The following is a 114662-nucleotide window of genomic DNA, read 5'->3' on the forward strand; positions in this document are numbered from 1 at the left end:
ATGATCTTATTCTTCGTGCTGAAAGATTAGAATGCGGTGTTCATGACACGCTTACAATGTATTTATCTCATCGTTAGATAAGAAATGCATTTCTTTTGCTCTTGGACGAGAGAGCTTAAAACCATGAGTTGGGTGTTGACTATGGTACTCTTGAGCTTCGATAAGTACGGTGAAAACGTTACTTAGGCTCATTATTTTTCTGTTGAATGTAGTTAAAGCAAGATTCTTTTCTAAATGGAAAGCTCGGTATTCAGCCAGCAATTTGTGGGTGAGCTGGTGGGCTTTAGGCTTACCTAGTTCCCTGTCGATTTGCTTTAATATTCGTAGATAGGTAGTAGCCGTTTTTTTTGCTTGTCCTTCGTACTTCCACCACAAATCGATGAGCTCACTTAAGCTGCGCCTATCGGTTGGCTTTTCTAACCAATCTTTATTATGTGCGGTTGCGAGCAGATGCTTTTCGTATTGCTGCGCTTCGTATTTCGTTTCAAATTTACGGCGGTAACGTTTTCCTTCTCGACCTTGTGGTCGAGCATCAACAAGGTACTGAGAGCCTTGTTTTTTGATGCTCATAAGTTTTTGACGACCTGACGAACACGACCATTAACATGTAGTCTCTCTAACTCACCTTTAGGTAATAGGAAGTTATCGTGGTCTTCATTATCGCTAATAATATGATAGCCCTGTGATGCTAAATCGTAACGCAGCCTTTTAACAAGAAGACTGTCATCAAGGGTTATTGCATACACACCATCAAGTACGCCTTCCTGTTTTCGCGTGTCGATTACTAATAAATCACCATTCATCAATGTAGGCACCATAGAGTCCCCACTGGCTTTGATTGCACAGGTTTTTTCTTTTTTAAGGCCTAGACGTTGTAAATCGTCAGTGAACACTAAGTGCTTACCTATGACTTTGTCCGTATCAGTAAAACAGCCATTCCCTGCACTGGCTTCAGCCGAATAGATAGGAATAGATGTGTAATCGCTCTCTGTCACTATCTTGGCATTCTCTAAAGACACATTAGATGTGCCTGCTAGCCAGTCGATACTTACATTATTCGCATGAGAAATTTTAATTAAATTTTCTAGTGATGGGGCGCGCATGCCATGAATGTAATTTTGCATTGAAGGTTGAGGAACTCCGCATAGCTCTGCGAATGACCTAACTGACTTTGTGCCTTTAAGTTCCTTTAACTGATTAGAAAAACTAATTAGCTTCTCATCCATGTAATAAACCCTCTATTGACTGAGTTATCCGGAATGGGTAAGTATTGTTTTATTCAAATGAATTAAAGTGTTATTCATTTGGGTTGTTTTTTTGTTTTTATTGAAACTCATAAGGATGAAAGTGTTTGAGTGCATCCGAATGTAATAGGGAAATATAACATGAACATACGAGTTCAACTAGATATGCCTTATCTGCCAGTTGATGAGTTCGCTCGTCGGTGGGGAATTACGCCACAAGCTGTTCGCAATATGATCCATGAAGGAAAGTTGCCCGCTAAGAAGAAAAAGCGTGGAGAGAAAAAGGTTTATATCAACATGCTTGTGCTTTGGGAACACGCTCAAGTTGATGCTGATGAGAACGCGAAAGATAGTTTTTTTAGAACGTTTTAAGGGGGCTTTATGAAAACACCAATTCACTCTATCAATATCGACGTTAACACCTACACAGAAGCTAAAGAGCTTTTTGATTATGCAAGCAGAAAGGCTGACCAAACCAATTCTAGCTTTTGGTTACACGTCCGTAATCAATCACTTGAAGCCATGAACCTATTGAAAGAAGTGGAAGGTGAATAATGAGAGCGAAAACTAAAAATAACCTTCTTTTTGATAGTTCACATCCTAAATGCCAACTCCATTTCGCCCGAACTCACGGTCGTGGATTTGCTTTCGTTCAGTGCCTTGATACTGGTTTGGATGGTAAAGCTGAAAGGGTGAAACGCTATTGGGGTTTTTATGCAGACTCTCTTGACGAAAAAGAGAATGAAGTATCCATCTATAACATCATGAACTCAGGTTCTCCATGGCCTGAGCTGCCGAAATGACCATCATGGGCGACGTAATTTACAAGGAGGCAGTTTCAAGTGTTGATCTGCCTATTACCGACCCAATACACAAGCCTTGCCCTGATATGGCAGCGCTTGAAAATTTTGATGTAAAGAAGACTGAGAGAGCGCGCTTCCTAATATCGAAGCTTCGAGAAAAGCACGGCATTAGAAAGCGTGTTCAATCAGAGCCAAGGCCACTGACTTACACCTGTACTGAGCATGGGTGTATTGAGTCATGGGGTTCGGTTAACAATGAAAAAGAAGGTCAATGATGAGCCGCAATAGCAAGTATGAGGCAGCTAAGAAAGCGCAAGGACTTAAATGTGAATATTGAAGAACTATTGCATGTGGGTGGAGTTGTCCGCCCACTTGATAAAATCCAAGATGCTAACGCCAGCTACGAAGCTGGTTTTTTAGGTTCCAGATTTTACCAACATTCTGATTTTTCAGAATGGGCTGAGATTGAGAACCAAAAAGCCCGTGAATATGACCAATGGCATTTTTTGAAAACTAAGAAATCGGCTGAAACTTGGCAGTTGGTGAAAGATGGAAAACTCTCGTTAATCTGCCCTGAATATTACACCAAGCCCAATCGCGAAGCGCACGCCGTAGGCGTGGAGACAATAGGCTTGTCCAAGGGCGCAAAAGTCCGACATGATAAAATCCAACCAAAAGTAAACCGAATATCACAACGTCTGCGAGTGTTGCAGCACCCTACGGGACGAAAAACTGAACTTGATAGCCGTAGAGGCCATGACAACTTTGAGAGTCTATACACAACCTCAGAGCGCAATCAGGCGTGCATTCTTCCGTATGAAAGTGAAAAAATGTTTACTCCAAGCGCATCACCCATCTCTGTTCATCTACAAAAACGGGATTGGTCGGGACAATATCGCGCACAAGTCATATCACAAACACCTGTAGGTAATGCGCCCGATGCAAACTTTGGTGAGCGTTACACTGACAAGCTCACTAAACGTAGCGTGTCGAAAATCTTTGAATCTGGTGCGTATGTTGCGCAATGTCACGATGGATTTACTACGTTTATCACTCTCACGTTCTCAAGAGAGCAACGCTTTGCTTTGTTTGCTGCACTAGCCGAGGCGGAAGGTAGGCCATATACCCCTATCGAATTTGTTCGAGATGAAGGCTCGATTGTGCACGGTAAAGACGGCGCGTTTACCTTACTTCCAGAAAAGCCTTTCAATATTGTAAAGACAGCCGAAACCACAATGGGGCGTGAAGTTTCTCGCTTTCTGGATGGATGCAAAAAAATGTATCAACGAGGCTGGGAAACAGAATCAGGTGACAAGGTAGCAGCAAATTACAAGGCTAAGCTTTCAGAGTTTGGTCCTGACCGCGAGAGAGCCGATTTTCATTACGTTTGGGTAGCAGAATGCCCGCCAAGTAAAGACTCTGAAACTAAAGAGATCATTGGTGAGCCAAACCCTCATATTCATTTAATTATGCGTTGGTCTGTTGAACCTGTTTACTTCCGTGATTGGGCGAAGCGCCTTGAAGCATTATGGGGAAAAGGCATGGCGCATATTGAATGGATAAAGCAACCAAAAGCTGCCAGCACTTACCTAATAAAAGCATTAGGCTATGCAGCCAAAGGTGAGAATGCAGACCAAGGGCTAATTCGTGGTAATCGCTACAACATTGCTCGCTGCTCTCGCGCTCCATCATGGGAAACCTTAGCCACCTTTGAAGCTCACAATATTACCGCTGTGATTAAAGAGCTTGGCTACAAGTTAGAGCAGTGGAAAAAACCTATGCAGCGTTCACTAAAACGCATCAACGCTCAAAAAGACCAAACGGTCAAAGCCAAAGCCATAGCGACCAAACAAGATAAGCCTCAAACTGATTTAGACAAACTACAAGGGCGCATCATTCGCCTAGAGCATGCCGCTAAGAAAGTCTCGCAAGATATGAAGCAACGCGAAATGCACGTATCCAGTCAAAACCGTTTTTCTATCACTTTTGACGGTGAGCAAGCCAAATCACGTTTGGATAAGTTTTTATTTTGGGCTGCCGGTGCTCGTGGCTGGTCGATGGAAGTAATTGGAGCAACAGGCCAATACTGCGAAAAAGAACAGCGCGAAATCTACGGGACTCAACATGATATTGATTTGAGCGATATTCGAGAGCTGGCGAGAGAGCTTTACCGTGAAAATTATCAAACTTTCATAGATAAACGGGCTTACTGGAGGAGTGTTCTTGAAGATTCATTCCCAATCGAACCATCCGAAATGGAGATAAGCAACGCGATTGCAGATAAGTATCTAGCGTTAGGATATTAGTTATTTCCCTTTTGAATGACTATAAGACCTGAACTCAGTCAGGATTTCTTCAGCAAGGCTTTTATGGTTTTCTGAATCGATCCATTCTTCGTAAGGGCCTTTATCTTCACTGTAAGAGTAGTCATTAAATGCTGAGTTGTTTGAGAGGTTACTGGAGCGTTTAATTTTTTGGGTTCGACCGCGTTCATAGTCATCAAACTCATTAGAGTCCTCCGGGTATGGGTTCTTATAACCGCCTGTAGAGAGTAAGCCCTCTTTAAATGCTTTAGTTAACATAAACATCCTTAATGTGGTCGAAGATTGAACAAAACTATACAACAAGAAAAGAGAACATTTCTAGTTAAGTGTGACATTAAAAGAGGCGGAGCCTCGCCTTGGAGCTCTGAAAATAAGTGTAACCCGCCTCCAATAGATGAGGTTACACCAATAGAGAAAACATTGATGGACGTGACCGGATGGAGCGTTAAAGGGGTTCAATGCTTACTTAAACCTTTATCCATGGGGGGGGGAAATACCCATTGATAAATTCACGACTCTAAGCGTTCGAAATGGACAGCTTAGAGTCGTATAACCCAACCGCCAACGATGTGAATCAGGGGCTGAACATAAACCAACGTCGCGAGACAGGGGAACGAAAATGAAAATACTATCGCTTGATGAATGTCAGCGAGATTTAGCCGCCTTGGACGCGGCTGAAAGACTCACCGCCAACATGAAAGTAGAGATTGACCGCTTCAAAGAAATGGATACCAGCAAGCTCATGAAAAAAGCCATGGGAATGCTGATGAGTGGCAACTTGTCACTCGAAGCTTTAGGGCTTCCCGTCAATCTATTTGAGCAATTAGAGCAACTCGAAAAACTCAATGGAGTGGCGCGCAATAAGTACCGCGCTGTCGTTGTGGCCAACCAAGAGCAACTTGGTGATGTGGAAAGCGTCGAGGTGAAACATGGCTAAATATGAAAACCCTGTTCGTGGGTATATTGCTTGTCCTATTTGCCAGTCTGCCGCCACCACTCACCAAGTGGGTGAGGGGCAATTGATCGCGTCTGGTGAGCCACCAAAAAACAGCCGTAACATTGGGCTCATGTATTACCGTTGCCCAGAGTGCGGTAACAGTTCGAATAGCAAAAAGGTTACGGAGTTCATCAAAGCAAATTCCGTCGCTGAGTTAACCGAACTTAAACCGAACCTAACCGAGAAAGGTTCGGTTATTGAGTCGGATTTGATAACCGAGCCTAACCGTATCGATGCAAGTGAGTTAACCGAATTGGTGCAAATGGATGAAGTCAGTAAAGACGTGGTTTCCAACCGAGAGATAACCGAAACGCTCACAGATGAAAAAACAGAAAATACCCCAAGAAAACTCCCCTTTAAACGAGTAATCGTGGGGTTGGCGTCGGTTATCTTTATCATTTGGGCGGTGTCTCAATTGCTACCGAAAGCCCCAACCGAACAACCTCAAGGAGGTGAGCATGGAGCAAGCTAACGAAACCTTACCAGGTGAACAAGTTGAACTGGATGATTGGGGAAACTTTGACGCCGTTATTCATCAGCTTGAAGAGCAAGAGAAAACCGAGAGCGATTCGGTTGGCTTAACCGAACCAACCGAGACGGCAACCGAAGATAAAGCCGAAGCAATGGCAGGTTTACTTGAAGTGATGTTTGCTTTAAGCGAACAAGCGACCTCCATTATTGCAGGCGTTGAATTTGAGTTTGATAGCAAAGGCAAGGCGGCAGTTATCGATGCTGCGCAGCCGGTCTTTGCAAAACACGGTAGTACCCTTATGGGCGTGTTTGGGGATTACATCGAAGAGGCAACCTTATTGCTTGCGGTTCTTGGTTTGATTTATGCCTCTAAAAAGCAATTGGTGATGTTGCAACAATCAAAGGAGGTGGACGGTGAAAAAACCGAAGCCCCTAGCGCTACCGAACCCCGTTAACTCGAACCCGTCACATGATGCCGAGCACACCATTTATGTGGCGGGAACAGGAGGAGGTAAAACCTCAGCTGTTAAGCATTTAGGGCTAGTCCCTAAGACGGCTCAAGCGGTCTTTTTTGACCCCTACACCAACTACGCAGGGAGTAAGTTTCAAGGTCAAATGTGCCACGGCACTTCATCACGCTTAACCTTTGTCAAAACGCTCATTATGGCACGCCGTCGCGGTGGCTCGTTTAAGCTGGCCTACATTCCAGCAAACGGGGCAACGGCCGACGAATTAGAGTTCTTTGCGTCGGTGGTGTGGTCGGTAGGTAACGGTCGGGCTAGCCAGCTCTTTACCGTTATCGAAGAATTGGCGTCATGTGTTGAAACCTCGGGCAAGCTTCGAGGGCGTGCGGGTGAGCTTTTGCGTGGAGGTCGTCAATACGGTCTGGTGGTGCATACGGTGTTTCAACGAGGGCAAGAAGTACCCAAAACCGTGACTGAACAATCCAGCGTTTGGTGGGTGGGCGCGGTTAACTCAATGAGTGATGCGCACTGGATAGCGGATAAACGCGGGTTGGATGTGAATATCGTGGCGGGGCTAAAGTCTGCCAAGGTCAACAAACAGCGCATTGGTAAGCCCATTGCTGAATATCTATTAGTGAGAGACGGTATAGGAAATATTGAACACAAAGCTTTAAATTGTAGAGATGGTAACAGGTTAGCATTGAACTACAGGTAAAAAAAAGCTCCCTCTCGCAGGGAGGAGGAGGGAGCACCTAAAGTAAGGATGTTAATCAAATATCTAATTTCAACACTTCACGTTGGTTTGAAGCAATCGAACAATACCGCCCATTTTGTTTGGAAAGTTAGCTCGGCTCGTTTTTTTTTCGCGCCAATGCCAATGTTGCATTTCAACCTATAGGTTACGGGTTCAACCTATAGGTTACTCACCCTTTCTTTTTTAGCCTCACTCCTATTTGATAAACGCTCAATTTGTTTATTCACAATCCAACGTCGAGAGACAGGGGAATCCATGAAAGCTCAACATAAAAACATGTTGATTGCTGTTGTGCTGACACTACTGGTGATTGCCATCATCAATAACGTGTCAACGCTCGAAGCAGTCAAAGAACTCATTAACGGTAAGTCCGGCTGGTTTTAAGGAGATATCAATATGTCAGTAAAACCAATCAAACTTAACTCCATGGTCGGCGCTGCTTGGGGACAAAAAGGTACATTGCCTATCCCTGTTGGTCCGACTTATCAAGAGCTGGTGTTAGAGACCAATGCCGAAGCGGCCGATATTGAACGTTTGTCGATTACGCTTAACGCAGAAGAAATTTATGTCTTAACAGGCGCTGAAATTCTGATGTTGGAACGTTACAAGCAACGTGTTCATACCGCAGGTCACTATGTGATCCCATTTAGCGACATTTCCGCACGAACTAAAAATGGTGTTCGCTACACAGGCCTTGTCACTGAAGCGGGTGACAACATCCACTTGGACGTTCAGTTCAAAGCAAAAACCAGTGGCGACCCGCTATCAATTCAAGTCCATGCGTGGGTAACGAATGCTCAACCTGCACGAATCATCGTGCCAATGGTTAAGCGTGAAACCATGCCCGCGAATGCGGAAGGGGTAAACGAATTCACGAGCCTAGTATCAAGCCCGTTGATTAGTTTGCGTCGTGCGCACTTCATGCACACGGGTATCACTAAGCTCGAAGTTGAGCGCGACTTTGTTAAAGAGTACGAAGCCAACAAGTTTATCAATGAAGCGAACGCCAAGCGTAACGAACGCACACCTCAAGCGGGTTACTTTCACTTCGATCCTATTGTGCGTGGTTTCTCTATCGATGAGCTATTCCCTACACAACACAGCTCTAACTTGAAGTTTTCCGTTACGACGACTGATGTCGCAGGCTCAATTCCTATCTTGGTTGAATCGGTGAAAGTGGTTCGCCCTGAAATGCTCGCGGGTCGAAGCTAAGGAGCCGATATGAGCTTTTTTGATGACCTTTTAGAGTTTGGGGGCGGTGCGCTCGATAGCGTGGGCGAAAATGCCGATTGGTTGTTTGGTGATAGTGGTAATTCATCTAACCCCAACACCACTCAACAACCCAATACGCCCGTCGTTGACAATAACGGCAATGCAGTCACAACCCCGCAAGGTGGTGCGACAGTCGCAAAAGATAACACCTTGCTCTACATAGGCGGTGGTATCGCAGCGCTGTTAGTGCTGGTTCTTCTTGTTGTCCTATTGAAAGGTAAATAGTGATGCCATTACTTTTTGTTGGTCTAGGCGGTCTTGGTCTTGGGTCTGCACTTGGGTTTGGTGTGAGCCAAGGGGTTAACAAGGCACTGACAACCGCGGCGGTCATTGCCCTGTTGTACCTTGCTTATAAATCGGGAGTGTTTCGCTAATGCTAGGTTCATTAACGTCTTTAACGGGTGGTGGTGGCTTGACGGGTGGGTCTTCGGGACCCGCTCAATCAGGTAATACTTCCAATACAACCAATAACAGTGGTTTTACAGCTGGAGGAATGAACTTTGGCAGTAACAACGGCATACCGTGGTGGGGTATAGCATTGGTGGCTTTGATCGCGTTGTATGTTCTCACTCGAAAGTAACCTAATTCCTGAAGCGTGGGGCAATGCCAAGCCGAGGCTATGTAAAGCCCTTGGTGATTATCTCTCGCAAGCAGAAATTGAAGTTAAAGAGGGGCGCGAGTTCCTCTATCGAGTGGACGATACCTACATGTTATTGCGCGGTGAGCAATCACCATCAGGCTCTAAGGAGTTGGTGGTTGTTGCGCTCGCGGGTGATATGGCAGCGGGTACGCTCAGTGCAATTAATCACGGTAAAGCAAATGGGTTTGATTCCATTCGCGCCCACTTTAGCAAGCGCGGAGCCTATCGCTACATTCAACGCAAATTACGATTGCCTGTTCGAGAGATTGAAACTCACAAGAATGAGCATGTATTACAAATAAGGTTTAAGGATATGGGTGGAAAAAGTAGCTCAAAGAGTGACTCCCAAACCACAACTACGACCACAAACAAAAGCAATAGCCAAGGTATTGGTGGTGATAACAATGGCTTTGCGCTGTCAGGGATAGAAAACTCTGACATTAATTTAAGTATGACTGACCATGGCGCGATGGCAGTGGCGGGTGAGACTGCAGAAGAGGCGTTCAACTTTGGCAATAACGCTTTAGATTTTGCTTCCGATAATGTGGATGCGTCTTTTCAGTTTGGTGAGAGCGCATTAGATGGCGCGTTCAGTTTTGGCGAGAACGCATTGAATGCTAATACCGACTTGAGTGCACACGCGATAGATTCGATTAAGTCCATGGCAGGCCAACAAACGGAGACCACTAAAGCAGCACTGGCTATAGCTGGCGCGGCAAAAGCGCGAGAGCAAACGGGTGAGAACGAAAGCAATAACGAGTTACTGAAAAATGTGTCTCTTATTGTCGGGATTCTCGTCTCGTTATTAACGATGGCTTATATGTTCGCGGGGCGTCGACAATGATACAACTCCATACCTTAAGCTCTGGCGACAGCATTAAATTCAACGCGGGTCAGGCTGGGAAATACCTCATCATGCGTGAGGCGAGTAATACCGTCATGCTTCGCGGTGATGCTTTGCGACCTGTAGAGATTGAACGTGGTGACACGGTTGATATCACTCGCTTTGATGAGCTTGAACTTTTTAATCACAAAGCGGATGCCGTGACGATTGAATATCAAGTTGCTGATGTTCCAATCATCACCAAAGCGCAAAAAATCGACATCAATAATTCGGTAGCGATTAGCGAAATTTTAACGCCAATTACCGTTGATGAAGTTCAAGCCCCTATCAAAGTCGGTGAAGTTCAAGCTGAAGTAAAAACGCGCATTCTAAATGACGTCCTCACAGTGGAAAAACTGGCCGAGTTATACACCTTACAAAAGTTAGATGAGGGGACGTTGAGCATGACAGGGGATGAGCAAAGCATTGCGGGGAAAGATGAACGCAAAGGGCTTTTCATACAGACGCACGCAACCAATGCCAACTCTGTATTAGTGCAAGGTTTTATTGAAGTCGTTGCGGGTGGTCATGTGCTAATTCAAAGCAACAAAGCCATTACCTTAGAAGGTGGTGAGGGTGATGGCGTTCGAGTAGGAGAGTTTATCTAATGTTTGCACTTAACAATCCATCGAGTAATGCGGGTAATACGGGTCAATCACCATATGTCGGTGGCTTCCAGTCGTTAGTGTTCGAGCGTCATTTCGCTAAAATCACAGACTCAACAGACCGCATGGTTGAGTTTGAGTTATCCGATGATATGGAGCTATTAGAGGTCAGTCTCAGTTGGGCTGATGAAGATAACCCCAAGAACTTATCCGACACGGATTTAAATTTTAAATACCTCGATGCCGACGGAGAGGTAATACCGGGTAGCGATAGGCGCGTTATGCTTCCCTTTAGTCCTTCACCAAGAACTCGAATTTATTACATTCCAGCTCTAACGCCGAGTGAGGCGAAAAAGGCTGTCTTTTATTGTTCTTACATCGATATCACCGTGAGTTTTGTATCTCGCGCTGTCTTTAAGGAGCCGCAACAATGATTCAAGTCGATACACAAGGGCGAATTGTGACAATTAACGCCCCTCAAGCCTCGAATCGATTAAAGAGTCTAGATATGCAGCTTGCTCCTAATATTGCAGCTGCTCCTGAGCTCTACCGATGGGATGGTAAAACGTTTGTTTTCTCGTCGAAGGCTCAACAAGAGAATGAGCAGGCCGAAATGCGAGCTAAGGCAAGGCATTATCTTGATGCAACGGACTTTTACTTAACGCGCAAAGTAGAAACGGGCGAAGTCGTACCGCCAGATGTTCTCACCAAACGAGCAAAGGCTAGAACCTTGCTTATCACTCATTTGCCGGACTTTGAATAATGAACGTGAAGAAGTTGAGTGTACTTATTGTGCTCTTGGCTTTATTAGGGGGGTATTTAATGAATAAAAAAACAGTCGATAAAGCGATCGGTAAATTCGCCCTATCAGCGCGAAGTGAATCGCGCATGATGGGTGTTCATACCGATTTAAAGCGCGTGGTTCGTAGAGCCATTGAGCTAACCCCGTTTGATTTTGGCATTACGTCAGGCAAGCGAACGGTCGACGAGCAAAACGCCTTATTTAAACAAGGCGCAAGCCAGCTAGACGGTTACAACAAAAAAAGCCGTCATCAGTCCGGTCATGCGATTGATTTTGTGGTGTACGACGAAAACGGCAAGGTGACGTGGGGCTTTAGTTATTACGAGCAAGTGAGTTGGGCGTTTAAGCAGGCGGCTGATGAACTTAATATTCCGATTGTGTGGGGCGGTGATTGGGTGAGCTTTAAGGATGGCCCTCATGTTGAACTCGATAAGCGGGTTTACTCATGATAGGCGCCATTGCAAACCTCATTACAGGCGGTATTGATGCGTACAAGCAACACGGTATCAATAAGGCCAATAAGCTCAAACGACAAGATGAGATGGAGCAAGAAAGGCACACAGCAAAAGTAAGACGATTGCAATCCGGTGATGAGCAATCCGCTAACCTCGATGAGTTGAGTATCAAGCAACGCGGCTGGAAAGATGAGTTCATCCTACTGGTTGTCTTTATCCCTCTCATGCTGGCTTTTATCCCCGATTACGCAAGTTACGTAGCACAAGGGTTTAGTTCGCTCGAAGTCATCCCTGATTATTACTGGTACGTCGTCTTTGCGGTGGTTATCGATACATTGGGGATGCGCTCAATGGTGCGTTATCTGCTTGAGTTCTTTTCACATAAATCTAAGGGGGAGAAGCCTTGGACGGTGCAATCATAAACGCATTAGCGAGCCTCACAGGTGAGATGACCCCAGCCTTAACCGTATGGACAATTTACTTACTGCTAAAGTGACACGAACGCAGCAAGAGCACGATAAGCGTATCTCAAAATTAGAATGGGAGAATGACAATGACTAAAGCCAAGAACACGGAAACTAAGCATCACATTGTTTCGTAAAGAAAAGTAAAGTTGTAACAATATTTGACTCTGGTGATCAACAATGTCGCTGGGCTTAAAACCCTACTAACTAGGAGGTTATACATGAAAAAGCTAACCATCGCTTTACTGTTATTAGTCGGAATTGCAGCGGGCAGCGCCTATGCATTTGATGATTTGGATTGGCATGACTTTGACTATTCCTTCCATCATCAGTCAACACATGGCGAACATAATGCACACAGTTGTCATGATTGATCTTTCAAACACACGCTAATTGAAGCCCCGAAAGGGGCTTTTTAAATAGAGCATCTCCCCCTCGCGTTGCGAACCTCTCTGAACGGTTTGTTATAAATGCATTTTCATACAAAACCGTTGTATTATAATTATTTAAATCAGGAGGCTTATATGCCAAGAAATGACCCAAATACTCTGTATTGGAATTCAATTGCTCGTACCAGTATCCAAGATGCTTACAATAACTTTCTACAACAAGAAAACGTAGAATCCTCACCTCATTACGCCGATATCTTTTCTATACGCTACTTACGTGAAAATGGAAACTCGGCGGGTATGAGCAAACGAGAAATGATCATTTTCTTAGCTGGTTCTCTACCTGAAATGTACGACTAAAAGGCAACATATTTTATTGTGAGTGTTATAGTCTTTAATGTTCGACGACAGTAGCATTGATACCCAAACCTTTATTTTTTACTGTTATTGTTACATGGTTTCATGAAACCACGTGACAATTTTGGTAAGGCACATAGACAAAAAGGCCGCTATTTCTAGCGGCCTTTTTATTGTATGTCAGGGGGACCGATTCGAACTCCCAACGCGCGGACTTGGAATCTCTTACATATCAAGTTGTGGTCTTTTTGTGGCCATTACTTGTAATTATTCACTTTAAATCAATATGTTAAATATATGATAAAGCCATCATAGGATGGCTTTGACTTCAGTTGGGATCTGGCTTGGTGAGCATATTCGAACTTGCTTATGCCGACCGAGCTCTCCCTTTTCTATCTTAATTTGCCCTTTCGCGACCTTAAATTGTTTCGCAAGGTATTTCGCTAAGTGAGCATTTGCTTTGCCATCAACCGGTGGTGCAGTAATGGCAATTTTCAGTTCCTCTCCGTGTAAGCCAACGATTTTATCGCGGCTTGCCTTGGGTTGGATATAGAGCCGAAGAAGAATATCGTCTTCTTCGGCCCAAACTGCTTTTGGCATCGTCAAAGTACCTGAGGTTCGTACTTGAATTATAGTTGATACCAAATAGGACCGATCATGTCGCCCATTAGGAAGTTCGCAAATTGCAGAACAATGAACAGAACCAGCACACTTAGGTCGAAGCCACCCATATCAGGAAGGATGCGGCGAATTGGAACTAGCATTGGTTCTGTTAACTGGTGGAATACGTATTCGATTGGGCTACGGCCTTGGCTAACCCAGCTCAGAATTGCACGGATTAGCAGAACCCAGAAAATTAAGCCACCAGCTGCTTTGAGCAGAGATAGTGCACCAAAGATCAGGAAGCTGATATCAAATACAGCCGCACCGCCAGAGATAATCAAGTTTAGAGCGACGAACTTAAGTACACACAGCACATAAGCGAATACAACCGTCGCAAGGTCAAGGCTGCCTATTGATGGAATAACTCGGCGTAGTGGGGCAACAACCGGTTGTGTCGCTTTTACGATAAATTGTGAGAACGGGTTGTAGAAATCTGCACGTGATGCTTGTAGCCAGATACGCAAGATCACAACCATGATGTAAAGATCAAAAACGGTCGAGATCAGAAAGCTCATCGAATTCATATTGTTTCCTTTTTCGGATTTACTTGCCGCTTAGGTATCACCCGAACGACACAATGCTTTTGTACTTGTAACTAGTATTAAAACAGTTTTTCCATCTCTTCAGCTCGAGCAACCGCCGCTTGCATGGCTTTTGCTACGATGTCTGATAGTTGATGTTCGTTAAACGTGCGTAGTGCTTCTGCGGTCGTGCCGCCTTTTGAAGTCACCTGTTCACGTAGAGTAGATAACTCAGTATTTGGATTCGCAACTACCATTTCTGCCGCACCTAATGCAGACTGCTGCACTAGTTTACGAGCGGTTTCTTGGTCAAAACCTTGATTGATAGCTTCAGCTTGCATCGCTTCCATAAACAGGAAGAAGTAAGCCGGAGCACTCCCCGCCGCCGCAATGATGTTGTTGATGCCAGACTCTTGCTCTACCCAACTTACTTGACCTACGGCTTGCATTAGCTGAGATGCGAACTCTTTATCGCCCTGACTAACCGTTGAGTCAGCATAAAGGCCGCTCATCCCTTTACCAAGCAGTGATGGCGTGTTTGGCATAACACGGACAAGGTTTAGCTGGCAGTTTAACATCTCATTGAGTCGATTCGCATTAATACCCGCAGCAATTGAGATAACCAGTTTGTTGCTAAAGTCGATGCTTTGTAAGGGTTTACATACATCAGCCATCATTTGTGGCTTCACTGATAGTACAACAACGTCGGCTTGCTCTGCTGCGGCAATATTATCGCTGGTGGTATTGATGCCGTATTCTTGCTCTAACGGCAGCCTTCTGGTGTCTGAAGGTGCTGTTGCAGTAATATTTTGTGCTGGGTAACCACTCGCCACTAAGCCCGCTACAATCGAGCGAACCATATTTCCCGCCCCAATAAAGGCGATGTTCTTATGTTCCATATATAAAATCCTGAGCGTGTCGCTGCGCGGTTAAAGCGAAGCTGTATCAATACTTGTACTTGTACTTGTCGTTAGTTACTTACTAAGGCTATTTCGTGTAATCACGAGCTCCGAAAATAGCCGTTCCAATACGAACCATTGTGCTACCAGCCTCAACTGCTGCATCCATATCACCACTCATACCCATCGAAAGGGTATCGATGTTTGGATACTTCACGGCTAGCTTGCCTTTAAGCTCCGCCAGTTGAGAAAATGCATTAAGCTGAGATTGATAGTCAGATACGTTTGCAGGAATCGACATCAATCCTCTTAAAGTGAGGTTGGGGAGCGATGAAATCAACTCTGCGAGTGCAAAAACTGTCTCTTCTGACGTTCCTGATTTCGAATCTTCACCACTGGTGTTCACTTGAATGAGTATTTGTAGAGGTGGAAGCTCGTTTGGTCGTTGATCATTAAGCCTTTGCGCGATTTTATCGCGATCGACAGAATGCACCCACTGGAAGCTTTCTGCGATAGGGCGGGTTTTATTGGATTGAATTGGGCCAATAAAATGCCATTCTAAATTTAGGTTAGAATGTTGTTCTGAAAAGTGTTTTACTTTATCGACACCTTCTTGAACATAGTTTTCACCAAAGGCAACTTGGCCTCCGAGTGCGGCTTCTCGAATCGCATCAATAGGTTTAGTTTTACTGACGGCTAAAAGTTGCACGGACTCTGGAGCTCGTCCGCACTTTTGCTCAGCACTACGAATCTGTGAGGTGATTTGTTCGATATTTTGTTGAATACTACTCATAGCTGACTTTACTTAAGGGAAAATAAATGGATATCACTGAGTTACTAGATTTTAGTGTAAAGCATAACGCGTCAGATCTACATCTTTCTGCGGGTGTATCTCCAATGGTACGTATAGATGGTGAAGTAAGGAAGCTTGGAATCCCAGCTTTGAGTCATGCTGATGTGCATCGTTTAGTTTTTGAGATCATGGACGACTCACAGCGCGGTGAGTTTGAGGAGAAATTGGAAGTCGACTTCTCTTTTGAATTACCCAATGTTGGTCGATTCCGTGTTAATGCTTTTAACCAAGCTCGTGGGTGCGCAGCGGTCTTTCGAACCATCCCTGTAGAAATCCCAACGTTAGAGCAATTGGGCGCACCTGATATTTTTGAAAAAATTGCCAATTATGAAAAAGGCTTAGTGCTGGTGACTGGCCCTACGGGTTCTGGTAAATCGACAACTTTGGCGGCGATGGTTGATTATGTAAACCGTAATCACAACAAACACATTCTGACCATTGAAGACCCAATTGAATTCGTTCACACCAACAATAAATGCCTAGTCAACCAGCGTGAAGTTCACCGTGATACTCACAGCTTTAAAGCTGCGCTGCGCAGTGCGTTACGTGAAGATCCAGACGTTATCCTTGTTGGTGAGCTTCGTGACCAAGAGACGATCAGCTTAGCGCTAACCGCAGCTGAAACTGGTCACTTAGTTTTTGGTACTTTGCATACTAGCTCTGCAGCAAAAACCGTAGACCGTATTATCGATGTATTCCCGGGTAGCGACAAAGATATGGTTCGTTCGATGCTGTCTGAATCGTTACGTTCGGTGATTGCCCAGAAGTTACTAAAGCGTGTCGGTGGTGGTCGTGTCGCTTGTCACGAAATCATGATGGCGACACCTGCAATCCGAAACTTGATTCGTGAAGATAAAGTCGCGCAGATGTACTCGATTATTCAAACGGGCGCGGCACATGGTATGCAGACCATGGAGCAAAACGCGAAACAACTGATGGCACAAGGCTTGGTTGACTCGGAAGAGGTCGAGAAAAAGATCGAAATTGAAACCTCAATGTTTTAATCAAGGTGAACAAAATGGAATTGAATCAAATTCTTGAAGGGATGCTCTCTCAAAAGGCGTCGGATCTTTATATCACTGTCGATGCGCCAATCCTTTTTCGTGTGGATGGTGAATTACGCCCCCAAGGAGAGAAGCTGAATGCGGCTCAGGTTGCTCAATTACTTGATGCGATGATGGATCAAGATCGACGAGATGAATACAAGCAAACGCGTGAGGCTAATTTTGCTATCGTGCGTAATTTTGGTCGTTTTCGTGTCAGTGCGTTCTTTCAGCGAGAGCTGCCAGGAGCAGTAATTCGTCGCATCGAGACTAACATCCCTACCTTTGAGCAATTAAAGCTTCCTGACGTACTACAAGACCTTTCAATCGCTAAGCGCGGGCTTGTGCTGGTGGTTGGTGCGACTGGCTCTGGTAAATCGACCTCGATGGCTGCGATGACAGGCTATCGCAATACCAATCGTTCAGGTCATATCTTGACGGTTGAAGACCCGATTGAATTCGTACACGAACATAAAAAGTGCATCGTGACTCAACGAGAGGTTGGACTCGACACCGAAAGCTATGAAGTCGCGCTTAAAAACTCGTTACGCCAAGCCCCTGATATGATTTTGATTGGCGAAATCCGTAGTCGTGAAACCATGGAATACGCGATGACCTTTGCTGAAACGGGTCACTTGTGTATGGCAACCCTGCATGCCAATAACGCTAACCAGGCGCTAGAGCGTATTCTTCACTTGGTGCCGAAAGAGCAGAAAGAACAGTTCCTGTTTGATCTGTCGATGAATCTGCGTGGTGTGGTCGCTCAGCAGTTAATACGCGATAAAAATGGCAATGGTCGTCATGGTGTCTTCGAAATTCTGCTGAATAGCCCTCGTATATCTGACTTGATTCGTCGTGGTGAGTTGCATGAGTTAAAAGCGACCATGGCCAAATCGAAAGAGATTGGTATGCAGACTTTTGACCAAGCTTTGTATGATTTAGTGGTTGCGGACAAGATTAGCGAGGATGATGCATTCCATAGTGCAGATTCTGCCAATGACTTGCGTTTAATGCTCAAGACCAAACGTGGCGATGATGACTACGGAACTGGTGCGTTGGCTGGCGTTAAGATTGATATGGGCTAAGTCACGGCTTTGTTGATAAACACAAAACCCGCTTCTGTGGCGGGTTTTATTCGTTTATAACTTAATGCATGTTAGATGAGTGCATGTTGGAGCGATGGTTATCATATGAGTAACCGCGCTCCTTTTCTAATTTGATTTTTGACGGGTACTGTTGACCGTCGTAACCCGCGGAACCGCTTCCCATTGAGCTGCATGCCGTTATAGATAACGCTATGAATATTGCTAGAAAAATTTTCATATGAACTCCCAAGTTCTTTTCTTTTATCGCTCCTCCATTACGCAGTTAAAATGGCAAGGGATCATAAGCTTGCTCGAGTTTGCTAAATAAATAACTTAGCCATATTGTGCTTCAAACCAGCTCTCTAGAATTACAACGGCTGATTGATTATCGACGTTACCTTTACTTAGCGCTTTATAGCCGCCCATTTCAAAAAGGTCGGCCCTTGCTTCTGTCGTAGAAAGTCTTTCATCATGCAGTTCAACATCCACACCAAAGCGTCCTTTAAGACGGTTAGCGAATTTCTTCGCTCTGGGTGTAATAGCTGCTAGATCTTTACCATGAAGGTCGGTAGGAAGGCCAACCACAATCAGATTCGGTTGCCACTCCTTAATTTGCTTCTCGATATCGTCCCAGTTTGGGATGCCATCTTTGGCTTTAAAGGCTTTCAGGGGGCTTGCTGTGCCTGTGATTTCTTGTCCAATCGCACTGCCGATACTTTTTGTACCGTAGTCAAATGCCATAATTGTTCGTGACATGGGGCTTCCAAATTAATCTGTGTTTGAGTGTTTACTTTATTGAGCTGAGCTGAGCTGAGCTGAGCTGGGTTGGGTTGGTTTAGGCGTGGCCTGCGTCTGCTGAAAGCTGAGCGGCATTAATACCTAACATTTGTACCGCAACTTTCCAGCGGTCCGAGATCGGTGTGTCAAAGATGACCTTTGGATCGGCTTCAACGGTTAGCCATGAGTTCTCGGTCAGTTCTATCTCCAACTGGCCAGGCTCCCACCCAGAATAACCAAGTGCAACCAGATAATTGTTCGGTTCATCTTCAGTCCCTAACACCATCAAGATATCTTTTGATGTTGTTACTGAGATTTGATCCGTCATGTTGATGCTGGATTGATAGCTGCCTTTGGGCTTGTGCAAAATAAACCCGCGGTCTTCTGCTACAGGTCCACCATTTAAAACTGGCTTATCAAGGCTTGCTTGGTTGGATTTTGGTTGTTCAGAATCAACCTCAACTTGTTTGAGCATGCTGCCGACAGTGACATCAATAGGAGCGTTGATCATCAGACCCATTGCGCCTTCGTCATTATGCTCACAAAGGTAGATCACCGAGTTTTGAAAGTATGGGTCTTTCATTCCGGGCATAGCGACCAGAAAGTGGTTCGTTAAATTCATAGAGCCTCCTGCCAGTGTGTTCCCAGTAAAGGAAAAAGAGCGGCGTAAAGCCGCTCATTGTTCTTTGCCTAGATATTTTTGTGTTTTCGAATAGCTAAGGCTTTCTTTAGTTTAGGCTATTTAGCGTTAACGCGACGCTCGATTGCATCCATTAATTTGCCCGTTACCGAAATATCAAAAGCAGCTTCAATTTCACGGATACAAGTAGGGCTTGTCACGTTGATTTCAGTCAGTTTGTCACCGATAACATCAAGTCCAACAAAGATTAAACCTTTCTCTTTCAGTGCAGGAGCAACTGCTCTTGCGATAGCCCAGTCTGTTTCACTCAGCGGGCGAGCTTCACCGGTACCACCAGCGGCAAGGTTACCTCGAGTTTCCCCTTTAGCAGGAATACGCGCCAGGCAGTAAGGCATTGGCTCACCATCAACCACAAGAATACGCTTATCACCATTGCTGATGTCTGGAACAAAGGTTTGTGCCATTGCGTAGTTTTGACCGTGGTTGGTCAGTGTTTCGATGATCACTGATACGTTAGGATCGCCTTCCTTCACACGGAAGATTGACGCGCCACCCATGCCATCAAGTGGTTTTAGAATCACGTCACCGTGCTCTTCTCGGAACGCTTTAATCTTTTCAGCTTTACGAGTCACGATGGTGGTTGGTGTCAGTTCAGGGAACCATGCCGTGAACAACTTCTCGTTACAGTCACGTAGGCTTTGTGGCTTATTGACGATAAGTGCGCCGTTCTCTTCAGCTCGCTCAAGAATGTAAGTCGCGTAGATGTACTCAGTATCAAACGGAGGATCTTTACGCATCAGGACCGCATCTAAATCGGATAGCGCGATAGTCTGTTCTGATTTGAACTCGTACCAACCGTTTGGATCTTCTTTTAGTTCAACAACCTTAGTGTCAGCAATGGCTACGCCTTGATCTAAATGTAGATCATCCATTTCCATGTAATGGATTTCGTAACCACGACGCTGAGCTTCAAGCATCATGGCAAAGCTAGAGTCTTTTTTGATGTTAATGGATGAAATTGGATCCATTACGATGCCAAGTTTGATCATTTCTTTCTCCTAGCCTAGATCGCCAAAACGGACTTGTAAGGCAGTAATTGCGGTTAGAGCAGCAGTTTCGGTACGAAGTACACGTGGACCGAGTAGCGTCTCTTCAAATTTGTATTGTTCTGTCATACCGATTTCTTCAGCTGACAGTCCCCCCTCAGGACCGATCAATAGGCGTACCTTACTGATGGGTTCTGGAAGGGTATTAATTGAGTATTTTGCACGAGGGTGCAGGTTTAGCTTTAACGCTTCACTCGGTTCGCTGCACCACTCTTCAAGTTGCATGATTGGGCGAATAACGGGAACCGTATTACGGCCAGACTGTTCACATGCCGCGATAGCAATCTTTTGCCACTGTGCGAGCTTTTTCTCGAAGCGTTTAGTATCAAGCTTAACGCCACAGCGCTCTGAAATCAGCGGGGTAATGGTGTTGACACCAAGCTCAACCGATTTTTGAATCGTGAATTCCATTTTGTCGCCACGTGAAATCACTTGGCCTAAATGTAAGTCTAACGGAGATTCGCTGCTACGTTCGATACGTTCAGTAACATTAACTGTGACGTTCTTTTTTGATACTTCAGCAATTGTCGCTGGGAATTCAGCACCACTGCCATCAAATAGAAGAACATCTTGACCTTCTTTCATACGAAGGACTCGACCAACATGACCCGCGGCATCTTCGCCTAAAGCGAGTGAACCTAACTGATGAATGCGTTCTGGGTGATGGATACGAGGGATTCTCATGCTGGTAAACCTATAAATAGTGTCATTTGGGTATTTTGTCTCTGCCTAACATGGATGCTTTTAGTTGAAAAAACAAGGGTAGAGCAAGAGTTTCAGAGGCAATTCTGAAACTCTTGTTTGAGATGGAGGCAATTGGAGATGTTGGTTGCCTGAGTCGTGTTATTTACAAGCAGGGAATACAAATGGGTTGTGATTCCCCTGGATGGCATGGATTCGCTCATCACGAGTACATTCCCACTTATCGACAGGAAACTGATTGTTCCACGCCATCATCAGGTTAGTCTGCTGCTTAGAGAGCTTGAAGCCATACTCTTGGCTCATGTAAAGATAAGTACGCGCGATAGAGCCTTTTGCTCTGTCTGGCGGCATCACTTTGCGCTGCTTGAAGTTGACCTGCATTTCACATTGACCATAGCTAACGCCATCCATTCCATTCCACTGACTGAAATTGTAATTAGAGCGATCACCGTTAACCTCGCCAATTGCCGGAGTTAGATTATGAAGGTCGGCTTCCATCGATTTAAATATTTTGTCGTTGCGAGTGCAGTTCTTACGTCCGCCATCTTGCCAGCACTGACGCTGGTGGCCGAATTGCCAAGCTGGAACCACGTGCTCCCACTCAATACGGGAAGCGCGCTTTTGTTGTTTTCTCACTTGATAACCACAGCCGTCGAGGTCGGGGATACCTTTCTTTTTGTCTTTCCAAGTGATGTCACAACCACAATAAAATGAAGTCGGGTGATCGAGATAAATCTTCACGGCTTCTTTTTTAGCTTTGGAGAACGAACTTGGTGGAGCGGCGAAAACGCTTTGGGTTACCAGTAGTCCAAATACTATTGATAGGTAAAATGACACCGATAGGCCAAATACTTTTAGAGTGGTTTTTTGCATAGAGAAAGACTGATGAAAGTATGATAAACAACAGTCTAGCACTCAAATGTTAGTTCTCTCTATTACATTTATTCGCGTTACTTTGTGAGCTTAAGACTTAGCTCAATTGAAGGCCGGTAAAAGCTAAGGTTTGCTGGCATTGTTGGCAACGATACGTTGATTGGTTGCGGATGACTTTGTTGTGTCGTCTTATCGACAGGGGATAAGTGGTGCAATCACAGCGATACTCAAAAGTTTTGCCCTGCACTGAGGTGATTTCCAAGCTGTGGGTCGTTCTGGCCGGTACATTGAATACCTTTTCCATCACGTATTTCCACTCATTGCCGTGAGGCCTAACTCGTCCGAAGACCTGATATGTGATGAGATGTGCGAGTTCATGAGGTACGACTTCGCTAATAAAGGCGTCTTCATTTTCGCTGAATAGCACTTGGTTGAGTTTTATCTCGTTTAACTGGAGGTAGGCTTTTCCCGCTGCCTTTCCTCTTAACTTGTAAGTGACGGTTGGGCATGGAAATTCACGAGAAAAATGTTGATTAGCAATAGCTAGGCATTCGCCCAGTTTTTTATTTACTCGATGTTGTTGCGGGGTGTAAGACAAGGGTTGTTAACTCCAAAAAAAAGCCTCAGCGTTTAAGCTAAGGCCTCATCATAACATTGCTCATCGATCGTGAAACGATTTAAACATGATGTTTCTTTTTGATGACTTCGTGGTAAGCATGCCAGGTTCCGTAACCAAGTAATGGCATCGTTACAATCATACCCACACCGTAGGTCGCGAAGCCGACTAAGATACCAGTACCAATGATACCAGCCCAAACGACCATCGCAGGGATGTTTGATTTAACAGCGTTGAAGCTAGTAAAAATGGCACTCATTACATCTACACGTCTCTCCATCATTAGTGGAATTGAAAATGCTGAGATACTAAATATCAGGCTAGCGATAACAAAACCAATCACAGACCCTGTAATTAAGAAGGGAGCAAATTCGGTCAATGGTGCACCTTGCACTGAAGGGTAAAGCGCGTGCAATAATGCAGCGATACGCATCCAGAATATCATCGCGACCATTAATACAATCGCAAACGCCCATTGGTGGGTTGAGTTGCGTGTGATGGCTTTCATCGAGTGCAGTAGGCTAGCGTTGTGCCCCTTTTCTCTTTCCCAGGCTGCGTCATATAAGCCTAGGGCAAGAAACGGCCCTATTAGCATGTACACAATCAAGCTTGGCATAACGACTAAATGTGTTCCTTGCCATTGGACAAGTTGAACAATGGCGATGGCCGCACCCATAAAGCACAAACCGTAAAATGCGCTGATTAATGGCATTCTCACTAAGTCGTGCAGAGCAAGCGACAACCAATGAAAGGGCGCTGAAATGCTCACCTGATTACATGGTATTGTACGAGCGTATTCTAAGTCTTTGATTTCTTTTTGTTTATCGTCGAAGTCTTGTGTATTCAATGTACGAGGCATAGATCCTCCTTGATCGGTTTTCTACCTGCGCTGCAGTTAAATTGCAGCGAACGAAACTCGATGCCCGACTTGGCGACGTCTTTGATGTAAGCGCGCATCAGCTAAATAGTTCACGAAACAAAGTCTGATCTTGATTTGTTCGTTAACATTATTTTAACTATTGACCGTGAAGCGGCAAATATCAACTTTTGACAGGCTGTTCTTAGTCAAAGCGTTTAAGGCGCATTTTTTCACCCATACTTAATAAAGTGCTCCTTTGAATATTTTCGCTACCAAATCAGGGTTATACGGGAAGTACCAATGAGCATAAGAAGCGATGGTGCTTTGTTTTATCCAAACAGGATCGGTTGGCCTACCATATTGAGATTCAGGTTGAGTTAGCACGGTTTCTTTACTGTCTGTTTTTGAATAATGGAAAGTATGACCACGCAGCATTTGACCATTGAAATTAGCTTCTAGGATCCCTAGCGCGGCTAGCTTTTTCTGCATAGTCGCTTTGGCATTTAACGCGCCAACCATGTTTTCTGTTTGGCTTTCTGTATCAGTCAATGCTTTGTTGAGGTATAGCATGCCACCACATTCGGCTAGGCAAGGTTTTCCTTGTTCAATGTGTGTGATGATTTGCTGCTTCAACGCATGATTGAGCGCTAGCTTATCCATATGTAATTCAGGATAACCTCCTGGTAAATACAAAGCGTCACACACTGGTAAATCATCATGTGCAAGCGGTGAGAAAAATGACAGTTTTGCCCCCAATTCGATCAACAAATCAAGGTTGGCTTGATACAAGAAAGCAAAGCTATTATCACGAGCTACTGCAATTGTATGACCAGTCAATGATTCATGTCTGGCTGGTAGTGCTTGCTTTGGTTTTTCAAATGCTTGTGCTGTTGGTAATGGGATATCACCATGTTCTAGTAGTAGCTTGGCTGCGTGATTAAGTCGCTCTTCTATGTCATCTAACTCTTGTGCTTGTACTAAACCTAAGTGGCGTTCTGGCAGCGACAAATCCATGTCTTTTGGTAACCAACCACAAAACTCGGTTTCAGGTTTTAGGCTTTCTTTTAGCATTTCAGCGTGACGTTCAGAACCTACGCGGTTTGCAACTACACCAAATACATCCACGTCATCACGGAATGTCGATAAGCCATTTACAATGGCTCCAAAGGTTTGTGCCATTGCGCCAGCATCTACCACGGCCAACATCGGAAGGTTAAATTTAGCCGCAATATCAGCACTTGAGCATTTGCCATCAAACATACCCATTACGCCTTCAATTAGAATCACATCCGCTTCTAGGGCTGCTTGGTAAATTAAGTGTTGGCATTCCGCTTCACCACACATCCACAAATCCAATTGGTAAGTGGGCGTATCTGATGCAATAGATAGAAATTGTGGATCAATAAAATCAGGCCCAGTTTTGAATACTCGAACTTTCTTTCCTTGTTGAACCAAAGCTCTTGCTAGAGCGGCGACCACGGTTGTTTTTCCGCTTCCAGAAGAAGGTGCGCCTACCACTAGGGCAGAACAGTAAGCTGTAGACATAATTATTCCTTGAGTTGTTCGAGTGCGCGAGTGAGCGCTTGCCATTGTGATTCGTTGGCGGGTAACCCGAAACGAAGTGCATCGTTTTCATCACAATGACGAGTAAAAACCCCTAACTTGGCGAGCTGATGGTGCCATGATGCCGAATCTGAAATTTCAACTCGGTGAAAGAGTATCTGTGATGTTATTTTTACCGAGCCCGCCATTTGGCCAAAATGTAGTTGTAAGATTTGGTTCATACGCTGAGCCTCTTCATGTAGGCGTTGGCGGTTTTTCTTTTGCCAATTGGAGTTGAGTAAGGCATGTGTGGTGACATAGCGAGTTGGGCCACTGAGTGTCCAAGGTCCAAGGTGTTGTTTAAGAATATTTAAACGCAATGGCGAGGCAAAACAAAAGCCTGCGCGAATCCCTGCCAGCCCAAAAAATTTACCCACTGATCGCAGGACTATTAGATTGTCAGGTACTCCTGTTGGGAAACTTGGTAACACTGAAAGCTCAGGAGTACAGTCTACAAACGCTTCATCAATCACGAGCGTTGAATGATCTTGGATATGATTTAGCCAAGTCAGTACTTCACTTGGTGGCACATTCAGTGCGGTTGGATTATTGGGATTAATCACTACGACCACGTCTGCCGTTTTCAGCTGTTCGATTGTCGGTTTGTGTCGGTAAAAGTCGAATATGACGGCTTGTATGCTTTGTTCTGCGTACTGCTGCCACGCATGTTGATGTTCTTTGTAACCCGTATGAGGCAATAGGATGTACGTCAATGTTGGCTGTGTCTTTGCAATCATATGAGGTAGCGATTGAATGGCTGCCTGACTGCCAGCTACGGGTAACAAGGCATCACTTTGATAGTAGGTTTGCGCGGCTGTGATTAAGCCATCATCGTCTTCTGGTAGCCGATTCCATACCGATGCAGGGATTTCAGGTATAGGGTAGTGGTGCGGGCTTACTCCAGTTGAAAGGTCGACCCATTGTTCGATTGGCCTTTGATAGCGCAATGAAAACTCGATTAACTTACCACCGTGATGCGGAAGTTCGTTTGAGGTTGAGTGTTGTTTAATCGTCATTAGCGTACTTAAAGTAAAGAGTTAAAATAGACATGAAATCAAAATAAACAAAGAGTTAAAAGAGAAAGCAGTAGCATTACGATGGCCCAAAGCACACTGGTTTTTTGGACCAAAGATATGGCTCGTGGAATATCTTCTAAAGTCGCAATATTACCTTTTCCCATCGGACGTTTTTTCACAAGTTTTCCGTGGTAATAAGTATCGCCACCTATGATGATTTGTAGTGCGCCGGCACCTGATGTCATTACGGGGCCACCGTTTGGACTCGAGCAATGTTTAGCTTGTTCTTTCCAGCATTTTAGAGCCAACTTAGTGTTGCCTAAAAGGCTGTAGCTAAGTGCGGTTAAGCGCGCAGGTGCCCAGCCCATCACATCATCTACTTTTGCTGCCACATAGCCAAATTCTAGCCAGCGTTCATTTTTGTAGCCCCACATCGCATCAAGTGTGTTCACTAATCGGAACAGTAATGCCCCTGGAGCCCCAAGCAGTGCAAACCAAAATAGAGTGCCGAAGATCGCATCGTTACCATTCTCTAATACCGACTCAATCGTCGATGACGTGATCTGGCGTTGATCCATGGTTTCAGTATTACGGCTAACGATCCAACCAACTTTCTCTCGCGCTAAATCAAGATCACCTTGGCTCAGCGGCTGGTGGATCCACTGGGCGTGCTCAAGCAGGCTACGTTGACCTATCGCGATATACAGAACCACGATATTAAATAGCCAAAAGCCTAATGTGTTCCCCATGCTTAGTAGCGTATGTTGTAGCCAAAAGCTGAGTAAGCACAATGGAACAGTCGCAGCTATCCATGCGATCAAACCTGAGAATTTAGTGGCTCGGTTTAACAGCTTCTCGATTTTCTCAACCGCATAGCCAAAACCGATCAAAGGGTGAAATCGTTTAGGCTCACCTAGTAAGTGATCAAGCATCAAAGCTGCGATCATCATTAGCGCGATCGCTAAACTTGAATAACCAAAATTTAAATCAAAAAAGATCATCATATCTGCCAAATAATGCTGCTGACTGGATAGTGAAAATGAATAAACGCATAAACCAATCAACAGCTAATGAGCGAGGTTAGTCTGCGCTCTTATCGTCTTCCAATGTTCCACTTTCAGCGACACCCTCTTCAACGACACGTGCTTTTCGGCAAGCGTGTGAGAAGGTCGGATCGTAGAGTCTAGAGTCAATAAAGTCATTATCGCCCAACACTTTACTGACGATTATCATCGCGGTAGAACGTATATTTTCATCATGCATAATTTGGGCGATTGTACCTAATGTAGAACGGAATATTCGCTGTTCAGGGTGGCTGGCTTTTTCAACGACAGCCACTGGCCAATCTTGCGGGTAAACATCCGATAATTCACGAACCACTTTACGAATCAATGTTGCACTAAGAAATAAACACAGTGTTGCTTCGTGAGAGGCAAGGGCGCGTAGATTCTCTTTTTCAGGAACAGGCGTTCGACCTGATGCTCGGCTAAGAATAATGGTCTGGCACTTTTCAGGTAGCGTCAGTTCTTGGCCAAGAGCTGCGGCACTCGCTTGGAAAGAGGACACGCCCGGAACCACTTTCCAATCAATGCCAAGTTCGTTCAAGCGACGTGTTTGTTCTGCAAGAGACGAGTAAATCGAAAGATCGCCAGTTTGAACGCGTGCAACGTTTTGACCTTTTTCGTGTGCGGTTAGGTACACATTGGTTAGATCATCAAGATCCATGTCAGCGGAGTTATAGACCAGTGCATCAGGGTGAGCGCGATCGATGACGGCTTTTGGCACTAAACTGCCTGCGTAAACAATCACAGGGCACTCTTCAACTAAGCGTGCGCCTTTCACTGTGATTAAATCTGGGTCACCCGGCCCTGCGCCGATAAAAAATACCGTCATACTAGTTTGCCTCTTCCGTCACTGATTCTGTTTTAGGTTCCACTTTTAATGAATGGCCACGTTTTTGACCTTCTAGTACCTTGCCGTCTTTCAGTTGATATTTATTGGTGTAGCCACGCGGTGTTACGATCCAATCACCAAATCGGTAGCTGTTGCTGTTACCTATCACGACCGCGGCGTTCATACCAAATTCCACTTTGGTAAATTCAGCCAGTGTTGTCAGTGTGACTTTTTGCTCATCACGATACGCAGCATTCACGATAGCAACGGGAGTATTTGGGGCACGATGTTCCAAAAGGATTTCACGTGCAGTTTCAATGTGCTGAGTTCGCTTTTTAGAGCGAGGGTTGTAGAAGGTAATCGCAAAATCAGCCATTGCCGCGGCTTCAATCCGCTTGGTAATCACTTCCCAAGGCGTTAATAAGTCAGACAGAGAAATGGTACAACTATCGTGACCAAGAGGTGCACCAACTAAAGAAGCACAGGCGTTAGCCGCGGTGATGCCCGGAATAATATCCAGTTCAACTTGTGCGTTTAATTCTGCGTTTTGCTCCAATAATTCAAGCACTAAAGGCGCCATCGCGTACATGCCAGAATCCCCAGAACATACCAATACGACTTCTCGACCTTTTGCTGCTTCTTCTACTGCGGCTTGAGCGCGGTCCCATTCGCGAGTCATACCACTTTGAATGACTTCTTGAGTGTCGATTAGTGTGCTGATTGATTCTACATACGGCTTGTAGCCTGCAACGACATCTGCATTCTTTACCGCTTGTTGCGCTGCGGGTGTGACTAGGTCTATTGCGCCAGGCCCTAAGCCTACCAGTGTTAGTTTTGCCATGATTATTTCTCTTCCTCTGGTGCACCTAAACGAATTAAGCCTTCTTTAATTTGCTTATCGATAATCTGTAACAGTTCTGGCATATCGAGCATGCAGAACTTGTCACCTTGGATTGGCTCTGCCACTTGAACGTCAGCGTCTTCTGCCAGCATCTCTTTAATTTCTTTAAGATCGTTGATGAAGTGGTTACCCGATACAAGCAGTAGTGGAACTAGATTAAGAAGCGGTCGGCCTTGGCCTGTATATTGCTCTTTAATGCGGCGAACCATTTCATTTTTCACTAACTTAAATGGCCATGCGCCTTCGAGCGAGCAAGTGAAGTTGCGTTGCGATAATTTGCCGAGTAGATCATCACAGTAATGGATCGATTGGTGACCTGGGTTATCTAGCATAGGCGCACCGTGGTGAACGAACACGTTGAAATGATCTTGTGGAGCAAAACGATCATGGAGAGCCGAAAGCAAATTGGTCGTTAATTGGCTGTGATGCATGATCGCTGGTGTTTGTTCAATGCGCGCCAATGAGAATTGCTTGAAGCCATCAACTATTGATGTCATGTAGCGATGTTCATCGGTAGGGAATAGGTACACTGAAACAATCAAAATGCGTTCGTAACCTTGAGTGTCTAGATCGGCGAGTACCTGAGGTAGGCTGAAACATGGCGTGTCTTTACGAGCCAGCTTCTTGATCACCATCTTTGAGCTGGTGGCGATACGCACTGGCACATCTGGGTAACTTTGACGTACGCGCTCTGCTAGAGTTTCATAACGTTGTTGTTCTACAACGCTACCAAAGCAGCTCAGTACAATGGCTGTGCCTTGGTTATAATGACGAAGTCGTTTCATAATTGTCGCTGTCCTTATCAAATCTATATCACAAGATAAACGGGTTATCTCATGTTGGTAATGAGGTTAAAGTGAGCTTTGAAATATCATGTTCATAGCTTGCAAAGTATTTGGCCTACTATGTTCCTAAAGCTCAGTGATACCTAAAGTTCAGTGGTTCTTAAAACTAAGCGGTTTCTAAAGCTCAGTGGTGCCGTCTGCATTTTCAATTGGTGCGATAAACTTAGGATCTAAATAAGCTTTTAATGATTTCCGCTCGACTAGATTTGTGAACAAATCTTTCCAGTCTTGCTCGGTAAATTCTTCGATACCTCGAATCCAAAGCCCGTTGTTAACAGGTGTTTCATGTTCTAGTAAACGTTCGTAAATCACCATTGCAGCGCGGTTTCTGCAGGTGCCCGCACAGTGTGTACGGCTTATCTTGATGCGCTGTTCACCGTCGGAAAAATTGAGCGCTTTAAGTACCTGTCTAAGATCGTGTGCAAGGTTTTTACTGCCTTCTTTCGCGCAGCGGCCACCTTCACATAGCAATACGTGATGGCGGTGGTAGAGCATCGGGCGGTTTAAATCGACATGCTTAGGCTTACACTGAAAACCATCTACCACTTCATTACCGTGAAGGTTGATTTTGACGTTTTCATCTAGCCAGTTTTTCCACTTCTTCTTGGCGAGGGGTTCATCGTATTCGATGCGAGTACAAGATAAAGTCATGTTGAAACCGTCTTGTTTGAACTTCCACTTAGGTACCAATAGTTGATCTCGCTGACCGTGCTTTAGCGCGGCTGCTTCAGAAACCGATGATACGCCCGTAATTTTTTTTACGTATTCTGATGGGTTTTCAATCCCTTCAACGCCGTCGAGTTGCTCGGCTGAATAAGTGTGGAAAGGAATTTGGCTTTCAGACGAGAGTTCTAAAATACCTTTTTCATCCGCTTTTAAAGCGGTACTGGCGAAAGCTGAAACACTGGCTTTTGCTAGGTTATATTCAGTCAGGAAAACATCGATACCTGCTTTCAATACATGCAAAGGAGTATTGCGGTCACAGCCTATTCCAAGCACAAGCGATTTTGGTCGCCACAGTACGGTTTTATTTTTTAAGTCGGCGTAACCTTTTGGTTGTGCTTCATCTGAAATCAGAACTAAACCATCCCAATCATCAGTACTGATTTGAGAAAGGTCTGTATCGCTTAGTGCTGGGTGGGTCATGATGTGTCTTGGCATGGAACGTTTGTTCTGCCACCAGTTCTGTTCGCCAGCGTGCTGCACTATTAGAATGCGTTTTTCATTTACAACTGCTGCGCTGGTGGCGGTGATCGCGGGTTCGCATTGTGGATCAAGTGTCCAACCAAATGGCGATCCGAGCATATCAACCGACAAACTGCCGGCAGCGTCAGAAGCGGTGGTGATTACAGGAGTCGCGTTGAGTGCTTGTGAGACTTGTAACGCGATCCCATTTGCGCCACCGCGATGACCAGATAGCATAGGGATCACGAATTGGCCGTGATCGTCAATGCAGATCACGCCGGGGTCGGTGCGTTTGTCTTCTAGCAAAGGGCCGATCATTCGGCTGACAATACCCGCAGCAAAAAAGCAGATATGGTGATCATATTGCTTAAATTGAGGAGGAAGAAAACCAGAAAGCGGCAGGGTTAACTCATCGGCTTCTGGGTATTCTTCTTGTCCAACTGGTGCAATAAAGACATCAGCAAACGGAAACGTTTTAGCTAAGCGTTTGGCTTGCCTTGCTCCGTGTAGCGTGATGGCATAAGTGGCTATTTTCATTACGCTTTACCGCCATTAGTTTTATCGATGTCATCTTTACCACTATCAGCTTTACCACCATCAAGAACGGCACATTTCTTTGATTCATTGGTGCCACGTAATACGCCACGACGAGCGCGAACAGAAAGCTGAACCATAGAGAAGTAACGGTTTTCATTCGGTACATCACGTAGGTCAGAGTAAAGCTCTTGTTTCTCTGTGGTGGCATGCGACACGTAGGTTGCACAATCCAACATATTCATCGACTCAAGTTGAGTGATCAGCTTAGGGATAACGCGACCTGCTTTGATTAACATGATGGTGTCAAAATCTTCGACTAGCTTTTCTAAACACTCGATACCCCATGTCGCAGGTACAACACAAAAACGCTCCTGACCGTCAGCAAGTGGAATTTTTGTTTGTGATGGAATAGCGGTAACTGAAGTGATACCCGGAATGATCACCGGATCAAGTTCAGGAAGTAGCTCTGTCAGTTCTTCTTGGATGTATGCCCATGTGCTGTAAACCGATGGATCACCTTCGGTTGCAAATGCCACGTCTTTACCTTGCTTTAATAGTTCAACAATTGTGACGGCGGCTTTACGCCATGCAGGAACGTTGATGCTTGGGTCACGCGTCATTGGGAAATGCAAAAATAGGTATTCGCCTTTCATGCTTTCAGGGCTAACAGAACCCGCTGCAATTTGTTGAGCAAAAGAGTGGTTACTGCCCGCGTCTTTTTCTGGAAACGCGACAATGTCGACGGTGCTAAGTAGTCGGTGAGCTTTAAGTGTTAATAATTCTGGGTCTCCAGTGCCGACACCAATTGCGTACATAGTTCCTAATTTCATCTGTGCTTTCTCTAATTTTGTTTTTATTTAATATGTTGAGTGGCGCTTAATTAAAAAATTAAGCGCTTATTTCTGAATAAACGGCTTGGTAAAAATAAATAAGTGAATCGGATTTTCTGATTGATAACGGGTGTAGTGAGCGAGTGGTACGCCTGTTGATATAGAGACCAGTTGAACCTGTGTCGGAGCATCGCTGTCTTTACTCCATTGATGAAGTTCGCAAACTGAATCGACAGTCACTGCAGAACCGATCACGACGCCTCCCGGTTTTATTGCTGACCAACAGAAATCTAAAATGGTGTGCATGTTGCCGCGGCTTCCACCAATAAAAATACTGTCTGGCTGAGGCAAGGTGTCGAGCTGCATTGGGGCTTTATCTCGAATCAGTTGTACGTTGTCGGTACCGTGCGCTCTAAAGTTAGCCTCGACCGACTCATAACATTCTTGGTTTGATTCAATGGTGAAGACTTGTCCTTGATAGCACTGTTTAGCGGCTTCTATCGCAATAGAACCTGAGCCTGTGCCTATATCCCACACCACAGATCTTGGTTGAATACGCATACTTGCTAACGCTAAGTGACGAACGGGCTGTTTGGTAATTAAGCCGCGCTTAGGCATGCGCTTCATGAAGTCATCATCGTTGGCGTATTGGCCCAATTCACCCCAAGCATGAGGTTGTTGGCGGTGAAGTACTAAAACGTTAAGAACTGAAAAATCGTCAGCACTTTTTAAAGCGAGCTCATTGAGTGTCCATTGGCTCACTTTTTCTTCTGTACCGCCCAAGTTCTCACAAACCCACGCCGTCCAACCTTGTTGATTAAATTCGACTAAGTGTTTCGCAATACGAGCTGGGTTGTTTTGAACATCGGTTAGCAAGCAGTAGCTAGTTCCCCATTGCATTTGGCTTGCGATACCTTTAATGCCATCGTAATGCTGCTTTCTTCCATGTAGTGAAATTGCTTTGGTTTCTTGCCATGCAATGCCGACTCGGCTGCAAGCGAGTTGCATTGAACAAGGGGAGGGAATAAAGCGCACTTCATCATTAGGCAGTTTTTTTAACAACGATTCGCCGATGCCAAAGAACAATGGGTCGCCAGAAGCTAATACGACGACGCCGCCTTCCTCGCATTCATCAAGCAACTTAGCGAACCAAGATTGATAGCCTTCTTTCATCGATAAGCGTTGACCTTTGAATTGGGGAAACCAATCCAATAGTCGGTCGTTACCTGCAACAACGCGAGCTGACTCAACAGCATTAACGGCACGACTGGTTAAACTTAAGCAGCCATCTTCAGGTACACCAATGACAGTGATAGCTGATTGGGAATATGACGCTAAAGAAGAGTGAGTACTTACCTTATTCATTTTACTGACTCGGCTAGTAGTGCGTGTATGGTTGATACCACAAGCGGGCTGCCACCTTTACGGCCTAGGCTAGCAATGTAAGGCACTGTGTTTTGTTCGGTTAATGCTTGCTTCGATTCATCTGCTTTTACGAAACCAACAGGAATGCCAATGATCAATGCAGGTTTGGCTTCACCTGCCTCAATCATGCGCAATAGCTCAAGTAATGCGGTAGGCGCATTGCCTACACCTATGATAGAGCCGTCGAGTAGTCCGTTATCGCGGGCATAACGCATTGAGTGAATAGCACGTGTTTCTCCTGTCTCTTTAGCCGTGCTAATGACGTCTGGATGACTAATGAAGCACTGTGCTTTATTGCCGTAAGCGTTGAGGCGAGTTTGGTTTAAACCTGTCACGATCATGCTGACATCGGTAATGATGTTGGCACCGTTTTTTAAAGCGGTAATGGCAGACTCAATCGCGTTGTCGCTGAATTGATATAATTTAGCGTATTCAAAGTCACCCGTAGTATGAATGGCACGACGAACCACATTCCATTCACCTTGATTGAAGTTATGTCCCCCATGGAGAGTTTCTATTTCTTCATCGATGATAGAGAAAGAGTCACTTTCAATTTGACGGCCTTGCTTGGTCATTTGACGCATATCGTTAGTCATGGAGTTTTCCTTGTTCATGCTTATTCATCATGAAAGTGAGTGTTGGTATCACTTCCTTTTGAGCAGAGATGTTCTGCTAATAGATCGCCGTTAAAATCGATCAATTTGAATTCAATGCTGACGTGATGTTTGACATACACAGCAGCGTGCTCTGCAGCTTGTTTGCAGAGCAAGGTAAGAAAGTCGTAATTGGGAATCTCTTGGCCCGGTTGGGCTTCTTTCCATGTATCGAGTACGTGGCGGCCTGTGTTGGCTTGGCTAACAGCTTCGGCAAACTCACTCGATGCACCCGATTGAATGGCGAGGTCGGCCAGCAATGAAAAGTCGATAGCTTTACCGGATACGTGAGTCATCATGTGCCCAGCGACCATCTTGCCGAGTTTGCCTATCATGGCGACGACGGTGATTTTGCTTACTTGATAACGTTTTGCTGCGCGCAGTCCGACCCCAACAAAATCACCCGCTTGGATAAAACACATCGAGTCATAACTTGGTAGCATGGCCATCGCTGATTTTTCGGTTCGAGATCCTGTCGTGAGAACCAAGTGGTTTTGGCCATTTTGTTTCGCTATTTGTACCGATTGACGCACAGATGCTGAAAACGCTGAAGTGGAGTAGGGTTTTACCGTTCCGCGTGTCCCGAGAATGGAAATACCACCGATTAAACCGAGTCTTGGCCCAATGGTTTCCTTGGCTCGCTCTTCTCCATCAGGGACGCAAATTTCCAGTAATATACCGACGTGTTTTTTCTGTTGACTGGTAGCTTGGTTCCATTCCAAAGTCACCATATCGAGAATGTTTTTTCGAGGAACGGGATTAATCGCCGCCTGACCGACGGGAAGTTCTAATCCGGGTAGAGTCACACGAGCTACGCCAACACCCCCATCGATATGAAAACCGGGCTCTGAATGCCAGCGGGCAATACTCTGAATATGGGCTTCGTGGGTACAATCAGGATCGTCCCCTGCATCTTTAACAATGCTGGCGGTCACCGCATCGTTGGATGTTTGGATAAACGCAACCTTAAACGTAGCGGGCTCACCATTAGGTAGAGTGATGGAGATATAGTCAGGCTTTTGTCCGGTTAATAGTGTTTGAACTGCCGCTCTGCTTGCTGCAGCTGCGCACGCTCCGGTGGTAAACCCACTGCGGAGATCGGACTTATTTTTGGATCGTTTAACTTTTGTGACCACAGTATTCTTCATCTACGTTTTAGGTATTGACGAATACAGAGCGTTCCCTTGTTAGACAAGGTATGGATGGTGTTGAGTTTTCCCGCTCGATATTCATGTGTGTCCAGGTATTCTGACTTACGATGTTGAGGTTCTCATTGCGCTTTACTCCTTCCCAAGTCGTGTGACTCAGTGGCTTGTAAAGGGCTCATCGCTTACAGCTGCGGGTACAGTTCAGGAGTTACACCTGATTCCCTGATGTGACGTTATACTTCGATATCTATCCTGAGGATTTCTCCGTTGTTTGGTGTTTCTATTATTTGCTTTGGTGTCCCTAAACTGGCTAATGTTTTTATCCAGTCGCCATGTCCGAGCAGCAAAATAGGGTTCTCATTGTTGTGGTGACGAGAAACTCGTTGGATCCACTGAATCGCCATTGTTCTTCGTTGCTGTTCTGAATCGAACTCACTGAGCTCCATTTGAGAAATGACGGGCACTTTCAGGTAACGTGCGATGGTTTTAGCACTGGAAATCGCACGGCCTAATTGACTGGTGTAAATAGCATTGAGGGTCAATGATTTTTGAGTTGCAAGATAACGACCGACGTTATGCATCTGTCGTTTGCCTTTCATTGTCAGAGGGCTATCCAGTTGATTCTGTGCTTTGCCTATTCGATTCCATTCGGTTTCGCCATGACGAATCGCAATGATGGTGAAGCGTTCAGCTTTCATTACTTTTCTCCATCAAAATGGAAACAATGAATAGTGCGCCAAACGCGGTGGTGACAACACCAAGAGGCAGTTCTTGAGGAGCAACTAAGGTTCTCGCCAAAATATCACTTAATAGCATAAGCAAAGCCCCAATCAGCCCTGAAGTGATGAGTAATTTTTTGTGTAATGGGCCGATGATTTTCTTCGCGATATGAGGAACCATCAAGCCAATAAATCCGACAACGCCGATGATAGAAACAAAACATGCAGTTGCAAAAGCGCAGACAATAAATACACCGCTTTGCAGGCGTTTTGTGTCTACGCCCATGGTTTGTGCTACGTCGTCTCCTGCAAGTAAACAATCTAACTGGCGATGTTTTAATATACCTAGGGCTATCAAGGCGATAAGTCCAGCAAGCACAATTAGCACATTGTCCCAGCGTGCGTTTCCTAGGCCTCCTAGCGACCAAAATAGAATCGAATGGGCAGCTCGTTGATCACCATGGAAGACCAAGAAGTTAGTCAAGGCTGTAAATAAAAATGAAATAGCCAACCCGGCTAAAACAATTTGAGAAGACGCTTGTCCATCTACTTTTCTGACTAGAAATAGCACTGCCGAAGCCGAGATTATTCCACCGATAAAAGCGGCGAGTGGAAGTGTCCAAATGCCGATAGCGCTGCCGATGACTGTAATCACAAAGACTGCTCCAGTTGCGGCACCGGATGACAATCCAAAAATGAAAGGGTCGGCAAGATCGTTTTTTGTCACGGTTTGTAATAACGCCCCAACAATACCTAACCCAGCACCGCAAATAATAGCGATGATTGTTCTAGGTAAGCGCAGGTGCAGTACCACTTGATCTATCGGTGAGTCGATCTGTTGACTCATCGCAGCTGAAAAAATAGTAGCGACTTGTGCAAAAGATAGCTGAACGCTGCCCAAACTCAGAGAAAACATCGCTAAGAGGGCAAAAACAGAACTGAATACGCAGGTGTTCAGTGCGGTTCGGTTCAGGTTAGTACTAAGACTTGTCATGTATTTCTTGGATGCGCTGTGCCAATTTTTCAATTGCAGCTATGTTTGCTGGCCCGGGAGTAATTTCCTCATAACGCAGAGGAAGGTATTGGGTGGTCTTTACCGCTGTGGTCAGCTTCATCGCTGGGTGCTGTTCCAAAAAGGCTTGCATGCCTTTAGCGCCTGTCCCATTTTGATAATCGAGAAGAATAATGACATCAGGGTTATGCATCGCAACTGACTCCCATGATGTGGTTCCCCAGCTGATATCCAGATCTTTCATTACATTGGCGCCACCCGCTGCTTCTATCATGGCGCTCACTGTCGCGTACTTTCCTGCTGTGAATGGTTTATCTTCCCCTGAATCATACAGAAAGACTTTAAGCGGGGTTTGATTCTGGGTTTGCTGTTGAATCAATATTAATTGCTCTCTCCAAGTGGAGATAAGAGTTTGAGCTCTGTCTTGCTGACCGAATAAAGTCGCAAGGCGTGTCACGTCATCGAACATCTGTTCCATGTTAGCTGGCTGCTTATCTCTACGGATATGGCTGCAACTCTCATTAAGAATCAGAGTATTGATGCCAAACTCTTTCAGAGAATCAGGCGTGACTGAGCCGCCTAATCGCATACCGTAATTCCATCCTGCAAAGAAAACATCAGGGTTGGCATTAACTAACACCTCCAGAGAAGGATATTTCGGTGCGAGCTCTGGAATGCTGCCCTGGAGGCGATTAAATTCAGGGGTCGTTTTGTAGTACCCGCTAATACCGGTCACTCCGATCATATTCTCTTCAAGCCCGAGATAAAATGCCATCTCAGACATATTGATATCGTGAGTGATTAAGGTTTTCGGCGCTTTATCTAAGGTAAGTGTAGAGTCGCAGTTTTCTACCGTAATTTGGGCTTGTGCAGACACGGTAAGTAATAAAGTTAATGCTGATAGTTTTTTCATGAAAGCTCCTGTCCTTGGTCGAGTTCAATGTCGAAAAATTTACTTGTTTTCTGTGTGCGCTTATTGGTCGTGCTGATTAAATCGACTTCAAAGATCGGCTTAAGTTGATTGTGAGTCAGTAGTTCTTCTACCTTTCCTTTCGCGATTACCTGGCCGTGTTCCAAAATCGCAATGTGCGTCGCGAATTTGGCCGCAAGGGAAATATCATGCAGTGAGCAAATCAGTGTTTTACCTTGCTCTTTCAATAGTGATAAAACTTCCCCTTGAGCACATGGATCTAGATGGTTTAGAGGCTCATCCAACACCAGGAATTCGGCGTTCTGACATAAAAATCGTGCAATATGCGCTCGCTGCTTCTGGCCGCCTGAGAGCTGTCCCATTCTTCGTTCGAGGAAAGTATCGATCTTTAGTGCTTTACTTATTTGGTCAAGTGAAAAGCTAGAAGTGGCTTGATTGGAAGCAGTTAGTTGAATGTACTCTCTTAGTGTTAAACGACCATCCACTTGACTGTGTTGTGGAAGGTAACTGATTTGTTTTGCTCTTTGCTGGCAAGTTAACTTACGTAGCGGCAATTGGTTTATGACGACTTCGCCTTTGAAGGGAAGCAAATTAACCAGTGCCTTCAATAACGTGGTTTTTCCGGAACCATTGCGTCCAATGACTACCCAGCGCTCACCTTGATTAATTTTCAGATCGAGTGGGTGCAGTCGTTGAGTGTTTTGTTGTTGAACTGAAAGTTTGTGGCAAAGAAGCATGAGTTACTGAGAATGGTTTGTTTTTAGTAAGTGCTATTACATTAAAATTTAAACGTTTGCGTAACATTGATCTCAGCACGTAAAATCCCCACTATTATCAAAATAATCTATAAGTTAACGCTTGTGCTACGTGAAAGGGTTAGGATTTATTAGTGAAAGAATAGAAGAATAGAAGAATAGAAGAATAGAAGAATAGAAAGAAAAAAGCCTCTGAGAACAGAGGCTTTTAAAATTACGTTTCAGCTAAGCGTGTTGCGTAATGCTTACAGGCCTGCGAAGTCCGCAAGGATAGCTGCTTTGTCAGTTGCTTCCCAAGGGAACTCTTCGCGACCGAAGTGGCCGTATGCAGCAGTCTGCTTGTAGATAGGTTGAAGAAGGTTGAGCATCTCTTGAAGACCGTATGGACGTAGGTCGAAGTTTTGACGAACTGCTTCAATGATGATTTCGTGCGCTACTTTCTCAGTACCAAACGTTTCAACCATGATAGATGTTGGATCTGCAACACCGATAGCGTAAGACAGTTGAATCTCACAACGGTCAGCCATACCAGCAGCAACGATGTTTTTCGCAACGTAACGAGCTGCGTAAGCTGCAGAACGGTCAACTTTTGATGGATCTTTACCAGAGAATGCACCACCACCGTGACGAGCTGCGCCGCCGTAGGTATCAACGATGATCTTACGACCTGTTAGACCACAGTCACCCATTGGGCCACCGATTACGAAACGGCCTGTTGGGTTGATGAAGAAGTTAGTGTCTTTGTTGATCCACTCAGCAGGAAGTACTGGCTTGATGATCTCTTCCATTACCGCTTCACGTAGGTCAGGTGTTGTTACTGAATCACAGTGTTGAGTTGAAAGAACAACAGCGTCGATACCAACGATCTTACCTTGGTCGTATTGGAACGTTACTTGAGATTTCGCATCTGGGCGAAGGAAGTCAAGCTTGCCGCTCTTACGTACTTCAGCTTGCTTCTTAACAAGAAGGTGAGAGTAAGTAATTGGAGCTGGCATTAGGATTGGTGTTTCGTTAGTCGCGTAACCAAACATGATACCTTGGTCGCCTGCGCCTTGATCTTTAGGATCGGCTTTATCAACACCTTGGTTGATGTCTGGAGACTGCTTACCAATTGTGTTTAGTACTGCACAAGAGTCAGCGTCAAAGCCCATATCAGAATGAACGTAACCAATTTCACGAACTGTTTCACGAGTGATTTCTTCGATATCAACCCATGCAGACGTGGTTACTTCACCGCCAACCATAACCATGCCGGTTTTTACGTAAGTCTCACAAGCAACACGTGCTTTTGGATCTTGTTCAATGATGGCATCAAGAACAGCATCTGAGATTTGGTCTGCAATTTTATCTGGATGGCCTTCTGAAACAGATTCAGAAGTGAATAGGTGCTTAGCCATGAGAGCTCCACTTTTAGTTTAGTTTTTAGTTGCAAATAGTTAAATGCAAATAATTTATGCCGTCGCAATCGAGGAAGCGCCGCCATTCAATACAGTATATTTTGTAGGTGTTTCTACATCTAGACGGCTATTTTAAATTCCAACGGTCGAATTACAAGCTCTTTTTTAGGATATGTCATAACTAAACGTTTGCGTGTTGGTAGGGGGAAGCCATTGTTAAGTGGTGTAAATGATCGAAAATTGCGGAAAATGACCGTTAAAGTACCAGTAAAACGTTTGCAGTCGCTATAGTCGTTTGAGAGAATACCCGCGCTAATAAAAATGAAAACTTTAGCATCTATCTCTTTTTTAAATCGCTTATGTATCCAGGAGCAGACATGCCTTCTCGTAAAGATCTAGCCAATGCAATCCGCGCACTTAGCATGGACGGTGTTCAACAAGCAAATTCAGGCCACCCAGGCGCACCTATGGGTATGGCTGACATCGCTGAAGTTCTTTGGCGTGGCCACTTGAACCATAACCCAGCAAACCCAGAGTGGGCTGATCGTGACCGTTTTATCCTGTCTAACGGTCATGGTTCTATGCTGATTTACTCTCTGCTTCACTTAGCAGGTTACGAGCTTTCAATTGAAGACCTAAAAAACTTCCGTCAACTGCACTCTAAGACTCCAGGTCACCCAGAGTATGGTTACGCTCCTGGTATCGAGACAACGACTGGTCCTCTGGGTCAAGGCATCACCAACGCTGTTGGTATGGCGATGGCTGAAAAATCATTGGCTGCACAGTTCAACAAAGAAGGCCACGACATCGTCGATCACTTCACTTATGCGTTCATGGGTGATGGTTGTTTGATGGAAGGTATTTCTCACGAAGCATGTTCTCTAGCGGGTACGCTAGGTCTTGGTAAGCTGGTTGCTTTCTGGGATGACAACGGCATCTCTATCGATGGCGAAGTTGAAGGTTGGTTCTCTGACGATACACCTAAGCGTTTTGAAGCTTACGGCTGGCACGTAATCCCAGCAGTTGATGGTCACGATGCTGACGCAATCAATGCGGCTATCGAAGCGGCTAAAGCGGATCCTCGTCCAACACTTATCTGTACTAAGACTATTATCGGTTTTGGTTCACCAAATAAAGCGGGTACGCACGACTGTCACGGTGCTCCACTAGGTGCTGATGAAATCACAGCAACTAAAGCGGCACTTGGTTGGGAACACGGTCCTTTCGAAATTCCAGCTGATATCGCAGCTGAGTGGAATGCGAAAGAAGCAGGCGCAGCGAAAGAAGCAGCGTGGAATGCTAAGTTTGACGCATACGCAGCGGCTCACCCTGAGCTAGCAGCTGAATTCAAACGTCGTACTAATGGCGATCTTCCAGTTGAGTGGGAAGAGAAAGCAAACGCAATCATTGCTGATCTTCAAGCTACCCCAGCAAACATCGCATCACGTAAAGCATCTCAAAATGCTCTAGAAGCATTCGGTGCTATGCTGCCTGAATTCATGGGCGGCTCTGCTGACCTTGCACCTTCTAACCTGACTATGTGGTCTGGTTCTAAGTCGCTTGAAGCGAACGACTTCTCAGGTAACTACATCCACTACGGTGTACGTGAATTCGGTATGACTGCAATCATGAACGGTATCGCTCTGCACGGTGGTTTCGTACCATACGGCGCAACATTCCTAATGTTCATGGAATACGCGCGTAACGCGATGCGTATGGCTGCTCTGATGAAAGTTCAGAACATTCAAGTTTACACGCATGACTCTATCGGTCTTGGCGAAGATGGTCCTACTCACCAACCGGTTGAGCAGATCGCTTCTCTACGTCTGACTCCAAACATGAGCACATGGCGCCCATGTGACCAAGTTGAGTCTGCTGTTGCTTGGAAACTAGCAATCGAACGCAAAGATGGTCCTTCTGCACTTATCTTCTCTCGTCAAAACCTTGCACAGCAAGATCGTGACGCTGAGCAAGTAGCAAACATCGCTAAGGGTGGTTACATTCTGAAAGATTGTGAAGGCAAACCAGAGCTTATCCTTATCGCTACAGGTTCTGAAGTTGAGCTAGCGGTTAGCGCTGCTGCTGAACTAACAGCTGAAGGCAAGAAAGTACGCGTAGTATCTATGCCTGCTACTGACGCGTTCGATAAGCAAGACGCCGAGTACCGTGAGTCTGTACTTCCATCTGACGTTACAGCACGTATCGCAGTAGAAGCTGGTATCGCTGACTTCTGGTACAAATACGTTGGTTTCGGTGGCAAGATCATCGGCATGACAACGTTCGGCGAATCTGCACCAGCAGGCGAGCTATTCAAGATGTTCGGTTTCACTACTGAAAACGTAGTAAACACTGCAAAAGAGCTTCTTGCTTAATCATTCGTTGTAACGCCGAATAGAAAAAAACCGAGCCACTGGCTCGGTTTTTTATTTGGCTTTCAGAAACATGAGTTACTCGAATTCATTTCCCCAATTATCAAGTTCTCTAGTCCCACAGACCTTACATTCAACGTAACGATCCATGTTGTAGTAATGACCACCATTGATAATTGAATTAGCAAACAGCTTTATTCTTCCTAACAAAGTTTTGTCGGTATCATAGCTGCTTGTTTGGCGAACAAGAACTTCACTATGTGGCGTTTCTTTATTGCACGTTTTACAAAAATGAGTCGCTGGAAATCCAGACATAACCTTTTCCTTTGGTTGAGAAAACTAGGTTAGAAATAGCCGTAGAATTAGGTCAGACTCATTTAGATATCATTGCATAATAGCTATTACATTCGCTAGATTTATAAATTCATTTTGTCGAGGTATGTCGCTTAATTGATTTAGTGAGGAAATGTTACCTACTCCTGCACTCAGTACTTGTTTAGGTATTTAGCAATAGAGTTAACTGTGCACAAAGTCATTTGTAACGAACCGCTTACATTGCGGAGTTTGAGCGCATTTCGTTATTAATATTCTTGAAAGATATAACGAAGTAAGAGAATGTTGGCGCGTTGTTTTCATATGAAAGGTCTAGCATGACAAACAAAGTAATCTTGGTGGTCGATGATAGTCAGGACATTCTTGATGCTCTTAGTGAATATCTGGAACGTTCAAGCTTTACGGTTATCACAGCTCTTGAAGGCAATGAGATGTGGAAGAAGCTTGAAACTGTCACTCCAGATCTCATTATTTTAGACATCATGCTACCTGGAGATGATGGTTTGACCTTGTGCCAGAAACTACGTCTTCAATCTCAAGTTCCCATTATTATGCTCACCGCAGTAACCGACGATGCTGATCGAATCGCAGGATTAGAAATTGGAGCCGATGACTATATTACTAAGTCATTTAACCCGCGAGAGCTATTAGCCAGAATTAAAGCTTTATTGAGGCGTTCCACGTTTAGCCATAGCCAAGGTGAACGGACTCTGAAATTCATGGATTGGACTTTTGACACTCTTAAACGACAACTGAAACATGAAGATGGAGAGGTGGTATCTCTTTCTAGTGCTGACTATAACTTGCTTACGCTCATGTTGGATTCCCCCAACCAATTATTAAGCAGAAATGATATTGCTCAAGCTCTTTGGGGGAGGGATGCGGAACCACTAGAAAGAGGCATTGATGTACAAATTAGCCGGTTAAGGAAGCAATTAAGAGACGATGACCGTAACACGATTATGACGGTAAGGCATCGCGGCTATATGTTAGTGATCGATTCACATATCAATCGTATTAAATTTTGAAAAAAAACATACACCAGTCAATGGTTGCGCGTATCACCCTGTCTACGTTCACGGTTATTCTCATGGCTGAAATACTGGCAGGTGCGGTATGGTTTACGGCAACATCAGCATCAAAAAAAGAGTCAGCTAGCCACGCCATGACAGCTATATCATCAGCTGCAGCAGATACTATTAATTACTTCTCTGGCTTACCCATTAATTACCGTCACTTGGTGTTGGAACAGCTACGAAATATAGGAGGAACAAGGTTTTTCATATCCATAAATAACCATAAACTTCCTATTACTTCTTTATCTGATTACTCATTGGTTCCTCAGATGGAAGTACAAGCGTCTGAACTTCTGAATCAGCAACTTAGAGACTCCCGCAAAGTGCATGTCACTTTGACTAAGCGAGAAGATTTACGGGTGTTTAACTCTGGTATAAAGCTTCATGAACTTCCTGCATTGTGGAAAGACTACAGTTTAGTATTAGGAAAACTGGATCTCCCAATTGCTGTTATTCAGGTGGAGTTTTCAGATAATGAATGGCTTTATTTAGCCACCGTTCTACCGCTGTCTTTTGATAGTCTGACCGATAATTTCATTGATAGCAGACAAGTCATATTTCTCCTTATTGTTACCTTCATGCTTATGGGGGTTTCTTATGTTGTCTTACAGAAGGAAATTCGTCCTTTTCGTTCTTTAGCACGCTCTGCCACTCTTATGGGGTCGCAAATGCAGATTGAAGAAATCAAAGAAGAAGGCAGCTCAGAAACCAGAGCTGCTATTCATGCTTTCAACAAAATGAACCGTCGAATCAAATCGTATTTGCGGGATAGAGATATGTTTTTTAATGCGATATCCCATGATATTAAAACACCATTAGCCTGTTTAAAGTTACGAACTGAAATGATGGATGATGAGCAAACAAAGTTAAGGTTTGAAAAGCTATTGAACGAAGTCGATATGATGTTGAACGGGGCTTTGCAATATATGCGAGAGAATGACATCCACGAAGAGTTAGAGTGGATTGATATTAACGATATCCTTGAACAATGCGCGGCTGTTCATAACAAAAATGGAGTATGCGTAAGCCTGATAGATCTGCCAAGGATTGAGCTTTATGGCAAGCCACTAGCAATCAAACGTTGTTTATTCAACTTAGTTGATAATGGCGTTAAATATGGAAATACGGTCGACATCAGTATGTTTTCTCACTCTGATTCTATTCAAATCGTGCTGCGTGATGCAGGAAAAGGAATCAAAGAAGATATGTTAGAAAAAGTCTTTGAACCTTACTTTAGAGACAATGATACAGGCATTGAAGGTTCAGGTTTGGGACTAGCAATTGCTCGTAGTATCGCAAGGGCACACGGTGGGGACGTTCAGTTATCTAATTCACCAGAAGGTGGGCTTGAGGTGGACATTATTTTGGTGAATGCCCTATGAAAAAATGGTTACTGTTAAGTCTTTTGTTATCGACGAACCCCGCGTTTTCTTCCCCCTCTGTTGAAATGCTGCATTGGTGGACGGCTGCTGGAGAAGAAAAAGCGTGGTCGGTCATCGAGAAGCAATTTGAATCTCTGCCTTATACATTAAAAAGTGAACCAATCAGTGGCGGTGGTGGTGCACCTGCCAAAGCGATTCTTCAAGCCAGAGCGATTGCCGGGTATTCCCCTGATATTGCTCTTATGGAAGGTCCGGCTATTCAGTCATGGGCGGCGTTAGGTTTTTTAAATGATGTCAATGAAGTCGCAGAATCGCAGAGGTGGGATCAGTCGCTGTATCCTGATATTAAAGCCATTCACCAATATGACGGGAATTTTGTCGCCATACCTTTGAATATCCATCGATTAAATTGGATGTGGATAAATAAAAAGGTACTAAATCAGCATCAACTTTCATCACCTCAGACGTGGGACTCGTTACTGTTAGCATTAACTACGCTGAAAAGTAAGGGGGTTAATCCTTTGGCTTTGGGAGAAGACTCTTGGCAAATTGTGCAAGTTTTTGAAAATATTGCATTCGGAGTAGGTGGAGCAAATTATTATCGACAGGCATTTGTGGATTTAGACCCTGACGCATTAAATAGCGATAAAACACTTGAGGCGCTTAAGCGCTTTCGCTCTCTGGCTAATATTGTAGGTAGTGATTTACCGAGTATTAGTTGGGATCAGGGGACAAAATCTTTGCTTGAAGGGGAGTTTGCCTTTCAATTTACAGGTGATTGGGCTCTGGGAGAGATGTTTCTTAGTGCAGAAGGTGAAATTCCAGATTACATAGAATGTCGAGCGTTCCCTTCTACGGAAAAAGGTTTTATCTACAATGTTGATAGCTTGGCATTTTTTACAAAAGTAACGGGTGAAGATCATAATATGGTATCGGTAATGACCTCGTTATCTTCTCCCCAATTTCTTTTAGACTTCAGTAAAAAGAAAGGTTCAATACCTGCTCAAGCAAATATACCTGTGAATGAATTATCACGATGCCAACAGCAATCTTATCAAGATTACATTCATGCGAGTTCTGAAGGTACAGCTATGCCAAGCTTGACCGATTCAATGGCTGTTAACCCTGTTCTTCAGAATGCGGTATCCAACGAGTTATATCGCTACTTTATGGACTCTTCCATTTCAGCGGAAGCACTTATTGGACACCTACATGCTATTAATAATGAGGTGTTTCGTTAGTTTCTTGTTCTTCTTTTGACTTTAAATGTCTAGCTAGAAATTACTATGTACCTTCGACATTTTTCAGCCTAGGTCTATTGTAAAAATCGGGTTACAAACTACTTGCTATTTGTAACCTTGAGATTCAATTAGCTTGATAAAGTTCATTGGTATTCTAACGATATTAAAGGACTTTATTATGCTAGATAGTTTTAAAAGCGGCTTATCTAAGCTTTCCTTAATTGGTAAAGCATTGATGTTGCCCATATCTATATTACCCGCAGCGGGGTTATTACTTGCCTTCGGTGCTAAGCTCGACATTCCCCTAATGATGCGTGCTGGTGGCGTTATATTTGATAACTTAGCCTTACTGTTTGCGGTAGGAGCCGCGGTTGGTTTGACTAAGGAGTCAGGGATTGCCGCTTTAGCCGCGATTGTCGCCATGGTCGTGATGAATGCGACAATGGGGGTGGCGCTCGGCATTACACCTGAGATGGCGATGGGAGGTGGCCGTTATGCAATGGTGATGGGTATTCCTTCATTGCAAACAGGTGTCTTTGGCGGACTCATTGCAGGTATCCTCGCAGCCGTTATGTATCAACGTTTCTATGATACTAAGCTGCCTGATTTCCTTGGTTTCTTTGCCGGTAAACGCTTTGTACCGATTGTGACTGCGTTTTCTGCATTCCTAATTGGTTTAGTTTTACCCCATATTTGGTCATATATTCAATCAGGTATTGACGCGCTATCGCATATGGCGAATGGCGGAAACATGTACGTATCAACTTTCATCTACGGATTTATGGAGCGAGCTTTAATTCCAGTTGGTCTCCATCATATTTTTTATAGCCCTTATTGGTTTTCTTTCGGTGAGTACACAACTGCCGCGGGGACCATTGTAAATGGCGATCATACCATTTGGTTTAAAATGCTTGAAGATGGAGTAAAAACGTTCTCAACCAGTGAATACCAAGAAGCAGGAAAATTCCTATCGGGTAATTTTGCTATCTACATGTTTGCTTTCCCTGCTGCATGTTTAGCTATGTATCATGAAGCGAATGATAAAAATAAAAAAATTGCAGCAGGTATTTTAGGCTCTGCTGCTCTTACTTCGTTTGTTACAGGTATAACAGAACCCGTTGAATTTGCTTTTATCTTTGTCGCACCTTTACTTTATGTTTTTTCTGCAATCATGGCAGGGGTGTCTTACGCGGTGACTTATGCGTTGGATGTTCATATTGGTAAAACCTTCTCAGCCGGCATTATTGATTTCGTGTCTTTTGGTGTTCTTCCCGCGATGGATGGGTTCAAAACTAACTGGATCAATGTGATTCTTTGGGGTCTAACCATGGCCGCTATTTATTACACGGTTTTCCGTTTTGCTATTCGAAAGTTCAATTTGAAAACAGTAGGACGTGAGGATACTCAAAGTAAGGCGATCACTTTGGACAATGAAGATTTAGCTAGTGAAATCACAATCTTGATTGGTGGTGCCGCTAACATTACTTCGATAGGAGCATGTATTACGAGATTGCGTTTACAGATTAAAGATCAGGCTCTTGTGAATGAACAAGGAATCAAAGACCTAGGTGCTATGGGGGTCATAAAAGTAGGTTCAAGTGGCCTGCAAATTATTTTGGGCTCAAGAGCTCAATTTGTGGCTGATCTTATGAGTGAAAGAACTGGTGAGTCACCAAGTGCACTATCAACTAACCCAAGTTAAAAGTACGGGCTACTTCCGATAAAGCTGATGGCAACAAGCTTGTTGTCTCTTATACATAAATAGTAACGCTATCAACGTTATGGTTGGTGGCGTCTATTTATATTTAAAGTTTTGAAGTTATGACAGCTTTAGTATTCAACTAATGCGCTTTGAGTAGGATTCAGTTATCATCTGTTGCACGAAATTTTGGTTAGATGTACGGAACTATGCTAAAAGTCGCGATAAATGGATTTGGACGAATAGGGCGCAATGTATTGCGCGCTGTCTATGAAAGTGGCAAAAGCCAACAAATCAAAGTAGTAGCGGTCAATGAGCTTGCTCAACCTGACGCTATGGCTCACCTATTGCAATACGACACCAGTCACGGCCGCTTCGGCAAGAAAATCTCTAATGATCAAGAGCACATTTATGTTCATCATGGCATTGGTGCTGAAGATAAAGGCGAGTTTGATACCATTCGTATCTTGCATCTGGCTGATATTGAACTGTTGCCTTGGCGTGATCTTGAAGTCGATATTGTTCTCGATTGTACCGGTGTTTACGGTTGCCGAGATGATGGCCTAGCGCACATCGCTGCTGGAGCTAAAAAGGTACTGTTTTCACACCCTGGTGCTAACGACCTTGATAACACCATTATCTATGGTGTAAATCACGATACTATCGAAGCTGACCACCGAATCGTTTCCAATGGTTCATGCACCACTAACTGTATTGTCCCTATCATTAAAGTTCTTGATGATGCCTTTGGTATTGAGTCAGGTACCATTACGACCATTCACTCTTCAATGAATGATCAGCAAGTTATTGATGCATACCATAGCGACTTGCGTCGTACTCGAGCAGCAAGCCAATCTATCATTCCTGTCGACACCAAATTGCATAAAGGTATTGAAAGAATCTTCCCGAAATTTTCTAACAAGTTCGAAGCGATATCTGTGCGTGTGCCGACGGTAAACGTCACTGCGATGGATTTAAGTGTCACAATTAATACAAATGTGAAAGTTAATGACGTAAATCAAACCATTGTTAATGCTTCCCAGTGTACATTACACAATATAGTTGACTATACTGAAGCGCCGCTCGTTTCCATCGACTTTAATCACGATCCCCATAGCGCAATCGTTGATGGTTCACAAACTCGAGTGAGCAATGGCACCTTAGTGAAAATGCTGGTGTGGTGTGACAATGAATGGGGCTTTGCGAACCGAATGCTGGATACGGTTCTTGCAATGCAAGCTTCAGAAGGCAAGAAGTAAGACCTAGAAGCAAATGTGTGGATTATTTATTTTTTAGCTTGAAATAAATACTAAGTGTCCACATATTATTAGCAGTTAAAGCATTACCAGTTGAATAATTTATAGGCTTAGCAGGGTTGCTGAGTTTCCAAAACTTTATTTTTATTTAAATTTGAGAGGACAAATCATGTCTGTGATCAAGATGACTGACCTGGAACTTGCAGGTAAACGCGTATTCATCCGTGCTGACCTAAACGTACCAGTAAAAGACGGTAAAGTAACTTCAGATGCACGTATCCTAGCATCTCTACCAACTATCAAACTTTGCCTAGAAGCTGGCGCAAAAGTTATGGTTACTTCTCACCTTGGTCGTCCTACTGAAGGCGAGTACAACGAAGAGTTCTCTCTAGCTCCTGTAGTTAACTACCTAAACGACGCACTAGACTGTGACGTTAAACTAGCGAAAGATTACGTAAATGGTCTTGAGCTAAACGCTGGTGAACTAACTGTTCTTGAAAACGTTCGCTTTAACAAAGGCGAGAAGAAGAACGAAGAAGCTCTTTCTAAGCAATACGCTGCACTATGTGACATCTTCGTAATGGATGCATTCGGTACAGCTCACCGTGCTCAAGCGTCTACACACGGCGTTGGTACTTACGCTCCTGTAGCATGTGCTGGTCCTCTTCTAGCTGCTGAGCTTGAAGCTCTTGGTAAAGCAATGGACAACCCAGCTCGCCCACTAGTGGCTATCGTTGGTGGTTCTAAAGTTTCTACTAAACTAACCGTTCTAGAATCTCTTTCTAAAATCGCTGACCAACTTGTTGTTGGTGGTGGTATCGCGAACACGTTCATCGCTGCTGAAGGCCATAACGTAGGTAAGTCTCTATACGAAGCTGACCTAGTTGAAACAGCTCAGAAGCTAATGAAAGAGTGTGCTATCCCAGTAGCGACTGACGTTGCATGTGCTAAAGCATTCGACGAAAACGCAGAAGCTGAAATCAAGCACGTTTCTGAAGTTCAAGACGACGACATGATCTTCGACCTTGGTCCAGATTCAACTGCAGCTCTAGCTGAAATCATCGGCAACGCGAAAACTATTCTTTGGAACGGCCCTGTAGGCGTATTCGAATTCAAAAACTTCGAAGCGGGTACTGCTGGTATCTCTAAAGCAATCGCTGACTCTGAAGGTTTCTCAGTAGCAGGCGGTGGTGACACGCTAGCGGCTATCGACAAGTTCGGTATCAAAGCAGATGTTTCTTACATCTCTACTGGTGGCGGTGCTTTCCTTGAGTTTGTTGAAGGCAAAGTACTTCCTGCAGTAGCTATGCTTGAAGAGCGTGCTAAAGCGTAATTGATTTAGAAAGGCGAGATACGAATCTCGCCTTTTAACGTTTGCTGCATATCACACTTATTTGCTAGAATAGCGGAAGTTGTGAGCAAACGATTGCAAATTTTTAAACTTAAGTTTTTTATCTTAAAACGAATAGAATAAATAGGACTATTTCCATGTCTAAGATCTTCGATTTTGTAAAACCTGGTGTAATTTCTGGCGATGACGTACAGAAAGTATTTGAAGTAGCAAAAGAAAACAAATTTGCTCTTCCTGCAGTAAACGTTGTTGGTACTGACTCTATTAACGCAGTACTAGAAGCGGCTGCTAAAGTTAAGTCTCCAGTTGTTGTTCAGTTCTCTAACGGCGGCGCTGCATTCTTCGCAGGTAAAGGCGTTAAACTTGAAGGTCAAGGCGCACAAGTTCTTGGTGCTGTAGCTGGTGCAAAATACGTACACGCTGTCGCTGAGTCTTACGGTGTTCCAGTTATCCTGCATACTGACCACGCTGCTAAGAAACTTCTACCATGGATCGACGGTCTACTAGACGCTGGTGAAGAGTTCTTCGCACAAACTGGTAAGCCTCTATTCTCTTCTCACATGCTAGACCTTTCTGAAGAGTCTCTAGAAGAGAACATCGAAACATGTGCTACTTACCTAGCTCGCATGGCGAAAATGGACATGACAATCGAGATCGAACTTGGTTGTACTGGTGGTGAAGAAGACGGCGTTGATAACTCTGATATGGACGCATCTGAGCTTTACACTTCTCCAGAAGACGTAGCATACGCATACGAGAAGCTAATGGCTGTTAGCCCACGTTTCACTATCGCTGCATCTTTCGGTAACGTACACGGTGTTTACCAAGCTGGTAACGTTGTACTTACTCCAACTATCCTACGTGACTCTCAAGCATACTGTGCAGAGAAGTTCGGTATTGCACCTAACGCTCTAAACTTCGTATTCCACGGTGGTTCTGGTTCTTCTGAAGCAGAAATCCAAGAGTCTATCGGCTACGGTGTTATCAAAATGAACATCGATACTGATACACAGTGGGCAACTTGGGATGGTATCCGTCAGTACTCTGCTGATAACTTCGATTTCCTACAAGGTCAAATCGGTAACCCAACTGGCGAAGCTGCGCCAAACAAGAAGTACTACGATCCACGCGTATGGCTACGTGCTGCTCAGTCTTCAATGGTTACTCGTCTTGAGAAAGCATTCGCTGACCTTAACGCTGTAGACGTACTATAATTCTTTGAATTAAGTACTCTTTAAGTTTTAAAAACCCGCTCATTGAGCGGGTTTTTTTATGTCTGATAAAAACTTGTATTAAATATGTGAAAAACCTAGCCTACGGTGAATAAATTTCGTAGTCTTTTAGTTATCGGTATTTGCGTTTATTGGTAAGTTTTATTAATTCAAAAGCTTACATAAATATGACTTTGCAATCGGTCAAAGATAGGATATCGTGCCGAAAAACTGGACCTGGTTCAGTTTATAAAAAGGACTTGGCTTTAATTTACTTTTAACACAGTGACTTAACAGGAGTTAAACTGTTTATTATTGTAAAAGTAAGTTGGCTTAAGACAGTTTAGCTCATAGCATATTATATAGAGGATGCACATTATGGCTGATAGTTCGACAGCGCTTGAGACTCCAATTGTGGATGGTTTATCTCAGGCCGAGCAGTGGTTAACAAATAATTCAGATCTATTTATCCAATACGGTGTAAACATTATCTCTGCACTGATAATTCTATTTATTGGTAACTTGATTGTTAAAGCAGTCGCGAATAGCGTATCTAAGGTTCTTGAGAAGAAGAAGATGGATCGAGCTGTTGTGGAGTTTATCCACGGTTTAGTTCGTTACTTATTGTTTGTTATTGTTCTTATTGCTGCACTTGGTCGTTTAGGCGTTCAAACTGCATCTGTAGTTGCTGTTATTGGTGCAGCTGGTTTAGCCGTTGGTCTTGCGCTGCAAGGCTCACTATCTAACTTTGCAGCGGGTGTACTTATCGTTGCATTCCGTCCATTCAAGTCTGGTGACTACGTGGAAATTGGTGGTGTAGCGGGTTCAGTTGATTCAATTCAGATCTTCCAAACGGTTTTAACAACACCAGACAACAAAATGGTTGTAGTACCTAACGGAAGCGTTATCGGTAGCCCAATCACTAACTATTCTCGTCATGCGACGCGCCGTATTGACCTAATGATTGGTGTTTCTTACAACGCTGATCTTCAGAAGACAAAAGCGCTACTGACTAAGATCTGTGAATCTGATGAGCGCGTATTGAAAGATCCTGGTGTTCAAGTAGGTGTTCACACGCTAGCTGATTCTTCAGTTAATTTTGTTGTTCGTCCATGGGTTAGTACTGCTGACTACTGGAATGTTTATTTCGACCTTATGCAAGCAATCAAAGAAGGCTTGGATAACGAAGGTATCGAAATCCCATTCCCGCAAATGGATGTACACATGAATAAAGTTGAAGCTTAATTTCTAGTTAGTTTTTATAGCTATAAGCTTTTATAAGGAAAGGCGGATAACTTAGGTTATTCGCCTTTTTTGTTGGATGAGTAAAGTTTGTTTGATGACTAAAGAAGAATAGGTTTACCCGTATTGTTCAATGAGTCCATTGGCGAGCACAAGTGCAATAGCGAACATCATGGTTGCTACCGCGATATCGATGCCTTTCTTAACTTTAGGTTTCGATAGCGTTGGACCTAGCTTTGCTGCGCCCAATGATAAGGAATAAAACCACACGAATGAAGCTAAGATAGTCCCCATCGCAAACGCAATTCTGTCGTTGCCTTCAAACTGCCCACCAATAGATCCAAGAATCACCACGGTATCCAAATAGAGGTGTGGGTTTAATACTGTTACAGCTAATGCACCCAAAATAACGGTGCGCTTGCCACGAGCCAATACCTCACCTTTTGATTCATCACTGGTGCGCGTTTTGAATGCACTGCGCAGTGATAGCAAACCATATACCGTTAGAAAAGCGATACCGCCCAATGTCACAGAGGTAAGCAGCAATTCATTTTGAGACAGAATTGCTCCGCCACCAAAAATACCCAATGAGATAAACAGGGTATCGAGCAGGCTACAAATCGTTGCAGTCGTTAAATGATGATTGCGTTTTATACCTTGATTTAGGACGTACGCATTTTGTGCGCCTATCGGGATTATCATACTTGCCCCTAGACCAAAACCTTGTAATAAAACCCAAAAACTCATTTTAACCTCCACTTAATTAACGATATTTACGTGCTATGTGGCGAAGATACTCCGACCCTTTAAATAAGTATAATTAATGATTTTAATCCATTATTAGAGTTGCTAATGTGGTATTGAGTTAGCTTAAAAAGGAAGCAAATTGATGCGTGGATTGGATTATAAATGGATTGAAGCACTGGATGCCGTTGTGAAACAACGTAGCTTTGAGAGAGCCGCTGAGCAGTTATACATCTCCCAATCAGCGGTGTCCCAACGTATCAAACAGCTAGAAAAGTGGTTAGCCCAGCCTGCGCTGGTGAGAGAAAACCCACCAAGACCTACACCAGCAGGAAAAAAGCTGTTGGGTTTGTATTGTCGTGTTCGCTTGTTAGAGCACGAGCTTGTGCCCGAGTTAATGAATGAAGAGGGTACTCAACCACTATCTATATCCATAGCCACCAACGCTGATAGTTTGGCGACATGGTTGTTACCTGCACTGTCGAATGTGATGAAGTCTCGTCAAGTCGAGTTGAACCTCGCGATTCATGGTGAGTCTAGAACCATTGAAAAAATAAAAAGCGGTGAGGTTGCCGGTGCGATCAGTTTGGAACCTCAAGCGATTCCTGGATGCAGTGCAGACTACCTCGGTAGGATGGATTATGTGTGTGTGGCGAGCCCTGATTTTCATCAGCGTTACTTTTCAGAGGGCGTAAACTACGTCACCTTAAGCAAAGCGCCTGCGGTTTCTTATGATCAATACGATGATCTGCATAAGAAGTTTCTGCATGACCATTTTAACGTACCGAGAGACAGTGTGATCAATCATACGGTCGGCAGTTCAGAAGCATTTGTGCGCTTGGCATTATCGGGTGTTGCCTATTGCTTGATTCCTCGATTGCAGATTATCGAGGAACTAGAGTCTGGTGCTCTGATTGATATTACCCCTGGCTTTCTGCTGTCTTATCGCATCTATTGGCACCATTGGCAGCTTGAGAGCGGGGTGCTAAAAGAGGTATCCCAAGCGATATTAAGTTTTGCTCACAATCATTTACCTCAGTAAGTTGTTGGTTTTTTCAGCGTCAAAGTTCTGTTAGATGTGCACAATCAGGATTGGCTAAACGATAAATTACTCTATGATGGAAGGACATTTGTTTAGCATAGGTCTACCTAATGAAGTTTGTACCAAAGATGTTAGCAACGTCTCTTACTCTTACTGCTGCGTTGAGTGCTGTGAGCTTTCCATCACTGGCTGACTCTCCATCCTTTCCGCATATTTCAACAACAGGTTATGGTGAAGTCATCGCGACACCAGATATGGCGACATTCTCAGTGAGAGTGGTAGAGTCAACGATGACGGCTGAACAGGCTAAAAGTACTGTTGATAAAGTGGTAACGGGCTTTCTAAATAAGCTGCACCAAGCCGGCGTAGATGAGGCGAGCGTACACAGCTCTAATCTGTACCTATCTCCTCAGTACCATTATCCAAAAGATGGCAAACCAGAATTGGTTGGCTACCGCGCTTCACGTAATGTGAGCGTTCAAGTGAATGAACTCGCTAATCTCAATGAGTACATGGATATTGCAATAGGACAGGGTATTAACCAGATCGATAACATCCAGCTGCAAGTTCGTGACCAAGCTAAGTATCAAGAGCAAGCACGCTTAGAAGCGATCAAAGATGCGACATCAAAAGCTAAATCATTAGCGAGTGGTTTTGAGCGTGAGCTAGGTGATGTTTGGCGTGTTGATTACAATGCACAATCTTCTCAGCCTGTGCTAATGCGTTCAATGGCGATGGATGCGAGAACAGAGTCGAACTCTTATGAAGACTCAACGATCACCATTCGTGATCGTGTCAATGTGATCTATCAGATCGAAGAATAAGATAGCGCTATAGAGGCTTTTGGATCATGGTGATCTAATTACCTACGATAGGCCAAATACTAAAAAGGCTCTCATTGCGAGAGCCTTTCTGTTTTTACTTATGGTCTAACTCGATGATTAGTGAAGAAGACGAGCACGGATTGTGCCTTCGATCTCTTTCAGTTTAAGCAGTGCTTCTTCAGAGCGATCGGCTTCTACATCGATAACTACATAACCCATATCAGCCGCAGTCTGTAGGTACTGACCCGCGATGTTGATGCCTTCTTCAGCGAAGATGGTGTTGATCTGAGTTAGGATACCTGGGCGGTTTTCGTGAATGTGTAGCAAGCGAGATGTGCCCGTATGCAATGGCAGTGATACCTCTGGGAAGTTAACACTTGATAGCGTAGAGCCGTTATCAGAGTATTTCGCTAGTTTACCAGCAACTTCAACTCCGATGTTCTCTTGTGCTTCTTGAGTTGAACCACCCACATGAGGCGTTAGAATCACGTTATCGAACTGCATTAATGGAGACTCAAACGGGTCTGCATTGGTTTTTGGTTCTGTTGGGAAAACATCAATAGCCGCACCAGACAGGTGACCAGAATCCAGAGCGCCACACAGAGCAGGGATGTCAACTACCGTGCCACGAGCTGCATTGATAAAGATAGAGCCAGGCTTCATGCGCTCGAACTCTTCTTTACCCATCATGTCTTTAGTTTCATTGGTTTCAGGTACGTGTAAAGAGATCACGTCACACTTATTCAGCAACTCGGTCATAGTATGAACTTGAGTGGCATTACCTAGAGACAGCTTGTTTTCGATATCGTAAAAGTAAACACGCATACCAAGGTTTTCAGCAATAATACCCAGCTGAGTACCGATGTGACCGTAGCCAATAATACCTAAACGCTTACCACGAGCTTCGTAAGAGTTGTCTGCACTCTTTTTCCAGATACCACGGTGAGCAAGAGCATTTTTCTCTGGGATACCGCGAAGCAGTAATAGAACCTGACCTAGAACGAGTTCAGCAACACTTCGAGTGTTTGAGAACGGTGCATTGAAAACAGGGATACCGCGCTTTGCTGCTGCTTGAAGGTTGACTTGGTTAGTACCAATACAGAAACAACCGACTGCAACCAGCTTTTCAGCCGCATCAATAACTTCTTGGGAGATGTTGGTGCGAGAACGGATACCAATGAAATGAGCATCTTTAACTGCTTCAAGAAGTTCATCTTCAGGTAGTGAGCCTTTGTGGTACTCAATATTTGTGTAACCAGCGGCTTGCAGTACTTCTACAGAAGAAGGGTGAAGACCTTCTAGAAGTAGAATTTTTATTTTTTCTTTTTCCAGTGAAACTTTGGCCATTGTTCTCGTCCTTAAAATGGAAAGGTTGGGCAAATGCGGCGCACGTGCTACAAAATGGCTGAAAGGGGAACAAATTCACCACTTTGTTAGGAGACAAACGTTTTCCCTGTGCGTCTTCTGAACAATAAAGTAACAAAAAAAAAATGTTTTGGGTAAGAAAATTACGGAATAAGACATAATTTTACAGCAATAAAGCAAAAAAAACGGCGCCCTAGGGCACCGTCTGTAATGAAGTAACAGAAAAACTCAATCTTCTATTATTTATTCTTCGATTTTTGCACCTTCAGGCGTGCCAGTGATAACTACATCAGCACCACGGTGAGCGAACAGACCAACCGTTACCACACCAGCGATGCCATTGATGATATCTTCTAGCTGTTTTGGGTTTTCGATCGCCATGCCGTACACATCTAGGATCACGTTGCCGTTATCGGTTGTGCAGCCTTCGCGGTAAACTGGGTCACCACCAAGTTTTACTAATTCACGAGCAACGTATGAGCGTGCCATTGGGATAACTTCAACAGGCAGTGGGAATTTACCCAACACATCAACTGCTTTGGTACCATCAACGATACAAATAAACTTATCAGAGATAGCTGCTACGATTTTTTCACGAGTCAAAGCAGCGCCGCCGCCTTTGATCATATCGCGAGAACCGTTAATCTCGTCAGCGCCATCAACATAGATGTCTAGCTTGAATACGTCGTTGCATTCGAATACTTTGATTTCTAGCGCTTCTAGTTTTTCAGTAGAGGCTACAGAGCTTGAAACCGCACCCTTGATTTTGTCTTTCATTGTGCCAAGTGCGTCGATGAAGTGATTTACTGTTGAGCCAGTACCTACACCTACAATGCTGCCTTCTTCAACATATTGAAGTGCTGCCCAGCCCGCTGCTTTTTTCATTTCATCTTGAGTCATGCCATTCTCCTGAATAAGGTCTTGCGCTTTGAATTGATCGTTTGCGTAATGATGAAGTTAACGTTTAGATATTGGGGTAACGTTTGGATATCGAGGTTAACGTTTGCGGCGCGATTATAGCGCTTTAATGGTTGTTTTCCCATTGCCAAGTTTTACTCGGAGTCACGATTTTAGGTAACGGAATGTCCCAACCTTCAACTGGTAAGCGAGCGACATGTTGGCAATCGTGAGCAAGGCCAATAGGTGTTGCGCCATTGCCCGTCTCGAACCATCGAGCCAAGGTGCGATCGTAATATCCACCGCCCATGCCTAAGCGATGCCCCTGAGAGTCAAAGCCCACCAATGGTGTGAGAATAAGATCGAGTTGTTGGCATGGTTTGACGAGTAATTGATTGAGCTGAGGTTCAACGATTCCGTACTTATTCAAAACCGTCGGTGTACTTGGCGAGTAGTGCAGAAACAGCAGGTGTCCGGCCGAGAAGGGGTGCAATACTGGTAAATAAGTTTGCTTACCTTGCGCCCATAACCATTCAATTAAAGGCTGGGTATCGAGTTCGCCATCGATGGATATATAGAGTGCAATATGTTGAGCTGACTGAACTTCATTAAGCTGAGCACACTGCTGGACTAAATCTAAACCGGATTGAGTTTGTTGTTCGCTAGATAGGGAGTTACGTTTGATGCGGATCTGTTTGCGAAATTCGCTGCGTGTGAGCGTCTTCATAAGAAGGGATACCCCAAAGTGCCGTTGAGAATAGATGGCCCTTGAACCAGCGAGTTCAAGGCGGATCAGCAATGATTACCGTAGGCTTCTCGGCGGACCGAGCATGCTCAATAGCACTCAAGTACTAACCCTTAGGGATTGCTTATCGGCTCGGGGACGTGAATCCTCTGACAAACACTCCAGGGTAAATTTTGTGTACGCTATTGCTGTCCGTGCTTAACTTTACTGAGGACATCTGAAAGTGATGTCGTGAGCTGTTCCATTCGCTCGGTCAGTGCGTTTTGTTCATCATTTGCTTCAAACTTCTTGGTTTGTAATTCATAGCAAATGTTCAGAGCTGCGATCGTTAGCAGCTTCACTTCATTGGTTACCTTAGTACGTTCAGCCATCTCTTTCAATCGATTATCAAGATCGGCCGCCGCTGCAATCAATGACTCTTCTTGCCCTGGGGGACAATTCACTCGAGTCAGTTTTCCTAATATTTCAACGTCTACCGCTTGATTACTCATGATGGATGAACTCTTTAACGCACTATTTAAGGCTGTTGCTCTTTATCATTTTTTGAGAAAGAAAAAGTGCAAGTACCGATGAGGAAGCAATCTCCTCTGAGGGAGAAACTATAGGTAAACCGCTATTAAGATTCAAGCTTTTCAGAGTGACTGTTTGTAAATGAGAGCTTGAGCACACAGTAATTCAGCAAATTGAACAATTGGTAGTCAGTCATCCTTCAATTGCTCAGGATCGACGCTTACCAGAATTGGGGTGAAGTGGTACGATTATACTATCGATATAAAGAATAACTGAGCGAGCTATCTGATGAGCGAAACTACTTTACCTGACTACCTAACGGTTGCGACTGAACTTCAATCGGCAAGCCTAGCCGTAAACCCTGCTGAGATGCATGGTTTATTAACGGGTATGTTGAGCGGAGGCTTAAACCTAGCAGATAAAAGCTGGCAACCACTTATCTTTGATTACACCAATGAAGGCATGGGGTGGCCAGATCGCGCATTAACGTTAGCGGAAGCTACATTAAAGGTGACGACCAGCGAAATCACAGGTTCAGGCATGGAACTGTCTATGTTGCTGCCTGATGAAGACGCAAGCGCAAGCTTGTTTGATTTGGCTGATGGTGTGTCAGATTGGATTAACCACTTTATTTCTGGTTTAGGATTGGTTGGCGCTCAATTGAATAAAGCGTCTGACGGTACCAAAGAAGCATTAGCTGATCTTGAAGAGATGGCAAAGCTAGGCATTGACGAAGACGATGATATGGAAGAGCAAGCGCAGCTTCTAGAGCACGTTATTGAACACGTAAAAGCGTGTGCACTAACGATTCATGCTGAATTCGGTGCTCGCCCATCTGAAGATGCGGCTCCAACCATTCATTAATCCGCTTGTCGGTTTGAGGTTATAATGGCTCAGTATGATGTTGTAATTGCTGGTGGCGCAATGGCGGGGGCGACCTTAGCCCTTGCTCTGAATCACCTCAGTCAAGGTTCTCTATCGATCGCGGTAGTAGAGCCTTATCAGGTTGATCATCAAGCTCACCCAGGGTTTGATTCTCGTTCTATTGCTTTGTCTTATGGCACGGTGCAGATCCTCGACTCTTTACAGTTGTGGCAATCTATCGCTCCCGTTGCAACCCCGATCAAAGATATTCATGTATCAGATCGAGGTCATGCTGGGATGACAGACATCTACAGTGAAGAGCTTGCTGTTGATGCGCTCGGCTACGTGGTGGAGTTGGCGGATGTTGGTCGGATCTATCAGCAGAAATTAGAATCAGAAGCTACGATTACGATGCTTTGCCCTGAGTCTGTTAGAACCGTTGAACGTGATGAATCGTTAACGACGATTGAGCTGACAAGTGGGCAAACAGTAACCACTAAGTTATTGGTTGCAGCTGACGGTGCAATCTCAACTTGTTGTCAGCAACTGAATATCCCATTGAGTGAGCATGACTTTGAACAAGTAGCGGTGATTGCCAATATTGTTACTAGTGAGCCCCATCAAGGTCGAGCCTTTGAGCGTTTTACTCATCATGGGCCAGTTGCTCTGTTACCGATGAGCGACAACCGTTTATCGCTAGTTTGGTGTTTGTCACCGGAACAAGCACAAAAAGTGGTGGCCTTAAACGACAACGAATTTCTTGAGCAGTTACAGAATGACTTCGGTTGGCGACTTGGCCGACTAGAGAAAGTCGGCAAGCGTGCGAGCTACCCACTGATTCTTCGCCACCGACAGCAAAATATCTCTCATCGATTTGCCATTGTTGGCAATGCTGCTCAAACACTTCACCCTATTGCGGGGCAAGGTTTTAATCTTGGCATTCGTGATGTGGCTTCCTTGGCGGAAGAGTTGTGTACTCAATTGGATGATGTGGGTCGTTACACTGGTCTTGTTAACTTTAGAAAGCGCAGAGAACAAGACAGAGACACGACGATTACGCTGACATCAAGCCTTGTTCATCTGTTCTCAAACGATTTTTTGACCGCTCGTATTGGGCGAAATCTTGGGTTAGCCGTAATTGATAACCTTCCACCACTTAAAGGTCCACTTTTGCGTCATACGCTTGGCCTAGTAGAAAGATAAGGTAATAAATAATGATGCAAAGTGTTGATATCGCGATTGTTGGCGGTGGCATGGTTGGCCTAGCGCTTGCCGCTGCACTGAAAGACAGCGATCTAAGAATTGCGGTCATTGAAGGCAGAGCGCCTAGCGAAGGGCTTAGCGAATTGCCTGATGTGCGTGTGTCGGCATTGAGCCGCTCGAGTGAAGTGATTCTTCGCAATCTAGGCGCATGGCAAGGTATCGAACAAAGACGTGCTGCGCCCTACCAAGCGATGGAAGTGTGGGAACAAGACAGCTTTGCTCGCATTGAGTTTGACTCAACACGCTTAGCACAGCCTAACCTAGGCCATATTGTAGAAAACCGCGTAATCCAATTAGCGCTGCTTGATCAGGTTAAGAAGCAAGATAATGTCAGCCTATACATGCCTGCAACGTGTAAAACGATGGCGATTGGTGAGAGCGAAGCATGGCTAACGTTAGACAACGGCCAAGCGCTGACAGCAAAGTTAGTTGTTGGAGCTGACGGTACAAACTCTTGGGTTCGCAAGCAACAAGATATCCCATTAACTCATTGGGATTACGGCCACAGTGCGATTGTCGCGAACATCAAAACCTCAGAGCAGCACCATAGCGTTGCTCGTCAAATATTTACACCTCAAGGCCCATTGGCGTTCCTGCCAATGCAACCAACGAATATGAGCTCGATAGTTTGGTCTACGGAGCCTAATCGTGCCGAGAAGCTTGTATCAATGTCGGATGCTGATTTTAATAAGCAGCTAACGGTAGAGTTCGACTCAAAACTTGGTTTATGCGAAGTGGTTGGTGACCGTTTTGCCTTCCCACTGCGCATGCGTTATGCACGTGACTTTGCTGTAGAGCGTGTCGCTTTGGTGGGGGACGCTGCTCATACTATTCACCCATTAGCAGGGCAAGGCGTGAACCTTGGTCTATTAGACGCAGCAAGCTTAGCGCAAGAGCTGTTAACGCTATGGGCTTCTGGTGAGGATATTGGCACCAAGCGCAACCTTCGTGGCTATGAGCGCTGGAGAAAAGCTGAGGCGGCGAAAATGATTGCTTCAATGCAGGGCTTTAAAGATCTGTTTGAAGGCGATAATCCGGCTAAGAAGCTAATTCGTGGTATCGGTATGAAGCTTGCTGGTCAATTACCGGGTGCGAAAGATGAGATAATGAAGCGAGCGCTGGGTTTGTCGGGCAATCTTCCGGATTTAGCTAAGCGCCCCGTAGCACACCGATAGTCGCGTGAGATGGATTGCTGTTGATGGTAAGTAGCTAACGTTGATAGCAATTGACGACATCACGAACACGAAAAAGGGTTGGCATAATGCCAACCCTTTTTGTTTTTAATTCTTTAGACTATCAGATCATGCGTACGCGCAGCGCAGTTTCATGATTTCACTATTTATTTCTTTCACGGTTTGGAAGTGACGCTTCTCTGCTCGGTCTGGTAGTACGAGTTTACCGTTATCAAACTCAAATTTACCTACGCCGTAAATGTAGATTCGTCCTTTGAAAAGTCGACTTACATGTTTAGCAATCATACTCGGTGTATAGCGCTTAAACAGTCTCATTTTTAATTATCCTTATATTTACCTAGCCTGCATATTATAGAAAAACTCCGAGATAATTATTGTGATAAGCATGGAGTAATATGCAGTAGAGTTGACGTTAATTAGATATTTGTGCTGTTCTAAGCACTTTCTTCAGTAAATATCTATTTTTACGTGAGCTCCTCCCCAAAATAGTACTGAGTAGTGAACTGCTACGAACTTTCCTGTCCGGTATTAAGCAGTGCTAATGTTACAAGTATAAGAATAGGCGGGATTTTTTTGTTTGTGTAATCAAATTGTAAATTTTGAACAAAAAAAAAGCCCGTCTAAAACGGGCGAATAGTCACAGATGCATTACACAAAAGTGGATACTGATGTTACTCAGTGGATTCACTTGTACTGATTTGCTTAAAGGCTAGTCAGTAAAATCACAATAACGCAAATTCAATCCTGTGACTACTTATGCTTTTATTTTGAGTAACTATTTAAGGTGGGTGTGTTTTTCTTATGACGAAGTTCACACTAACAATGTACTCAATGAAATATTTAAATGAAGTTTGCGAAGCATGATCTGTTCGAAACGTTCATCGACTGATGTCAGCGACGATCGGTGCACATAGTGCTATGAGATCATTGGGATCCAACGCAACGCCAGCCATTCGATCACCCGAGCTAATGGTAACGGTCGAGTTGCTCTGAATAGAAGGATCAAAAATGATCGGCATGTATCTCTTTAGAGCAATAGGCCCAACACATCCAGCTTTAAAGCCGGTGATGGCTTCAACATCAGCGAGTGATACGCAGGTCATTCGACGGCAATTCAGTACCGAGCGTACTTTCTTTGGATCGATAGAGCGATCGCCAGGAGTACAGGCCAACGCATACTGGTTTCCCATATCCTTAAGCAGGATGCACTTGACCATTTGAGAGGCATTAATACCTCGTTCTTGCGCGGTCTCTTCGATGCTGGTGGTTGGCTTGCTTTGCACCAACAGGCGATAGTCCACCTGCTGTTGATCTAACCATTGTGTAATCAGTGTTTCCACGTGGTTACTCTTCGTCAAGGCTGTAAGGCAGTGGCAGAATGTTCCATACTTGCTCAGGTTGCGCAGTCAATCGAAGCTGAACATCGTCATCAAGGTTGTTTGGCAACACCATCAAACCAATCGCCTGATTATCAGCAAATTGATAGACGTTTAATAGTCGGCCTGCACCGCGCCAGTTCTCACCTACGCTGCGCTCTAGTTCAATCGTATTCTCTAGAGACAATACATCCGAACTCGTTCCTGAAACAATGCGCATTTCACGCTTGTTCATGCCACGGTATTTAGCACGAGCAACTGTTTCTTGACCTGTGTAACAGCCTTTTGAAAAGCTGATACCGCCAATCGCTTGCAGGTTGAGTGCTTGAGGGATGTGTTCGTTTTGCTCTGCTTTCGATAGGTTCGGCTGAGCATCAAGAATTTCATGATACTGCCAAAGCGCTTCTGATACTTTTTCTGCAGTGCTGCTTGATACCAAGGCTTCTGCTGCTTCTTGCGTAACAAGTAGAGCCCAACGGTTGTCAGAGACTTGAACAGCGGTGCCACCAGAGATTACACGCACTTTACCTTGGCTTTCTGAAATTGAGTCAATGTATTGATCAGCTGACGCGCCCATGACACCGATAACAACGTCAGACGTTTGCTCGATATCAACCTTAGAGAATACGGCGTATTTTTTAATTTCAACTAATTCGACTTCAATCGCAGACTTAGGCTGCATAAGAGCGTAGCCACCATTGTGGTGGAACAAACGAAAGATACTCCAAACCTTTCCTTTCGCATCACAATGCGCGCCTAACGTGGATTCATCATTAGGAAGAGTGACGACATCGCACGTTACTTGACCTTGCAGGTACGACTTTTTGTCATCGCCTATCATGGTGATTGCACTCCAGTCTGACACGTGTGTCATCATCAGATCTGGAAGCGATTCATTTTGCGTATGAGCGAGCGGCTGAAATGTGTTTTCCCAATCCATTTTATCTTTCCTAAGAATTTTATTTGGCTCTATGTTAATCCGGTTCTGTTTCTTTGTCAGCTTAGGTTTTTTTGTGAGCTTAGATAGGGACTGTGACTCACATAGTAGTTGCAGAGCGTATGACTTGTTACACTCCGAGAAAGAAAAATTATAGGTGAGGATAGCCAATGTACACTGCAGAGCAGAAAGCACGAATTAAATGGGGTTGCCGTCGTGGCATGTTGGAACTTGACGTAGTTATCATGCCATTTTTCGAAGAGTGTTTTGATTCATTGCAAGAGCAGGAGCAGCGTGAGTTTGTTTCTCTATTAGAGTGTGATGACCCAGACCTGTTTACTTGGGTAATGGGACACGGACGCAGTGAAAACCTAGGCCATGCTTCAATGGTTGATAAAATTGTCGCGCATAACCTCAGCAAGGTTCGTTAAGCTTCAGCTTAACCCTTCGTATTCCGCATTATTTGCAAAAGGCACTGTTTTTGGGTGCCTTTTGTTTTTCATCGTTTTCTCTTCTATTCCACTCGCTGTTGCCCTCTATTGTTTAGCTTTAGTGTTCAGTTTGTTTAAAGCCAATCATGTAATCTTGAATACAGCACATGGGTGCTTTGACTATAAAGAAGATGGCGAGATCCGACTCAATGAACAAGCCTACAGACTTAAGTCCGTTGATAAGATTTGGGCGCAGTTCTTCGTTAAATTGCAGTTTGAGTGCGGATATTCAGTCTTGTTGTGGCGAGATAGTTGCAATGAACGTGAATATCGACACTTCTTGGCGCATTTACAACGAGTCCGTTTGATAAACGAAAGCATTGGATAAACAAGAACCAAAGATAAAAGAAAGGGAGCGCTAGGCTCCCTGTCGTCTTTTTCCATGACCAAAAATTAAGACTGGTTTTTCTCTGGTGTCAGAATGGTTGGGCCGCTGTCTTCAGCAAGTTCTGGGTAATCCAGCGTGTAGTGTAGGCCGCGGCTCTCTTTACGTTGCATTGCACAGCGAACCATCAACTCAGCCACTTGTAGTAAGTTACGCAGTTCTAATAGGTTATTTGAAACCTTAAAGTAGCTGTAGTACTCATGAGTTTCCTGCTGCAACATCTGAATGCGGCGCATTGCACGTTCAAGGCGTTTGTCCGTTCGAACAATACCCATGTAATCCCACATGAACAGTCTTAGCTCGTGCCAGTTGTGTTGAATGATCACTTCTTCATCACTGTTGGTGACTTGGCTTTCATCCCATGCCGGAAGTTCAGCGCACAGTTGAGATTGGTCGATATTTTCAACGATATCTTTTGCGGCTGCCCACGCGTATACCACACACTCAAGCAGTGAGTTTGAAGCCATACGGTTTGCACCGTGCAAGCCGGTATAACTCACTTCGCCAATCGCATATAGGTTAGTGAGGTCAGTTTGACCTTGCTTATTGACCATGACACCACCACAAGTGTAGTGAGCAGCCGGTACGATTGGAATCGGTTCTTTGGTCATATCAATCCCCAAATCCATCAAGCGAGTATGGATCATTGGGAAATGCGTCGTGATGAATTCTTCAGGCTTGTGGCTGATATCAACATACATGCAGTCAGCACCTAAGCGCTTCATTTCAAAGTCAATCGCACGAGCAACTACATCACGTGGAGCCAATTCACCGCGCTCATCGAAGTCCTTCATAAAGCGAGATCCATCTGGGCGACGTAAATAGGCACCTTCACCACGCAATGCTTCCGTTAGTAGGAAGTTACGCGCTTCTGGATGGAATAAGCAAGTCGGGTGGAACTGGTTGAACTCAAGGTTGGCTACACGGCACCCCGCACGCCAAGCAATAGCAATACCATCACCTGAAGAGACATCTGGGTTAGAGGTGTATTGGTAAACCTTGGAAGCGCCGCCTGTTGCTAACACAACAAATTTAGCGCGCACGGTTTCAACGTGTTCTTGGTTACGGTTCCAAATGTAGGCACCGATAACTTTGTCTTTCGAACCACCAACCTTATCTTCTGTGATTAAATCTAGCGCGTTATGACGCTCGAAGATCTCGATATTTGGGTGATTCTTGACGTTATCTTGCAGTGATGTTTGCATCGCCATGCCAGTTGCATCGGCAGCGTGCAGAATTCTGCGGTGACTGTGGCCGCCCTCACGAGTGAGGTGATATTTTGGTTGGCCTTCTGTGCTGTTCTCATCTTTATCAAATGGAACACCACCATCAATCAGCCATTGCACACACTCTTTAGCATTTTCAGCAATGAATTGAACTGTATCTTCTTCGCATAACCCAGCCCCAGCAATTTGAGTATCTTCTACATGAGACTCAATACTGTCCGATTCATCGAACACCGCCGCAATACCACCTTGTGCGTAATACGTCGATCCTTCGCTGCGTGGTCCTTTGCTTAATACAATTACTTTTGCATGTTCTGCTACGCGTAAGGCTAATGACAAGCCTGCCGCACCACTTCCTACCACTAATACATCACACTGATGTTCACGGTTTGCGTTCATAAAACTTATTAAATCCCGGGCTATAGTCGAGTTGTCCATGCTCAATTGACTTCGTCTTGTTTTAGGAGTTTGGGTAAGACTGTTATAATCTTTCCCTAGTCATCCTAAAACACGACACAAAATCAATATATAGACAGCTATCTAGAAATATTTAATTGCTCAATACCATTGCTTTTGCTCAAGTTTCCCCAAATTGATAGGGATAACTATTTTTATTACATCACATTGTGAAACAATAATGGCAAATAATTTTAGGAAAGTTGGAACTTTCGGTATTTGGCTCAGTCACAATAGTGCTCTTGTAGACGGTGGTGTCAATACTACATTTCGCATAATTAGTACCCATATCTGTGAAGGTAAGGGTTATAACAATAGGAGTACCCGCTCGAATGAACGAGCAGCTAACCGATCAAGTGTTGATTGAGCGAGTTCAGAGTGGAGATAAGCAGGCATTTAACTTATTAGTGGTTAAGTATCAAAACAAAGTTTGTAATCTTATCTCTCGATACGTGAATAATTCCGGTGATGTACCTGATGTAGCACAAGAAGCTTTTATTAAAGCTTACCGCGCGATACCTAACTTTCGTGGTGAGAGTGCTTTCTATACATGGTTGTACCGAATTGCCGTGAACACCGCTAAAAATCATATTGTTGCCCAGAGCCGCAGGCCGCCAGCAACAGATGTAGATGCAGAAGATGCAGAATATTACGAAACAGGCAGCGCGTTAAAAGAAATATCGAACCCTGAGAACTTAACGCTGTCAAACGAATTGAAACAAGTTGTTTTTGGAGCGATTGAAGCGCTACCCGAAGACTTAAAAACTGCAATGACGTTACGTGAGCTCGAAGGTTTGAGCTACGAAGAGATTGCAGAAGTAATGGATTGCCCTGTAGGAACCGTACGTTCGCGTATTTTCCGAGCTCGTGAAGCGGTAGAAAAGAAAATTAAACCTCTTTTACAACGCTAGAACTTGTAATAATTATGGTGAAAATAATGGCTGATAAAGAAAAGCTTTCGGCACTCATGGATGGTGAAACGATCGATAAAGCTCTCATAGTAGATCTCGAATCTGATCAAGAAAGCATGGCTACCTGGCAGAGTTACCATTTAATTGGTGATGTTATGCGTGGGGATGCGCCAGAAACTCCAGAGTGGAACATTGCTAACAGTGTAGCGGCAGCGCTTGATGATGAGCCTGCACATGGTTCAATGTCGAACCTGCACCAATTGAATGTTGAATCTACTGTTGCTCCAATTGAAGAGCAGCCTAAACCTCAGCAAGCGAAGCGTCAGCTTCCTGCATGGTTACAACAGTTTGGACAAGTTGCCGTGGCAGCGTGTGTTTCATTAGCAGTTGTGTTAGGTGCTCAGCAATATGGCGGCAGCGATCCCGCAGCTCCAGAGCAGTTGCCTGTACTCCAGACGATTCCATTTGCAGGTTCTGCGGAACCAGTAAGCTTAACACGTGACTCTGTTGAGAGACCTGCATCTGAAGCTAACATGCAAGAGCAACGCAAACGCGTTCATGCATTGTTAGAAGATTATGAGCTACAACTAAGATTAAACAGTGATGCATCGCCAATGGAAGATGCACACCTAGAATCGGATATTGAATGAAGAAAATCCTGGTCAGTGCACTGACACTGTTCAGCTTGATGTCTCCAACAGCCTTTGCAGAGGAAACCACTGCAAAGGCCTTGTTACATCAAATGAACGAGGCCAGTCAGCATCAAAATTACGAACTCTCCTACATATTGATAAAGAAGAGCAGTATTGAACCTCTGCTTTATCGTCATGCAGTTAACGACGACCAACAACTTGCACACCTTGTTTATCTAAGCGGCCCTGTTCGTGAGGTTATTCGACGTGGTAATGAAGTTAGCTACATCGAACCGGGTACAGAGCCATTTACTATTCAGTCTGGCAGCATGGTTGCACCTGTCATTCCGATGATTAATCGAGATATCGATTCTCTCAACCAATACTACGATTTTGTAAAAGTTGGGCGTTCTCGTGAGGCGGGCAGTACCACGCAAGTATTACGCGTCGTGCCGAAAGACGGCCTTCGATACTCTTACGTGGTTTGGGTCGACGAGAAAACCAACCTTCCTTTGCGTGCCGATCTTTTGGATCGTGATGGCGAAGTGCTTGAGCAGTACCGCACTATCTCTTATGTCGTGAACGATAAAATTGCAGAAGCAATGGGCGGTTTGAATCAAGCTAAATTGCCGAAGGTTTTGTCATTGCCAGAAGGCTTGGTGAGCGAGACCGACTGGCAAGCCTCGTGGGTGCCAGAAGGATTTAAATCGAAAGAACTCAGCCGTTACCAAATGGCTGCGACCGAAAAAATGGTTGAAAGTCAGCTTTTCAGTGATGGACTGTTTAGCTTTTCGGTTTATATCGCCGATAAAGACGAACATTCATTGAAAGGACAGCTGGTACGCCAAGGGCGAAGAACCTTGCACAGCTTAGTGATTGGCGACAAAGAAATCTCTGTGGTTGGTGATATTCCGCCAGCAACGGCCAAGCGTATCGCTCAATCCGTCACGTTCAATAAACCGGCACCAGCGCAATGATGACTGCGTTGGCAACCGTTAGCTCAGTCGAACAAAAAGGTAAGCAATATTTTGTTCAACTGAGTTGCGAACAACAAACCAGTTGCAGTAGCTGCTCATCTCAAAAAAGCTGCGGAACGGGTATTGTGACCAAGGCTGTTGGCAATAAATCCTTGTTTTGGCAGCTTAAAACCCAAAGCTTAGTTAAAGCAGGCCAGATCGTAGAAATTGGCTTTCCAGAAAAAAGCCTACTTCAGTCTGCAGCTATTGTTTATCTTATCCCGCTTTTCATGTTGATGGTTGGTGCTGGTTTTGGACAACTCTTGTTACAACCCTTATTCCAAGGGGGCGAGGGCATTGTTATCTTAACTGCAGCGCTGTTTACTGCTGGTGGTATTGGTTTGGCGAAGCGCTTAGCTAAACCAATGGAAGACAAATCCAAGCAAGAAGTTGTCTTGATTAGAATCCTAGGCAAGTCTCTCATCTAATTTATGATGCTTATTGCCCTTAAATTGGGTAGAATCTGCCAACTTGATTGAAATGCCGCCACCAATGCTGACTGTAGATTGGACGCGTTGCGGCTTTCTTATTATCCCTATTCAAAGAGTTTAGTCACACCAAGCCTATGAAGCACATTCGTAATTTTTCGATTATCGCCCACATCGACCACGGTAAGTCGACCCTTTCTGACCGCTTAATCCAAGTTTGTGGAGGGTTAAGTGAACGTGAGATGGCAGCTCAAGTCCTCGATTCTATGGATATAGAACGCGAGCGTGGTATTACAATTAAAGCGCAGAGTGTGACTTTAGATTACAAAGCTAAAGATGGTGAAACTTACCAACTTAACTTTATCGATACCCCTGGACACGTAGACTTCTCTTACGAAGTATCTCGCTCTCTAGCCGCTTGTGAAGGCGCGCTTCTTGTAGTGGATGCCGGCCAAGGTGTTGAAGCTCAAACTCTAGCAAACTGTTACACCGCGATCGAAATGGAACTGGAAGTAGTGCCAATCTTGAACAAGATTGACTTACCTGCAGCTGAACCTGAACGAGTTGCTGAAGAAATCGAAGAGATCGTTGGTATCGATGCGATGGAAGCGACGCGTTGTTCTGCAAAAACCGGTATCGGTGTTGATGACGTTCTTGAAAACATCGTAACGGCTATCCCGCCACCGGAAGGTGATCCAGAAGCGCCACTACAAGCTCTGATCATTGACTCTTGGTTCGATAACTACTTAGGCGTTGTTTCTTTGGTTCGTATCAAGAACGGTAAGCTGAAGAAGAACGACAAGATTAAAGTAATGTCGACAGACCAAGTTTGGGGTGTTGACCGTCTAGGTATCTTCACACCTAAGCAAATCGACACAACTGAGCTAAATACTGGCGAAGTTGGCTGGGTTGTTTGTGGTATTAAAGACATCCTTGGCGCACCTGTTGGTGATACGTTGACGCTTGCAAAAGGCGGCAGCACAGAACGTCTACCTGGTTTCCAAAAAGTGAAGCCTCAGGTATACGCAGGTCTATTCCCAGTATCGTCTGATGACTACGAAAACTTCCGTGACGCACTAGGCAAACTAAGCCTGAACGATGCATCACTGTTTTACGAACCAGAAAGTTCAGCAGCACTTGGCTTTGGTTTCCGTTGTGGCTTCTTAGGAATGCTTCACATGGAGATCATTCAAGAGCGTTTAGAGCGTGAATACGACCTAGACCTAATCACAACGGCACCAACCGTAGTGTACGAAGTTGTAAAAACGGATGGCACAATTCTCTATGTTGATAGCCCGGCTAAACTGCCTGCTATTAATGACTTAGAAGAAATTCGTGAACCGATTGCTCGCTGTAATATTCTGGTACCTTCGGATTACCTAGGCAACGTGATCACACTGTGTGTTGAGAAGCGTGGCGTGCAAGTCGACATGGTTTATCACGGTAATCAAGTTGCTGTGACGTACGATCTTCCTATGGCAGAGGTGGTTCTAGACTTCTTCGACCGTCTGAAGTCAACGTCTCGCGGGTACGCATCATTGGATTACAACTTCCAACGTTACGAAGCATCAAACATGGTACGCGTAGATGTATTGTTGAATGGTGAAACGGTTGATGCACTGGCGATCATTACACACAAAGATATTGCCCAGTCTCGTGGTCGTCTACTGGTTGAGAAGATGAAAGAATTCATCCCTCGTCAGATGTTTGATATCGCGATTCAAGCCGCGATTGGTAACCACATTATTGCTCGTTCTACAGTGAAACAACTGCGTAAGAACGTAATCGCAAAATGTTACGGTGGTGATATCAGTCGTAAGAAGAAACTTCTTAAGAAACAAAAAGAAGGTAAGAAGCGTATGAAGCAGATCGGTAACGTTGAACTGCCTCAAGAAGCATTCTTAGCAATTCTTCATGTTGGCAAAGACTAGGTATCAATCGCACTAACTATCTGCTGAACATTACTGGTTAAAATCGTTTATTTCTTTGTTGCAAAGATTGCAATTAGGCCCACTAGTCACTGCACTTTGCGCCTTGAACTAAACGATTTTTCCTGCGTAATCTCCCCAGCATTTAGTCAGCATGATTGATACGGATTAGAAATATTAAGCAGAGTGAAAGGGTTATACTCTTTCACTTTCGTTATTTTTAAAGAAATGAAATTTAAGGGATATCAATGGCTAATACATTTTCGCTTATCTTAGTGATCGTAACTCTAGTGACTGGCATTGTATGGGCGTTGGAAAAGTTTGTGTGGGCGAAGAAGCGCCAACAAAAACTGGCTGACGTTGAAGCACAGTCGAATGGCCTAGACGCTGCAACCAGCGCAAAAGTTACGGCTCAGCCTTGGTGGGTTGAAAACAGTGTGTCCATTTTCCCTGTAATTGCATTTGTTTTGGTTTTGCGTTCATTTATTTATGAACCGTTTCAAATTCCATCTGGCTCGATGATGCCAACACTATTGGTTGGTGATTTCATCTTGGTAGAAAAGTACGCTTATGGTCTAAAAGATCCTGTATGGCGCACTCAATTGGTAGAAACAGGCAAACCAGAACGTGGTGATTCAATCGTATTCAAATACCCACCTCAGCCGAATATCGACTACATCAAGCGTGTTATTGGTATGCCGGGTGATACCATTCGCTACAGCAGCAATAAAGAAATCTGCATTCAAGCGAAGGGTGGCAGTAGCTGTAAACCAGTGAAGTTGAGTAACGTTGAAGAAAGCCAATTTATTCAAGATGGTGTGCCTCTAATTCAGTTGAATGAACAACTGGGTGACGTGGAGCACCAAATCTTAGTTAACCCATTACGCCGTGATCGTGTGCAAGCATATCAACCTCGCAATGGTGTTAACGAGTGGATCGTTCCAGAAGGCCAATACTTTGTTATGGGTGATAACCGTGACAACAGTGCTGACAGCCGTTACTGGGGCTTTGTCCCTGAAGCAAACCTTGTTGGTAAGGCCGTTGCTATTTGGATCAGCTTCGAATTTGAACGCGGTTCAGACAGTGTACTTCCAACATGGATTCCTACTGGTGTGCGTTTTAATCGCATCGGTGGGATTCACTAATCGATCACATAACACATCGAGAGAGCATGAATTCTCCAATTGATAAACTAGAGAGAAAGATTGGCTATCAGTTTAATGATGCCGATCTTATCCATTTGGCGCTGACTCACCGCAGTGCCGCAGGTAAACATAACGAACGTCTTGAGTTTCTGGGCGATTCAATTTTAAGTTTTGTTATCGCTGATGATCTTTACCACCGTTTCCCTAAGGTAAACGAAGGTGATATGAGCCGCATGCGCGCAACATTAGTACGTGGTCATACATTGGCAGAACTAGGTCGTGAATTCGAACTAGGAGATTACTTAAAATTAGGTCCAGGTGAGTTGAAGAGTGGCGGTTTCCGTCGTGATTCTATTCTAGCGGATGCAGTTGAAGCGATCATCGGCGCTGTCTATTTAGATAGTGATACCGAGGTTGTTCGCCGTATTATTTTAAGCTGGTACCAATCTCGCCTAGAGTCTATTCAGCCTGGTGTATCTCAAAAAGATCCAAAAACTCGCTTACAAGAGTTTTTACAAGGTCGAAGAAATCCCCTACCTGTCTACACAGTGACTAATATTAAAGGTGAAGCACACAACCAAGAGTTTACGGTTGAGTGTGAAGTGGCAGGTGTGGATAAACCTGTTATCGGTAAAGGCACTAGCCGCCGCAAGGCAGAACAAGCGGCTGCTGAAACAGCATTAGAGCAACTAAGCAATGTCTGATAACAATCAAGATTTCGATATCGATGCATTCTTTTCATCTGATAGCAAAAAAACGGGCCTACCGGAAAACCAACACTGTGGCTTCATCGCTATCGTCGGTCGACCAAACGTAGGTAAATCGACGCTTCTGAACCATATTTTGGGTCAAAAAATCTCGATCACATCACGTAAACCTCAGACGACACGCCACCGTATTATGGGCGTAGAAACTGAAGGCGATTACCAAGCGATCTACGTTGATACTCCTGGACTTCACATCGAAGAAAAGCGTGCAATCAACCGTTTGATGAACCGTGCGGCGAATAGCTCATTGAGCGATGTGAACTTAGTATTCTTCCTTGTTGACGGTACTCACTGGACTGACGACGATGAAATGGTACTGAACAAGCTGAGAAAAACAGACTTCCCAGTAGTCCTTTGTATTAACAAGGTAGACAACGTTCAAGACCGTACAGACGTGATGCAACACATGATGGAAGTGTCTAAGAAGATGGACTTCCTTGATGTTGTGCCAATCTCGGCGAAGCAAGGTAAGAATATCGATGTACTGCGTAAGCACGTTCGTAATTCTTTACCAAAAGCGACGCACCACTTCCCTGAAGAGTACGTAACGGATCGCTCACAGCGCTTTATGGCCTCTGAAATCATCCGTGAAAAACTGATGCGATTCACAGGCGAAGAGCTACCTTACTCAGTAACGGTTGAGATCGAGCGTTTTGATTACAACCCGGATAACGATGGTTTCCACATCAATGCTTTGATTCTTGTTGAACGTACTGGTCAGAAGAAGATGGTAATTGGTAAAGCGGGCGAGAAGATCAAAACGATTGGTCGTGAAGCTCGTATCGACATGGAAGAACTGTTCGGTCGTAAGGTTTACCTAGAGACTTGGGTTAAAGTTAAGTCTGGTTGGGCTGACGATGAGCGTGCACTTCGCTCGTTAGGCTACATCGACGATCTATAATATATTGAACGTCACTTTCTGATATTAAGAAAGTTGAATTGAATATAAATACAAGAGAGAGTGCGAACTCTCTCTTTTTGTATCTGTAAGAAGGGTAAGTGATTGAGCGAAGGGTTACAGCGATGCTTTGTGTTGCACCGTCGACCATACAGTGAGTCGAGCCTGATTCTGGACGTCTTCAGCGAAGAGTACGGTCGGGTGACGTTGATGTCTAAAGGTGCGCGGAGTAAGCGTTCTAATTTGAAAGGTGCATTGCAACCTTTTACGCCGCTACTGCTTAAGTGGTCTGGCAATGGTTCAATGAAAACGTTGCGCCAAGCTGAACCGATCAGCTTGGGGCTTCCTCTTGCCGGCATTAATCTGTATTCAGCAATGTACGTTAATGAATTAGTTGGGCGAGTGTTGATGGCCGAAGTGGCCATGCCCGCATTTTTTCATGACTATCTTCATGCCTTAACAGAACTCGCTCATAATGAGAACCCTGAGCCAGCACTGCGTCGCTTTGAATTGGCTCTACTTTCCGCTATGGGGTATGGCGTCGACTTTTTACACTGCGCGGGCACTGGCGAAGCGATTGATCCGAGCATGACTTATCGCTATCGAGAGCAGAAAGGCTTCATCGCTTCGGTGCGTCGAGATAACCTGACTTTTATGGGCGATGAACTTATCGCAATCAGTGAGCGTAGGTTTATCACTAAAGAGCAGTTAAAAGCGGCAAAACGCTTTACACGCATAGCCTTAAAGCCGTATCTTGGCGGCAAACCATTAAAAAGTAGAGAGCTATTTATGCCAACAATAGCCCTCTCTAGAGCACGGAGTATTGGAAAATGAGCTCAATCCTTTTAGGCGTTAATATCGACCATATTGCAACTCTACGTAATGCACGTGGTACTAAATATCCAGACCCAGTACACGCAGCTGAAATTGCTGAACGTGCGGGTGCTGACGGCATTACGATTCACTTGCGTGAAGATCGCCGTCATATTGTTGATCGCGATGTACGTATTCTTGCTGAGACAATCCAGACTCGCATGAACTTAGAGATGGCCGTAACGGACGAGATGGTTCAAATTGCACTCGATACTAATCCTGAGTTCGTTTGCTTAGTTCCAGAAAAACGCGAAGAGCTAACGACTGAAGGTGGCTTGGATGTAGTTGGTCAACTTGAAAAGATCAAAGCGGCGACCGAAAAATTGTCCGCTGCTGGTATCAAAGTATCTCTGTTTATCGATGCCGATCGTGAGCAAATCGATGCTGCGAAAGCGTGTGGCGCACCGTTCATTGAACTGCACACTGGCCACTATGCTGATGCTAAAACTGAAGAAGACCAACAAGACGAGCTTAAAAAGATTGCTGCAGGTGCAAGTTACGCAGACGACCTTGGTATTACAGTGAATGCGGGTCACGGTCTGACTTACCATAACGTAGCGCCGATTGCGGCACTTCCTGAGATTTACGAGTTGAACATCGGTCACTCGATCATGGGCCGCGCAGTCTTTGATGGTTTGAATAAAGCCGTTGCAGACATGAAAGCCGTGATGGAAACAGCGCGCAACAACGCTTAGTTCTTTAACTCGGCATTCGTTTAGTTGTAAGCGTTAAGCGGTTAATCAGTAGAATCGAAAAGTTAATAGATAGAAGTTGGTAGTAGGGTAAACATGGCTGTTGTTGGATTAGGTACAGATATCGCAGAAATTGAACGTGTTGAAAAGGCATTATCACGAAGTGGTGAGGCTTTCGCTCAGCGTATTTTGACCGATTCTGAATTTGAAGTATTCCAGCAACTTAAGCAAAAAGGGCGTTACCTTGCAAAGCGTTTTGCTGCAAAAGAGGCGGCGTCTAAGGCATTAGGCACAGGCATCGCTCTTGGTGTGACCTTCCACGACTTCGAGATTTCAAACGATGAGCATGGCAAGCCAGTTCTAAGCCTGCATAAAAAAGCGCGTGAAATCGCAGATGCGAGTGGTACAAAGTCGATTCACCTGACTATCTCTGATGAGCGCCATTATGCGGTGGCGACGGTACTACTCGAGTCGTAAATAGATTACAGCTACTTTATACCAATCGTAGTAAATAACTGTTCACCCTAGCTTGTTAAAAAACTCGATAACTTCGTTAGAATTTTTGATTGTAGAATAACTACTTATCGAAAAATCCTGCCTTGTTCTCAAGCTTTTTTCCTACGCTATTTTTGATCACTTACTTACTGTGATTGGTATTATATCTGGTGCTCTAGGTTCTAGACAGAAAAAAGCAGAGCTCATGAGCTCTGCTTTTTTATTGGCTGGTAAACCGTTTAATGAATGTTTGTGAGTCAGAAATATTCGCTAGGTCTTGGCTGGTTTCAAATAATGAATCGCGGTTGCTTGAACCTTATCTAATTCATCCTGAAGTTCAAAAAGCTCCGGTTCAATGTCTTCAACAGAAGTGCCTGAACGAAGTTCTTTCTCTATCGTTGCACATACCGACTTAAGCCTTGGTACCCCACTGTATGAGCTGCTGCCATGCATCTTGTGGATGATGTGTGTCAGCGCTTCAACGGGGTAGTCACTGTCTTCGATCGCTTTTTCCGCGGCTTCATAAACTTCAGGAATAAAATCTACGAGCATTTGCAGCATATCGCGTGCGAGGTCTTCTTTATTGGCGGCTTGTTTCAAAGCAGCTTGCCAATCAATGATGATGTTCTTGTGCTCGCTGGCTTCAACTTCTGAAACAGAGCTGTGGTCGATTTCAGCAGAGACCGCCGGGTGATCTGGGTCTATTTTATCAATGTGCTCAATCTCAGAGGTAGGGCTCCAATGAATAAGAACCTGTTGTAACACATGCTCTTCGATAGGCTTGGTTAGGTAGTCATCCATACCTGCTTCAAGTAGTCGGTCACGCTCTCCCATCATTGCATGCGCAGTAACAGCAATCACAGGCGTGTTTGCATTGTTCGCCAACGCCTTAATTTTTTGGCAAGCGGTCACGCCGTCCATCTGCGGCATTTGAATATCCATGAAAATGACATCAAATGGAGTCTCTGTCGCTTTGTCGAGAGCTTTCTGACCACTAGTACAACTGATCACTGTCTCTACGCGCTCTTTTAGCAGCGCAGTAATCAGTTTAAGGTTGGCAGGGTTGTCGTCGACCGCCAATACCGTAAGCGGTAGTTTCTCTTCTGAATGTGTTTCAATAGCGGGTGCAATTAAGGTTGGCGCTTGATTTGATACCAAAGTTTGCAGCAACTTCTTGCGAGAGAGAGGCTTAGTAATGCACTGAACATCGACTTCTTTCATCAATTGCTCACCCAACGCTAGCTCGGTACTTGGTGTACCAATAATCACGTTCTGAGCGATCTTCTTCGCGCCAATCGCCCAACCACTCACAGTATCAAATTGATACTCTTGGTTCGCGGCTAAGTTAAGTAGAACGTAGTCATACGAGGTAGATTCGTCAGGCATAACCGAACGGTACGTTACCACTAAGCCTTCTTGGGTTAGGATCTGCTGAGTAATTGATGCCGCTTGCATGTTTGGTTCGATAAGCAGCAGTTGCTTGTCTTGCAGGCACTGAGTCTCTATTAGTTCTGTCATCGGCATATCGGTAGTCGATAGTCTCAGGGTGAACCAGAAGGTGGAGCCTTGGTGAAGACGACTGGTTAGGCTGATCTCTCCGCCCATTTGGCTGACCAGTTTTTGGGTGATTACCAGACCTAAGCCTGTACCACCATAACGACGAGAGATGCTCGCATCGGCTTGGCTGAAGGCTTGGAAAAGTTGTGCTTGTTGGCGTTCTGAGATACCAATGCCCGTATCTCGAACCATAAACTGCAGCTCAATGCTGTCTTCGCTTTGTGAACGAAGTTCAACGCTGATGTCAATGTTGCCACGCTCGGTAAACTTGATCGAGTTACCCACAAGGTTAGTCAGGATCTGTTGGATACGCAGTGGATCACCAACAACGCCTGGTGGTACTTTCGGGTCGATCTTAAGTGTAAGCTCAAGACCTTTTTCATGAGCATTAGTGGCTTGAAGGTTAACCACCTCTTCTAGGCTCGCTTGGAACTCAAATGGAATGTTTTCTAGAGCGAGTTTGCCGGCTTCAAGTTTTGAGAAGTCCAAGATATCGTTGATGATGCTGAGTAGGTTATTGGCCGAGCGTTCAATGGTCTGTAAGTAGTCGGTTTGGCTGTTCGATAGGTGTGTCTTGAGCATCTGACGAGTAAAGCCAATCACACCATTGAGTGGTGTTCTAAGCTCATGAGACATATTCGCCAAGAACTCAGATTTAACACGAGCGGCTTCTTGAGCTCGTTTTTTCGCAATGTCTAACTCAACGTTTTGAATCTCTAATTGCTCTAGGGTTTCACGCAGATCAGATGTTGCTTGGTCGATGCTGTGCTGCATCTCGACGTGATATTCTGATAGCGAGACTGCCATCGCGTTGATACCGTTTTTCAGTGAATCAAGCTCACCATGCATTTTGCCTTCGATACGCACATCGAGGTGACCACGACGAATTCGGTCGACCATGTTTTTCATGTGTGTGATCGGTTGGGTTACATCGTGCATCAAGCGGAAGGCAAATACCCCAGAAAGTCCAAGACCGAGGATCAGCACCAAGAAGGCAGAGAACACTTCTTGATATTGCTGCAATCGAAGTGACGACAAGTCTAACTCTATCGCAATATAGCCGATCGCTTGATTCGCTTGAGACTGGCCATTAGCTGAGTTGATGTATTGCCCCTCAGCGATGATAGGTGTCCTAAGAATCAGCGTGTTATCGAGCAGGTTCGATGAGCTTAAATGCGGAATCGGTTTATCTTTCGGATAGGTCAGGCTTTCAAAATCAGGATGGAAGTTTGACGTTACAAACAACTCATGACGTTCATCAAACACCGCAATACTGCGCACCAGCTTAGAATTTTTTCGATGAGCATAGCTAATCAGCTGACGAACAGACTCTCGACTTTCGAGCTTCATGCCAGACTCACTCGCAATCGCTAGTGGTTCAATGATGCTAGTACCAGTGTTAACCACTTGACCCTCAAGGTCTTGATAGCGGTTAAATGAGAAAAATGCACTCAATAGCAGCCCAATAATTAGGGTTGGAGCTAGAGTTAAGGTAATTACACGGGCTCTTAAGCCATATCTGGTCATGTTCTTTAATTACATCGAGGTCTGGATATGGGAAAATAACGCACACAATGGCGGTTAAGTGAACGGTAAGCTTAATCAAAGCCGTGACGTTCGACAATGATTCCAAGACAGAATAGTGAGTCCTGGATACCAATTACTTATTAAAAGATACATTAGGCACAAGCAATGGCACGTTTTTTCCAACCAAAAAAGAAAACTCAACTCGAGACCAAGCATCAATCGGTTTTGGTTGAACGAATGGATCACAATGGCGCTGGCATCGCTTATCAGAAGAACAAACCAGTTTTCATTGATGGCGCATTGCCCGGTGAGAAGGTGGTTATTCAGCTTACTGAGAGCAAAAGTAAGTTTTCGCGAGCAAAACTCATCAAATTACTTCAACCGAGTGAGCTGCGTTTAAAGCCATTTTGTAAGCACTTTAATCAGTGTGGTGGCTGTCATCTTCAACATCTCGGTTACTCATCTCAGGTTGAGCATAAAGCACAATCTTTGACGCACCTGATGAGCAAATACCAAACGGCTAACACCGAAGTCGCCCAGCCGATTGTCGGTGATGAAACCGGTTATCGTCGTCGCGCGCGTATCAGTCTATTTGTTGATAAGAAGACACAGCTGCTTCAGTTTGGTTTCCGTAAGAAACAAAGTAAACAGATTGAAAACATCACCGACTGCGCGGTGCTTGACCCTCGCCTTAATGTATTGCTGCCAAAACTGAAAAGTTTACTGAACACTTTCAGTAGCCTTACGTCTTTAGGACATGTTGAATTGGTGTTGGGTGATACTGGCCCTGTTATGGTGCTGCGTCACCTTAAACCTTTGGTTGAAAAAGATGAGCAAGCGTTGATGACGCTCGCGAAAGAAGAAGGTGTAACGCTGTACTCGATGCCAGAAACCGATAAGTTGGTTCGTTTGGTGGGTGATTCGCCAAGCTATAGTGAAACCGGTGTAACCTTACCTTTTGAGCCAAACCACTTTATACAAGTTAACCAGAAAGTGAACCAACAGATGGTTGCTCAAGCGATTGAGTGGTTAGAGCCTCAAGCGGATGAGCGTGTGCTTGACCTGTTTTGTGGTTTAGGCAACTTCAGTCTGCCTATCGCACAACAATCGGCGTTTGTCGTTGGTGTGGAAGGCGTTGATGAAATGGTTCAACAGGCAACGGCTAATGCGGCGTTAAACCAGTTAAGCAATACGGAGTTTTATCAAGCGAACCTCGAAGAAGATTTATCTTCACAGCTTTGGGCAAAAGAGAAATTCGATAAAGTATTACTTGACCCTGCACGTGCTGGAGCGAGTGGGATCGTTGATCAAATTTCAGCGTTAGGAGCGAAGCGTGTGGTTTATGTTTCGTGTAATCCTGCTACTCTAGCGAGAGATTCTGAGAGTTTAGAAAAACAAGGCTATCAATTAGCCAAACTTGGTATGTTGGATATGTTTCCCCATACCAGTCATCTAGAATCGATGGCTCTCTTTATCAAGGCTTAGAAGCCCTTAAATATGGCTTAAAAATGAATCACAAAGGCGCAGGGAAGCCTGCGCTGATATCAATATGAGTCGAACTAACTTGGAATCAGTTAGTCATATTGAATTGGGTATAAAACATAATAACTAGGAAGGCATGATGGTTGCGGTACGAAGCGCACATTTAAACCCAAGCGAACAGTTTGAGCTAGAAAGTTGGATTGCGTCACTGAATCAAGACGTAAAAACCTCGAATAAACTGACCAAAGTTTATCGTCACTGTGAAGAGCTATTAAAAGATCACGAGCAAGCGTCGCTCCTGCTTTGGCGTGGGCGTGAGATGATCGAAATCTTGGTTACGTTGTCGATGGACCGTGCCACTTTAATTGCAGCGCAACTTTTCCCCGTTGTTTCAAGCGGCGTTTTTGGACGCGAAGCGTTTGAAGAAAGCTACGGTAAAGAAACCGTAAAGTTAATTGATGGCGTTGAAGAAATGGCAGCTTTGGGCCAGCTAAACGTTACCCTTGAAGGCAGTGCTGCCTCGGGACAAGTAGATAACGTTCGTCGAATGTTACTGGCCATGGTCGATGATTTCCGCTGCGTCGTCATCAAGCTAGCAGAACGAATTTGCAACCTCATCGAGGTAAAAAAGGCCCCTGATGCTGTTCGCCGTGCGGCAGCAAAAGAGTGTGCTAACATCTATGCGCCTCTTGCAAACCGTTTGGGCATTGGTCAGCTAAAGTGGGAAATTGAAGATTACGCTTTCCGCTATCAACAACCAGATACCTACAAGCAGATTGCCAAACAGCTGTCAGAGCGTCGTATCGTGCGCGAACAATACATCACTGACTTTGTTGATGACCTAACATCAGAAATGAACCGTTCAAGCATCAATGCTGAAGTCAGCGGTCGTCCCAAACACATCTACAGCATCTGGCGTAAAATGCAGAAAAAGGGCTTAGAGTTTGATGAGCTTTTTGACGTGCGTGCGGTACGTATTATTGCCGACCAACTGCAAGACTGTTATGCCGGTCTAGGTGTGGTTCACACCAAATATAAACATCTTCCAAGTGAATTTGATGACTATGTGGCGAATCCTAAGCCCAATGGTTACCAATCAATTCATACCGTAGTTCTTGGCCCTGAAGGCAAGACCATCGAAATTCAGATCCGTACCAAGCAAATGCACGAAGACTCTGAGTTAGGTGTGGCTGCGCACTGGAAGTATAAAGAAGGTGCTTCTAGCGGTGTACGCAGTGGCTACGATGAGAAAATCACGTGGTTGCGTAAGCTTATCGACTGGCAAGAAGAGATGTCAGATTCTGGCGAAATGCTGGATGAAGTACGTAGCCAAGTCTTTGATGACCGAGTCTATGCCTTTACACCACGCGGTGATGTGGTCGATTTACCAATGGGTGCAACGCCGTTGGATTTTGCTTACCACATTCACTCGATGGTTGGACACCGTTGTATCGGTGCCAAAGTCGCAGGTCGAATCGTTCCGTTTACTCATAAGTTGGCGATGGGCGATCAAGTTGAGATCATTACTCAAAAAGAACCGAATCCATCACGTGATTGGTTAAATCCGACCACAGGTTTTGTTCATTCAAGTCGAGCTCGAGCAAAAATTAACGCTTGGTTCCGCGCTCAGAGTCGTGAGAAAAACCTCGAAGCTGGACGAGACATCCTAGAAGTCGAGCTAGGCAGAGTCGGCGCAACACTGAAAGATGCTGAGCAATATGCGCTGAAACGATTCAACGTCAATACACCTGATGAATTGTATGCAGGTATTGGTAGCGGCGATTTGCGTATTAACCAAGTGGTTAATCACATCAATGCTCTGGTCAATAAGCCGACGGCTGAAGAAGAAGACAAGAAAGCACTCGAGAAGTTGCTTGAGTCTGACAATAAGCCAGCACATCAGAGCCGTCCGAAAAAGGATGCTGTCGTTGTTGAAGGTGTTGATAACCTAATGACCCACTTGGCTCGTTGTTGTCAGCCTATCCCAGGTGATGTGATCAAAGGTTACATTACTCAAGGGCGTGGTATCTCAGTACACCGCAGCGATTGTGAGCAGTTAAGTGAACTTAACCTACATGCCCCTGAACGTATCATCGATACGGTGTGGGGAGATGGTTTTGTAGGCTCGTATATCTTAACACTGCGTGTAGAGGCGCTAGAACGTACCGGCTTGTTGAAAGACATCACATCCCTGTTCTTGAACGAAAAAGTCAGTGTGACGACAATGAAGAGCCGTATTGACTATAAACGTCAGCTGTCGGTGATGGATTTCGATTTGGAAGTGACCAACATTGAAATTCTGAGTCGAGTGACGAGTCGAGTAGAACAAATCAAAGATGTCATGAGCGTAAAACGCCTCGGCTAACTTTCACGTTGCATTAGTCACTTTTACTGCGTTAACTGCGCTTTCTTGGTCCATCACATAGGCGAGCTATGCTCAGGAATCGCGAAAGCTTGTTGCCTTGTTAGAAGAGCCAATTACTTAGTAAAACAAAGATAGTTGTCATTCCCTACAGTGAGGGACGAACGTGATAGGGAATCTCTCTAAGCGATTTGAGATCCCCAACTCGCTCATTCTTCGCTCTTGAGGATGACTGAAAGAATAGAAAGGTGAGTGGTTTTGGCTGCTCACCTTTTTTAGTTTTAGTGAAGTTTTAAATTTAAAAATCAAAGACAGTGAATAGGAATAAAACGATGAATCACCCGATTGAACAACTTGAACAGATCATGACTAAGCTGCGCGATCCTGAAGGTGGCTGTCCTTGGGATTTGAAACAAAATTTTGAAACAATTGTCCCGCATACGATCGAAGAAACCTATGAAGTAGTGGACGCGATTCACAACAAAGATTGGCCGAACCTACAAGAAGAGCTGGGTGATTTGTTGTTTCAGGTGATTTTCTACAGCCAGCTCGCGAAAGAGCAGGGACTGTTTGAGTTCTCTGATGTGGTCGATGGCATCAATGAGAAGCTAACGCGCCGCCATCCGCATGTGTTTTCTGATACAGAGTTTGCCAGTGATGAAGAAATTAATGCCAACTGGGAAGCTGAAAAAGCCAAAGAGAAAGCACAGGCAGGCAAAACTCAAGAAAGTATTCTAGACTCAATACCAAACTCTCTACCTGCACTTTCGCGTGCTACAAAAATTCAAAAGCAAGTCGCGAAATTTGGCTTTGATTGGGACTCTATTGGCCCAGTCGCCGATAAGGTTTTAGAGGAAGTTGATGAGGTGCTAGAAGAAGCGCTTCAAGTAACACCAAACGAAGATTTAGTTGAAGAAGAACTGGGGGATTTGTTGTTTGCTACCGTCAATTTAGTGCGACATTTGGGTAAAAATCCAGAAACGGCTCTCAATAAAGCCAATCTGAAATTTTCACGCCGCTTTAAAGGTGTGGAACAAAAAGTTCGTCAGCAAGATAAAATTTTGACCGACTTTTCTCTACAACAGCTTGATTCCATATGGGATGAAGTCAAAGTGGCGGAGAAAAGATCATCAAAGCTTTTATCATGAATTGATTTGAAGCAAAAAATAAAAAATAGCAGTGTGATAGATTTCACGTTGTGGCGATAAGGGGCTTCTGGTATATTTTCATCCCGTCCAGAAGTAATCCATTTCCCTCATTCAACCAATTTCAGGTTAAACATGACGACAAATTACATTTTTGTTACTGGCGGGGTTGTATCCTCTCTAGGTAAAGGTATTGCAGCAGCATCTCTTGCGGCTATTTTAGAAGCTCGTGGTCTTAAAGTGACTATGATGAAGCTTGACCCTTACATCAACGTTGATCCAGGCACAATGAGCCCGACTCAACACGGTGAAGTGTTCGTTACGGAAGATGGCGCTGAAACTGACCTTGACCTTGGTCACTACGAGCGATTCATTCGCACCAAGATGACTAAGCGTAACAACTTCACTGCAGGTCGTGTTTACTCAGACGTACTCGCTAAAGAGCGTCGCGGTGATTACCTAGGTGCAACTATTCAGGTTATCCCGCACATCACTAACTCTATCAAAGAACGTGTAATTTCTGGCGCAGCTGGCCACGATATCGCGCTTGTTGAAGTTGGTGGTACGGTTGGTGATATCGAATCTCTACCATTCATGGAAGCGATTCGTCAGCTAGCAGTAGAGCTAGGCCGTGAACGCGCAATGTTCATGCACCTTACTCTAGTGCCATACCTAGCAGCTGCGGGCGAAGTGAAAACTAAGCCAACGCAACACTCTGTAAAAGAGCTGCTGTCTATTGGTATTCAGCCAGACATTCTAGTTTGTCGTTCAGACCGCAACATTCCTTCGAACGAGCGTAAGAAAATTGCTCTGTTCTGTAATGTGCAAGAAAATGCCGTTATTTCTATGCGCGATGTTGACTCTATCTACAAGATCCCTCAGCTTATTAAAGCTCAAGGCACTGATGAACTTGTATGTAAGCGTTTCGGCATCACAGCTCCAGAAGCCGACCTGTCTGAATGGGAACAAGTAATTTACGAAGAAGCTAACCCAACGGGTGAAGTGACGATTGGTATGGTTGGTAAGTACATTGAACTACCAGACGCATACAAATCAGTAAATGAAGCGCTAAAACACGCGGGCTTGAAAAATCGCCTAAGCGTTAATATTAAATACGTAGATTCACAAGACGTTGAGTCTCGTGGCGTAGAAGTTTTAGAAGGCCTAGATGCAATCCTAGTTCCTGGTGGCTTTGGTGATCGTGGTGTTGAAGGTAAGATTCTTGCTGCTCAATACGCTCGTGAAAACAAAGTACCTTACTTAGGTATCTGTCTAGGTATGCAAGTAGCACTTATCGAGTACGCTCGTAACGTTGCGAAAATGGAAGGGGCACACTCTTCTGAATTCTGTACTGAAACTAAGTACCCAGTTGTTGGTCTTATCACTGAGTGGACTGATGGCGAAGGTAAAGTTGAAGAGCGTACAGAAACATCTGACCTTGGCGGCACAATGCGTCTTGGTTCACAGCTTTGTCACCTAGCGAAAGGGACAAAAGCTTACGAATTATACGGTAGCGCGACGATCCATGAACGTCATCGTCACCGTTACGAAGTGAACAACAATCTTCGTCCACAAATTGAAAAAGCGGGCCTAAAAGTATCGGGTCTATCTGCGGACAAGAAACTGGTTGAAGTTATCGAGAACCCGAACCATCCATGGTTCGTTGCTGCTCAATTCCACCCAGAGTTCACTTCAACACCTCGCGATGGTCACCCATTGTTTGCAGGTTTCGTTAAAGCAGCTGGCGAGTTCCAGCGCGGCGAATTAGAGAAGTAAAAAGGAATACAGGTAGCTGCGTAAGTTGTGCTGCTACCTTTAAATTTGACATTTATATATTCAACGAGAAGGAAACATTCAATGTCTAAGATCGTTAAAGTTCTAGGTCGTGAAATCATCGATTCACGTGGTAACCCAACTGTAGAAGCTGAAGTACACCTAGAAGGCGGTTTCGTAGGTATGGCTGCTGCTCCATCTGGCGCATCTACTGGTTCACGCGAAGCTCTTGAGCTACGTGACGGCGACAAATCACGTTTCCTAGGTAAAGGTGTTCTTAAAGCTATTGAAGCTGTAAACGGCCCAATCGCTGAAGCTCTAGTAGGTTCTGACGCTAAAGCACAAGCTGACGTTGACCAAATCATGCTTGACCTAGACGGTACTGAAAACAAGTCTAAGTTCGGTGCGAACGCTATCCTAGCTGTATCTCTAGCTAACGCAAAAGCTGCTGCTGCTGCGAAAGGCATGCCTCTTTACGAGCACATTGCTGAGCTAAACGGTACTGCTGGTCAATTCTCTATGCCTCTACCAATGATGAACATCATCAACGGTGGTGAGCACGCAGATAACAACGTTGACATCCAAGAGTTCATGATCCAACCAGTTGGCGCTAAGACTCTTAAAGAAGGTCTACGTATCGGCGCTGAAGTATTCCACAACCTAGCTAAAGTTCTTAAGTCTAAAGGCTACAGCACTGCAGTTGGTGATGAAGGTGGTTTCGCTCCTAACCTTAAGTCTAACGCTGAAGCTCTAGAAGTTATCGCAGAAGCTGTTGCAGCTGCTGGTTACGAACTAGGTAAAGACGTTACTCTTGCTATGGACTGTGCAGCATCTGAGTTCTTCGACAAAGAAGCTGGTATCTACAACATGAAGGGTGAAGGTAAAACTTTCACTTCTGTAGAGTTCAACCACTACCTAGCTGAGCTAGCGAACAACTTCCCAATCGTTTCTATCGAAGATGGTCTTGACGAGTCTGATTGGGATGGCTTCAAGCACCAAACTGAACTTCTAGGCGACAAGCTTCAAATCGTTGGTGACGATCTGTTCGTTACAAACACTAAGATTCTTGCTGAAGGTATCGAGAAAGGCGTAGCTAACTCTATCCTTATCAAGTTCAACCAAATCGGTTCTCTAACAGAGACTCTAGCTGCTATCAAGATGGCTAAAGACGCTGGCTACACTGCAGTAATCTCTCACCGTTCTGGCGAAACTGAAGATGCAACTATCGCTGATCTAGCGGTAGGTACAGCTGCAGGTCAAATCAAAACTGGTTCTATGAGCCGTTCTGACCGTGTTGCTAAGTACAACCAACTTATCCGTATCGAAGAAGCTCTAGGTTCTAAAGCTCCTTACAACGGTCTTAAAGAAGTTAAAGGTCAATAATTCCTAGCGAATTATTAATCTAAGCTTTTTAAATGCCTCGCTTATGCGGGGCATTTTTTTGTCTGTAGAAAATGACGGGAAGAAGCTCTAGGTTCTAAAGCTCCTCCTCGTTACATCTAAAGTTCGTCATTCCCTAGACTGGCGAAGGAAGGAGTCGGGAATCTCATTGTTACCATACTTATCCCGACAATAATTCTCCGACTTATTGATTCCCTAACACCACATATCTCGCACCAATAAGCTCATTATGGTATATATGTGCCTTATTCTAGTTCCTTCTTTTTCAACCGGCGAAAGGTGTTATGCGAATTTTTGCTTTAGTACTGCTCATAGTGTTTGGCTGGCTACAACACACACTGTGGCTCGGTAAAAATGGTATTTCTGATTACTACGGTGTGAACAACGAAATCCAAGTTCAACAGCAAGTAAACGAAAAGCTCCATCTTCGTAACGCAGAGATGTTTGCGGAAATCGATGATCTACGCCAAGGCTTAGACGCGATAGAAGAGCGCGCACGTCATGAGCTTGGAATGGTAAAAGAAGGCGAAACGTTTTTCCGCATCATTGGTGAGGAATCCCATTAATGTCGACTCAACTTCAAAGTGTGATTGCCGTTGTACCTGCAGCGGGCGTCGGTAGCCGAATGAAAGCAGACCGCCCTAAGCAATATCTTAAGATTAACGGCAAAACGATTTTAGAGCACACCATTGAGAAATTACTGTCTCATCCACAAGTCTCTCAAATTGTCGTTGCGATCAGCGATGATGACCCCTATTACCCGGAGTTAGCACTCAACCAAAATCCAAAAGTGGTCAGAGTGTCTGGCGGAAGCGAACGAGCGGACTCGGTACTCTCTGCGCTAAACTGTATCGCTGAGCAGCAGCTTAGCGATTGGGTAATGGTTCACGATGCGGCAAGGCCTTGTGTTCAACTCAGTGATATCGACAAGCTAATTTCCGGCGCGATGAGCCATGATGTAGGGGCTATTTTAGCGGCGCCAGTTCGTGACACGATGAAGCGAGGTGCCCAAGGGCAGATCGAACATACCGTTGAGCGAGCCGATCTATGGCATGCACTTACGCCGCAAATGTTCAGAGCAAAGCCTCTGTGGAATGCATTAAGCGAGGCGTTGCAACAAGGCGTTTCGATTACCGATGAAGCCTCAGCCTTTGAATGGAAAGGTTTATCGCCCGCTTTAGTGGCAGGGCGCTCAGATAATTTTAAGATTACTCAGCCTGAAGATTTAGCACTTGCTGAGTTCTATTTAAGTCAGAATAAGGAATAATGATGATTCGTATTGGCCATGGCTTTGATGTACATAAGTTTGGTGGTGAAGGTCCGGTAATTATAGGTGGCGTTAGAGTCCCTTATGAGCAGGGTCTTATCGCACACTCAGATGGTGATGTTGCCCTTCATGCGTTGTGTGACGCTTTATTAGGTGCGATTGCTGCCGGTGATATTGGTCGTCATTTCCCCGATACTGATGATGAGTGGAAAGGCGCGGATAGCCGTGAACTTCTAAAAGATGTTTATCGTCGAGTAAAAGAACAAGGCTACGTGATTGGTAATGCCGATATTACTATCATGGCGCAAGCTCCAAAGATGGCGCCTCATATAGACTCTATGTGCCACGCTATCGCACAAGATTTAGAAACCAGCATTAGCAATGTGAATGTAAAAGCGACGACCACTGAGCGTTTAGGTTTTACAGGTCGCAAAGAGGGCATCGCATGTGAAGCGGTGGTCCTAATTACTAAAAGTGCGTAAGCACCAACACGAAAAGAACAGCATGTCAGATATTTTATCTTCATTGGCTTATCTAAACGGTAAACCAACTGCGAAAGCAAAACTAAAAGCAAAAGCCGAACACTTTGTCGTTAATGAAGACTTAGGTTTTGAGTTCACTGGTGAAGGCGAACACCTAATGGTGCGTATTCGTAAAACGGGTGAGAACACGAGCTTTGTAGCAAACGAGCTGGCTAAAGCGTGTGGTGTTAAGTCGAAAGACGTGAGTTGGGCTGGTTTGAAAGACCGTCATGCTGTGACAGAACAGTGGTTGAGCGTGCATCTACCAAAAGGTGAACCTGACTTTTCTGCTTTTCTTGCACAATACCCAAGCATTGAGATCTTGGCGACAGCACGCCACAACAAAAAGTTACGTCCAGGCGATTTAGTTGGCAACCAATTCGAGCTAACTTTGTCTGAAGTAACGGACTGCGATGATGTAGTCAAACGTTTGGAAAAAGTCGCTCAAGTGGGCGTGCCAAATTACTTTGGTGCTCAGAGGTTTGGCAATGAAGGTAACAACTTATCTGAAGCTCGTCGTTGGGGGCGTGAAAACGTTCGTACACGTAATCAAAATAAGCGCAGCTTGTACCTCTCTGCAGCTCGTTCTTGGATCTACAACTTAATTCTTTCTGACCGTATTGAGCACGATGCGTTTGCTTCGGCATTGGTCGGCGATATTGTAGTTAAAAACGATGCTCAACTTGCTGTGACAGCCGCTAATATCGAAGCTGTAAACCAAGATATCGCCAATGGTTCTGCGTTTATTACCGTTGCTTTAGCTGGAGATAATGCGTTACCGACGACGGATGCGTCTCAAGCTCTAGAGCAGAAACACCTTGATGCTGAACCGGATCTAATGGCGCTTATTTGTGGCAACCGTATGCGCCATGATCGCCGTGAAGCCTCGTTGAAGCCGATGGGTTTAGTGTGGGAAGTAAACGAAGACAATGTCACTCTTAAATTCTCTCTGGACGCAGGCTGCTTCGCAACCGCTATCGTTCGTGAGTTAGTTGAAGAAGTACACGTAGAAAGAACCTACGAGCAATAATGATTCTGCTTGGGTCTAAGTCACTTAATCTTGGAATTTAAGTGACTTGGCATTGGTACAAAAGAAAGGATACAAGATGAAGATTTTACTCAGCAACGATGATGGTGTGCATGCTCAAGGTATTCATGAGCTGGCAAATGAATTACGTGATCTTGCTGAAGTTATCATTGTGGCACCTGACCGTAATCGCTCTGGTGCTTCAAATTCATTAACTTTGGAACAGCCTTTGCGTGTTCAAGAGATTGCTAGAAATACCTATTCGGTACAAGGAACACCGACCGACTGTGTACATTTCGCATTGAACGAACTCCTAAAGAGTGACATGCCTGATCTGGTTTTAACGGGTATTAATCACGGAGCTAACCTTGGTGATGACGTGCTTTATTCAGGTACAGTCGCAGCAGCAATGGAAGGCCACTTTTTAGGTGTTCAATCGGTGGCATTTTCTCTGGTTGGAAAACAACATTTTAAGACAGCGGCAGCGGTTGCTCGCCGTATTGTCGAACAACATTTAGCAAACCCAATCCCGACCAATCGCCTGTTAAACGTGAACGTCCCTGACTTAGCATTAGAACAAATATCGGGTACTCAGGTGACACGTCTAGGTGCTCGTCACCATGCTGAAGATATGATTAAGCAGAAAGACCCACGTGGTCATGATATCTATTGGCTTGGCCCTCCTGGTAAGGAGCAAGATGCTGGTGAGGGTACCGATTTTTACGCCATTGAACATGGTTTTGTGTCGGTAACACCACTACAAGTTGATCTGACGGCACATGAGTCGTTGGGTGCGATGACTACATGGTTAGGGGATAAATAAGTGAGTAATCCACAAGCTGAGCGCTTAGTTACTTTTCTGATAGAAAATGGTATTCAGGATCAAAAGGTTCTTGATGCTATTTACTTACTACCGAGAGAGAGCTTTTTATCACAGGCTATGCATCACCAAGCCTATGATAATAATGCGCTGCCTATCGGGCAGGGGCAGACAATTTCTCAGCCTTACATTGTTGCTAAAATGACCGAGCTGCTTGAGTTACAACAAGACAGCCGCGTTTTGGAGATCGGAACGGGTTCTGGTTATCAAACGGCTGTTTTGGCTCAGCTGGTTGATCGCGTGTATTCGGTTGAAAGAATAAAGTCGCTACAATGGGATGCTAAGCGTAGGTTGAAGCAACTCGATTTCTACAACATCTCAACCAAGCACGGTGATGGTTGGCAAGGTTGGTCTTCTAAGGCGCCTTTTGATGCGATTATTGTCACCGCTGCTGCAGAGTCGATCCCTCAAGCGCTTTTGCAGCAGTTGAAAGATGGAGGCCGCTTATTAATTCCGGTCGGAGATGATGAACAACAACTGTTGAAGATTGTTCGCCACGGTGATGAGTTCTTATCGAGTGTTATCGAGATGGTGCGATTTGTACCTCTTGTACCTGGTGAGTTAGCTTAATAAAATTATTAATGGTGTAGGTGGATAGAAAGTCGATGCGTTCGAAGGTTTTTAAAGGAAGTTCTCTACTGCTTAGCTGTGCACTTGTTGGGTGTGCTGCGAATTCGCCTGCGCCAGTTTCAAGCTTAAACAAGAATTACTCATCGATTGATCGTGGTAGTTATCGTGGTAGTTACTATGAAGTGAAAAAAGGCGATACCCTTTATTTTATTGCTTACGTAACAAATAAAGATGTTAAAGAGCTGATTCGCTATAACAATCTGTCTGCACCTTATACCATCCATCCCGGACAGAGCCTTAAGTTATGGCGTCCTAGCTACAACGCTCCAGCGTATGGTAAATCAACGGTAGCGGTTGCAGCCGTCGCTGCGCCTGTTGCCGCATCCACAACTTTGTTGGCCTCAAGCAAACCTAAAACAACATCTCAAAAGAGTAAAAGCTCTAAATCTGCGCCCGCTCAAACAACCACCAAAGTGGCGAAAAAAGATCCACAAAAGAAGGTTGTACAATCCAAATCAAAGGAGTATGTTGGTTCTAAAGGTAAACAGAATGTTACACCGCCAACAAAACCAACGAGTAACAAAGTATCCAAATGGTTATGGCCAACGAAAGGGAGAGTAATTAAGAAGTTCTCTGTAGGCGAACAAGGAAATAAAGGCATAGACATAGCAGGACAGCGAGGTCAGCCAATAGTATCTACTGCAGGGGGAACGGTTGTTTATTCGGGTAATGCATTACGAGGCTACGGCAATCTAGTGATTGTGAAGCACAATGATAATTACTTAAGTGCATACGCGCATAACGACCGACTATTAGTATCTGAAGGGCAAAGTGTGAAACCAGGGCAGAAGATTGCAACAATGGGAAGCTCTGGAGCCAGCAGTGTCAGGCTGCACTTTGAGATTCGTTACCAAGGTAAATCAGTTAATCCAAAACGGTATTTACCTTAAATACAATATGCAAAAATTACGTATTGTATGGAGTGACATAGTCATTTAGCGACATATGAAGTTGTAATGTCATGCTAATTTCGCCAGGGGGAGGCGTTATGAGTATAAGCAATGCAGTAACCAAAGAAGAGTTCGATCTTAACCAAGCAACCACGGAACAGGAAGCTCTTGGAAAAGCAAAACGAACAGTCACTAAGAAAACCGAAGCGAAAGAAGAGACTGAAGTTACGTCTAAAAGCTTAGATGCGACTCAACTCTACTTAGGCGAAATCGGTTTCTCACCACTATTAACCGCTGAAGAAGAAGTGCTTTATGCACGTCGAGCTCTACGCGGTGATGAAGCAGCACGCAAACGCATGATCGAAAGTAACCTGCGTTTGGTGGTGAAAATTTCTCGTCGTTATAGCAACCGTGGTCTTGCACTTCTCGATCTTATTGAAGAAGGCAACCTAGGTTTGATTCGCGCCGTAGAGAAGTTTGACCCAGAGCGTGGCTTCCGTTTCTCAACTTACGCAACATGGTGGATTCGTCAAACCATTGAACGTGCGCTAATGAATCAGACTCGCACTATCCGTTTGCCAATCCATGTTGTGAAAGAGCTGAACATCTACCTACGTACCGCAAGAGAACTTTCACAAAAACTTGACCATGAACCAACGGCAGAAGAAATTGCTTCTAAGCTAGACAAACCTGTTGGTGATGTGAGCAAGATGCTTCGTCTAAACGAAAGAGTGAGCTCTGTTGATACACCTATCGGTGGTGATGGTGAGAAAGCGCTACTGGATATAATTCCGGACATCAACAACTCAGACCCTGAGGTTTCAACTCAAGATAGCGATATTAAGAACTCGTTGATTTTCTGGCTTGATGAGCTGAATCCTAAGCAGAAAGAGGTGCTTGCGCGTCGCTTTGGATTACTAGGCTATGAACCATCAACACTAGAAGAAGTCGGCCGTGAAATTAGCCTGACTCGTGAACGAGTTCGCCAAATCCAAGTTGAAGGTCTTCGTCGTTTACGTGAAATTCTAATCAAGCAAGGCTTGAACATGGAAAATCTGTTCAACGTAGAAAACGACTAAATGAACTGATTATGTTTCTTTGAATAGAAGACAAATAAAAACGCTGACTTTAAGTCAGCGTTTTTTTGTTTGTGGCTTTGGTATTTGATGCCGTCTAATCAAAATCACGGACGGCAATAACAAGCTACTTGATAAGAAACTAAAGCAGCTTCTTCAAACGGTAGAGCTCTTCTAGTGCTTGGCGAGGTGTTAGATCATCAGGTTCAACATTCGCTAGTGCTTGCTCCACTTCACTCGGTTCAGGGATCAGGCTCAGTTGGTTTGCGATATCAACGCCACTTGGTTTTGATGTTGGTGACTCCATGCTTAACGCTTCTAGTTGAGTCAACTTCGCTCGAGCATTCTTGATTACCGCTTTCGGTACACCAGCCAATCCCGCTACCGCTAGACCGTAAGATTTACTTGCGGCACCTTCTTGAACAGCGTGCATAAAGGCAATGCTGTCGCCGTGTTCTACCGCGTCTAGGTGCACGTTAGCCAGTGTTGGAAGTTGGTTAGGCAGCTCAGTTAGCTCAAAGTAGTGCGTTGCAAATAGTGTCATCGCATTGATTTGATTGGCTAGCCATTCCGCACTTGCCCAAGCCAGAGACAGACCATCGTAAGTACTGGTACCACGACCGATTTCATCCATTAACACAAGGCTATTTGGTGTCGCGTTGTGTAGAATGTTTGCGGTTTCTGTCATCTCAACCATGAAGGTTGAACGACCTGAAGCCAAGTCATCGGATGCGCCAATACGAGTAAAGATACGGTCGATAGAACCAATCGTCGCGCTTTCTGCTGGAACATAACAACCAATATGAGCCATCAGCGCAATGAGTGCAGTCTGACGCATGTAGGTCGACTTACCACCCATGTTTGGACCTGTGATGATCAGCATCTTACGTTGATCATTGAGGTCGATAGGGTTAGCAATAAAGGGTTCGTCCATTACTTGTTCAACCACAGGGTGACGACCTGCCTGAATTTGTACGCCAGCTGACTCTGTCATGGTTGGACGACAGTAATCAAGGGTGTCTGCACGTTCAGCTAAGTTTTGTAGAACATCCAGTTGAGACACTGAAGAAGCAATGTTTTGTAGTCGCTCTAGATAAGGCAGTAACAAATCAAACAACTCATCCCACAACTTCTTCTCGATAGCTAGGGCTTTCGATTTAGAGCTAAGTACTTTGTCTTCGTGCTCTTTTAGCTCAGGAATGATGTAACGCTCTGCATTTTTCAGCGTTTGACGGCGAACATAGTGTGGTGGCACAAGGTGGCTTTGTCCGCGGCTTACTTGAATGAAGAAACCGTGTACGTTGTTGTAGCCCACTTTAAGTGTATCGATACCATGACGTTCGCGCTCTTCTTGCTCTAGTTTATCAAGAAATTCGGTTGCGCCAGCCGCAAGGTCGCGCCATTCGTCTAACTCGGCATTGTAGCCTTCTGCAATTACACCTCCGTCACGGATAACCACGGGAGGGTTCTCTTTGATCGCTCGCTCAAGTAGTTCAGAAACCTCATCCACAGGCGAGGCATATTGAGCAAGTTGAGTTAGGTACGGGTGCTTCAGTTGCGTCAGTGTTTCTGCAAGCTCTGGCAAATATTCCATCGCTTGGCGAAGACGTGCCATATCGCGAGGACGAGCTGAACGAAGTGCTAATCGAGCAAGAATACGTTCGATATCCCCGATCTGTTTCAAGGTTGGCTGTAGCTCTGTAAAGAGAGCCAAATCTTTCATTTCACCAATCGCATCTAGGCGCTGATCGAGTGCAGAGATATTGCGCATTGGTTGATGTAACCAGCGCTTAAGCATACGGCTACCCATAGCTGTCGCAGTGTGATCTAGTACTTCGGCAAGGGTGTTATCAGTACCACCACCAAGATTTTGCGTGATCTCCAAATTACGACGAGTTGCTGCATCGAGGATCACCGAGTGATCTTGTTTATCCATCGTCAGTGAACGGATATGTGGAAGGGCAGTACGTTGGGTATCTTTCACGTATTGGATCAAACAACCAGCCGCACATAAGCCTAGTTTCGCGCCTTCTACGCCAAAGCCAACCAGATCGCGAGTACCAAACTGCTTATTCAATTGCTGCTTCGCGGTATCTAATTCAAATTCCCATACCGGGCGGCGGCGATTGCCATTACGGCTTGCCATTAGATTTACAGGTTCGAAATCTTCAGGGAACAGTAGCTCACGAGGAGAGGTTCTCTGCAGTTCTGCCGCCATTGCTTCTTCGGTTTCCGGCTCACATAGCTGGAATCGGCCAGAAGTAATATCAAGCGTCGCGTAGCCAAATTTACCATTGTGGTGGTAAATAGAGGCAATCAGGTTATCAACACGCTCAGAAAGCAGTGCTTCGTCGGTTACGGTTCCCGGAGTCACAATTCTTACGACAGCGCGATCAACCGGGCCCTTTGAAGTTGCTGGATTACCAATCTGCTCACAAATCGCTACGGACTCGCCCAACTGCACTAACTTCGCAAGGTAACCTTCAACGGCGTGGTATGGAACGCCCGCCATAGGAATAGGCTCACCGTTTGAAGAGCCACGCTTGGTTAGCGAAATATCGAGGAGTTGAGAGGCTTTTTTAGCATCATCGTAGAAAAGCTCGTAGAAATCGCCCATGCGGTAGAACAGCAGAATTTCTGGATTTTCTGCTTTTAGCTTTAGGTACTGCTGCATCATGGGAGTATGTTTTTGATCGGCTTTCACAGTTAACTTCTTTCGTTTATTTCTATTGCGGCTTAGGATACGTGAAAGCGTTTCGTGCGAAAAGCGACACATGCGAAAAGATGCGAATCCGAATGATATGACAGTAGATAAAGGGAAGTTGATGATGCAGATGACTCAAGATCTTAGTGAACAGCTTGGACACTTACTCGCTAAACATAAACACGTTTTAGTGACGGCTGAATCTTGCACTGGCGGTGGGGTTGCTAGCGCGGTGACGGATATCGCAGGGAGCTCTGGTTGGTTTGATCGTGCATTTGTTACTTATAGCAATGAAGCGAAGCAAGAGATGATCGGCGTACAGCTTAAAACCTTAGTTGAGTTCGGTGCGGTGAGTGAGCCTGTCGTAATAGAAATGGCGAGCGGGGCATTGCAACATTCAAATGGGACTATCTCTGTATCGATCAGTGGTATTGCTGGCCCAGGTGGCGCGACCGAAGATAAGCCTGTTGGAACGGTATGTTTCGCTTGGAAAGCACTAAACGGTTGGGATAAAGTAGAAACGCATGTATTTACAGGCGACAGATCACAAGTACGCCAACAAGCCACGCACCATGCCCTACAAGTTATTTATGATTACCTATCAATGGAAGGTAAGTAACATTTGTACAAATTATTTTCATACAGGTATAGACACTGTATGAATAAACAGTATAATAAAAGCCAATTAGTCACCCCTATGTGGGTTAGAAATAGATTCTAGATCGCTTGTTAAGACAACCGATTATGTGGAGATAGTAATGGACGAGAATAAACAAAAAGCGTTAGCCGCAGCCCTTGGTCAGATTGAAAAGCAATTTGGTAAAGGTTCAATCATGCGTCTTGGTGATAACCGCACAATGGACGTAGAAACTATTTCTACAGGTTCTCTATCTCTAGATATCGCACTAGGTGCTGGTGGCCTACCGATGGGACGTATCGTAGAAGTTTACGGTCCAGAATCATCAGGTAAAACAACGCTAACGCTTGAGCTTATTGCTGCAGCACAGAAAGTGGGCAAAACGTGTGCATTCGTCGATGCCGAGCACGCACTAGACCCTATCTACGCTCAAAAGTTGGGTGTTGATATCGATGCGCTTCTTGTTTCTCAACCAGATACGGGTGAGCAAGCGCTTGAAATCTGTGATGCACTGGCTCGTTCAGGTGCTATCGACGTTCTTGTTATTGACTCAGTAGCTGCACTAACACCTAAAGCAGAAATCGAAGGCGAAATGGGCGACAGCCACATGGGGCTTCAGGCTCGTATGCTTTCTCAAGCGATGCGTAAGCTGACTGGTAACCTCAAGCAGTCTAACTGTATGGCCATCTTCATTAACCAAATTCGTATGAAAATTGGTGTGATGTTTGGTAACCCTGAAACAACAACAGGTGGTAACGCACTTAAGTTCTACGCATCTGTTCGTCTTGATATTCGCCGTACTGGCGCGATTAAAGATGGTGATGAAGTTGTTGGTAACGAAACTCGTATCAAGGTTGTTAAGAACAAGATTGCTGCACCATTCAAACAAGCTGAAACTCAAATCCTTTACGGCAAGGGCTTCAACCGCGAAGGTGAGCTTATCGACTTAGGTGTTAAGAATAAGCTAGTAGAAAAAGCTGGCGCTTGGTACAGCTACAAAGGCGACAAGATCGGCCAAGGTAAAGCTAACGCTGGTAAATACCTGCGTGAAAACCCAGAAGTTGCTCTAGAAATTGATACTAAACTCCGTGAGTTACTGCTAACTCCTGCTGTGCTTGAAGAGAAAGGTGCAGAGAAGGAAGAAGAAAACGAAGAGCTATAAGCTAACGTTTTGTTAAGTCATCTTCATAAGAATGCATGACTTTGAAAGATTTTAAAGCCTCGAATTTTCGAGGCTTTATTGTTTTAGTCGTAAAAATGTAAGGTATTTGATTGTTTAGAGGAAAGTGACGGTAGGTTGGCTGCTCTAGATGACTTATAGTCATGCACTCATAGGTCTATTCTTTATCAAATAATCAAAGAAACCCTTTGGGTTAAATCGATTACCGTCAAAAGTTCTTGCCCCTAAAGGCCTATTACTAGACCTTTGTTCGTATCTTATTATTGAATTCGATCTGCTGAACTAGTGCTTCTTAAGCTCGTCGAGTACCATAGCATTGTGCTGTTCGTGAATCGTATTTACTCTGACGTGTTGGTGCTGATTAGGAGCCAGGCGCTCGTATTCTGTTAGGTAAACATCGCTGTGAATATGCTCTGCGATCATTTTTACAATTAAGCGATTGTTTGCATACAAGCCTAAAGTTTCTTCACGGTGTGAGAACATGAGGGCGAGCTTCATATCGGCTACACACATAAAGCGGTGTGAAGGGTATTCGGTTTCTTCATTTTCAGAACGCGAATGTAATTCTATTTTTTCATGTGGGCTCGCCATTTTGTTGAATGAAAAGCCAATCACTCGTACTCCACGTTCCACGGCATCGCATAATTCTTTGCCAAACAACTCAAGGTTAAAATCGGTATTCAGGTAAATTTCTAGATTTGCCTGATTAATGATTTCCTTGGCCTTTTGAAGTAAGTTGTCGAACCCCGATACGTTGTAAACGAACTCTTTTTCCTCTTTCAGCATCATCTTAGATAATTCTGATTTAAGGAAATTAATATTAGTGACGGTCTTTTTTTCTATCTGGCTGAAAATCAAGTCTGGTGATTTAGCTTCGTACTCTTTAGTGTCGCCATCAGACATGAAAATGTAGCCATTGGCGTAAAGGTTATCGATAGACGAGTAAACAGAAGAGCGGGAGATAGAGATCTCTTTCGCGATTTTATATCCGCTGGATTGGCCATTTTTGAGTAAATTAATATAAACAAGCGCATCGGTTTTGGTAAACCCAAAATCCATTAATTTGGTGACTAGCTCTGACACGGGTTGTCCTCTGAAACTATTCAATATCTTCTCCTTCTAAGGTTACCATTCTTGTCACGACGAGCGTAAATGATTGTTGTGATTTTTTTCAGCGATGAGAAACGCTCCGCGAGCAAAGGTGAATTCATCTTGTTTTGGGTGAATAATCACTGGAATTTCATTAACGTGAATGTAGCGAGACAATGCGACTTTTAAATCTGCCGTTAATGTAGGATAGGTCGTTGCTTCGCCTGATAATACGAGTCGTGTAGGCAGTAATTGTTGAATGGGATTAACTAAACTGCGCGCCAATTGGTCGATATAAGTACGATATATGCGCGATGCATGCGGTTCACTTAGGTCTACGCCTGAAAAAATTTGCGCTAAAGTTTGGTCTTTTAGCACGACTTGATGATATTGCCGCTCAATACTTGGTGCGGATAAAAACTGTTCAATGCAGGCCTCATTTCCACAGCGACATACAGGAGTTAAGCCATCAACGAGCCATTGAAAATTAGGCAACCTTGAATGTGCCCAATGTGAGCTTAATGGGTGGTGCACTTGCTCGTTATTTTGATAAAAACTTATGCCACAACCATCGCCCAAAAATACGCTGAGTATGGCCTCTTTGTATAAATCTCTAGCCCTCTTATTTAGACTTGAACCTGCCGAGAGTGGTTGTTCAATTGAGTCAGCGCTTTTCATGGCGTTACTAATAGCGTCGCACGCAATGGCCGCACTGTGTGAATGCATCACAAGCGAGCAGTCGACCTTGAAATGCTGATTCAGGTTTCGTGTTAATTGGGTGATTTCTGTCGAGTGAGTAGGACTTGATTTTGCAACTTCATGTACGGATTGGCGATGAGATAAAAAAAACTCAGATACACTTATGCCTATCGCGGCGATACGTCCATAGCGGTAGCTGACGCTTGATATTCGGCTTATCAAATGTTGAGTCAAGTGGGCAAGGTCGCCAGGAGTGCGCTGCACCATTCTATACACCTCTTGTCCGTTAGAGGTGCTGGCGACCGAGTAAATAGAGTGGGAATCAATCGCGATTCCCATCACTATATTTGGTTCTGCTTTAATGAGCATGATTTGATTAATGACACACTTGGATTTAGTTCGCTTGCTCAATCACGTAGCCATAAGCACTAATGGTCAGTGATTTTCCATCGAGCATGATCTGTTTATCTTTATCGCTGTTGTTTAGAACAAACATTAAATTGCCACGGCGGTAAGCGATACACTCTTTGTCTGCCGTCCCTTTTTCATCCTCCACGTTTAACCAGTCAATGCTAGGCTGATTAAAATCGGGATTAGCTTTACGCAAAGCGATCATTTCTTGAATGAAGTTTTTGAATTCTAAGTCTTGCTCTGATTCTTCCCATATCATGCATTTTCGGTTGTCTTCGCTGCCCATGCCGCGGCCGCCATCCATACCAATTTCGCCACCATAATAAATGCATGGAGCACCGACTTGAGTGAACATAAATAAATAAGCTAATTTAGCTTTACGTTTTTCGCCCTGGCATAAAGAGATAATGCGAGTGGTGTCATGGCTATCTAATAAGTTAAACATCGCTTCGTTTACGTTGCGTGGGTATGCCATGTACGACGCGTTCACTGCATTTACAAAGCTCTCTTTATCAACGTCGCCAAGACCAAAGTAGTCGGTAATGGCTTGTGTCAGCGGGTAATTCATCAACGAATCGTATTGGTCGCCGCGTAGCCAAGGCATACCTTCGTGCCAAATCTCCCCAAGAATGTAGCAGTCTGGGTTGGCATCTTTTACGACTTTACGGAAGTCACGCCAAAACGCATGGTCCACTTCGTTGGCTACGTCTAAACGCCATCCATCAATGTTGAACTCTTCTACCCAGTGGCGCGCCACGTCTAATAAGTATGCGCGACACTCTTCATTTTCAGTATTCAGCTTTGGCATTTCGACGACGTTGGCGAAGGTTTCGTAGTTTAAGTTCCAGAAATCCCATTCTTCTTTTGGCGTATCTGGGTATACAGGGAACTGATTGATCCAAAACCAGTCGGCGTATTTGGACTTTGCCCCGTTATTCACAACGTCTAGCCATAGTGGAGATTGAGACCCAATGTGGTTGAACACCGCGTCGAGCATAATTTTCATGCCGCGTTTATGGGCTTCATCGACGAGTGCTTTAAAAGCTTCATTGCCGCCAAAGTGCGGGTCTACATTGTAGTAGTCGACAGTGTCGTATTTATGGTTGGCGTTGGCTGTGAAAATAGGGCACAAATACAAACCATTCACGCCAAGATCTTGCAGGTAATCGAGCTTATCGATCACGCCCCATAAATCGCCACCCATAAAGTTGTCGGATACAGGTCTGGTTCCCCAAGGTTGCACGTTGGCAGGTGATGTTTCAGGGCGACCATTAGCAAAGCGCTCTGGGAATATTTGGTACCAAATAGTGTCTTTTATCCACGTCGGTGTCTTTAAAACGTCACGAGGGTTTATGTAAGGAAAACAGAAGAAATTACTTAAGTTGCTCAGCTCGATTTCTGCGTTTTCAGTCGTTGAAATGTCGGCGCAGCGTTTTTCTCCAAATAGAATCTTTTCGCCGCCTTTTCCGTACAAAATAAAGCCATAACGGCTACGACGTTTCGGTGGAGTAAACTCTGCAAACCAGTGGTCGTGATACTCGGTTTCCCCTTCATGAATCATGGTCACTTCATTGCCACCCACCCAACCGTGTGCATCACTGCCACCTAGATTGCCACCATCGAGGCCGCCTTCTGCCCAGTGGTACGGGTCGCCTATCCAAAGTGAAACCTTGTCTAGTTCGCCTTTTGCACTGCGTAAGCGAAGGTGAAGCGTTTCATTGTTGTAAGCGTAGCTGTCTGCACTTTTTGCTGAGTGAGTCAGCGAGCTTTTTGTAATCGGTTTGTTGATAACTGAATTTGTAATAGCCATAGCGGAAATCATCCCTAATTATTATTCTTTAACTGCACCGCTGACGAGGCCGGTAGTAATGTGTTTTTGAGTCGCAACAAATAGCAAAGTGATGGGCACTGCAACCAATAATGAACCCGCGGCAAACAGCGTGAAATTCTCCGCTGAGTTAGATGAAATCCAACTGAAAATACCGATGGCTAGCGTCATTTTTTCTTCGCTGCGTAAGATAAGCGTAGGTAAAATGAAGTCCATCCAAGGTGCGGTGAAAGACACTAAACCAACAAACACTAAGATAGGTTTCGCGAGAGGGAGAATGATCTCGAGGAAAATCGTCATGTGGCCTGCGCCATCAATTTTTGCTGCTTCATCTAATGAAGTGGGAATGGCATCGAAATAACCTTTCACCAACCAAATCATGAATGGTAATGAGCCCGTTACATACACAAATAACAAGCCAGCATAGGTATCAATCAATCCCATTTTTGATAGCAAGATGTAGATAGCCGTCATTGAAAGAAAGGCCGGGAACATCTGCAATACAAGAATGCTCATCATAATGTTGCGCTTCCCATTGAAGCGGTAGCGAGAGAACACAAACGCTGAAATAGTCACGACAACCAGTGAGATAACCATATTCGCTGTCGCGAGAAGAAAGGTGTTTTTATACCAGTCTAAATAGGGTGTGTCCGTGAACAATGCGCGGTAGTGGTCGAGCGTAAAGTCAATGCTTGTGAAAGAAGAACTGAATAAGTTATTCCCCGTTTTGAATGAAGCTAGCACTGTCCAAATCACTGGTCCAAGTACTAATAATGCGTTGGCAATGAGAAATAGGTACACGACTAGGGTGCCTATTTTGCCAATGTATTTGTCCATGTTAATTAACTTATTCGTACTATTTAAATTAGCCATGTTACATACCTACATCGTCTTTGAATGACTTCATGCGGCTGAATTGCCATATCGCAATACCAGACAAGAACAAGAAGATAATGATTGAGATAACCGAAGCGATTTGATACTGCTGGAAGTCGAGCGTGAGCTTGTAAATCCAAGTGATCAGAATGTCGGTATGTCCTGCAAATCGATATTCAGGGTTGATAGGACCCCCTTCGGTTAACAGGTAAATCGCCCCAAAGTTATTGAAGTTATGGGCAAAGGTCATGACCAACGATGGGGCCACTTGGTGCAACACCATAGGTAGGGTGATTTCTTTAAATTGCTGGAACTTGCTTGCACCATCGACTTCACTGGCTTCATAAAGTTCGCTTGAAATGTTAGTCAGTGCCCCTGCAATAAGCAGCATAAAGTAAGGTGCGCCAACCCAAACACTCACCGCGATAACGGTAATTTTTGCGGTGAAAGGGTCTGATAAGAAGGCAATCGAATCAAAGCCCCACGAGTTTAACGTTGCGTTGACTGGTCCAATACCATTCAGTAGCAAGCGGAACATCAATAAGGTCACGAAAGCAGGAATGGCATAAGGGAGAATAAAGATAAAGCGCCATGCTTTTTTTGCTTTAATGTTTCTATTTTGTAGCGCAAGCGCCAGTAAGAAACCAAACCCACAAGTACATATGGTGGCAAAAAATGCCCACAGAACCGTCCAAGAAGCGACACCGAAGAAAGTGCTCGACCATATTTTTAGTTCAAATAGTGAAACAAAGTTTTTAAACCCCACCCAATCTACGAGGTTTCTTGGTGGGATATGATGAGGTGCCGAATAGTTAGTGAAAGAGACGAGTACCGTAATAATGATTGGTAAAATAATGAATGCGATACTGGCAATAAAAGCTGGCGATAGCATGATGAACGCGAACTTTTGGTCGTAAATGTCTTTAAATTGTTCTCGAAGATTCAGTCGTGACTTAAGGCTGACTTTTGCATCTTGGACATTAGCGATGTACAGACAGATGAATAAGAAGCTGTAGAGTAAGGCTATGACTCCTTCGACCAACATAAAGACAGAGTTATCGCCCTGTAATATTTTAAAGCCTTCACGAACTTGAGCGACATCTCCTAAAGTGACTAAGCCTTTTAGCGAGGCCAACAGCTCCGGGAGAATCAACAATGTGATTAGCTGCATGGCTAAAAATACACCGCCTTTTATCCAATGACCTTTTACGATCTGTGTACTCCCCATAATAAGGAGTGAAGCGGGCATTCGTGATGCCGGCTGATTCTCTGTTAACAACATTGTTTATCTCTATTGTTTAGGTTGTCGTTATGTATTCGTTTTCTGGTCACGCCCTGAACTAGCGCTGTGGCTTTATGACACAGCGCATGAGCTAAGTCGCTTGTAAGTCGCGACGGGAGTTCAGAGGTTACTCTTGTAATTCTATTTGTTCTTCGATGATCGAAAGCGCACGGTCAAGAACAGAACTCGCAGGTTTATCGTTTACCCAGTAGTCTGTAATAGCACTGGCCATTGGTGACCAAATGAAGCCCATTTCAGGAATCGATGGCATTGCGTCTGAGTAGAAACCTTGCGTAATAATGGCGTAAGTGGCTTCATCGGCATCAACAATGATCTCTTCCATAACTGACTGGATCGGAGGGAGTGCTCTTGACATCTCATAGCGTTTTTTCAGCATCGCGTCGGAAGTAAGGTAGTCAGCAAATAATTGTGCGGCTTTCGGATACTCAGTGTAAGAAGACACAACCGCAAGACGAACAGTTGCAAAAGTGCGTGGTTGTTGGCCTGCTAATTTAGGCATAGGTACAACACCAAGATTTATCCCTGATTCTTGATACCCTTCGATTGCCCAAGGGCCGTCGATAATAGCGGCGACTTTTCCTTCATTAAATAAGCCACGACGTACTTGCGGGTTGCGCATATCAACTGGATTTGAATTGTTGGCCACTTGCAGGGTTTTCATTGCTTCTAAGCCTTGTTGGGCTTTTTCAGAATTGATGCCGATGTCTTTTGCATCGGTACCGTTATTACCAAATTCGTATGCGCCGTAAAGCGTGACAAACATACGAGACTCGTAATAGTTCTGTATGTCCCAGAGCAGTGCGTATTTATGTTCTTGCTTATTGTTGAAAGTTTTTGAAAATTCGATAATTTCTTCAAAAGTCTCAGGTGCTTTAGTCAGTAAATCTTTATTGTAGAACAGAGCGGTAGTAGCGAAGCTAACTGGGAAGCCATAGCTCACCCCTTCAGCTTGAGACGCATTAATCGCATTTGGCATAAAAGTATTCGAGATACGTTCGGCAGACACCAGATTCTCCATCGCCCCACCTGCCACGACTAATCGCCCCAATAAGTCATGTTCAATCTCTACTACATCTGCCACGCGAGCAGAGCCGCCATCCTGAATCAAACGAGAAGCGGCATCGATCGGCGCTAACCCACGGAATGAAAAATCAATATCGTATCCTAACTCTTTATTAAAGGACTGAGCGGCGTACTCCATGTAGTCGAGTGTTGTTTTGTCGGTCCAGATTAACAACTCAGCCCCATTTTCTGGCTGAATTGTGTCTGCGTTTGCATCGGCTGCAGCCGTTAATGTACTGGTCGTTAACGTTGCCGCCATTAAGGCTGCCGCGAATAGATTCTTTTTCATTCCTGAATTTTTCATACTGACACCGCGCTATTTAAAATCATAGTAGTCGTTCGTTAAGTACTACTATGGTATGTCTCGCCGACAATATGTCAACATCACCTGGTTAAAATGTCAGCGTATTTGTGATGCTTGTCACCTTCCGTTTGTGCTTTTTACATCTAGTAGCTATAGGGTTTTATGCCTTGTTTATTGGGGGGGGTGAACGGTGCTTTGTTAGTTTTGATACTTAGATTAATGAAAATCCTACCGTTTGTGATGGTGATCAATAATCTCCGCAGTCAAGGGTGATTGATCTCTCATTTCTAAATTCAATAGGAAGCAAAACATTTATAATTCTAGAACAATAAATAGGCGTTCATTACGGACGACTATGTTTTTCTGGTTAAATGTTGCGAAATCAGCAAGCCTATCAAGAGACACCGTGGATAGATAAAGAGAAACAGTGAACAAAAATAACCCTACAAATAACAACAAATGATTCAGTGAAGAATCAATAAGGAATGACCGTGAAAAAAACATTATTGTCTGTAGTGATCACCAACACTCTACTTATTAGTGCTGGCGCTTCGGCTGCTGATGACCGAACTATGTCTCCAAGTGATATCTTTTTTTATGACGCTTTAAAATTTGGTGGGCATGTTGGAACATCGATTGAAGTCGAAGAGAAAAACATCACTGATTTTGCATCATGGGGTGGTGGCAAGTCTAAAGAGCGTACAACGACTCATGAAGTGTTTAACGTCTTCTATAACAACGCTGCGTGGAATGCGACAGCACTTTACGCGTTCAAACTTGAAAATCGTAAGAAAAAGAAAGGCGCATACGCAGAAACAGAAAATGGATATAAGCACTTATTATCATTAAATAAAAGTTTTCAGCTAGGAAATGGTTGGGGAACGGGCTTGATCTATGAGTTGGAATATACAAAGGGTGATATTGTTACTTCTGCGAAAGTAGACGGCTTGAAAACCACGAAAGCTGAGCACAGTATTCGTCCATACCTTACGTACTGGAATAATGAATATTCAGCGGGCTTCTATTCAAACCTAGAGTACCTATACAACGATTCAGATAAGAGTGCTTGGGGTTCTCGTGAAGAGGAAGGTTACAGTCTCTTATTTAAACCTTACAAGCGCTTTGGTCAGTGGGAAGTTGCAGCTGAGCTCTACTATCAAGTTAAAGAAAATAAAGCGAAAACCGCTAACGGTTCACTCAATGAAGCCAGCGATTTCACCGAGATGTACATTGAGCCAATCGTTCAGTACAGCTTTGAAGAAGCCGGCACTATGTACGTTCGTGCTCGTATTGGTGAAAACGAAACGAAACATACAGACGGTTGGGCAAAGAACGAAACTTTCTTCAAAGATATTCGTAAGGCAACTTTAGGCTATGAGCAAGCAATTGGCGACGATTGGTTGGTAAAAGGCGAACTTGAGTGGGCTAAAGACACAGAGACTTTCTCTAAGCTGAAAGGCGAAGAGAAAACTGTAGAACAAGAAACAATGTACCTACAAGCGCTTTACCGCTTCTAAGTGGTATTAATCACAACTCAAATGACAGAGTAATATTATGATCAAAGTTTCAGATATCGCCCAAATCGTTGGTGGAAAAATTGAAGGTGATAACACGGTAGAAATATCGAAGATTCGCCCAGTTTCCAGCGTAGAAGAGGGCGGCTTAGCCATTGTCTTTGCTAAAGCCGATTTAAAAGGGCTATCTGAAACTTTGGCTGATGTCATTGTTGGGCCAGAAGCCATTTTACAGACTAACGCAAAAACAAAAATCGTGATTGAGAAGCTCGAAGCTGAGAAGCTCAATCAACTAATGCGTCATTATAAAGTTCAAAAATATCAATTATTTGATCAAGGGAATACATCAGATACTCCCGATGTTTATATCGGAAAGCATTGTCAAATAGGTGAAGGTTGCCATTTCATGCCCGGTGTTAAAATCATGAACGGTGTAACAATCGGCAATAACGTTGCAATTCATGCCAATACAGTCATCAAAGAAGGCACTGTGATTGGTAACAATGTCACCATCGACTCTAACAACTCCATTGGTAATTACAGCTTCGAATACATGACCGGGCACAACACCCGTTATGAACGTGTGGAAAGTGTGGGTCGAGTGATCATTGGTGATGAAGTTGAAATTGGCTGTAATAACACCATCGACAGAGGCACTTTAGGCGACACCGTTATTGGTCGTGGAACCAAAATAGATAACCTAGTGCAAATAGGGCATGACTGCAAAATAGGCCAGCATTGTTTACTGGTATCTCAGGCTGGTTTTGCGGGCCACACTACCTTGGAAGATCATGTCATTGTTCATGGTCAAGCCGGTACCGCAGGGCATCTTACTATCGGGAAAAACTCCGTTATTAAAGCCAAATCAGGTGTGAGCCACTCTTTCCCTGCCAATAGTGATCTGTTCGGTTATCCGGCGAAAGATGCACGTTCTTATTATAAAAACTTAGCCGTATTGAACAAATTAACTCATCAAAAAAACAGTAACCCCCGTCCAAACTCTAAATCGTTAGAACTTGATAGAGACAAAAGAGCGGTGGTACCGAAAAAGAGCTTAATAGCGAGACTATTTCGTTTATAGGTTGCCGAAGCGAGAGCTTAAAAATTAAAGCCCTAACTCGCGATGACTAAAACGGAATAGAACCCTACATATATAAAAAATAATAAGGAAATGACAATGAAACGTACTCTACTTGTAGCCGCACTTTTATCTTCAGCGTTAATGGGTTGTGCGAGCACAGCTGACACACCAGCAGCTGATCAAATGAAAGCAACAGGTCCTTTCGCCGATTGTAATCTCGCCACGGTGGAAGATCGCGGGCCAATTCGTCCTTCACTTTATGTTATAGGCACTTTCCCTGATGGTCAGTGGATCCACATGGAAAACCGTCAGATGTCGCATAAAGGCAAAGGTATTTACCAAGTGGTAAGCGAAGAAAAAGCGGGCAACGTAAGTTTGCAGTTCGCAACGATGGGCTGGTCTCCACAATTTACCGCAGCTGGCATGTCGATGACGGCAGGTTATGAGAAAACGCTAAAACGCGGTGGCTTTGCAAAAAACACAACCGTTAATATTCCAGAAGATGGCAAATATTTATGGAGTGTTGAAATTAGCGAAGATAAGAAGCCAGTTCGTGCATTGGTTAAAGCGTGTAAATAAGCGATGTAGCCAACCGATGTAGCACAGACATAACCCACTCTATATCACCATTTATAACCACGCTTTATAAACTCGTGGTTGACGCAGTGATACAGATGAAAGGTGCTCTGAATATCAGAGTACCTATGTTTTAAACATAAACCCTAAATGTTCAATGATTAACGTTTACGTCTTTTTAGCCAGTAACTTGAGAGCTCCAGTCACTGGCTAAAAAGATTTTTACCTATCAAGATTTAACCCGTATTCGGAGTTTCAAATGGCAACAGTTAGCCTGCGTAAAGTAGAAAAACAGTACGATAATGGTTTTAAAGCCGTACACGGAATTGACTTAGATATTCACGAAGGTGAGTTCATGGTATTTGTTGGGCCGTCTGGTTGCGCCAAATCTACCACATTGCGAATGATTGCTGGCTTAGAAGATATCTCAGCAGGGGAAGTGCGTATTGGCGATAGAGTGGTGAATGATTTAGCGCCTAAAGAGCGTGGTATTGCCATGGTATTCCAAAACTATGCGTTGTACCCACACAAAACGGTCTTCGATAACATGGCCTTTGGTTTGAAAATGCAAAAGCGACCAAAAGAAGAGATCAAACAACGCGTAGAAGATGCCGCTGAAAAACTAGAAATTACTGATCTCCTGTATCGTAAGCCTAAAGAAATGTCGGGTGGTCAGCGTCAGCGTGTCGCAGTGGGGCGAGCCATTGTTCGTAAACCGGACGTATTCTTATTTGATGAGCCTCTATCCAACCTTGATGCCAAACTGCGTGTTTCGATGCGTGTGAAAATCGCACAACTACACAAGTCTCTTAAAGATGAAGGTAACCCTGCGACCATGATTTATGTCACGCACGATCAAACGGAAGCTTTAACTTTAGGCGACCGAATTTGTGTATTAAATCAAGGTAACATTATGCAAGTGGACACGCCGACCAACTTGTACAACGCACCACAGAACAAGTTTGTGGCGGGTTTTATCGGCTCCCCAGCCATGAATTTAGTGAACACAACCCTACGCAAGTTAGGTGATGATATTTACGTGGAACTTGCCCCTAACGCCCAAATTATTATTCCTAAACGTTTGCAAGAAAAGCTTGTGGATCATATTGATAAGCCCGTGTGTCTAGGCATTCGACCTGAACACATAAATATTGCCGCTGATGATGAGATGGTGAACGTACACCCTGGTGAGCTGACCGTGGTTGAAAACTTAGGGAATGAAAAATACCTGTATTTCAAATTGGGTGATAACGAAATTGTTGCGCGAGTGAATAACCAAAGCATAAGTACATCAGATATTGGCAGCCAAGTACGCTTTAATTTTGATTCTGCTTTTTGCCATATTTTTGATGGTGAAACCGAACAGAACCTGACGTTGTAAAATCAGGCCTTATTGGCATTAACTATCGTAGATGAATGGTTTCAATAGAACGTTCTAACACCTCACTTTAATAATATGCCCTAAGTATCTCACTTTGGCTTAAGGGCATAATAAAAATATAAATGAATCCTGAGAACTCATTCTCAAGATACTGTCACGCCTCAATTAAATAGAACTTATATAAGGAAGGTTTTATTCGTACAGCTGACTTCATCGCTTCTGACATTATTTAACGCGGCCGTAATGGTTGTATGGGAGGGAGACTATATAGCATGCTCACGAAACACGACCTGATAGTTAAATCGCGTGACAAGAATATAAAACAATAACCTACACCAACATAACGTGAATAAAGGACGACACATGAAGAATAAGCTTATTGTGCTATCAGCATTACTGGCTTCCCTACCTGCTATGGCAGATTGGAACCAGGCCTATTTCCGTGGTACAGCCAATAACTGGCAAGCCGAATCTATGGTTAAAGTGAAAGCAAACCACTGGCAAATAGTGAAAAAATTTAATACCGGTGATGGAACAAACTCTCCTAGTTTTAAGGTTGATCGCTTTGGTGATTGGTCTGAAAACTACCCTCTATCAAATTTCTCAGTTGACCCTAATAAAACCTACGAAATTAATTTCTATGACGACACGAATAAAGTGGTGGTCCATGAAAAACTTCCCTTTGATATGCGTGATGAAACCATGTATTTCGTGTTTCTTGACCGTTTCTATGATGGCGATTCAGCCAATAATACAGCGACGGGTGCCGACATGTATTCGGCAGACAAATCGGATTTCAAAAAATACTTTGGTGGTGACTTAAAAGGTTTAACTGCAAAGCTAGATTACTTGCATGATATGGGGATCACGGCCATTTGGATAACGCCTCCAGCAGATAACATTAACGTGCCTGACAGTCGAGGCGGTGCGGGTTACCACGGCTACTGGGGACGTGACTTCTTTAAAGTTGACGAGCATCTAGGTACCGTTGCCGATTTTAAAGCATTAAAGACGAAAATGGATAGCTACGGCATGAAACTCGTGCTGGACTATGCGCCTAATCACTCTAACCCTGATGATGAAGGGGAATACGGTGCACTTTATAAAAAGGGTGTTCGAGTTACCGACTACAAAAATGATAATGCAGGGTATTACCATCATAATGGAGCGATCGCTGAAAACGGTAAAGATTGGGAATGGAACGACGCATGGGCGGTTCGTAATAAAACCTTGTTTAACTTAACCGATTTTGACCAACGTAAAGATGGCCCTGCGCGTCAGTACTTGATTGATGGCGCGAAATTCTGGGTTGATTTAGGTGTGGATGCGATTCGTATTGATGCGGTGAAACATATGGATAAAGAGTTTATCCAAGATTTTACTGGCCAAATAAACGCGTACGCGAAGAAAAGCCAAGGTAAAGATTTCTATTTCTTTGGTGAGTGGATGGATTCAGGTGCTGACGCAACGGGATCAAACTTTGCATCTATCGATTTTGCCAATACATCAGGCTCTGCATTGCTTGATTTTGGTTTGAGAAACACCATCGAAAACGCCTTGCTACAACACAATGGAACTGGCATGTATGCCATTAATAACTACATGAAGCTGAGAGACCAAAAATTCACAAGCAGTGATTGGCAAGTGGTGTTCTTAGATAACCACGATGCGTCACGTATCTCTACCGTTTTACGCTCAGACGCGAAGAACTTTGGCGCAGGCAAAGACAAGTGGGGTGGTCGTCAAAGTGTTGCATTTGCACAAGACAGAGTGGAGTTGGGTTTAGCGCTTATTATGACCTCTCGTGGCATTCCATGTATTTACTATGGAACAGAGCACTACGCGGCTAACTTCACTACCAACGGTTTTGGCCAACAAGGTAATGACCCATACAACCGTGAAATGATGTCAAGCTTTGATAAAACGACCAATGCTTACAAGATGATTAAAAAGTTGAGTAAGTTACGTAAAGAAAGCTATGCGGTGCAGCAAGGTGATTATATTGAGCGTTGGATCAGCAATGATGTATTGGTATATGAACGTAACGCAGGCGATGACGTAGTTGTGGTTGCAATGAACCTCGGTCAAGGTACATCGGTTAACGCGGTGAATTTAGGATTGGCAAACGGAACTTACGACAGTGTATTAGGCACTGACCAAGTAGTTGTTTCTAATGGCAGTGGCACATTTAATCTAGACCAAAATGAAGTGGTTATCTTACGCACTAAGCACTAACAGGTAATACAGGCTATTGATAACGGTTTTACTGGTTTTTGATTGAGTATCAACAGCATAAACCTCGTACATAGTGTGCGAGGTTTTTTTTATTTTTCTTCGCTTGAGCTAGTGGAATATTCTTCATTTTATCGAATTCCAACTAAAATCCTGCCCAAGGGTGTCTTTTCTACAAGAAAACTAGTCGAAGCCTTAACCATGATCTACAATACGGCAAAATTCTAACTCGACTATTTTCAGGAAGAGCTGCATGTACATGAGCACTGATGAGGTTCGCAACGCGTTCCTTAAGTTCTTTGAGAGCAAAGAACACCAAATCGTAGACAGTTCATCGTTAGTTCCACATAACGATCCAACCCTGCTATTTACTAACGCAGGCATGAACCAATTCAAAGATTGCTTCTTAGGCGCCGAAAAACGTGCCTACACTCGAGCAACTACGGCTCAGCGTTGTGTACGTGCGGGTGGTAAACACAATGACCTTGAAAACGTAGGTTTCACGGCTCGTCACCACACGTTCTTCGAAATGCTAGGCAACTTCAGCTTTGGCGACTACTTCAAAGAAGAAGCG

120 protein-coding genes, 1 other RNA gene and 1 riboswitch (1 of these 122 running past the window's edge) are annotated in these 114662 nt (G+C 44.4%); of the genes, 72 read left to right on the top strand and 49 right to left on the bottom strand.

Features of this window, described 5'->3' with window-relative positions:
• Window positions 1-51: 51 nt before the first annotated feature.
• Together AB6D07_RS05840 and AB6D07_RS05845 are read right to left on the bottom strand one after the other, a co-directional pair.
• Window positions 52-570, bottom strand: a complete 519-nt coding sequence (locus tag AB6D07_RS05840) for a hypothetical protein (RefSeq protein ID WP_372091588.1) — start codon at window positions 568-570, stop codon at window positions 52-54.
• Window positions 567-1226, bottom strand: coding sequence for an XRE family transcriptional regulator (locus tag AB6D07_RS05845; RefSeq protein WP_372091585.1), 660 nt, complete (start codon window positions 1224-1226; stop codon window positions 567-569). Before AB6D07_RS05845 ends, AB6D07_RS05840 begins: the two co-directional genes overlap by 4 nt.
• Before the next feature lie 159 nt (window positions 1227-1385).
• Between AB6D07_RS05845 and AB6D07_RS05850 the strand changes: the two genes are divergently transcribed.
• From AB6D07_RS05850 to AB6D07_RS05870, 5 genes are read left to right on the top strand one after another with little or no spacing between them, the layout of a single operon-like run.
• Entirely contained in the window at window positions 1386-1616 is a 231-nt protein-coding gene (locus AB6D07_RS05850) for a helix-turn-helix domain-containing protein (protein ID WP_086774726.1), read from the top strand.
• A gap of 9 nt (window positions 1617-1625) precedes the next feature.
• Window positions 1626-1799 (top strand): hypothetical protein, encoded by a 174-nt coding sequence (locus tag AB6D07_RS05855; RefSeq protein ID WP_372091583.1) that lies wholly within the window; start codon window positions 1626-1628, stop codon window positions 1797-1799.
• Window positions 1799-2047, top strand: a complete 249-nt coding sequence (locus tag AB6D07_RS05860) for a hypothetical protein (RefSeq protein ID WP_086774727.1) — start codon at window positions 1799-1801, stop codon at window positions 2045-2047. The genes AB6D07_RS05855 and AB6D07_RS05860 overlap by 1 nt, the downstream gene beginning before the upstream one ends.
• Before the next feature lie 5 nt (window positions 2048-2052).
• Entirely contained in the window at window positions 2053-2322 is a 270-nt protein-coding gene (locus AB6D07_RS05865; RefSeq protein WP_372091581.1) for a hypothetical protein, read from the top strand.
• Between the two features lie 51 nt (window positions 2323-2373).
• On the top strand, window positions 2374-4353 hold the full coding sequence (locus AB6D07_RS05870; RefSeq protein WP_372091580.1) for a hypothetical protein: 1980 nt from the start codon (window positions 2374-2376) through the stop codon (window positions 4351-4353).
• On the opposite strand, the gene AB6D07_RS05875 is transcribed toward AB6D07_RS05870, so the two are convergent.
• Window positions 4354-4629, bottom strand: coding sequence for a hypothetical protein (locus AB6D07_RS05875; RefSeq protein ID WP_198594447.1), 276 nt, complete (start codon window positions 4627-4629; stop codon window positions 4354-4356).
• A gap of 361 nt (window positions 4630-4990) precedes the next feature.
• On the opposite strand from AB6D07_RS05875, the gene AB6D07_RS05880 reads away from it, so the two are divergent.
• The 17 genes from AB6D07_RS05880 to AB6D07_RS05960 all read left to right on the top strand — a co-directional run bounded on the left by AB6D07_RS05880 (window position 4991) and on the right by AB6D07_RS05960 (window position 12927).
• Window positions 4991-5308 carry a hypothetical protein gene (locus AB6D07_RS05880; protein WP_372091577.1) on the top strand — a complete coding sequence of 106 codons (318 nt, stop codon included), beginning with the start codon at window positions 4991-4993 and terminating at the stop codon, window positions 5306-5308.
• Entirely contained in the window at window positions 5301-5840 is a 540-nt protein-coding gene (locus AB6D07_RS05885) for a hypothetical protein (protein WP_372091575.1), read from the top strand. The genes AB6D07_RS05880 and AB6D07_RS05885 overlap by 8 nt, the downstream gene beginning before the upstream one ends.
• Window positions 5827-6294 carry a hypothetical protein gene (locus AB6D07_RS05890; protein WP_372091573.1) on the top strand — a complete coding sequence of 156 codons (468 nt, stop codon included), beginning with the start codon at window positions 5827-5829 and terminating at the stop codon, window positions 6292-6294. Before AB6D07_RS05885 ends, AB6D07_RS05890 begins: the two co-directional genes overlap by 14 nt.
• The gene (locus AB6D07_RS05895; RefSeq protein ID WP_372091571.1) at window positions 6254-7018 is read left to right on the top strand and encodes a hypothetical protein; all 765 of its coding nucleotides are present in this window, start codon (window positions 6254-6256) and stop codon (window positions 7016-7018) included. Before AB6D07_RS05890 ends, AB6D07_RS05895 begins: the two co-directional genes overlap by 41 nt.
• Before the next feature lie 294 nt (window positions 7019-7312).
• Complete coding sequence (locus AB6D07_RS05900; RefSeq protein WP_277869626.1) at window positions 7313-7441, top strand: hypothetical protein; 129 nt, start codon at window positions 7313-7315, stop codon at window positions 7439-7441.
• 12 nt (window positions 7442-7453) lie between these two features.
• Window positions 7454-8269 (top strand): major capsid protein P2, encoded by an 816-nt coding sequence (locus AB6D07_RS05905; protein WP_372091568.1) that lies wholly within the window; start codon window positions 7454-7456, stop codon window positions 8267-8269.
• A gap of 9 nt (window positions 8270-8278) precedes the next feature.
• Complete coding sequence (locus AB6D07_RS05910; protein ID WP_372091567.1) at window positions 8279-8554, top strand: hypothetical protein; 276 nt, start codon at window positions 8279-8281, stop codon at window positions 8552-8554.
• A 2-nt stretch (window positions 8555-8556) separates the two neighbouring features.
• Window positions 8557-8703, top strand: coding sequence for a hypothetical protein (locus AB6D07_RS05915; protein WP_239717201.1), 147 nt, complete (start codon window positions 8557-8559; stop codon window positions 8701-8703).
• On the top strand, window positions 8703-8909 hold the full coding sequence (locus AB6D07_RS05920) for a hypothetical protein (protein WP_239717203.1): 207 nt from the start codon (window positions 8703-8705) through the stop codon (window positions 8907-8909). The genes AB6D07_RS05915 and AB6D07_RS05920 overlap by 1 nt, the downstream gene beginning before the upstream one ends.
• Window positions 8890-9813, top strand: coding sequence for a hypothetical protein (locus AB6D07_RS05925; RefSeq protein WP_372091564.1), 924 nt, complete (start codon window positions 8890-8892; stop codon window positions 9811-9813). Before AB6D07_RS05920 ends, AB6D07_RS05925 begins: the two co-directional genes overlap by 20 nt.
• A complete protein-coding gene (locus AB6D07_RS05930) occupies window positions 9810-10460 on the top strand; it encodes a hypothetical protein (protein ID WP_239717207.1) in 651 nt (216 codons plus the stop codon). Before AB6D07_RS05925 ends, AB6D07_RS05930 begins: the two co-directional genes overlap by 4 nt.
• Window positions 10460-10891 carry a hypothetical protein gene (locus tag AB6D07_RS05935; RefSeq protein ID WP_372091563.1) on the top strand — a complete coding sequence of 144 codons (432 nt, stop codon included), beginning with the start codon at window positions 10460-10462 and terminating at the stop codon, window positions 10889-10891. Before AB6D07_RS05930 ends, AB6D07_RS05935 begins: the two co-directional genes overlap by 1 nt.
• Window positions 10888-11220 (top strand): hypothetical protein, encoded by a 333-nt coding sequence (locus AB6D07_RS05940; protein WP_239717210.1) that lies wholly within the window; start codon window positions 10888-10890, stop codon window positions 11218-11220. Before AB6D07_RS05935 ends, AB6D07_RS05940 begins: the two co-directional genes overlap by 4 nt.
• 59 nt (window positions 11221-11279) lie before the next feature.
• Window positions 11280-11708, top strand: a complete 429-nt coding sequence (locus AB6D07_RS05945) for a M15 family metallopeptidase (RefSeq protein WP_372091561.1) — start codon at window positions 11280-11282, stop codon at window positions 11706-11708.
• Window positions 11705-12136 carry a hypothetical protein gene (locus AB6D07_RS05950; protein ID WP_372091559.1) on the top strand — a complete coding sequence of 144 codons (432 nt, stop codon included), beginning with the start codon at window positions 11705-11707 and terminating at the stop codon, window positions 12134-12136. The genes AB6D07_RS05945 and AB6D07_RS05950 overlap by 4 nt, the downstream gene beginning before the upstream one ends.
• Before the next feature lie 263 nt (window positions 12137-12399).
• The gene (locus AB6D07_RS05955; protein ID WP_372091558.1) at window positions 12400-12552 is read left to right on the top strand and encodes a hypothetical protein; all 153 of its coding nucleotides are present in this window, start codon (window positions 12400-12402) and stop codon (window positions 12550-12552) included.
• A gap of 150 nt (window positions 12553-12702) precedes the next feature.
• Window positions 12703-12927 carry a hypothetical protein gene (locus tag AB6D07_RS05960; RefSeq protein ID WP_372091556.1) on the top strand — a complete coding sequence of 75 codons (225 nt, stop codon included), beginning with the start codon at window positions 12703-12705 and terminating at the stop codon, window positions 12925-12927.
• Between the two features lie 306 nt (window positions 12928-13233).
• On the opposite strand, the gene yggU is transcribed toward AB6D07_RS05960, so the two are convergent.
• The 4 genes from yggU to AB6D07_RS05980 form a co-directional block, all read right to left on the bottom strand.
• Window positions 13234-13524: a DUF167 family protein YggU gene (gene yggU, locus AB6D07_RS05965; RefSeq protein WP_009847703.1), complete on the bottom strand. Its 291-nt coding sequence runs from the start codon at window positions 13522-13524 to the stop codon at window positions 13234-13236.
• A gap of 29 nt (window positions 13525-13553) precedes the next feature.
• Window positions 13554-14111, bottom strand: coding sequence for a YggT family protein (locus AB6D07_RS05970; RefSeq protein ID WP_017067798.1), 558 nt, complete (start codon window positions 14109-14111; stop codon window positions 13554-13556).
• 77 nt (window positions 14112-14188) lie between these two features.
• Window positions 14189-15007 (bottom strand): pyrroline-5-carboxylate reductase, encoded by an 819-nt coding sequence (proC, locus tag AB6D07_RS05975; protein WP_017103295.1) that lies wholly within the window; start codon window positions 15005-15007, stop codon window positions 14189-14191.
• A gap of 88 nt (window positions 15008-15095) precedes the next feature.
• Complete coding sequence (locus AB6D07_RS05980) at window positions 15096-15800, bottom strand: YggS family pyridoxal phosphate-dependent enzyme (protein ID WP_017103294.1); 705 nt, start codon at window positions 15798-15800, stop codon at window positions 15096-15098.
• Between the two features lie 26 nt (window positions 15801-15826).
• On the opposite strand from AB6D07_RS05980, the gene AB6D07_RS05985 reads away from it, so the two are divergent.
• Window positions 15827-16864 (top strand): type IV pilus twitching motility protein PilT, encoded by a 1038-nt coding sequence (locus AB6D07_RS05985; protein ID WP_012604833.1) that lies wholly within the window; start codon window positions 15827-15829, stop codon window positions 16862-16864.
• A 14-nt stretch (window positions 16865-16878) separates the two neighbouring features.
• A complete protein-coding gene (locus tag AB6D07_RS05990) occupies window positions 16879-17988 on the top strand; it encodes a PilT/PilU family type 4a pilus ATPase (protein WP_029222974.1) in 1110 nt (369 codons plus the stop codon).
• 333 nt (window positions 17989-18321) lie between these two features.
• On the opposite strand, the gene ruvX is transcribed toward AB6D07_RS05990, so the two are convergent.
• The 23 genes from ruvX to metK all read right to left on the bottom strand — a co-directional run bounded on the left by ruvX (window position 18322) and on the right by metK (window position 40410).
• Window positions 18322-18744 carry a Holliday junction resolvase RuvX gene (gene ruvX, locus AB6D07_RS05995; protein ID WP_009847698.1) on the bottom strand — a complete coding sequence of 141 codons (423 nt, stop codon included), beginning with the start codon at window positions 18742-18744 and terminating at the stop codon, window positions 18322-18324.
• Window positions 18745-18823: 79 nt separating this feature from the next.
• A complete protein-coding gene (locus AB6D07_RS06000; protein WP_009847697.1) occupies window positions 18824-19387 on the bottom strand; it encodes a YqgE/AlgH family protein in 564 nt (187 codons plus the stop codon).
• A 116-nt stretch (window positions 19388-19503) separates the two neighbouring features.
• Window positions 19504-20454 carry a glutathione synthase gene (gene gshB, locus AB6D07_RS06005; protein ID WP_004735482.1) on the bottom strand — a complete coding sequence of 317 codons (951 nt, stop codon included), beginning with the start codon at window positions 20452-20454 and terminating at the stop codon, window positions 19504-19506.
• A 9-nt stretch (window positions 20455-20463) separates the two neighbouring features.
• Window positions 20464-21195 carry a 16S rRNA (uracil(1498)-N(3))-methyltransferase gene (gene rsmE, locus AB6D07_RS06010; protein WP_017077778.1) on the bottom strand — a complete coding sequence of 244 codons (732 nt, stop codon included), beginning with the start codon at window positions 21193-21195 and terminating at the stop codon, window positions 20464-20466.
• Between the two features lie 159 nt (window positions 21196-21354).
• Window positions 21355-22086, bottom strand: coding sequence for an endonuclease (locus tag AB6D07_RS06015; protein WP_017103293.1), 732 nt, complete (start codon window positions 22084-22086; stop codon window positions 21355-21357).
• 97 nt (window positions 22087-22183) lie between these two features.
• Window positions 22184-22684 (bottom strand): SprT family zinc-dependent metalloprotease, encoded by a 501-nt coding sequence (locus AB6D07_RS06020; protein WP_017103292.1) that lies wholly within the window; start codon window positions 22682-22684, stop codon window positions 22184-22186.
• A 79-nt stretch (window positions 22685-22763) separates the two neighbouring features.
• Entirely contained in the window at window positions 22764-23561 is a 798-nt protein-coding gene (locus AB6D07_RS06025; protein ID WP_017103291.1) for a DUF2189 domain-containing protein, read from the bottom strand.
• A 240-nt stretch (window positions 23562-23801) separates the two neighbouring features.
• Complete coding sequence (locus AB6D07_RS06030) at window positions 23802-25106, bottom strand: cobyrinate a,c-diamide synthase (RefSeq protein ID WP_009847691.1); 1305 nt, start codon at window positions 25104-25106, stop codon at window positions 23802-23804.
• 2 nt (window positions 25107-25108) lie between these two features.
• Window positions 25109-26179 carry a threonine-phosphate decarboxylase gene (locus AB6D07_RS06035; protein WP_017103290.1) on the bottom strand — a complete coding sequence of 357 codons (1071 nt, stop codon included), beginning with the start codon at window positions 26177-26179 and terminating at the stop codon, window positions 25109-25111.
• Between the two features lie 38 nt (window positions 26180-26217).
• A complete protein-coding gene (gene cbiB / locus AB6D07_RS06040) occupies window positions 26218-27183 on the bottom strand; it encodes an adenosylcobinamide-phosphate synthase CbiB (protein ID WP_012604821.1) in 966 nt (321 codons plus the stop codon).
• 76 nt (window positions 27184-27259) lie between these two features.
• Window positions 27260-28072 carry a precorrin-4 C(11)-methyltransferase gene (cobM, locus tag AB6D07_RS06045; RefSeq protein WP_017103289.1) on the bottom strand — a complete coding sequence of 271 codons (813 nt, stop codon included), beginning with the start codon at window positions 28070-28072 and terminating at the stop codon, window positions 27260-27262.
• Window position 28073: 1 nt separating this feature from the next.
• Complete coding sequence (gene cobJ / locus AB6D07_RS06050) at window positions 28074-28913, bottom strand: precorrin-3B C(17)-methyltransferase (RefSeq protein WP_017103288.1); 840 nt, start codon at window positions 28911-28913, stop codon at window positions 28074-28076.
• A 2-nt stretch (window positions 28914-28915) separates the two neighbouring features.
• Window positions 28916-29758, bottom strand: coding sequence for a sirohydrochlorin cobaltochelatase (locus AB6D07_RS06055; protein WP_017103287.1), 843 nt, complete (start codon window positions 29756-29758; stop codon window positions 28916-28918).
• 177 nt (window positions 29759-29935) lie between these two features.
• The gene (locus AB6D07_RS06060; protein ID WP_372091552.1) at window positions 29936-31540 is read right to left on the bottom strand and encodes a cobalamin biosynthesis protein; all 1605 of its coding nucleotides are present in this window, start codon (window positions 31538-31540) and stop codon (window positions 29936-29938) included.
• The gene (cobI, locus tag AB6D07_RS06065) at window positions 31540-32370 is read right to left on the bottom strand and encodes a precorrin-2 C(20)-methyltransferase (protein WP_017103285.1); all 831 of its coding nucleotides are present in this window, start codon (window positions 32368-32370) and stop codon (window positions 31540-31542) included. Before cobI ends, AB6D07_RS06060 begins: the two co-directional genes overlap by 1 nt.
• 66 nt (window positions 32371-32436) lie before the next feature.
• On the bottom strand, window positions 32437-33735 hold the full coding sequence (locus AB6D07_RS06070; protein WP_017103284.1) for a bifunctional cobalt-precorrin-7 (C(5))-methyltransferase/cobalt-precorrin-6B (C(15))-methyltransferase: 1299 nt from the start codon (window positions 33733-33735) through the stop codon (window positions 32437-32439).
• Window positions 33732-34391, bottom strand: a complete 660-nt coding sequence (locus AB6D07_RS06075; protein ID WP_009847682.1) for a precorrin-8X methylmutase — start codon at window positions 34389-34391, stop codon at window positions 33732-33734. The genes AB6D07_RS06070 and AB6D07_RS06075 overlap by 4 nt, the downstream gene beginning before the upstream one ends.
• Window positions 34392-34411: 20 nt before the next feature.
• Entirely contained in the window at window positions 34412-35596 is a 1185-nt protein-coding gene (locus AB6D07_RS06080; RefSeq protein ID WP_017103283.1) for a cobalt-precorrin-5B (C(1))-methyltransferase, read from the bottom strand.
• A 93-nt stretch (window positions 35597-35689) separates the two neighbouring features.
• Window positions 35690-35820, bottom strand: a riboswitch (cobalamin riboswitch).
• A 9-nt stretch (window positions 35821-35829) separates the two neighbouring features.
• Window positions 35830-36294 (bottom strand): phosphoglycerate mutase family protein, encoded by a 465-nt coding sequence (locus tag AB6D07_RS06085; protein ID WP_012604813.1) that lies wholly within the window; start codon window positions 36292-36294, stop codon window positions 35830-35832.
• A complete protein-coding gene (locus AB6D07_RS06090) occupies window positions 36284-37309 on the bottom strand; it encodes an iron ABC transporter permease (protein WP_050546540.1) in 1026 nt (341 codons plus the stop codon). Before AB6D07_RS06090 ends, AB6D07_RS06085 begins: the two co-directional genes overlap by 11 nt.
• The gene (locus tag AB6D07_RS06095; RefSeq protein ID WP_017103281.1) at window positions 37296-38240 is read right to left on the bottom strand and encodes an ABC transporter substrate-binding protein; all 945 of its coding nucleotides are present in this window, start codon (window positions 38238-38240) and stop codon (window positions 37296-37298) included. Before AB6D07_RS06095 ends, AB6D07_RS06090 begins: the two co-directional genes overlap by 14 nt.
• The gene (locus tag AB6D07_RS06100; RefSeq protein WP_017103280.1) at window positions 38237-38995 is read right to left on the bottom strand and encodes an ABC transporter ATP-binding protein; all 759 of its coding nucleotides are present in this window, start codon (window positions 38993-38995) and stop codon (window positions 38237-38239) included. The genes AB6D07_RS06095 and AB6D07_RS06100 overlap by 4 nt, the downstream gene beginning before the upstream one ends.
• Before the next feature lie 263 nt (window positions 38996-39258).
• Complete coding sequence (gene metK, locus AB6D07_RS06105; protein WP_009847676.1) at window positions 39259-40410, bottom strand: methionine adenosyltransferase; 1152 nt, start codon at window positions 40408-40410, stop codon at window positions 39259-39261.
• A gap of 377 nt (window positions 40411-40787) precedes the next feature.
• On the opposite strand from metK, the gene tkt reads away from it, so the two are divergent.
• Window positions 40788-42782 (top strand): transketolase, encoded by a 1995-nt coding sequence (gene tkt / locus AB6D07_RS06110; protein ID WP_029222973.1) that lies wholly within the window; start codon window positions 40788-40790, stop codon window positions 42780-42782.
• 75 nt (window positions 42783-42857) lie between these two features.
• Here tkt and AB6D07_RS06115 read toward each other — a convergent pair whose 3' ends face one another.
• Window positions 42858-43094, bottom strand: a complete 237-nt coding sequence (locus AB6D07_RS06115; RefSeq protein WP_012604808.1) for a hypothetical protein — start codon at window positions 43092-43094, stop codon at window positions 42858-42860.
• A 335-nt stretch (window positions 43095-43429) separates the two neighbouring features.
• Between AB6D07_RS06115 and AB6D07_RS06120 the strand changes: the two genes are divergently transcribed.
• The 8 genes from AB6D07_RS06120 (at window position 43430) to mscS (ending at window position 53573) form a co-directional block, all read left to right on the top strand.
• Window positions 43430-44140 (top strand): response regulator, encoded by a 711-nt coding sequence (locus tag AB6D07_RS06120; protein WP_029222972.1) that lies wholly within the window; start codon window positions 43430-43432, stop codon window positions 44138-44140.
• A complete protein-coding gene (locus tag AB6D07_RS06125) occupies window positions 44137-45570 on the top strand; it encodes an ATP-binding protein (RefSeq protein WP_017100737.1) in 1434 nt (477 codons plus the stop codon). The genes AB6D07_RS06120 and AB6D07_RS06125 overlap by 4 nt, the downstream gene beginning before the upstream one ends.
• Window positions 45567-46811 (top strand): ABC transporter substrate-binding protein, encoded by a 1245-nt coding sequence (locus tag AB6D07_RS06130; RefSeq protein WP_017103278.1) that lies wholly within the window; start codon window positions 45567-45569, stop codon window positions 46809-46811. Before AB6D07_RS06125 ends, AB6D07_RS06130 begins: the two co-directional genes overlap by 4 nt.
• A 178-nt stretch (window positions 46812-46989) precedes the next feature.
• Window positions 46990-48513: a PTS transporter subunit EIIC gene (locus tag AB6D07_RS06135; RefSeq protein ID WP_029222971.1), complete on the top strand. Its 1524-nt coding sequence runs from the start codon at window positions 46990-46992 to the stop codon at window positions 48511-48513.
• 206 nt (window positions 48514-48719) lie between these two features.
• Entirely contained in the window at window positions 48720-49769 is a 1050-nt protein-coding gene (epd, locus tag AB6D07_RS06140; protein ID WP_029222970.1) for an erythrose-4-phosphate dehydrogenase, read from the top strand.
• Window positions 49770-49935: 166 nt separating this feature from the next.
• Window positions 49936-51099 (top strand): phosphoglycerate kinase, encoded by a 1164-nt coding sequence (locus AB6D07_RS06145; RefSeq protein WP_009847672.1) that lies wholly within the window; start codon window positions 49936-49938, stop codon window positions 51097-51099.
• Window positions 51100-51254: 155 nt separating this feature from the next.
• Complete coding sequence (gene fbaA, locus AB6D07_RS06150; protein ID WP_009847671.1) at window positions 51255-52331, top strand: class II fructose-bisphosphate aldolase; 1077 nt, start codon at window positions 51255-51257, stop codon at window positions 52329-52331.
• Window positions 52332-52706: 375 nt separating this feature from the next.
• Entirely contained in the window at window positions 52707-53573 is an 867-nt protein-coding gene (mscS, locus tag AB6D07_RS06155) for a small-conductance mechanosensitive channel MscS (protein ID WP_009847670.1), read from the top strand.
• A gap of 114 nt (window positions 53574-53687) precedes the next feature.
• Here the strand turns inward: mscS and AB6D07_RS06160 are convergent, their stop codons facing one another.
• Window positions 53688-54317, bottom strand: a complete 630-nt coding sequence (locus tag AB6D07_RS06160; protein WP_017103276.1) for a LysE/ArgO family amino acid transporter — start codon at window positions 54315-54317, stop codon at window positions 53688-53690.
• Between the two features lie 142 nt (window positions 54318-54459).
• Here AB6D07_RS06160 and AB6D07_RS06165 point away from each other — a divergent pair, with 142 nt between their 5' ends.
• Complete coding sequence (locus tag AB6D07_RS06165; RefSeq protein ID WP_029222969.1) at window positions 54460-55356, top strand: LysR family transcriptional regulator ArgP; 897 nt, start codon at window positions 54460-54462, stop codon at window positions 55354-55356.
• Window positions 55357-55466: 110 nt separating this feature from the next.
• Entirely contained in the window at window positions 55467-56180 is a 714-nt protein-coding gene (locus AB6D07_RS06170; protein ID WP_009847667.1) for an oxidative stress defense protein, read from the top strand.
• Window positions 56181-56297: 117 nt separating this feature from the next.
• On the opposite strand, the gene serA is transcribed toward AB6D07_RS06170, so the two are convergent.
• The 5 genes from serA to zapA form a co-directional block, all read right to left on the bottom strand.
• Window positions 56298-57527 (bottom strand): phosphoglycerate dehydrogenase, encoded by a 1230-nt coding sequence (gene serA / locus AB6D07_RS06175; protein WP_017097288.1) that lies wholly within the window; start codon window positions 57525-57527, stop codon window positions 56298-56300.
• A 261-nt stretch (window positions 57528-57788) separates the two neighbouring features.
• Window positions 57789-58445 carry a ribose-5-phosphate isomerase RpiA gene (gene rpiA, locus AB6D07_RS06180; protein ID WP_009847664.1) on the bottom strand — a complete coding sequence of 219 codons (657 nt, stop codon included), beginning with the start codon at window positions 58443-58445 and terminating at the stop codon, window positions 57789-57791.
• Window positions 58446-58569: 124 nt separating this feature from the next.
• Window positions 58570-59169: a 5-formyltetrahydrofolate cyclo-ligase gene (locus tag AB6D07_RS06185; RefSeq protein ID WP_017103274.1), complete on the bottom strand. Its 600-nt coding sequence runs from the start codon at window positions 59167-59169 to the stop codon at window positions 58570-58572.
• Between the two features lie 6 nt (window positions 59170-59175).
• A non-coding RNA gene (ssrS, locus tag AB6D07_RS06190) (6S RNA) lies at window positions 59176-59358 on the bottom strand.
• Between the two features lie 11 nt (window positions 59359-59369).
• A complete protein-coding gene (zapA, locus tag AB6D07_RS06195) occupies window positions 59370-59678 on the bottom strand; it encodes a cell division protein ZapA (RefSeq protein WP_004735366.1) in 309 nt (102 codons plus the stop codon).
• Window positions 59679-59985: 307 nt separating this feature from the next.
• On the opposite strand from zapA, the gene AB6D07_RS06200 reads away from it, so the two are divergent.
• The 3 genes from AB6D07_RS06200 to AB6D07_RS06210 are packed head-to-tail and all read left to right on the top strand — an operon-like array spanning window position 59986 to window position 62999.
• On the top strand, window positions 59986-60561 hold the full coding sequence (locus AB6D07_RS06200; RefSeq protein WP_004735367.1) for a YecA family protein: 576 nt from the start codon (window positions 59986-59988) through the stop codon (window positions 60559-60561).
• Between the two features lie 24 nt (window positions 60562-60585).
• Entirely contained in the window at window positions 60586-61764 is a 1179-nt protein-coding gene (gene ubiH, locus AB6D07_RS06205; RefSeq protein WP_017103273.1) for a 2-octaprenyl-6-methoxyphenyl hydroxylase, read from the top strand.
• A gap of 11 nt (window positions 61765-61775) precedes the next feature.
• Window positions 61776-62999: an FAD-dependent 2-octaprenylphenol hydroxylase gene (locus AB6D07_RS06210; RefSeq protein WP_017103272.1), complete on the top strand. Its 1224-nt coding sequence runs from the start codon at window positions 61776-61778 to the stop codon at window positions 62997-62999.
• Window positions 63000-63125: 126 nt separating this feature from the next.
• Here AB6D07_RS06210 and AB6D07_RS06215 read toward each other — a convergent pair whose 3' ends face one another.
• The 3 genes from AB6D07_RS06215 to ygfZ form a co-directional block, all read right to left on the bottom strand.
• Window positions 63126-63332: a DUF1107 domain-containing protein gene (locus tag AB6D07_RS06215; protein ID WP_009847660.1), complete on the bottom strand. Its 207-nt coding sequence runs from the start codon at window positions 63330-63332 to the stop codon at window positions 63126-63128.
• Window positions 63333-63895: 563 nt separating this feature from the next.
• A complete protein-coding gene (locus tag AB6D07_RS06220; RefSeq protein WP_009847659.1) occupies window positions 63896-64357 on the bottom strand; it encodes an aminoacyl-tRNA deacylase in 462 nt (153 codons plus the stop codon).
• Between the two features lie 4 nt (window positions 64358-64361).
• Window positions 64362-65333 (bottom strand): tRNA-modifying protein YgfZ, encoded by a 972-nt coding sequence (ygfZ, locus tag AB6D07_RS06225; protein WP_017103271.1) that lies wholly within the window; start codon window positions 65331-65333, stop codon window positions 64362-64364.
• Window positions 65334-65500: 167 nt separating this feature from the next.
• Here ygfZ and AB6D07_RS06230 point away from each other — a divergent pair, with 167 nt between their 5' ends.
• Together AB6D07_RS06230 and AB6D07_RS06235 are read left to right on the top strand one after the other, a co-directional pair.
• A complete protein-coding gene (locus AB6D07_RS06230) occupies window positions 65501-65761 on the top strand; it encodes a succinate dehydrogenase assembly factor 2 (RefSeq protein ID WP_004735374.1) in 261 nt (86 codons plus the stop codon).
• On the top strand, window positions 65709-66149 hold the full coding sequence (locus tag AB6D07_RS06235; RefSeq protein ID WP_347230242.1) for a protein YgfX: 441 nt from the start codon (window positions 65709-65711) through the stop codon (window positions 66147-66149). The genes AB6D07_RS06230 and AB6D07_RS06235 overlap by 53 nt, the downstream gene beginning before the upstream one ends.
• A 65-nt stretch (window positions 66150-66214) precedes the next feature.
• On the opposite strand, the gene nadB is transcribed toward AB6D07_RS06235, so the two are convergent.
• Window positions 66215-67831, bottom strand: coding sequence for an L-aspartate oxidase (gene nadB, locus AB6D07_RS06240; RefSeq protein ID WP_017103270.1), 1617 nt, complete (start codon window positions 67829-67831; stop codon window positions 66215-66217).
• A gap of 389 nt (window positions 67832-68220) precedes the next feature.
• On the opposite strand from nadB, the gene rpoE reads away from it, so the two are divergent.
• The 11 genes from rpoE to acpS all read left to right on the top strand — a co-directional run bounded on the left by rpoE (window position 68221) and on the right by acpS (window position 77655).
• Complete coding sequence (rpoE, locus tag AB6D07_RS06245; RefSeq protein ID WP_004735377.1) at window positions 68221-68799, top strand: RNA polymerase sigma factor RpoE; 579 nt, start codon at window positions 68221-68223, stop codon at window positions 68797-68799.
• 26 nt (window positions 68800-68825) lie between these two features.
• Window positions 68826-69449 (top strand): sigma-E factor negative regulatory protein, encoded by a 624-nt coding sequence (locus tag AB6D07_RS06250; RefSeq protein ID WP_029222968.1) that lies wholly within the window; start codon window positions 68826-68828, stop codon window positions 69447-69449.
• Window positions 69446-70408 carry a sigma-E factor regulatory protein RseB gene (gene rseB / locus AB6D07_RS06255; protein WP_069592284.1) on the top strand — a complete coding sequence of 321 codons (963 nt, stop codon included), beginning with the start codon at window positions 69446-69448 and terminating at the stop codon, window positions 70406-70408. The genes AB6D07_RS06250 and rseB overlap by 4 nt, the downstream gene beginning before the upstream one ends.
• On the top strand, window positions 70405-70875 hold the full coding sequence (locus AB6D07_RS06260) for a SoxR reducing system RseC family protein (protein WP_017097295.1): 471 nt from the start codon (window positions 70405-70407) through the stop codon (window positions 70873-70875). Before rseB ends, AB6D07_RS06260 begins: the two co-directional genes overlap by 4 nt.
• A gap of 137 nt (window positions 70876-71012) precedes the next feature.
• A complete protein-coding gene (gene lepA, locus AB6D07_RS06265; RefSeq protein WP_009847653.1) occupies window positions 71013-72806 on the top strand; it encodes a translation elongation factor 4 in 1794 nt (597 codons plus the stop codon).
• A gap of 245 nt (window positions 72807-73051) precedes the next feature.
• Window positions 73052-73948 carry a signal peptidase I gene (gene lepB, locus AB6D07_RS06270; protein WP_017103267.1) on the top strand — a complete coding sequence of 299 codons (897 nt, stop codon included), beginning with the start codon at window positions 73052-73054 and terminating at the stop codon, window positions 73946-73948.
• Between the two features lie 26 nt (window positions 73949-73974).
• Window positions 73975-74652, top strand: coding sequence for a ribonuclease III (gene rnc, locus AB6D07_RS06275; protein WP_004735383.1), 678 nt, complete (start codon window positions 73975-73977; stop codon window positions 74650-74652).
• On the top strand, window positions 74645-75616 hold the full coding sequence (gene era, locus AB6D07_RS06280) for a GTPase Era (protein ID WP_004735384.1): 972 nt from the start codon (window positions 74645-74647) through the stop codon (window positions 75614-75616). The genes rnc and era overlap by 8 nt, the downstream gene beginning before the upstream one ends.
• Window positions 75617-75718: 102 nt before the next feature.
• On the top strand, window positions 75719-76447 hold the full coding sequence (recO, locus tag AB6D07_RS06285; protein WP_012604785.1) for a DNA repair protein RecO: 729 nt from the start codon (window positions 75719-75721) through the stop codon (window positions 76445-76447).
• Window positions 76444-77181, top strand: a complete 738-nt coding sequence (gene pdxJ / locus AB6D07_RS06290) for a pyridoxine 5'-phosphate synthase (RefSeq protein WP_009847651.1) — start codon at window positions 76444-76446, stop codon at window positions 77179-77181. The genes recO and pdxJ overlap by 4 nt, the downstream gene beginning before the upstream one ends.
• Before the next feature lie 93 nt (window positions 77182-77274).
• A complete protein-coding gene (gene acpS, locus AB6D07_RS06295) occupies window positions 77275-77655 on the top strand; it encodes a holo-ACP synthase (protein ID WP_009847650.1) in 381 nt (126 codons plus the stop codon).
• A gap of 288 nt (window positions 77656-77943) precedes the next feature.
• Here the strand turns inward: acpS and barA are convergent, their stop codons facing one another.
• A complete protein-coding gene (barA, locus tag AB6D07_RS06300) occupies window positions 77944-80757 on the bottom strand; it encodes a two-component sensor histidine kinase BarA (protein ID WP_017103821.1) in 2814 nt (937 codons plus the stop codon).
• A gap of 165 nt (window positions 80758-80922) precedes the next feature.
• Here barA and rlmD point away from each other — a divergent pair, with 165 nt between their 5' ends.
• The 13 genes from rlmD (at window position 80923) to rpoS (ending at window position 95214) form a co-directional block, all read left to right on the top strand.
• Window positions 80923-82242, top strand: a complete 1320-nt coding sequence (gene rlmD, locus AB6D07_RS06305) for a 23S rRNA (uracil(1939)-C(5))-methyltransferase RlmD (RefSeq protein ID WP_017097666.1) — start codon at window positions 80923-80925, stop codon at window positions 82240-82242.
• Between the two features lie 136 nt (window positions 82243-82378).
• Window positions 82379-84604 (top strand): GTP diphosphokinase, encoded by a 2226-nt coding sequence (gene relA, locus AB6D07_RS06310; protein WP_009847647.1) that lies wholly within the window; start codon window positions 82379-82381, stop codon window positions 84602-84604.
• A 329-nt stretch (window positions 84605-84933) separates the two neighbouring features.
• On the top strand, window positions 84934-85749 hold the full coding sequence (gene mazG, locus AB6D07_RS06315; RefSeq protein WP_029223072.1) for a nucleoside triphosphate pyrophosphohydrolase: 816 nt from the start codon (window positions 84934-84936) through the stop codon (window positions 85747-85749).
• Between the two features lie 132 nt (window positions 85750-85881).
• Window positions 85882-87522 carry a CTP synthase gene (locus tag AB6D07_RS06320; RefSeq protein ID WP_012604779.1) on the top strand — a complete coding sequence of 547 codons (1641 nt, stop codon included), beginning with the start codon at window positions 85882-85884 and terminating at the stop codon, window positions 87520-87522.
• Between the two features lie 81 nt (window positions 87523-87603).
• The gene (gene eno, locus AB6D07_RS06325) at window positions 87604-88902 is read left to right on the top strand and encodes a phosphopyruvate hydratase (protein WP_009847644.1); all 1299 of its coding nucleotides are present in this window, start codon (window positions 87604-87606) and stop codon (window positions 88900-88902) included.
• A 302-nt stretch (window positions 88903-89204) separates the two neighbouring features.
• Window positions 89205-89486, top strand: a complete 282-nt coding sequence (ftsB, locus tag AB6D07_RS06330; RefSeq protein WP_012604777.1) for a cell division protein FtsB — start codon at window positions 89205-89207, stop codon at window positions 89484-89486.
• Window positions 89486-90187: a 2-C-methyl-D-erythritol 4-phosphate cytidylyltransferase gene (ispD, locus tag AB6D07_RS06335; RefSeq protein WP_009847642.1), complete on the top strand. Its 702-nt coding sequence runs from the start codon at window positions 89486-89488 to the stop codon at window positions 90185-90187. Before ftsB ends, ispD begins: the two co-directional genes overlap by 1 nt.
• 2 nt (window positions 90188-90189) lie before the next feature.
• Window positions 90190-90669, top strand: a complete 480-nt coding sequence (gene ispF / locus AB6D07_RS06340; protein ID WP_029223073.1) for a 2-C-methyl-D-erythritol 2,4-cyclodiphosphate synthase — start codon at window positions 90190-90192, stop codon at window positions 90667-90669.
• Between the two features lie 22 nt (window positions 90670-90691).
• Window positions 90692-91738, top strand: coding sequence for a tRNA pseudouridine(13) synthase TruD (truD, locus tag AB6D07_RS06345; protein ID WP_029223074.1), 1047 nt, complete (start codon window positions 90692-90694; stop codon window positions 91736-91738).
• 76 nt (window positions 91739-91814) lie between these two features.
• A complete protein-coding gene (surE, locus tag AB6D07_RS06350) occupies window positions 91815-92558 on the top strand; it encodes a 5'/3'-nucleotidase SurE (RefSeq protein WP_009847639.1) in 744 nt (247 codons plus the stop codon).
• Window positions 92559-93185 carry a protein-L-isoaspartate(D-aspartate) O-methyltransferase gene (locus AB6D07_RS06355; RefSeq protein ID WP_017103823.1) on the top strand — a complete coding sequence of 209 codons (627 nt, stop codon included), beginning with the start codon at window positions 92559-92561 and terminating at the stop codon, window positions 93183-93185.
• Between the two features lie 35 nt (window positions 93186-93220).
• On the top strand, window positions 93221-94135 hold the full coding sequence (nlpD, locus tag AB6D07_RS06360; protein ID WP_009847637.1) for a murein hydrolase activator NlpD: 915 nt from the start codon (window positions 93221-93223) through the stop codon (window positions 94133-94135).
• Between the two features lie 98 nt (window positions 94136-94233).
• On the top strand, window positions 94234-95214 hold the full coding sequence (rpoS, locus tag AB6D07_RS06365) for an RNA polymerase sigma factor RpoS (protein ID WP_009847636.1): 981 nt from the start codon (window positions 94234-94236) through the stop codon (window positions 95212-95214).
• A 139-nt stretch (window positions 95215-95353) separates the two neighbouring features.
• Here the strand turns inward: rpoS and mutS are convergent, their stop codons facing one another.
• Window positions 95354-97915: a DNA mismatch repair protein MutS gene (gene mutS, locus AB6D07_RS06370; RefSeq protein WP_017103825.1), complete on the bottom strand. Its 2562-nt coding sequence runs from the start codon at window positions 97913-97915 to the stop codon at window positions 95354-95356.
• Window positions 97916-98039: 124 nt separating this feature from the next.
• Between mutS and pncC the strand changes: the two genes are divergently transcribed.
• Window positions 98040-98534 carry a nicotinamide-nucleotide amidase gene (pncC, locus tag AB6D07_RS06375; protein WP_029223075.1) on the top strand — a complete coding sequence of 165 codons (495 nt, stop codon included), beginning with the start codon at window positions 98040-98042 and terminating at the stop codon, window positions 98532-98534.
• Window positions 98535-98673: 139 nt separating this feature from the next.
• Window positions 98674-99714, top strand: a complete 1041-nt coding sequence (recA, locus tag AB6D07_RS06380) for a recombinase RecA (RefSeq protein WP_009847633.1) — start codon at window positions 98674-98676, stop codon at window positions 99712-99714.
• Window positions 99715-100014: 300 nt separating this feature from the next.
• Here recA and AB6D07_RS06385 read toward each other — a convergent pair whose 3' ends face one another.
• The 6 genes from AB6D07_RS06385 to AB6D07_RS06410 all read right to left on the bottom strand — a co-directional run bounded on the left by AB6D07_RS06385 (window position 100015) and on the right by AB6D07_RS06410 (window position 107289).
• The gene (locus tag AB6D07_RS06385) at window positions 100015-100815 is read right to left on the bottom strand and encodes a TrmB family transcriptional regulator (RefSeq protein ID WP_017103826.1); all 801 of its coding nucleotides are present in this window, start codon (window positions 100813-100815) and stop codon (window positions 100015-100017) included.
• Window positions 100816-100869: 54 nt separating this feature from the next.
• Window positions 100870-101931: an ROK family protein gene (locus AB6D07_RS06390; protein ID WP_240798326.1), complete on the bottom strand. Its 1062-nt coding sequence runs from the start codon at window positions 101929-101931 to the stop codon at window positions 100870-100872.
• Window positions 101915-103753 (bottom strand): glycoside hydrolase family 13 protein, encoded by a 1839-nt coding sequence (locus AB6D07_RS06395; protein ID WP_017103828.1) that lies wholly within the window; start codon window positions 103751-103753, stop codon window positions 101915-101917. The genes AB6D07_RS06390 and AB6D07_RS06395 overlap by 17 nt, the downstream gene beginning before the upstream one ends.
• 9 nt (window positions 103754-103762) lie before the next feature.
• Window positions 103763-104596, bottom strand: coding sequence for a sugar ABC transporter permease (locus AB6D07_RS06400; protein WP_029223077.1), 834 nt, complete (start codon window positions 104594-104596; stop codon window positions 103763-103765).
• 37 nt (window positions 104597-104633) lie between these two features.
• On the bottom strand, window positions 104634-105917 hold the full coding sequence (locus AB6D07_RS06405) for a carbohydrate ABC transporter permease (protein ID WP_009847628.1): 1284 nt from the start codon (window positions 105915-105917) through the stop codon (window positions 104634-104636).
• 127 nt (window positions 105918-106044) lie between these two features.
• Window positions 106045-107289: a maltose ABC transporter substrate-binding protein gene (locus tag AB6D07_RS06410; protein ID WP_009847627.1), complete on the bottom strand. Its 1245-nt coding sequence runs from the start codon at window positions 107287-107289 to the stop codon at window positions 106045-106047.
• Window positions 107290-107789: 500 nt separating this feature from the next.
• Between AB6D07_RS06410 and AB6D07_RS06415 the strand changes: the two genes are divergently transcribed.
• The 6 genes from AB6D07_RS06415 to alaS all read left to right on the top strand — a co-directional run.
• On the top strand, window positions 107790-108821 hold the full coding sequence (locus AB6D07_RS06415) for a hypothetical protein (RefSeq protein WP_012604766.1): 1032 nt from the start codon (window positions 107790-107792) through the stop codon (window positions 108819-108821).
• Window positions 108822-108858: 37 nt separating this feature from the next.
• The gene (lpxD, locus tag AB6D07_RS06420; RefSeq protein WP_017103829.1) at window positions 108859-109899 is read left to right on the top strand and encodes a UDP-3-O-(3-hydroxymyristoyl)glucosamine N-acyltransferase; all 1041 of its coding nucleotides are present in this window, start codon (window positions 108859-108861) and stop codon (window positions 109897-109899) included.
• Window positions 109900-109995: 96 nt separating this feature from the next.
• On the top strand, window positions 109996-110478 hold the full coding sequence (locus AB6D07_RS06425) for a glycosidase (RefSeq protein WP_029223079.1): 483 nt from the start codon (window positions 109996-109998) through the stop codon (window positions 110476-110478).
• A 256-nt stretch (window positions 110479-110734) separates the two neighbouring features.
• Window positions 110735-111856, top strand: coding sequence for an ABC transporter ATP-binding protein (locus tag AB6D07_RS06430; RefSeq protein ID WP_012604763.1), 1122 nt, complete (start codon window positions 110735-110737; stop codon window positions 111854-111856).
• A gap of 363 nt (window positions 111857-112219) precedes the next feature.
• Window positions 112220-114091, top strand: coding sequence for an alpha-amylase family glycosyl hydrolase (locus AB6D07_RS06435; RefSeq protein ID WP_029223080.1), 1872 nt, complete (start codon window positions 112220-112222; stop codon window positions 114089-114091).
• A gap of 250 nt (window positions 114092-114341) precedes the next feature.
• On the top strand, window positions 114342-114662 hold the 5' end (the start) of the coding sequence (alaS, locus tag AB6D07_RS06440; RefSeq protein ID WP_017103832.1) for an alanine--tRNA ligase. 2262 nt of this gene lie beyond the right edge of the window; only the first 321 of its 2583 coding nucleotides appear in the window; the start codon lies at window positions 114342-114344; the stop codon falls past the right edge of the window.

The organism is Vibrio sp. 10N.239.312.C11 (genome assembly GCF_041466065.1).
Classification (GTDB): Bacteria; Pseudomonadota; Gammaproteobacteria; order Enterobacterales; family Vibrionaceae; genus Vibrio; species Vibrio tasmaniensis_A.

Excerpts from the sequence above, each read along its gene's own strand:
- AB6D07_RS05840 (WP_372091588.1), bottom strand. The coding sequence starts at position 570 with ATGAGCATCAAAAAACAAGGCTCTCAGTACCTTGTTGATGCTCGACCA.
- AB6D07_RS05845 (WP_372091585.1), bottom strand. The coding sequence starts at position 1,226 with ATGGATGAGAAGCTAATTAGTTTTTCTAATCAGTTAAAGGAACTTAAA.
- AB6D07_RS05850 (WP_086774726.1), top strand. The coding sequence starts at position 1,386 with ATGAACATACGAGTTCAACTAGATATGCCTTATCTGCCAGTTGATGAG.
- AB6D07_RS05855 (WP_372091583.1), top strand. The coding sequence starts at position 1,626 with ATGAAAACACCAATTCACTCTATCAATATCGACGTTAACACCTACACA.
- AB6D07_RS05860 (WP_086774727.1), top strand. The coding sequence starts at position 1,799 with ATGAGAGCGAAAACTAAAAATAACCTTCTTTTTGATAGTTCACATCCT.
- AB6D07_RS05865 (WP_372091581.1), top strand. The coding sequence starts at position 2,053 with ATGGGCGACGTAATTTACAAGGAGGCAGTTTCAAGTGTTGATCTGCCT.
- AB6D07_RS05875 (WP_198594447.1), bottom strand. The coding sequence starts at position 4,629 with ATGTTAACTAAAGCATTTAAAGAGGGCTTACTCTCTACAGGCGGTTAT.
- AB6D07_RS05880 (WP_372091577.1), top strand. The coding sequence starts at position 4,991 with ATGAAAATACTATCGCTTGATGAATGTCAGCGAGATTTAGCCGCCTTG.
- AB6D07_RS05885 (WP_372091575.1), top strand. The coding sequence starts at position 5,301 with ATGGCTAAATATGAAAACCCTGTTCGTGGGTATATTGCTTGTCCTATT.
- AB6D07_RS05890 (WP_372091573.1), top strand. The coding sequence starts at position 5,827 with ATGGAGCAAGCTAACGAAACCTTACCAGGTGAACAAGTTGAACTGGAT.
- AB6D07_RS05900 (WP_277869626.1), top strand. The coding sequence starts at position 7,313 with ATGAAAGCTCAACATAAAAACATGTTGATTGCTGTTGTGCTGACACTA.
- AB6D07_RS05905 (WP_372091568.1), top strand. The coding sequence starts at position 7,454 with ATGTCAGTAAAACCAATCAAACTTAACTCCATGGTCGGCGCTGCTTGG.
- AB6D07_RS05910 (WP_372091567.1), top strand. The coding sequence starts at position 8,279 with ATGAGCTTTTTTGATGACCTTTTAGAGTTTGGGGGCGGTGCGCTCGAT.
- AB6D07_RS05915 (WP_239717201.1), top strand. The coding sequence starts at position 8,557 with ATGCCATTACTTTTTGTTGGTCTAGGCGGTCTTGGTCTTGGGTCTGCA.
- AB6D07_RS05920 (WP_239717203.1), top strand. The coding sequence starts at position 8,703 with ATGCTAGGTTCATTAACGTCTTTAACGGGTGGTGGTGGCTTGACGGGT.
- AB6D07_RS05925 (WP_372091564.1), top strand. The coding sequence starts at position 8,890 with ATGTTCTCACTCGAAAGTAACCTAATTCCTGAAGCGTGGGGCAATGCC.
- AB6D07_RS05930 (WP_239717207.1), top strand. The coding sequence starts at position 9,810 with ATGATACAACTCCATACCTTAAGCTCTGGCGACAGCATTAAATTCAAC.
- AB6D07_RS05935 (WP_372091563.1), top strand. The coding sequence starts at position 10,460 with ATGTTTGCACTTAACAATCCATCGAGTAATGCGGGTAATACGGGTCAA.
- AB6D07_RS05940 (WP_239717210.1), top strand. The coding sequence starts at position 10,888 with ATGATTCAAGTCGATACACAAGGGCGAATTGTGACAATTAACGCCCCT.
- AB6D07_RS05945 (WP_372091561.1), top strand. The coding sequence starts at position 11,280 with ATGAATAAAAAAACAGTCGATAAAGCGATCGGTAAATTCGCCCTATCA.
- AB6D07_RS05950 (WP_372091559.1), top strand. The coding sequence starts at position 11,705 with ATGATAGGCGCCATTGCAAACCTCATTACAGGCGGTATTGATGCGTAC.
- AB6D07_RS05955 (WP_372091558.1), top strand. The coding sequence starts at position 12,400 with ATGAAAAAGCTAACCATCGCTTTACTGTTATTAGTCGGAATTGCAGCG.
- AB6D07_RS05960 (WP_372091556.1), top strand. The coding sequence starts at position 12,703 with ATGCCAAGAAATGACCCAAATACTCTGTATTGGAATTCAATTGCTCGT.
- yggU (WP_009847703.1), bottom strand. The coding sequence starts at position 13,524 with ATGCCAAAAGCAGTTTGGGCCGAAGAAGACGATATTCTTCTTCGGCTC.
- AB6D07_RS05970 (WP_017067798.1), bottom strand. The coding sequence starts at position 14,111 with ATGAATTCGATGAGCTTTCTGATCTCGACCGTTTTTGATCTTTACATC.
- proC (WP_017103295.1), bottom strand. The coding sequence starts at position 15,007 with ATGGAACATAAGAACATCGCCTTTATTGGGGCGGGAAATATGGTTCGC.
- AB6D07_RS05980 (WP_017103294.1), bottom strand. The coding sequence starts at position 15,800 with ATGAGTAGTATTCAACAAAATATCGAACAAATCACCTCACAGATTCGT.
- AB6D07_RS05985 (WP_012604833.1), top strand. The coding sequence starts at position 15,827 with ATGGATATCACTGAGTTACTAGATTTTAGTGTAAAGCATAACGCGTCA.
- AB6D07_RS05990 (WP_029222974.1), top strand. The coding sequence starts at position 16,879 with ATGGAATTGAATCAAATTCTTGAAGGGATGCTCTCTCAAAAGGCGTCG.
- ruvX (WP_009847698.1), bottom strand. The coding sequence starts at position 18,744 with ATGTCACGAACAATTATGGCATTTGACTACGGTACAAAAAGTATCGGC.
- AB6D07_RS06000 (WP_009847697.1), bottom strand. The coding sequence starts at position 19,387 with ATGAATTTAACGAACCACTTTCTGGTCGCTATGCCCGGAATGAAAGAC.
- gshB (WP_004735482.1), bottom strand. The coding sequence starts at position 20,454 with ATGATCAAACTTGGCATCGTAATGGATCCAATTTCATCCATTAACATC.
- rsmE (WP_017077778.1), bottom strand. The coding sequence starts at position 21,195 with ATGAGAATCCCTCGTATCCATCACCCAGAACGCATTCATCAGTTAGGT.
- AB6D07_RS06015 (WP_017103293.1), bottom strand. The coding sequence starts at position 22,086 with ATGCAAAAAACCACTCTAAAAGTATTTGGCCTATCGGTGTCATTTTAC.
- AB6D07_RS06025 (WP_017103291.1), bottom strand. The coding sequence starts at position 23,561 with ATGCCTCGTACATTGAATACACAAGACTTCGACGATAAACAAAAAGAA.
- AB6D07_RS06030 (WP_009847691.1), bottom strand. The coding sequence starts at position 25,106 with ATGTCTACAGCTTACTGTTCTGCCCTAGTGGTAGGCGCACCTTCTTCT.
- AB6D07_RS06035 (WP_017103290.1), bottom strand. The coding sequence starts at position 26,179 with ATGACGATTAAACAACACTCAACCTCAAACGAACTTCCGCATCACGGT.
- cbiB (WP_012604821.1), bottom strand. The coding sequence starts at position 27,183 with ATGATGATCTTTTTTGATTTAAATTTTGGTTATTCAAGTTTAGCGATC.
- cobM (WP_017103289.1), bottom strand. The coding sequence starts at position 28,072 with ATGACGGTATTTTTTATCGGCGCAGGGCCGGGTGACCCAGATTTAATC.
- cobJ (WP_017103288.1), bottom strand. The coding sequence starts at position 28,913 with ATGGCAAAACTAACACTGGTAGGCTTAGGGCCTGGCGCAATAGACCTA.
- AB6D07_RS06055 (WP_017103287.1), bottom strand. The coding sequence starts at position 29,758 with ATGAAACGACTTCGTCATTATAACCAAGGCACAGCCATTGTACTGAGC.
- AB6D07_RS06060 (WP_372091552.1), bottom strand. The coding sequence starts at position 31,540 with ATGAAAATAGCCACTTATGCCATCACGCTACACGGAGCAAGGCAAGCC.
- cobI (WP_017103285.1), bottom strand. The coding sequence starts at position 32,370 with ATGAAATTAGGAACTATGTACGCAATTGGTGTCGGCACTGGAGACCCA.
- AB6D07_RS06070 (WP_017103284.1), bottom strand. The coding sequence starts at position 33,735 with ATGAATAAGGTAAGTACTCACTCTTCTTTAGCGTCATATTCCCAATCA.
- AB6D07_RS06075 (WP_009847682.1), bottom strand. The coding sequence starts at position 34,391 with ATGACTAACGATATGCGTCAAATGACCAAGCAAGGCCGTCAAATTGAA.
- AB6D07_RS06080 (WP_017103283.1), bottom strand. The coding sequence starts at position 35,596 with ATGAAGAATACTGTGGTCACAAAAGTTAAACGATCCAAAAATAAGTCC.
- AB6D07_RS06085 (WP_012604813.1), bottom strand. The coding sequence starts at position 36,294 with ATGAAAGCTGAACGCTTCACCATCATTGCGATTCGTCATGGCGAAACC.
- AB6D07_RS06090 (WP_050546540.1), bottom strand. The coding sequence starts at position 37,309 with ATGACAAGTCTTAGTACTAACCTGAACCGAACCGCACTGAACACCTGC.
- AB6D07_RS06095 (WP_017103281.1), bottom strand. The coding sequence starts at position 38,240 with ATGAAAAAACTATCAGCATTAACTTTATTACTTACCGTGTCTGCACAA.
- AB6D07_RS06100 (WP_017103280.1), bottom strand. The coding sequence starts at position 38,995 with ATGCTTCTTTGCCACAAACTTTCAGTTCAACAACAAAACACTCAACGA.
- metK (WP_009847676.1), bottom strand. The coding sequence starts at position 40,410 with ATGGCTAAGCACCTATTCACTTCTGAATCTGTTTCAGAAGGCCATCCA.
- tkt (WP_029222973.1), top strand. The coding sequence starts at position 40,788 with ATGCCTTCTCGTAAAGATCTAGCCAATGCAATCCGCGCACTTAGCATG.
- AB6D07_RS06115 (WP_012604808.1), bottom strand. The coding sequence starts at position 43,094 with ATGTCTGGATTTCCAGCGACTCATTTTTGTAAAACGTGCAATAAAGAA.
- AB6D07_RS06120 (WP_029222972.1), top strand. The coding sequence starts at position 43,430 with ATGACAAACAAAGTAATCTTGGTGGTCGATGATAGTCAGGACATTCTT.
- AB6D07_RS06130 (WP_017103278.1), top strand. The coding sequence starts at position 45,567 with ATGAAAAAATGGTTACTGTTAAGTCTTTTGTTATCGACGAACCCCGCG.
- AB6D07_RS06135 (WP_029222971.1), top strand. The coding sequence starts at position 46,990 with ATGCTAGATAGTTTTAAAAGCGGCTTATCTAAGCTTTCCTTAATTGGT.
- epd (WP_029222970.1), top strand. The coding sequence starts at position 48,720 with ATGCTAAAAGTCGCGATAAATGGATTTGGACGAATAGGGCGCAATGTA.
- AB6D07_RS06145 (WP_009847672.1), top strand. The coding sequence starts at position 49,936 with ATGTCTGTGATCAAGATGACTGACCTGGAACTTGCAGGTAAACGCGTA.
- fbaA (WP_009847671.1), top strand. The coding sequence starts at position 51,255 with ATGTCTAAGATCTTCGATTTTGTAAAACCTGGTGTAATTTCTGGCGAT.
- mscS (WP_009847670.1), top strand. The coding sequence starts at position 52,707 with ATGGCTGATAGTTCGACAGCGCTTGAGACTCCAATTGTGGATGGTTTA.
- AB6D07_RS06160 (WP_017103276.1), bottom strand. The coding sequence starts at position 54,317 with ATGAGTTTTTGGGTTTTATTACAAGGTTTTGGTCTAGGGGCAAGTATG.
- AB6D07_RS06165 (WP_029222969.1), top strand. The coding sequence starts at position 54,460 with ATGCGTGGATTGGATTATAAATGGATTGAAGCACTGGATGCCGTTGTG.
- AB6D07_RS06170 (WP_009847667.1), top strand. The coding sequence starts at position 55,467 with ATGAAGTTTGTACCAAAGATGTTAGCAACGTCTCTTACTCTTACTGCT.
- serA (WP_017097288.1), bottom strand. The coding sequence starts at position 57,527 with ATGGCCAAAGTTTCACTGGAAAAAGAAAAAATAAAAATTCTACTTCTA.
- rpiA (WP_009847664.1), bottom strand. The coding sequence starts at position 58,445 with ATGACTCAAGATGAAATGAAAAAAGCAGCGGGCTGGGCAGCACTTCAA.
- AB6D07_RS06185 (WP_017103274.1), bottom strand. The coding sequence starts at position 59,169 with ATGAAGACGCTCACACGCAGCGAATTTCGCAAACAGATCCGCATCAAA.
- zapA (WP_004735366.1), bottom strand. The coding sequence starts at position 59,678 with ATGAGTAATCAAGCGGTAGACGTTGAAATATTAGGAAAACTGACTCGA.
- AB6D07_RS06200 (WP_004735367.1), top strand. The coding sequence starts at position 59,986 with ATGAGCGAAACTACTTTACCTGACTACCTAACGGTTGCGACTGAACTT.
- ubiH (WP_017103273.1), top strand. The coding sequence starts at position 60,586 with ATGGCTCAGTATGATGTTGTAATTGCTGGTGGCGCAATGGCGGGGGCG.
- AB6D07_RS06210 (WP_017103272.1), top strand. The coding sequence starts at position 61,776 with ATGATGCAAAGTGTTGATATCGCGATTGTTGGCGGTGGCATGGTTGGC.
- AB6D07_RS06215 (WP_009847660.1), bottom strand. The coding sequence starts at position 63,332 with ATGAGACTGTTTAAGCGCTATACACCGAGTATGATTGCTAAACATGTA.
- ygfZ (WP_017103271.1), bottom strand. The coding sequence starts at position 65,333 with ATGGATTGGGAAAACACATTTCAGCCGCTCGCTCATACGCAAAATGAA.
- AB6D07_RS06230 (WP_004735374.1), top strand. The coding sequence starts at position 65,501 with ATGTACACTGCAGAGCAGAAAGCACGAATTAAATGGGGTTGCCGTCGT.
- AB6D07_RS06235 (WP_347230242.1), top strand. The coding sequence starts at position 65,709 with ATGCTTCAATGGTTGATAAAATTGTCGCGCATAACCTCAGCAAGGTTC.
- nadB (WP_017103270.1), bottom strand. The coding sequence starts at position 67,831 with ATGAACGCAAACCGTGAACATCAGTGTGATGTATTAGTGGTAGGAAGT.
- rpoE (WP_004735377.1), top strand. The coding sequence starts at position 68,221 with ATGAACGAGCAGCTAACCGATCAAGTGTTGATTGAGCGAGTTCAGAGT.
- AB6D07_RS06250 (WP_029222968.1), top strand. The coding sequence starts at position 68,826 with ATGGCTGATAAAGAAAAGCTTTCGGCACTCATGGATGGTGAAACGATC.
- rseB (WP_069592284.1), top strand. The coding sequence starts at position 69,446 with ATGAAGAAAATCCTGGTCAGTGCACTGACACTGTTCAGCTTGATGTCT.
- AB6D07_RS06260 (WP_017097295.1), top strand. The coding sequence starts at position 70,405 with ATGATGACTGCGTTGGCAACCGTTAGCTCAGTCGAACAAAAAGGTAAG.
- lepA (WP_009847653.1), top strand. The coding sequence starts at position 71,013 with ATGAAGCACATTCGTAATTTTTCGATTATCGCCCACATCGACCACGGT.
- lepB (WP_017103267.1), top strand. The coding sequence starts at position 73,052 with ATGGCTAATACATTTTCGCTTATCTTAGTGATCGTAACTCTAGTGACT.
- rnc (WP_004735383.1), top strand. The coding sequence starts at position 73,975 with ATGAATTCTCCAATTGATAAACTAGAGAGAAAGATTGGCTATCAGTTT.
- era (WP_004735384.1), top strand. The coding sequence starts at position 74,645 with ATGTCTGATAACAATCAAGATTTCGATATCGATGCATTCTTTTCATCT.
- pdxJ (WP_009847651.1), top strand. The coding sequence starts at position 76,444 with ATGAGCTCAATCCTTTTAGGCGTTAATATCGACCATATTGCAACTCTA.
- acpS (WP_009847650.1), top strand. The coding sequence starts at position 77,275 with ATGGCTGTTGTTGGATTAGGTACAGATATCGCAGAAATTGAACGTGTT.
- barA (WP_017103821.1), bottom strand. The coding sequence starts at position 80,757 with ATGACCAGATATGGCTTAAGAGCCCGTGTAATTACCTTAACTCTAGCT.
- rlmD (WP_017097666.1), top strand. The coding sequence starts at position 80,923 with ATGGCACGTTTTTTCCAACCAAAAAAGAAAACTCAACTCGAGACCAAG.
- relA (WP_009847647.1), top strand. The coding sequence starts at position 82,379 with ATGGTTGCGGTACGAAGCGCACATTTAAACCCAAGCGAACAGTTTGAG.
- mazG (WP_029223072.1), top strand. The coding sequence starts at position 84,934 with ATGAATCACCCGATTGAACAACTTGAACAGATCATGACTAAGCTGCGC.
- AB6D07_RS06320 (WP_012604779.1), top strand. The coding sequence starts at position 85,882 with ATGACGACAAATTACATTTTTGTTACTGGCGGGGTTGTATCCTCTCTA.
- eno (WP_009847644.1), top strand. The coding sequence starts at position 87,604 with ATGTCTAAGATCGTTAAAGTTCTAGGTCGTGAAATCATCGATTCACGT.
- ftsB (WP_012604777.1), top strand. The coding sequence starts at position 89,205 with ATGCGAATTTTTGCTTTAGTACTGCTCATAGTGTTTGGCTGGCTACAA.
- ispD (WP_009847642.1), top strand. The coding sequence starts at position 89,486 with ATGTCGACTCAACTTCAAAGTGTGATTGCCGTTGTACCTGCAGCGGGC.
- ispF (WP_029223073.1), top strand. The coding sequence starts at position 90,190 with ATGATTCGTATTGGCCATGGCTTTGATGTACATAAGTTTGGTGGTGAA.
- truD (WP_029223074.1), top strand. The coding sequence starts at position 90,692 with ATGTCAGATATTTTATCTTCATTGGCTTATCTAAACGGTAAACCAACT.
- surE (WP_009847639.1), top strand. The coding sequence starts at position 91,815 with ATGAAGATTTTACTCAGCAACGATGATGGTGTGCATGCTCAAGGTATT.
- nlpD (WP_009847637.1), top strand. The coding sequence starts at position 93,221 with ATGCGTTCGAAGGTTTTTAAAGGAAGTTCTCTACTGCTTAGCTGTGCA.
- rpoS (WP_009847636.1), top strand. The coding sequence starts at position 94,234 with ATGAGTATAAGCAATGCAGTAACCAAAGAAGAGTTCGATCTTAACCAA.
- pncC (WP_029223075.1), top strand. The coding sequence starts at position 98,040 with ATGCAGATGACTCAAGATCTTAGTGAACAGCTTGGACACTTACTCGCT.
- recA (WP_009847633.1), top strand. The coding sequence starts at position 98,674 with ATGGACGAGAATAAACAAAAAGCGTTAGCCGCAGCCCTTGGTCAGATT.
- AB6D07_RS06395 (WP_017103828.1), bottom strand. The coding sequence starts at position 103,753 with ATGATTTCCGCTATGGCTATTACAAATTCAGTTATCAACAAACCGATT.
- AB6D07_RS06400 (WP_029223077.1), bottom strand. The coding sequence starts at position 104,596 with ATGGACAAATACATTGGCAAAATAGGCACCCTAGTCGTGTACCTATTT.
- AB6D07_RS06405 (WP_009847628.1), bottom strand. The coding sequence starts at position 105,917 with ATGTTGTTAACAGAGAATCAGCCGGCATCACGAATGCCCGCTTCACTC.
- AB6D07_RS06410 (WP_009847627.1), bottom strand. The coding sequence starts at position 107,289 with ATGAAAAAGAATCTATTCGCGGCAGCCTTAATGGCGGCAACGTTAACG.
- AB6D07_RS06415 (WP_012604766.1), top strand. The coding sequence starts at position 107,790 with ATGACCGTGAAAAAAACATTATTGTCTGTAGTGATCACCAACACTCTA.
- lpxD (WP_017103829.1), top strand. The coding sequence starts at position 108,859 with ATGATCAAAGTTTCAGATATCGCCCAAATCGTTGGTGGAAAAATTGAA.
- AB6D07_RS06425 (WP_029223079.1), top strand. The coding sequence starts at position 109,996 with ATGAAACGTACTCTACTTGTAGCCGCACTTTTATCTTCAGCGTTAATG.
- AB6D07_RS06430 (WP_012604763.1), top strand. The coding sequence starts at position 110,735 with ATGGCAACAGTTAGCCTGCGTAAAGTAGAAAAACAGTACGATAATGGT.
- AB6D07_RS06435 (WP_029223080.1), top strand. The coding sequence starts at position 112,220 with ATGAAGAATAAGCTTATTGTGCTATCAGCATTACTGGCTTCCCTACCT.